The organism is Gemmatimonadaceae bacterium, assembly GCA_037721215.1.
In the GTDB taxonomy this organism is placed as follows: Bacteria; Gemmatimonadota; Gemmatimonadetes; order Gemmatimonadales; family Gemmatimonadaceae; genus UBA4720.
The window spans coordinates 1-91,531 of record JBBJNV010000016.1 but is presented as its reverse complement, the minus strand read 5'-3'; the positions used below and the strand labels follow the sequence as shown (position 1 = coordinate 91,531).

The window sequence follows — 91,531 nt, the reverse complement described above, 5'->3', positions numbered from 1 at the left end:
GACGGAGAGAGATTCGAACTCTCGGTACGCTTTCACGTACACACGCTTTCCAGGCGTGCGCCTTAAACCACTCGGCCACCCGTCCTCACATCGTTTTCCTTCCAGGAGGACTGTTCCCACGCTCAGTCACGACGGGAACAGCGAACGGACAGGGAGAGATTCGAACTCTCGATACCGTTGCCGGTACGCCGGTTTTCGAGACCGGTGCCTTCAACCACTCGGCCACCTGTCCAGTGTCCAGCTTTGAAAGTTATCCGGTTGGCGCAATCGAATCAACGATTCAGGCCGCCGCCGCGAGGTCACCAATCAGCCGCTACGGCTCTGCTGGCAACCGCCTAGATTCGAAAAAATCCGTGAGCATCACCGCGCAATCGTCGTCGAGAAGACCTCCCTGCACTTCCGGCGAATGGTTGAGGCGTGGATGCCTCAGAATGTCGTCAACCGATCCGGCCATCCCGGCCTTGTCATCCCACGCGCCAAAGACCACACGCTTCATCCTCGCGAGTACGATCGCTCCCGCACACATGGCGCAGGGTTCCAGCGTGACATAAAGGGTGCAGTCGTCGAGCCTCCACCGATCCAGCGACGCGCATGCCTCTCGAATCGCGATCATCTCCGCGTGCGCGGTGGCATCCTGGTCGCGTACGGTCCTGTTGTTCGCACCGGCCACGATCGATGACCCGCGCACAACAATCGCGCCAACCGGCACTTCGTTCTGGCGGACACCATCATGCGCTATCGCAATGGCATTCCGCATGAACTGCTCGTCCGTCGTAAACCGCGACAGCCGGTCGTCCTCGTTCGGGCTGCTCATCCGTCGTGTGGCGACGGCGCCAGCTCAGCGCTGGTGAACCCGAGCTGGCCGTCGTCGCCGATGTCCCCAACCAGCGTATCCCCCTCACCAAACCGGCCCTCGAGAACCGCAAGCGCGAGTGGATTCTGAACCATCCGCTGAATCGCTCTCTTCAAAGGGCGCGCGCCAAACGCGGGGTCGTAACCTTCAGTAGCAAGCAACTGGCGCGCCGCGGGCGTCAGTCGCATGGTCAACTTGCGATCCGCAAGAAGCTTGTCGAACCGCCCGAGCTGCAGACCGATGATATGGTCGATCTGCTCTCGGCCAAGCGGGCGGAATATGATGACGTCATCCACACGATTGAGAAACTCGGGACGGAAATGCTGGCGTAGCATCTCGGTGACCTGGGTCTCGACAAGCGCCCAGTCGTCCGTGCCGCGCTCGAGAATGAACGCGCTGCCGATGTTCGACGTCATGATGATAACCGAGTTCCGGAAGTTCACCGTTCGGCCCTGCGAATCCGTGAGGCGACCGTCGTCCAGAATCTGCAACAGGATGTTGAACACGTCTGGATGCGCCTTCTCGATCTCGTCAAACAGGACCACCGAATACGGTCGTCGGCGCACGGCTTCAGTAAGTTGCCCTCCCTCTTCGAAACCCACATATCCCGGCGGCGCTCCGATGAGTCGCGCGACTGCATGCTTCTCCATGTACTCGGACATGTCAATGCGGACCATCGCCTGTTCGTCGTCGAACAGGAATTCCGCAAGTGCGCGCGCCGTCTCCGTCTTCCCCACCCCGGTGGGCCCGAGAAAAATGAAAGAGCCGATCGGGCGATTGGGATCCTGTAATCCTGCGCGCGATCTCCGGACCGCGTTCGCAACCGCCTGCACCGCCTCGGACTGTCCGACCACGCGCTCAGAGAGAAGACTCTCGAGACGAGTGAGCCGTTCGCGCTCGCCTTCGAGCATTCGCGTTACAGGAATACCCGTCCACTTCGCGACAATCTCGGCCACATCATCCGCTGTCACTTCCTCCTTCAGAAACTGGCGACCGCCGACCTGCTTGCTGGCAAGCTGCTGTTCGGCCTCGAGCATGTCACGCTCAAGGGCGGGGACGGTGCCGTAAGTCAACTCCGCTGCTTTCGCGAGGTCACCAGATCGAGTGGCCTGCTCGGCTTGCATGCGAGCCTCTTCCATCCGCTGCTTGATTCTGCCGACGCTGCCGAGCGTTTCTTTTTCCATCTGCCACTGGGTCTTCATGCCGCTCGACTTCTCGCGCAGATCGGCAAGCTCGCGCTCCAGTGCACCGCGGCGCTCGACCGACGCCTTGTCTTTTTCCTTCTGAAGCGCCTGGCGCTCGATCTCCAGCTGTGTGATTCGCCGTTCGACCTCATCGATTTCCTGGGGCATGGAATCGATCTCGATGCGAAGCCGTGAAGCCGCCTCATCGATAAGATCGATAGCCTTGTCGGGAAGGAAACGATCGCCGATATACCGATTGGACAGAGTCGCCGCCGAGACGATCGCGCCATCGGTGATGCGTACTCCGTGATGGACCTCGTAACGTTCCTTGAGTCCACGGAGAATCGCGATTGTGCTTTCGACGCTCGGCTCACCCACGTAAACCGGTTGAAACCGGCGTTCGAGCGCGGCGTCCTTCTCGACGTGCTTCCGGTACTCATCCAGGGTTGTCGCGCCGACAACACGGAGCGCGCCGCGCGCGAGAAGCGGCTTGAGCATGTTGCCAGCGTCCATCGATCCTTCTGCGCGGCCCGCACCGACGATCGTGTGCATCTCGTCGATGAAGATGACGAACTTCCCGTCTGCTTCCGTGATTTCCTTGAGAACGGCCTTGAGGCGCTCTTCGAACTCACCCCGAAATTTGGCACCAGCGATGAGAGCGCCAAGGTCCAGCGCAAGCAGTTGTTTGTTTTTCAGGCCTTCCGGCACGTCGCCGTTCATTATTCGCTGCGCCAGGCCTTCAGCGATAGCGGTCTTGCCGACGCCCGGCTCTCCGATCAGCACCGGATTGTTCTTGGTGCGCCGCGACAGAACCTGGATCACGCGGCGAATCTCCTCGTCTCGTCCGATGACCGGATCGAGCTTGCCACGGCGTGCGGCATCAGTGAGATCGCGAGTATAGCGCTGTAATGCCTGATACTGATTTTCGGGGCTCTGGTCTGCAACGCGATGTGTGCCGCGAACGGCCTTGAGAGAATCGAGCAGCGCCTGGCGCGTTGCGCCCACGCCGTTCAGCAACCGTTTCGAATCAGTGGCTTTTACATCCGACAGCGCCACCAGGAGATGCTCCGTTGAAACAAAGTCATCGCCGAGGGCCCGGGCTTCCTCTTCCGCCCGGTCGAAAACCTGGCTTAGCTCGCGCGATGCGTTGGGCTGCGCGTCGCTCTGCCTGGGATATCTTGCCACTTCCTTTTCGCACTGATCCCGTAGCGACGCGATGCTCGCGCCGAGCTTCTGGAGAACGGAAACCACTATTCCCTCATCCTGAGCAAGCAGTGCGAGCAGAAGATGGAGGTCGTAAATAAGCGGATTGCCGGCACGCCGTGCGAGCGCTACAGCGTCGTTCAGAGCCTCGCCAGATTTTACCGTCAGCCGATCTGCGTTGATCATGTCATTCAACCGTGCAATGTGGGTGCCCGCCGCGGTAACAGACAAAAAGAACGCGCCCCACAAATGGGGCGCGTTCGTACTGCCAGCTCCAAACCGCTATTTCGACACGAGCATCTTCTTGGTTACCGGCCTGCCATCAACTTCCAACCGATACAGATAGACGCCCGATCCTACATCCTGCTGGCTTCTGGTGTCCTTACCATCCCAGAAAGCGATGTACTGGTTACATGTCAACAACAAACCGTCGATCAGCTCTCCACCAGCGACATTCCCCGTTCCGCCCTGCAGAACCGGCACAGCAATCGGCTGCGCAAGAACATTGTAGATCTGCAGGCTAACGCGATGCAATCTTCCGGAATCCGAACAGCCGGCACCATCGCCAACGGTGAACGGAATTCTGGTACTTTCAACGACTGGATTCGGAAAATTCTGGCCGAGCTCCAATCCGGGGCCACGTACTCTGCCGGACTGGGGTGAAATTCCCTGAGCCGACAGATCACCTGGCATGAATGCGCCGAGGGCAAGCACAATCAGTGCTACCCACAGGTGTTTCATTTTTGCTCCAGTGCAGACAAATAAAGTTTTTTGGAAAGCTCCTGTAACTGGGTGTTCTCTTACTCGATGCGGCCAAGCTACGCCCGCTTTTAAGGAGTGTCAAGCCGCCACACATCCAACTGCCGAACGGACGAATCACTTTTCTGCCGCTACTGGCCTTCGCGGCGGCAGAATCCGCCGTCCCGCCATCGCCCTTTCCGTCACTCCTGTCCTGTCGAAAAACTCGAGCAGCGGAATCAGGTATTTCCTCGACACGCCAACAACATCCCTCAACTCCGCCGGACTGTACAACCTGCCTGGCACCAGCGCCGCCCGTACCAGCCCGACGATTCCCGTGACAGCCTCGCTCGAATAATACCGGTCGTCCGAAACGCGTTTCAGAACACCATCCCGGTCGAGCTTTCGCAGCAACGTGCCCGTCCGAGGTCCAAACTTTTCGCTCAGTTCATGTACACCTGGCGGCTCATTTGGTTGATCGCGAATCGCCTGCACGATCGAATCGCTGATCCTTTGTTCATCTGCATTGAGCTCCGGCTTCCAGCCGGCGGGCCGTGCAAATCCCCCATCCAGCTCAATCTTCCCCTCACCCACAAGACGATTCAATACCGCATCGATAACCGCGGGTTCGGCTCTGAAAGCAGCTCGAAGCGTCTGAAGTGAGACACCGGGTTCGAGCGTAAAGTTTGCTGCGTGTGCTGAAATATTCTGCACGACCGCATTGGCCGTCTGGTCGATCACAGAACCCGCATATGACCGCCCGTTGACGATGTAGCATCGTGCCGCAGCACAGTGTGCTGCTGTCTCCGCGGCCGGCAGGCCGAGGCGGATGGGCAGAGACGAATATCGCACCCCGGCCAGGCCTGAGGCCGCGAGCATCCGATCCAGTTGCGAGTGAACCACGGCGTCGCCATCCGGGAGTTGCCGGCGCGCCCCGCCGCCGCTCGACCGCCGCCTTCTCGGTGGATATGGATCTAGCACCGTTCCGCCGCCGATCGTGGCAGGGGGAGATGGATACCGCAGCACGAAGTGGTCACCGCCACGTGCGATCACCGGATGCTCGAGCACGATACGTGAGCGCGCGCCCAGGGCATCCGCCGGGTCAGAAGCTCCCCGGCCGGCGACTCGACAGCCGACGTCAGAGGTCCCCAGATGGAACCGAAGCCGCGTTCGGGACGTTATTCTCGGCGCACTCGCATGGATCTCAAGCTCAGCATCGATCTCGCTGGTCTCAACCCAGGCCGGGTCGCCAACCAGCACGCTCCCCCGGCCTACCTCGGAGACGTCGCACCCCGCGAGGGCGAGCGCGGTTCGTTCTCCAGCACGGGCGGACGTGATGGCGGCTCCGTGCGTTTCCACCGCGCGAACGCGCAATTGCCGACTGCCGGGATAAAGTGTCACCATCGATTCACGCGCGACTGAACCACTCCAGATTGTTCCCGTTACCACGGTTCCGGTTCCCCTGACCGAGAACACACGATCAACCGGCATGCGAAACAGATCGGTTTCGACATTGCGGGGAGATACCATTGCAGCAGCGGCCGAGATGGCGCTCCGAAGCTCCGCCAGGCCCTCGCCTGTGCGAGCCGACACAGGTATGACGCGACTGCCCCCGTAGGCTGTCGGCTCGAGAAGAGAATCAACCTCATCGCGGACAAGTCCCAGCCACTCGGTGTCGGCCAGGTCGGACTTTGCCAGGGCCACGATCACCTGCTGAATCTTCAACAGTGAGAGGATGTCGAGATGCTCGCGAGTCTGCGGCATCACGCCTTCGTCGGCAGCAATTACCAGAAGGCCGATGTCAATGCCGCTCGCTCCCGCAAGCATGGTGCGGATGAATCCCTCATGGCCCGGCACATCGACGATGCCGATCGTTCCAGCGTCATCGAGTACCAGAGGCGCGAAACCGAGATCGATGGTAATGCCGCGCTTCTTCTCCTCCGGCAGGCGGTCGGTATCGACACCAGTGAGAGCCTTCACAAGCGTCGTCTTTCCGTGATCGATGTGCCCTGCAGTACCCAGAATCATCGCAGGAGCGGCGCTGAGGCAGGATCATTGATCACAGCAAGCTGCAACTCACGGCATGCTCCACCCCCTGAGGAGTTGTATTTCACGACGCGCTCCAGCTTCCCTCCTCCCACACCTTGAAAGCGCGAAGCTCGCGATCGCCGCTCACATGCTCACCGACAAATTCGCGTAACAGCCGCTGATGCGCTTTGGCTTCCAATGCCGGAAGACCGGTTACCCTTCCCCCTCCCACCCACAACCTGATTGCATCACGCGCCGATGATGGCAGCAGGCGGCTGCCGGCAGCGCTCAGCCGGCACCGGGCGCAGAGCGCACCACCGGCGGCATGTGAGAAGCCAACAGCAGCGTCACGTTTGAAAACGGAATCGCAGTTGGCGCAGCCATCGAGAGAGGGGCTGAAGCCCAGCGAAGCGACAATCAGCCAGGCACCGGACAGCGCGGACTCGACAATCGTACTCCCCTCTGCATCCACTATCCGGTCGAGGCTTTCCTCAACGGCATTGAACAGCGCTGGCGACGGCTCGTCACTGGAGGAGCGGAGCGCCAGCTCGGCGATCATCGAGCCAGCGGTGAATCTCCCGACGTCAGTCGCGAGGCGGGGCCTCGCGCGCGTTACATCCAACCCCGTCAGCGCCTGCAGCTCCCTGTTGGGGCGCATGTGAATCTCGGCTGCGCCCTGAGCGAAAAGATCGAGCGCTCCGCCAAATCTTTTTTTGGAGTTGCGCGCGCCGCGGGCCAGCACCGATTGAATACCGGCCTCGCGTGTCATGAGCCGAATTATCAGCGACGTTTCGAGATAGTGGAACGTGTGCAGAACTATCGATTCCGTCACCAGCGGTTGCATCGCTCAATCTATTGAGTACCGCCGAACCGTGCGCCAATGAGAATCACCCGGCCGGGCGCTTGAAAGTGCAGCACGTCCTCGTATTTCTTATCGAACAGATTTTCCGCGCGAACGGTGAGCGCCAGGCCGGAACCGTTTCTGCGGCGAAGCACATCGAAGCTGCCAGCGACATCGGTCTTCGTGTAGGCTGGCAGAGTCACCACCGGTGACGGAAACTCGCTGAAGTCGATGTCCGGACGGCTGCCGACATAGGTCGCCGTCGCCGAAAGCGAGCCGATGCCTGTTTTACGATATCGGACCACCGCTGAGCCTGTATGAGTCGCGCGACGCAGGAGTGCCTGGCCAACGCTCAGGTCGCCGGCGTATGCCTCAGAGAGCTCAGTTACTTTCGGAGAAGCCTGTGTGTAGCTCGCCGTCGCGGAGAAATCCGCATCGGGCGTGATGGCGACTTCGACATCGTAGCCGTTCGATTCCGCGCCTGTGAGATTCGCGTAGCTGCCCAGGAACGTTGGCGGGCCTCCAGCTACGAACTGAATGAGGTCGCTGAAGTGCTGGTTGAAATAGTCGGCTGTGAAGCGAACAGCTCCGCTGAGGAAACTCTGCTCGACACCGATTTCATAGCTGCGTGTGCGCTCGGGATCGAGGCCGGGGTTCCCCGACGTGAAAAGCGTGGGAAGAAGCTGATTGAAAGCCGGAGCGTTGAACGCAGTGCTCAGCGATCCACGAACACGGGTGGACGGCGCCAGAGCCAGACTGCCGCCGACACGGTAGGTCGTCACAGCGTCGTAATCGGAGTTGTCGTCGAGACGGGCAGAAAGCACGTACGAAGTGCGCGATGTGAATTGTCCAAGCAGCTCGGCGTACGCCGCGCGGTTGCTCCGTTGTGCAATGAAGCTCGACGTCTGCACCGTCGGCGCTCCAACAGGGCCTTCGCTGTTACCGCTCGATTCTCGTTCCCGCATGTACTCAGCGCCAATGTTGACCGTCGTCGAGTAAGGAAGCTGGAACAGGAATCGACCCTCCGCCGAGCGTCTGTAGTTCCGCGACTGGAATGCCGAGTGGACCTGCACCGGATCGTTTGCCGGAGCGCCAAATGGGATGGCGATGTCTTCGGTAAGGTCGGAGACGTCGTTGCTGCCGAGCAGGACGCGGGCCGTCACCAACGGCGAGATCCGCGTGGACGCATCGGCACCAACCGTAAGCCGGTGCTGAACGCGGTAGGCATTCGAGTCGACTGGCGCGCCGGTGAAGTCGGTTGGATAGTGAAACTCGGCAGTAGTGTACCGCGCCGAGGTAGACAGTTCCGTCGATGGTTTCGGCGCGAAGCCAGCTGAGGCGCTAAGTGTCCCGTTGTAGTATTGATTGTTGAATGGAATGATGCCATCGGTAACGTGTTGAGCCGCGCCTAGTGCATAACGCGCGCTGCCGGCCGCTCCGCTCACGTCTATGCCACCGTCGATGGTTCCATAGGTGCCGGCTCGTACGGAAGCACTCAGTGAAGCCGGGCCACGCCCCTGCCGTGTGAAAATCTGAACCACGCCCGACACTGCATCGGCCCCGTAAACTACGCCCGCGGGCCCGCGCACAACTTCGATACGCTCGATGTTATCGGTTGTGAGGTGACTTAGATCGAAGAAACCGCCCGGTGCGTTGACCGCAACGCCGTCGATGAGAATCTTCGTATAGCGGCTCTCGCCACCCCGCAGGAACAGCGTACTCACGGAGCCGAACGACCCGTTCTGAACGATTGATGCACCAGGCACCTCGCGCAGTGCGTCCGACACACGAGCGACACCGCGGGCACGAAGCTCATCGCCGGAAATCACAGTAATCGCCTGTGTCGCGGCAGCGCGCGTGGTGGGAGTCTTGGTGGCCGACACCACAACGGTATCCAGCCTCGTGGTATCGGCCCTCTGGGCGATGGCAATCGCTGGTGCACTCATCGAGAGGCCCGCGACAGCGGCAATTGATACTGCGAAACCGCGTCTGTGAACCAGGTGCTGGTTGTTGCTGCTTGCTGGCATGGCTTGTTATCAGGTGAGAGTGTTGGGAGTTGATGAGGGCGCGGAATGAGAGACGGGCGCTTTACGGCGAAGGGGGATCAGTGATGGCGCTCCCACCGCCGGATCGCGTGATACGACGAGAGGCCACTCGTATACTTTTTCGAGGAGCGGTGCCTGCATCACGTCTGCGGGACTTCCGGAGGCGACGACGCGTCCGTGGTGCAGGAGAATCACGTTTCGAGCGAAGCGGGCCACCAGGTTCAACTGGTGACTGATCAACAGCACCGTCATTCCATCGCTGGCGAGTCCATCGAGAAGCTCGAACAACGACATCTCGTGAGAGAGATCCAGAAAGGTCGTGGGCTCGTCCAGCACAAGGGCGCGTCCGCCCTGTGCGAGCGCACGCGCAATCCGGACGCGTTGCCACTCACCGCCCGAGAGTGCGTCCGTACGGCGTCCGGCAAATTCTTCAAGGCCGGCTCGCGCGATCGCATCAGTGACCTTGACAGCGTCGGACAACCCGGCAGTCTGCCAGAGCCCGAGGTGCGGATACCGCGCAAGTGCAACGTACTCGTCGACACGCATCGGGAACGCCGGGTTTTCCCGCTGTGGGGCAACCGCAACGGCTCGCGCCATTTCAACGGCAGACATCGAAGCGTGATCGCGTCCGTCGATCGTAATCCGGCCCTCTTCCAGCGACTGACGGCGCAGCAGCGCGCGAACGAGAGTTGATTTGCCGCTGCCGTTTGGGCCCGTTACCGCGGTAACCTCTCCCGCCGGCGCGCGGAACGTAACGTTATCCAGCGCACGGACGCCCGCTCCGTGATAGCGTACCGCAATACCTTCAAACGCGATCATGCGGCGCGTCTCAGCTGCGCAAGAAAAAACGGGACACCCAGTATCGCTGTCACTGCTCCAAGAGGTAGCTCCCCCGGCGGTCGAACGGTGCGCGCCACAAGGTCGGCTCCCGTAACGAGTGTTGCTCCCACGAGCGCCGATGCAATCAGCAGCGGCCGGTGGTGACGGATTCCCGCAGCCCGCACGATGTGGGGCACGACAAGGCCAACGAATCCGATAAGTCCCGCTGCGGCAACCGTCGCCGCTGCCAGCACCGCGCTCAACAGATACATGCGTCGGGCCGCAGACTCCACGTTCACGCCAAGTGCCGCCGCTGACTCGTCGCCGAGTGCCAGCACGTCGATTTCCCGTGCCCAGTAAATCAGAGCAAAGCCGCCTGCGGCCACATATGCAGTTAACCACCCGACAGTGGCCCACGAGCCGTCGGCCACGGAGCCCATCATCCACCAGAGCGCGCCGCGGATAGTGTTCGGCGGCGCATTTGCCAGTGCGATCATGATCACGGCGTTTGCAAACGCGCCAATGACGACACCCGCCATTAGCAGCGTGCGAGGATCGCCGTGCCCGCCGCGGCCGGCGGCGCGAGCGACCAGCAAGGCCAGCAGCACTGCCGCGGAGGCGCCGGCGAAGGCCGCGATCGCGACGATGCCGCCTGCAGTAGCTCCCCCAGCGAACGCGATCACGGCTCCAACCGCTGCGCCCCCCGAAACACCGAGCAGGTAGGGTTCCGCGAGCCCGTTGCGAAGCGTGCCTTGCAATGCACCGCCGCTCATCCCGAGTGCGGCACCGACGAGGGCGGCGAGGATCACGCGCGGCAGTCTCAGGTTGCGAACAATGGAAACCACACCCTCATCACCAACGCCACGTACTGCTTGCAGCACTTCCAGCGGAGGGATCGACACAGCGCCGGTCCCGACGGCGACAACGGAGAGCACGATGAGAGCGGCTATCATTATCCACCAATGCCACATGTGGTGCGACATCACCGAAACGCGCCCGGATGCAGCAATGCGGCGAGCGACACCGCCGCCTCTCCGAGTCTCACCGACGGGCGCCCCACGAGAATGGTATCGGCGATGAGAATCCGCCCGGCCCTAACCGCCGGTGCGGCCGCCCACCGCGCATCTCGGCGAATCTTCATCGCGCCCTCCGGCCCAGTGATGAAATAATCAGGATTGCGCCGGAGTACGTCTTCGATCGAAACCGTCGGGGAGGGATCGGGCAGCTCCGCATAGACGTTTTCGCCGCCGGCGATGACAATCAGCTCATGCAGATAGCTGCCGGCCGCGATCGTGATCAGCGGCGCGTCCCATATGTGCCAGAACACACGAGGCTTTTTCAGCGCCTTCGTCACGTTGGCGACGCGGTCAATGGTCCGTGCCACTGAATCCGAAACCACCTGCCCGCGAATGCTGTCGCCGATGATGCGTCCAAGCAGCACCGAGGCGCGATGAAAGTCGGCAATGTGGTCGATTTTCAGTGAGATGGTGTTGACGCCGGCAGCGCGAAACTGCGTTGCGGCGTTTCGATTGTCCTGGCTTGCGTAAAGCACTACCAGGTCGGGTTTGGCGCCCAGGACGGCCTCGATGTTCGGCCTCAGGCCGGACCCCAGGTCCGGGACGAATTTCGCCGAGTCGGGATAGAGGTCCCAGTGGGTGCGGCCCACCAGGCGGCCGCCTGCGCCAAGCGCGAACAGCAGGTCGGTGGTAGCCGGGTTCAGGGAGACGATTCGCGACGGGCGTCCCACAAAGCTGATTGGATCGCCAAAATCGTCCGACTGCGCCGATGGCTGTGGCTCACGGGAAGGCGCGCAGGCAGCCAGAATAATCACAGCAAGAGCGAACTGACGGCACCAAAACAAAAAAGCGTTCTCCATGGAAGAGAACGCCTGCAACGTCAACGCATCCTGAGTGGACACCTCGAACGCCACCAGCCCCTCCCCCGAGGTTCTGAATAAGTGGCGCGAGCGAGAGTCGTCTCCTGGCTCCGGGCCGCGTCGCTCACCTTCCCGGCCAACTGTGGCCAGTGGTACTACGAGCGTGCGTTTTGATGCCCGATACAGTGGCGGGGCCGCACCGGCATCAGACCGGTTTCCGGGGCTCCGTTCGCGATCAATTGTGCCGAAGCTTAAGCCTTTCTGAGCGCGCGGGCAAGCGCGAAGACCATCGACCCGCCAATGATCACGGTGATGCCGATCAGGTAACGGCTATCCACCCGGCCCTCTGTTGCGCGCGGGAGATCGATGACGCTCGTTACATTCGCCGGGATATTGGAAGCCAGGAACCGCCGAAACATCCGCTTTTCCAGACTGACCGCATCTACTTCTTTCAACCGGGCGCCGGTCACTGTTCCGGTTGGTTCTTCAATCAGCACTTCGTAGACCTCCGTGGGGCGGTCTATCGGGACGCTGAGTGGAAACGACGACGCCGGGACGTCGTAAGTGAACGAGAGCTGTTTCAGCCCCGGGGCCAACGGCGCGAACACGAAGGCCCTCCCGGCGGAAAACGTGACGGCATCGGCGGGAACGTCCCCCTGACTCACGCGAAAATTGCGGGCACCTGCCGGGAAGGCCGCGGACCAGACCGCGCCGCCCGGCGTCGAATTCGCTGCAACGCGCGTTACGGAACTGTCATTGGCAAGCTCATAGACTTCGGTCACCGAGCGAACGGCGTTCGGATTCACCGCCGAAACAATTACATGATGACCGCGAATACTCGTCGGCACGCTCCTGGATGTGGTATCGAACACCGCGATCTCCGCCTCGTCGTTTTTGACCAGCGCGTGATGCAGCGGCGTAGTGAAGTATGCGATCCCCGAGTATGATGCCGAGACAAAGTAAATGGCTTGTTCGTCGCCAGTTTTGCGGTAGGTGAACGAGTACTCGCCAGCGCCGTTGGTCTGCATCGAGTCCAGTGGCGCCGCCGCATCGGATCCTACACGATGGAGGATCGCCCAGACACCGGCAACCGGCAGCATCGATTTCGCAGCGGGACGAACGATTCGTCCCACGACGCGCTGATCTACCTTGGGATTGCCTTGCGGTGCGATTTCCTGGGCTGACGCAATGCTCGACAGGAAAACGAGCGCCAAGCTACAGACTGAATTTCCCAAAGTCCTCGGGGCGCAGATTTTCCAGATAAGCCTTGAGCTGCTCGGGGGTCATTTCATCGGACGGTTCGGAGCCCGCACTGTCAGATTCCGGTTCATCGGCCATCTGAGCTGCCGTCTCTGCGTCCTCGAAAAGCATCGCGCGCAAGAGCGATTCCTGGGCAAAGATCGGGGCAGCGCAGCGGAGAGCGATCGCGATACTATCAGATGGCCGCGCGTCGATGTTGATCGTCGAACCCTCCCGCCTGATCTGCAGCTCGGCGTAATAAGTCCGATTCTCAACTCTGGTGATCTGAATCCGCCGCAGTGTTCCGCCAAGACCCGTGATTAGTGTTTTGCAGAGATCGTGGGTTAGCGGGCGCTCGCGTCGCAGCTTGCTCATTTCGACGACGATGGACTCCGCTTCGGGCTGCCCGATCCAAATCGGCAGAAGACGCTCGCCATCCTTTTCGCGGAGGATGACGACGTAGGAATTATTGGAGCGGTCGAGGCCCAGCCGCATCACTTCGACTTCAACGAGCTGCATTTCTGGAATGTAATGGCGGGCACTATGGGCATAAAGGTCCGGCGCATGGGCGCGCTCTGCTGGACGACGGCGATTTCTCAAAGTAGCCAATTTCAGATAAACCCTGACCAGGCCACGCTTGTTTTGTGACTCGCCTCAGCGGTGTTCAGTCAGCACAATCTTCTGCTGCACGAGCTGCCTCACTTTCCTGCCCCGCGCGAGCGCGGGAGAAAAGCGCATAGCAGGCAAGGCCTCAAGAAGTGAAGCGGTGAACAACTCGTTTGTGGACTGAAGGATTTTTATCGACGGTTTTTCTACCCGGCCGTCCCGGCCAACTATGAATTGCGCATGCGTTTCTCCTCGAACCCCCGAGGCGTGGAGCGGGACAGGGTATCTTGGAACTCCGCTCGCGGGAAGAGGCGAGGCTTCCTCCTGAACCTCAAACTCGTAGTAGACCCGGTTTCCGGTATGGGGCTTGGGTCGATTCGGTTCGGGATGTTCTGTTTTGGCGCTCTCCCAGCTGCTGTGTCTTCTCTCACCCTCTATAAAGGCTTCGTGAAACGTCGGCTGCCGGGTTGGAGGTCCTGGGCATCTGCTGACGTCCACTGCTTCCGGGTATGCGAAAGCCATGGTGCTCGTGCCGGCTGACTCGCGCACGGAAGCCGTCAGGTGGACTAGTACGACGCGCTGGGTTGACGTTGGGTCTTTTCCCCTGACAACGCCATCAGGCTTCGTTCCGATCACGATTCCGATGTATCGCTTGTCACTCCGGGCAAACGCGCAATTGCCGAGTAATATCATGGACCTGGTGTCCCCTGACTCATCGGACGACGCAGTCCAAATATCACCAGCTGAACGATCAAGCCTCGAAAGCGTTCCGGGTTCTACGGAGGTATTGATAGCTGCCAGAACCGGACCCGCACGGGGGGCAATAGTGCGATTACTTAGCTCGAGCATACCGGCAACAACTGCAATCCCGATAGATACCCACGCGACCGTTGTCGTTGTTGTCGCTCCTGAGCGGTCGCGTGTTGGCGAACCGCCCGTGCTAGACACGCGGTGATGCAATCCTGAAATGCAACGGACCAATACGGATTTCAGGCGTCGTAAAATCGCCAATCAATATTCCAGTTACGAAATAGTCGCCGGATTTTGACTGCAAGCCGCCCTTGGTTGATTGAGTCCAGTTCCCAGACAACTTGCGTTCTCCGCCTGGTTTCAAGCTCATGTTGACTTCCATCAGGTCGATTGCCGGCTCGCCGGGAACCGAACTCCAGACCACCGTTCCGCTCGCGTCAGTCACGATAAAGAATGCGGGGTTAGGGTTGGCAAGATTAAACGGCAAAGCTCGATGCGTCGGGTTGCGAGCGATCAACTCGAAATGAATAGGGTGCCCGATGCGAGAGGTAGACGGTACACGAAGCGAAATGACGATAGAATCGACGATACTCGAAACACTACTATGCCCGCGGAAGTCTGACCGACCTGGCGATGTTCCGTTAAGCCCATATTGCTCGTTTCGACACGAGAGCGCACACAGCAAAAAGACCAGCACCAAAGTCGGCATGTGCATCGTGAGGTTGTGAAATGCGTGCCAAACCTGGAAACAATGAGCCCACGAGCAGGGTGTCGGATGCGAACAGTTACGCCACTGTCGCCGCGGCTAGAGGTCCACTAGCCCTTCACTGCCGCCTGCAGCTGCTTTACCCGATCCAGCCGCTCCCATGTGAACTGCGTCCGGCTGTTTCTGCCAATTCCGATTTTCTCAGAGCTTCGGCCAAAATGTCCATAGGCAGCGGTGGCCTCGTATATCGGCTTCTTGAGGTCGAGGTCGGCGATGATGCCTTTCGGCGTCAGATCGAAAACCGTCTCCACGGCGCGCATGATCGCCGCTTCGGGGATGGTGTTGGTACCGAACGTATCGACCATCACCGATACCGGTTTTGCAACACCGATCGCGTAGGCAAGCTGCACCTCGCATCGGCGAGCGAGTTTGGCGCCGACAATGTTCTTGGCAACCCATCGCGCAGCATAACATGCGCTCCGATCCACCTTTGAGGGATCCTTGCCGCTGAACGCACCACCCCCGTGGCGGCCCATCCCGCCGTATGTATCGACGATGATCTTGCGGCCGGTAAGGCCCGCATCGCCCTGCGGACCCCCAACTACAAACCGGCCGGTGGGGTTGATGTGGTACTTGATTTCCTTCGAGCGCATCTCCTTTGGAATGACCGGCTCGATCACATCGGAAATCACTGCCTGGTGGAGTTTCTTGTTACTGATGCCGTCACTGTGCTGCGTCGAGATGACGACCGTATCGACCGCTACCGGTACACCGTCCTCGTATACCACCGTCACCTGCGACTTGCCATCCGGTCGAAGCCAGTTGCCGCCGCCATTTCTGCGGCACTCCGCGAGTTGCCGGGTGAGCCGGTGAGCAAGCATGATGGGGAGCGGCATCAACTCTTCGGTCTCGTCAGACGCGTAGCCAAACATCATTCCCTGGTCGCCGGCGCCGCCGGTGTCGACCCCCTGACTGATATCGCGTGACTGGCGACCAATAGTGCTGATCACCGCGCAGGTCTTCGAGTCGAACCCGTACGTTGCGTCAGTATAGCCGATACGATCGATCGTCCGGCGGACGATGTCGGGAAAAGAGACGTAGGTGGTAGTGGTGATTTCGCCTGCCACACAGGCAAGCCCTGTGGTAACCAGGGTTTCGCAGGCAACGCGAGCTTCAGGGTCGTCAGTCAGGATTGCGTCCAGAATGGCGTCCGAAATCTGGTCAGCTACCTTGTCGGGATGACCCTCAGTAACTGACTCAGACGTAAACAAGTGTCGATCGAGCACGATATCCCTCAGGATTGGGATGGAGCGGAACGGACTGGCGACACGCCGTACGATTCGTGCGCCATTGGTCTTAAGGTCCGCCGAATCCCTCAAACGTATTCCCATCGACGTACTCGGGCAACCCGTCGCGGAGAAACTGCGCATCTCCAAACGCAGAGAACAGACGCCGTCTCAGCTCGTCCTCTGCTTCGCGGGCAGTCTGGGCGCCGAGCGCCGCATTCGCCGCATCCATCGCCACCTCGGCGCTGACTCCTCTCACAATGCGCTTGACCAGCGGCACCGCCCGCCCGGCGACGCTGAGTTGTCGAACACCGAGCCCGATCAGGGCAAAAGCCATGAGCGGTTGCGAAGCCATTTCGCCGCAGACACTGACCTCGAGGCCGTTGTCGTTGCCTACCTCGACGGTACGCCGGATCAACCGCAGAACCGCTGGGTGCAGAGGTGTGAACCTCGACGCGAGGTTTGCGTTGCCGCGATCGACGGCCAGCGTGTACTGCACCAGGTCATTGGTGCCGATACTGAAAAATGCCACGTCCTTCACAAGTGTGTCGGCGACGATTACCGCGGCCGGCGTCTCTATCATCACACCCAGCGGAAGGCCATGCCTGTAGTCGACGCCACGCTCATCGAGCTCGGCTGCCGCTTCCTCGAGCAGATGCCGCGCCTGACGCACTTCTTCGACGCTCACGACCAGTGGAAGCATGATCCGAACGTCTCCGTGCATCGCCGCCCGTAACAACGCGCGGAGCTGCGTTTTGAAAATCTCAGGCTCGTCGAGGCACATCCGGATTGCCCGCCATCCGAGAAACGGATTGGCTTCGTGAGGGAAGCCACCCACCGGCAGCTTGTCTCCCCCGACATCGAATGTCCGAATCACCACCGGCTTGCCTTCGAACGCCTCGACCACTCTTTTGTACGCGCGGTACTGTTCTTCCTCGTCGGGCATCGAAGCTCTGCCGACAACAAGAAATTCGGTGCGCATCAATCCCACACCCTCAGCGCCTGAGTGCGCCGCCGCCTCGGCTTCCTCCGGAAGGTCAACGTTCGCGCGCAGCGTAATACGCACTCCATCGAGGGTGACAGGCTCCGCGCCAACGAGTTGCTGCAGTTCCGCCGTGTCCGCCTCTTCGCGGGCAGCGCGGAGGGTATAGGAGGCGATCTGGACCGCGGTTGGCCGCGGAATGAGCGCCCCCGATGAACCGTCGAGAATTATTTCATCACCGCCTGACACTCGCCGGGTGGCATCACGCAATCCGACGACAGCCGGCAAGCCCAGCGATCGGGCAAGAATCGCTACATGCGACGTGCGCGTTCCCTCATCGGTTGCAATGGCGGCGATGGCGTCGCGGTCGAGCTGGACGGTCAGACTCGGCGTCAGGTCGTGAGTAACCAGGATTGCATTGGATCCCTTGGGTAAATCCACCGGGTCATGGTCAGGGAGTCCAAGCAGAATCGAGAGCACGCGGATGTGGATGTCGGTCAGATCTCCAACGCGCTCACGGATCATCGGCTGAGCATGGCGAGCGAAGTTCTGCCGTGACTCGATGAGCACCAGATCGAAAGCTTTCTCGGCGCCGATATTTCGCCGGATGAACTTCTCGACGCTGGAAATGAGCTCACCATCGGAGAGGATTTGCACCTGTACGTCGAAGATTGCCGCTTCCTCCGGCCCCGCATGCCGTTCGGCACGTGCTTTCACCTGCGCCAGCCGGCCCTTGGCAGTCGTCAGCGCATCATGAAAGCGCGCTATCTCGCTCTCGATCTTTTCGTCCGCAATTATGCGCTGAGGAACGTCGGGCACCTCCCAGAGGAGCAGATGCACAGGACCGATAACGATGCCGGGCGACGCCGGCATGCCTATCATTTTTCCATCGGAGCGCGGCGTATCCGGACTCACGATTCTCCAAACCGCGCGACGACGAGCGCCTCGAGGGCATCGAGTGCCGCGTCACAATCGGCACCGTCCGCACGCAGCAGAATAGTCGATCCACTTTCCGCGCCGAGCATCATCACACCCATGATGCTCTTGCCGTTCACTTCCATGTCTTCCCGGATGATCGTGATATCGCTCTTGAAGCGGGACGCTGTTTTCACAATCTCGGCCGCAGGCCGTGCATGGATGCCGAGTTTGTTGACCACCTGGACGCTGCGTTCTGTCATTTGGGGATTACCGAGTAAAGAACGAACAGCGCGAGTGCGATGAGCGCGAGGCGCCAGCCCTCCGCTCGCTCGCCAAAGCGTGCGAGAACCGCGCCGCCGACGATCGCCACCAGGATCATCTCTCCAGCTAGCGTGCGGCCTTCCATCACGATCCGGTCGACAGCCAGCGGAATTGAAATCCCGGCAAGAAGGGCTGCCACACTTCCAACATACTGAGGGCCACGGCGAAGGACCGGGTGACCAAGCGCATCCGCAACGCGCAGTCCACGCTGGAAGCCCACTGTCAGCCCCCATGCACGCATCCAGAGGTGGCCGGCATTGTACAGTCCGAGGAAGGTAGCGATTACAACAATCGGTCGCGCACCGCTTCCAAAGGCGCCGAGCGCCACAAGAGAGCAAAGGGGAAGCCAGCTTGCCCAGACGAGACGGTCACCCACACTGCCCAGCGGGCCTCCGAGTGCCGTCCTGAACCGTTCGATCAGCGCCGCCGGCACTCCGTCGAGTTCGGCCCGTGCCAGCGCGCCAACCGCTACCCCGGCAAGATACGGGTGAGCGTTGAAGTAACGGGTGTGCCGGCCCAGCGCTTCCCTGTATCGCGGGTCATTGACACCTCCCGGCAACAGCCTCAACGCGGGTTCCATGCAGAACGCAATTCCGTTACCGAGCAGGGTCTCATAATTCCACGCACCCTGCACTGCAAAAAGTCGCAGATAAATGCGGAACCAGGTCGTAAAAGGAAGTGAAGGAACCGGAGTTACCGAAGGCGTCATCTGGTAATGATTATCGCTGCACCGGCAGCAAGCCCGGCCAGCAGGTAAACACGGGCATGAGCGACGGTGTGGAAAATCTTCCATATCGCACCGGCGGATACCGCCGCGACCATGGCGACAACCACTCCGCGTGAATACGCGGCGTTCGTAGTCCATCGAGCGAGCAGTGCGCCCACCAGCGGCTGGAAGAAAAGCAGCGCGAAGAAGGTTACGAGGCCGCCACGTACGAAATCAGCGGTCAATCCGAACAGCTGAGTTCCGATCACAACCGACGGCACCCCGGCGTCAAGGCCGTCCCGGCGCGCTGCGGCATGCGAGCCATTGAGCCGCCGAAGCTTTACCATGCTCCACCCACTAACGACGGCGGTCACCAGCGCCGCCAGCAGGGCACCGGCAAGCGCGCCCGCCTGATCGGGAGGGTAAACCGCGTAAATCGCCCCGCCGACGACACTGGCCGACCCCCATTCGGGATACCGCGAAGCGCCGAACGGCAGCATTTCAAGCGCCAGGAGTTCGAGTACCACGCCGATGATCATGCCCCCTCCCGGGTTTCCCATCAACGTGCCGGCAACAGTTGCGGCAACGAGGGGGCGGGAGATCATGGCCTGGGGAAAAGTCACCACATCGAGGCCAAGAAACGCTCCAAGGAGCGCGATTGGAAACAGTTCCACGAGTATCATGCGCCCGGCCGATCGGGAGGAGCGTCGCCCAGGACTTCCTCGATGGGAACCTGCCGGGCCGCTGGTACATCCTGCGCTGTCACTTTCACGCCACGCGATGCGAGGTTCCGAAGCTCGCGCTCCTCACCGGGAGTGAGAAAAACGTAGCGAGACTTCTGACTGCGGCCCGCACGGTAGTGAAGCCCGCCAACATTCACGCTGGCGATAGTGCCGGTCGCACACACGAGCCTGTCCATCGTCGCGATGTCGCCCGTTACGACAATACCGGGCCGGGAATCACAGACGTAGCGCTCATGGTCACGAGCCGCCGAAGCAACATCCGCAAACAGAATCTCCATCTCGGGTGGGATCCCCATGCGGTAGAGGTCCTGTTCCCAGTCCGAGGAGGCAACGTTGTCGTCGACGAGAACGATGAACTCAATGTCGAGTGGCTGGCCCCATCCAACAACTACCTGGCCGTGAATGAGACGATCGTCTATCCGGTAGAGCCGGACGCTCACGACGCACCTCCGTTCACAAGGACCGCAAGCCGTCCCTTTTCAGCGGCGTGGTGCGCTGCATCAACAGCTGACATTGGCGGCTGAAACACAAAATCCAGCAAAGCCGCCAGGTTCGCTCCCGTCACCAGCACGCAATCGGTGTGATCGCGAAGCAGCCGCCGAACTGCTAGGGTGGCACTGCCCGCGGGCAGATCACTGAAGAAAACTTTTACTCCGGTCGTCGCAGTACACTCACGCAATCGCGTTTCGATCTCGCCGGCGCTGAGATCCCGGTTCGAAACACCGAGCAACAGATGCCCACGCCCGGTGATGCGATCGACAGCGTCGATCATGCCTTCGGGGTACGACCCGTGACCAACTACGATAGCACGTACCTCACCAGCCGCAGAGTGCTCGTTTCCATCGGAGCTACTCGTCATCTTCCTGCAGATACTGACGGACGTTGCCGGCTGCCGCCTGCCGCATTCGCCCTATCAGCCTCTCGTTGAACGCCTCAGCCGGATTCACCCCGGAATATCGCAACAGGTGATTGAGTGCAATGACTTCTGCAATCACCGTAATGTTTTTTCCGGGATTCAGCGGTACCGTGATCAAGGGAATTTCCACATCCAGAATGCGGGTCAGCACGGTGTCCAGACCGGTGCGCTCCACAACCGCATCCTGGTTCCACTCTTCAAGATGAACCACCACCTCGATGCGTTTCTGCTGTCGTACTGCCCTGATTCCGAAGATCGAAGGAATATCGATAAGCCCAACGCCGCGAATCTCCATGTGATGTCGCTGAAGTTCGTGCGCTTTTCCTATCAGCACGTCATTACCCCGGCGCATGGTGATGACGAGGTCATCTGCCACAAGGCGATGGCCGCGCTCCACGAGATCGAGCACACATTCCGACTTTCCGATTCCGCTGCGGCCGGTAAAAAAAAGACCAACGCCAAAAATGTCCGCCAGTGATCCGTGCAGCGTTACCGTCGGGGCAAACTCGCTCTCGAGAACGGGTTTGAGACGCCTGTAGAATTCAGCAGTCTTGAGCGCGGTTCGCAGAAGCGCGACCCCGCTCGAAAATGCTGCTTCGACTACTCCCGGCGGAGGCTCCTGATTCTTGGTGATGATGACGGCCGGAATCGGAAATGCAAAAAAACCCGTCACGATTCGCGCTCTCTCTGACTCTGGCAGCGACGACAGATATGTTATCTCAGTTTCGCCGAGCACCTGCAGCCGTTCGGCGACGAACCTCTCGACATAACCCGCGAGCGCAAGTCCTGGACTCGATACATCGGCGTTGCTGATCGCATGCTCCAGACCGGCGCCGTTGCCAATGTCGACCAGCTGCAGCTGCTCGCCATTCCGTTCCAGAAATTGTCGGACGCTTGGTGCACGGCTCACGCGCGGTATGCCTTCTCCGCCTGCGGTGCACGCTGTGCCGACCGGCGGCTGCTGCTCAGCTTCCTGATCTGGCTGCCAAGCCGCTCGATAGCGATCGTGAGTGCCGGGCCGTAATACCTGGCTTCACCACTGGCTACGATCTCCGCGTGGCGCGGAGCATGAAGGACGATCTCAACCCGCTTCACTGGCCCATCCTGCTCGAAGCGGATTACTGCGTCGACGGCACGAGGAAGTCTCGCAGCGGCGCGCTCCGCAGCGATTTCGGCGCGACGGCGCATGCGCGGGGATATGACTGCGTGGTGAGAATGAAAGATTGTTTCCACTACCGATTGCCTCGCTGCACCAGATTCGTGAGGTGCGATAAAGTGTCTGTGGCTGACTGTTCCCAGGTAAATCTCTCGGCAAAACGCCTGCCCGCGCCGCCAAGTCGTGCGACCAGTTCCGGCGATTCGGTGATCCTGCGCATCGCGCCGGCGAGCGCGTCTAGGTCGCCATGCGGAACGAGAAAGCCGGTTTCGCCGTCGACCACGGATTCCCGCAATCCCGGAGAATCGCTGGCAATCACTGGCGTTCCGCAGGCGGCGGCTTCGAGATTCGTGATTCCCCAGCCTTCCTTGGGCGATGCCAGCACCGACGACCATGCACTTCGGAGCAGCGCAATCTTGTCATCAGTGGTGATATAGCTGAGAAAGCGGACTCTCGAGCCAAGCGAAAGGGATTTCACCAGTTTTTGCAGTGCGTCGAGGTGGTTGCCGGTGCCTGCGATCTCGAGCCGCGCTGTTGGATGGTTGAGCGCAGCGAACGCCCGAACGATGATGTCCACGCCCTTGTATTTTCTGAGCCGTCCAACGTAGGCGAAAACTGGCTGCGGCGATCTGGCCTCCGCTTTGGGCGTGAACTCTTCGACATCGATGCCATTATAAATGACGCTGATAGACTCTGCCGGAATTCCTCGACCGACGAGGTCGTCTGCCGTGCTTTCACTGACCGCCACGAAGGGCAATTTGCTGTAGACGAACGGCAGGCCTCGCTCGGCCAGCCACACGGTGCCTGCCATCGGTGCATTTGCTTCGCGAAAAATTGTTTCGCCGAACAGATGGTGCACCAGCGCTACCACTCGCGGACCGCCCCATAACGGTGTGTAAAGGGGAATCTTGTTGAGGTCTTCGATCAACACGTCGTAATTACGCGTTGCCAGGTGCTTTCGGAAGTATCGGCGCGCATACAATGGAAACGTGTAGCGGGTACCCACGCGGTGAATATCGATGCCGTCGAGTGTGACACGCGGTGCCGCGCCCGGCCACCCACTCGCCAGCAGATCGACGGTATGGCCGCGGGTGGCGATGCGGCCGAAAATCTCATGCAGGTGAACCTCGGCGCCGCCTCCATTGGGGTTCTCACGGTCGTTCCAGTTGACGATGAGGATGCGCACTAAAGAATGCCGGCCCGCCGCGCGTATGCATCGAGAATGCCGTTGACGAACCGCGCACTGGCCGCACTGCCGAAGCGTTCAGCCAGTCTCACAGCTTCCTGGATTACCACCTTCGGCGGAACGTCACCCCGGCGCAGCTCCGCCGCTCCGAGACGAAGCACCGACCGCTCGATCGCGCCGATTCGCTCGATACGCCAGTTGTCGGTGACGGCCATCAGCCCGGCATCGAGCTCTTCCAGCGCAGCAGCAACCGTGCGGACAATACTGCCCGCAAACTTGCGCTCATCTGGGCTGACAGCCAGGTCATCCCACACCTTCACCGCAACTTTGGTCAGGTCGGCACCGGCACGCATGTCCCATGCATACAATGCCTGCAACGCTCTGGCGCGGCCGCGCGTTTCAACTCTCATTGCCTGCGTCCAGCTGATCCAGCAGGTCGACCATCTCGAGGGCCGCCAGCGCCGCATCCCAGCCTTTGTTACCATGCAGGCCGCCAGTGCGGGCGAGTGCCTGTTCCATTGTATCGCACGTCAGCAAGCCGAAGCCCACGGGTATGTCCGAGTCGCGCGCGGCGCCTGCAAGCCCGCGCGACGCTTCGCCCGCCACAAATTCGAAGTGCGGCGTGTCGCCGCGAATCACTGCTCCCAGGGCGACAACGGCTTCGTACCTCTCCGTAGCCAGAAGCCTTCGAACTGCGAGTGGCAGCTCCCACGCGCCGGGCACCCACGCAACGTCGATATCGTCGAAGCTGACGCCATGCCGCAACAGTGCATCCATCGCTCCGTCCACCAGGGCGCGTGTGACGCTTTCGTTGAACCGGCTGGCGACGACGGCAACACGCCGCCCAGTGCCGGCGGGAGTGCCCGCAAATTCAGCCATTCAGGAGGCTAGCAGGTGACCGAGCTTGTCGCGCTTGGTATCCAGATACTCCGCATTTTCTGCCGTTGCAATCGGTGCGATTTCAACTCTGTCTTCGACCTCCAGACCATACCCCTCGAGGCCAATGAGCTTTTGCGGGTTGTTGGTCAACTGGCGAATCTTCCTCAGACCGAGATCGAGCAGAATCTGTGCGCCTATTCCATAGTTTCGCAGGTCGGGTTTGAAGCCCAGTTGTTCATTTGCCTCGACCGTATCGGCGCCGGTGTCCTGTAACTGATAGGCTTTGAGCTTGTTAAGCAGGCCGATGCCACGCCCTTCCTGATCGAGATAAACGATAACGCCGCGCCCCTCTGTCGCAATCATCTGCATTGCAGTGTGAAGCTGCCAGCCGCAGTCGCACCGCAGCGAATGGAATACATCACCGGTCAGACACTTGGAATGCATGCGCACCAGAGTGCTCTCGCCTGCATCGCTAACGTCGCCGAAAACAAGTGCGACATGCTCATGGTCGTCGACGTCGTTCCTGTACCCGATCACTCGCCAAACGCCGACCTCGGTCGGCAACCGAGCCTCGGCGACTCGATGGACCAGCCGTTCTGATTGAAGGCGGAATGCCACCAGCTGGGCAACGGTGATGAACGTGAGTCCGTGCTCAGCGGCAAAGAGCTCGAGCTGAGGGCGCCGCGCGGTGGTACCATCCTCGTTGAGAACCTCGCAGACAACCCCGGAAGGATAGAGGCCTGCAAGGCGTGCGAGATCAACAGCCGCCTCTGTATGGCCAACCCGCTGCAGCACACCCCCATCCCGGGCTCTCAGTGGAGGTATGTGGCCCGGACGCCGCAGATCCGCCGGAATGGTCGCGGGGTCGACAGCGACCCGAATGGTTTTCGCCCGATCCTGCGCGCTCACACCGGTTGTCACCCCGAACCGAGGCGCGGCGTCGATGCTCACGGTGAACGCGGTTCGCTGCTCCTCGGTGTTCTGATCGCTCTGCTGAGGAAGCCGCAACTGATCGGCCCGCTCGCCCGTCAGGGCGAGACATATCCAGCCGCCCGCTTTGCGAATCATGAAATTGATAAGCTCGGGCGTGACCAGTTGGGACGCGCAAATGAGATCGCCCTCGTTTTCCCTGTCCTCGTCGTCTGCTACGAGAATCAGCCTCCCCGCCCTGATGTCGGCGATCGCCTGTTCAACGGTTCCGAATTGCATTGCGTTGCCCTTAGGTCTGCGAGTGAGCTAACCGGCGATTGAGATACGGCACGACCATCTGTTTCACGTACTTGCCGATGATGTCCGATTCGATGTGTACGCGACTGCCCCTGGCCAGACGGCCGAGGGCGGTGTGCTGCAAGGTGTATTCGATCAGTGAGACTTGCAACACGTCACCGGCAATCGCGTTCACTGTCAGGCTGACGCCGTCGATAGTCACCGAACCCAGCACAACCAGTGTTTCGGCGATCGCTGCCGGAACCGAAATGTCGATCAGAGTGGCGTCGGCAGTAATCGTGACCGCCAGGACGACGCCAACGCCGTCCACATGCCCTTGAACAATATGGCCGCCAAATCTGCCGTCGGCCTTCATCGCGCGCTCGAGGTTAACCTCTCGACCCACTTGCCACTCGCCGATAGTCGTGCGGCCTGCCGTCGTGACTACGGCCGCGACAGTAAACCAGCCGTCTCCGCATTCACGCACCGTAAGGCATGCTCCGTCCATTGCAATGCTTTCGCCAGGAACAACGTCTGAATAGCCGGCGCGCACATTCAATTCGATTCCAGCCGATGTTTTTTCGACCGCCACAATCGAACCGACTATGTCAACCAGTCCCGTGAACATGCTCGCGCCTGTCTACCGAATAAATGCTCATAACGTCGTCGCCGATCGACCGGGTGCGAAGCAGTTTGAACCGCGGCGCATGCGACACTTCCTGAGCGGCGACTCCGGAGAACGCGCCCAGGGACCCAGTTCCCAGTATCACGGGCGCCTGAAAGATAACGAGGCGATCCACAGATCCGTTGGCGAGGAACGATGCAACGAGGCCCGCGCCACCCTCAACCAGCACCGAGGTGATACCGCGCCTCCTCAATTGCCTGAGGGCATCGTTGAGATCGTGGGCCGCGATCGCTTCGACGCCGAGGCTGGCGAGCTGAGGGCGCATTGGCGCATTCACTGCGGTGACGAGTAGCACGGGAATTTCGCGCGCCGACCGGGCAAGTACACTTTCCGGATTCAGTCTGGCGTGGCGGTCGAAAACTATCCGCACTGGCGGCACGCGCGCCGGTGGGTTGGTTCGGGCCGTGAGCCGCGGATCATCGGCGATAGCTGTCTGCAGCCCCACCGCAATCGCATCACTCACAGCGCGCATCCGATGCACCTCGGCGCGCGACTGTTCGCTGGTGATCCATTTGCGGGTGCGTTTTGCGTCGCTTATCGCCCCGTCAAGTGAAGTGGCAAGCTTGATAGTGACAAACGGAATGTCTGTCTCAAACGAATGAAAAAAAGCGGCGTTCAGCTCGCGCGCTTCAGTCTCGAGTAGTCCAACCTCGACGGAAACTCCGGCCCCGCGTAATCGAGCCGCGCCGCCAGTTGCGTGCGGGTTTGGGTCACTGACGGCGGCGACCACTCGCGTGATACCGGCGGCAATTATCGCCCCGCTGCACGGAGGAGTTCTGCCGTGATGGTCACAGGGCTCGAGACTAACGTAGAGCGTTGCACCGCGCGCACGTTCGCCCGCGGCCTTGATCGCCATGACCTCAGCGTGCGATTCGCCATGTGCGGCATGATACCCCTCGCCAACGTTGCGGCCATCGACGCAGATAACTGCGCCGACCATTGGATTCGGCGAAGTCTGAGCCCACCCCATCTGTGCCAGGTCGAGTGCGCGGGACATGTGCACTATGTCGCGCTCGGCGTCGTTATCTCGTGATGATGACGTCACCACCTCCATGCCGAATGTCGCCAGCCACCCAGCCGGCCACCCCCTTGGTTCGTGCCTGGTCGATTATGGCATCCACAGCGGAGCCTGGCGCGATGACGATCATCCCTACGCCCATGTTGAACACGCGGAACATCTCATCGCGCTCGATCTCTCCAGCCATCGCGAGTTCCGTAAAGAGCGGCGGAATCTCCCAGCTTCCAGCATCCACGTGCGCGTCCAGAACGCTTGTGAGCGCGCGGTTCAGATTGCCGGGAATACCTCCGCCCGTTATGTGCACTAGCGCATGGATCTGCCCGAGCACGGGCTGCAACGCGCGAAGATACGAACGGTGTACGGTGAGCAGAATGTCTGCAACCGATACCTCCGTTCCCGGATACGGATCATCCAGGCCAAGACGCATTCGCTCTCTGACAATTTTGCGTGCGAGCGAATATCCATTGGTATGCAGCCCGGAACTTTCCAGGGCTATCAGAACGTCGCCTGCCTCGATACGACCGGCTCCGAGTATTTCGTCTTCCTCGACGCACCCAACTATGAAACCCGCCAGGTCATAATCGGGCGGCACGTAAAGCCCAGGCATCTCAGCGGTCTCGCCGCCAAGCAACGCGCAACCGTTCTCGATGCAACCAGCGGCGACACCAGTAACGATCGCTTCAGCCACCTGCGGATCGAGCTTGCCGAACGCAATGTAGTCGAGAAAGAAAAGAGGCGAGGCTCCCTGCGTCAGGATATCGTTGGTGCAGTGATTGACGAGGTCGTGGCCGATCGTCCTGTTGCGACCGCTTTCGATAGCGACTTTGATTTTCGTGCCGACGCCATCGGCACTCGACACCAGTACGGGTGACCGCAGTGACGGTGGCACTCGAAACATCCCGCCAAAGCCACCAAAGGCGCCAAGCGCCCCGCTCGTTGTCGTCGTTTTGACAAGGTTCCCAATGCGCGCCGTGGCGTCGTCGGACGCACCGAGGTCGACCCCTGCACTCCTGTAGTGGAGCGCGCCGCTGCTCAAGCGTTCAGCTCCTCCTCGAACGCTACGAGCCGCCTCAGTTCGCCGACTCTGGCATCCACCTCGGTCCGCGTGAGAGTGGCGATCCGGTCAATGGAAAACTTTTCGACCGCAAACGATCCCAGCGCCGAACCATAGATCATGGCGCGTCGCATGTTCGCATCGCTCAGGTCACCTGTCCGCGCGAGATAACCGATAAACCCCCCCGCAAACGAGTCTCCGGCACCTGTCGGATCGAACACACTTTCAAGCGGGAAGGCGGGAGCGAAGAAGACGCTCGTGGAGTTGAACATGAGAGCGCCATGCTCGCCTTTCTTGATGATGACGTGTTTTGGACCACACCGCATTATCCACTTCGCGGCCTGAGTAAGGTTGACTTCTTCGGTAAGCTGCCTCGCTTCGCCGTCATTGAGGGTGACCATGTCGACATGCTTGAGCAGCTCGAGAAGATCAGGTCGACGACTCTGGATCCAGAAGTTCATGGTGTCGCACGCGACCAGTCTCGGGCGTTCCACCTGATTGAGCACGTCGAGCTGCAGCCGGGGATCGATGTTGCCGAGAAATACAAAGGGCGCGTTGCGGAACTGCGCCGGAATCTTCGGGCTGAACCTGGAGAAAACACCCAGATGAGTCTCAAGGGTTTCCGCGGAGCTGAGATCGTGCCGATAGCGGCCACGCCAGCGGAACGAAGGACCGTCAGCGTGCTCGAGCCCCGCGAGATCGACGCCTCGTTCTACCAACGGCTGCAGCTTCTCAACCGGATAGTCCGTGCCGACTACTCCAACCAGCTGCACAGGCGTCAGCAGGCTGGCCGCCGCCGAGAAGAAGGTGGCGGACCCTCCGAGTACATCGTCGGCCTTTCCGAACGGCGTCTCGACCGAGTCCAGGGCGACGGATCCAACAACTAGTACGGTCATCGAAATTGTTTCAGGGTTAAAGAATCTCGCTACATCCGGTTGGGAGCGCCGATCCCCAGCATCTGCAATCCGTTCCGAATCACGATCTGGGATGCCCGGGCAAGGGCGAGGCGGGCGTGCAGAATATCATCGGGCTCGCCGAGAACGTGATGCTTGTGATACCATGAATGACAAAGCCGCGCAGTCTCTGATAGATACGTGGCTATCCGGTGCGGCTCGAGTGCTTCCGCCGCTCCGGCGACAACCCGTGGAAAGTCCACGAGGGCCTTGATCAGCTCCTGCTCCTCGGGCTCGCTCAGCACCCCAAGCATTGCCTTTGTCGCATCGAACGATTCGCGATCGATCTCACCGACGCGGAAAATGCCGCACATTCGGGCGTGCGCCATCTGGATGTAATAAACGGGATTCTCTTCGGATTGTTTGCGCGCGACGTCGACGTCGAAGACGAGCTGGGAGTCACTTTTTCGCATGAGAAAGAAAAATCTGACTGCGTCCCCGCCCACTTCGTTGATGAGGTCGCGCACGGTGACGTAACTTCCCGCCCGCTTAGAAATTTTCACTTCTTCACCGGATTTCATCACCGTCACCATCTGGTGCAGGACGTATTCGGGATAGCCCGCCGCGATATTGATTCCAAGCGCCTGAAGGCCCGCACGGACGCGGGTGACCGTGCTGTGATGATCGGCGCCCTGAACATCGATGGCCCGCCTGAACCCGCGCTGCCATTTTGTCACGTGATACGCAACGTCGGGCACGAAGTACGTGTAATCACCACCCTTCCGGGCACTCTTGCGCATGACGCGGTCCTTGTCGTCACCATACTCCGTCGTGCGAAGGAACAGCGCCCCATCATCCTCGAACGTCTTCCCGGCAGCCACGAGTGCGTTGACTGTTTCAGCCACCCTGCCTTCGGAATACAGCGATGACTCGAGAAAGTAGGTGTCGAACCTTACACCAAATGCCTGGAGATCAAGATCCTGCTCGCTGCGCAGCTCTGCAATGGCGAACTCCCTCACGGACAGCTCATTGTCACCGGGAGCCCGGCCGTCCGCCGGATTCGCGGAATCTTGCAGTTGAGTAAACCGGGAGGCGATTTCGCTGATGTATTCGCCATGATAACCGCCGTCCGGAATGACAGCCTCGCCGCCTGTGCCCAATGCCTGCACCCAGGCCTGCACACTGGCTTCAAGATTGTCGATCTGTACGCCCGCATCGTTGTAATAAAATTCCCGTGAGACGTCCCACCCGGTCCATTCGAGAAGTGTCGAAATAGCATCGCCGAGTGCGGCCTGCCGGCCGTGTCCTACGTGGAGGGGCCCAGTGGGGTTTGCGGAAACGAATTCCACGTTGACGCGTTGACCCTTTCCGGCGGCGTTGCGACCGAATTGCTCATTTCGTTCGACAATATCACGCACGCCTTCGGCGATTTGTGCAGGATCCAGAAAAAAGTTCATGAATCCAGGCCCGGCAATATCGATCCGCTCGACGCAAGCGTGATCGACCCGAATACGCCCCTTGAGGAGTGCCGCAACTTCTGCCGGCCGCTTGCGCAGCTTCCGCGCCAGCGTCATGGCGAGATTCGTCGTCCAGTCACCAAGAGCCGGCTCTTTCGGTCTCTCAACCACAGGCTCGATGGGGTCGGGGACGCCGAGTTCGCGTGCCGCGACAATCAGCTCATCGCGGATGCGGTCCGCGAAACTCATCCTCCTTTCTTGGCCGGAGTAGTGCTTGGCGCGGGAGAAGGGACAGACGCGGGCGCTACCTTGGCTGCCGTTTCCGCTGGCTTTGACGCCGTAGCTCCCGCGGATGCGGGTGCTGCAGTTTCGGTTGGCTTCGAGGAGGAAGCGGCTTTGCCGTCTCCAGCAGACGAATCGCCAGCGGTTGAAGCTGTTTTTTTGTCCTCTGCAGCCTTGGCTTTCGTCTCTTGCGCGGTCTTGGCAGTCGCCGCCGCGTCACGTTCGTCTTTCTTGCCGTCCTTACCGTAGTCGGTGATGTAGAATCCCGATCCTTTGAATACCAGTCCGGCAGTGGACATCAGGCGCACTGCGACAACTCCACATTGTGGACACGGTTCCTCAGGGGAAGCGCTGCCTATTGAACGGTAGAATTTTTCAAAGTCGTGGCCACATGGGCAGCGAAACTCGTACAACGGCATTCGGCTGGGCGGGCGGAGAGAATTCCAAGAGTGAACCACCAAAGTTATCGAGCTGACAGGTATGCCTCAAGAACCGCCCAGCCGAAAAACCCTGTTTACCGCGGCAGCGCGAGGCGAATTGGTCCTCGCGATGTTCCGTTCTGCCGCCATCACACCCTGGGTGCTAACGGCTTTCAAGCTGGATGTGAACTCCATGGCGGGGCCTCAGCGTCATCGTCGCCCATGGCTCGATGACGGCCGATGGCGCGAGCCTGAACCGCATTCGCTGACAGATCGTGACCAGCGCGAGTATCATCTCCATCGTGGCGAATGACGCACCGATGCAAACCCTCGGACCAACTCCAAACGGAAAGTAAGTGCTGCGGTGAGGGGGAGGTGAATCCGGGTCGAGCCAGCGTTCCGGCGAAAAAGTCTCAGGAGCTTTGAAGTAGCGCGGGTCTCTGTGCATGACCCACTGAGAAATCAGCACGCTCGATCCCGAACTGATCGCATGGTCGCCAACTGTTGTGTCCTCTATTGCATCGCGGCTGATGATCCACGCAGGCGGGTAGAGTCGCAAAACTTCCTTGACGATTGCGTCGGCGTACTTCAAACGGGGCAGATCATCCATCGTGGCCATGCGAGTGCCGAGTATCTCGTCGACCTCGTCGGCGAGCCGGGTCGCAACGCCGGGATGCCCCGCCAGAAGAAACCAGGCCCACGAGAGCGCGAGCGCAGGCGTATCGAAGCCGCCGACGAAGAGTGTTATCGCCTCATCGCGCAGCTGCTGGTCGTTCATCTGGGCTCCATCCTCGTCCCGTGCGTGAAGCAACATCGAGAGAAGGTCGGTATGATGCTCAGACGAGGCGCGGCGATTGCGAATCATCTCGGCAACGATCGCATCGATGCGGTCGATGCCCGCGTGATAACGACGGTTAACGGGAAGGGGAACCCATTCTGGAATGAGACGCGCAACACCTCGCCGACTGGCGTAGCGATCCATGGAAGCTTCAAGTGCGACGCTCAATTCGTCGGTGCGCGCGCTGACGTCCGATCCGAACAACGCGTTCGCGACAATGCCCATCGTAAGCCTTTTCAGCTCCTGGTGAATCTCGACAACACCCGATCCGGGAAGCGCGTCGAGCATAACCGCCGTCGAGTCGACCATCGTTCGAGCGTACGACGCAATATTTCCCCGATGAAAGGCAGGCTGCGCCAGCCGCCGCTGGGCAAGCCACGAGTCACCTTCATTTGTAAGCAGCCCGTTGCCGAAAAGTTTTGACTGCGCCAACAGTGGGCGAGCTTTTACGTAACTGTTGCGACGCGCTACGAGCACCTCGTCGATGAGCGCCGGATCGCTGACGAGATACGCCGTTGACCGGCCGAACCGGAGGCGAGCAACCGGACCGCGAGTGCGCGCGGTATCGGTGAGGAACTGGAGCGGATCGCGGGAAAATGCAGGCAAATCTCCGGTCAGCCCCCGGCGTCTCGACTGCGCGCCGGCCACCGCGGCTGTCATCCTGCCGCCCCGCGCTCGGCCACAGCGGCGGCGCGCGGTGGCCGAGCGACAAGTGGGCGCAGTTGCTCGCCGCCAATCCCCGTTTCCCGGTAAATGCCGCTTCCCGGAAGCCTGACGTACGTGTACATCCCGCGCGTCTCGAGCCCCGACCGGGTAAGTATCAGCCATGTCCCGTAGTTCTCGAACGCAACCAGTGATACACTCCTCGAGAAACCTTCCTGACGGTTGAGCTTCGCTGTGAAAGAATTTCGCGCCATGTAAATACCGTGTGCCCGGAATTCGGGCATGGTGAACGAGTCGTAGCTGTAAATGTCGTGCTGCGCCAGCGGCAGATAGCGTTTCATGTATGGTACATACGCAAACCCGGTGGCCATCCAGCAGGCATCGACCACACGCCCGTCGGCAATGCTGGCGAAGCATCGATGACCGCCCATGATTCTTGCCTCGAAGTCATGCGGGTCGGCATCCGGCCGAAATAGCTGATAATCGGCAAGGTCGCTGAGGCCGAGTATGCGATAAGTTGCGTCGATCCGGGCCGTGTATACCGGAATTTCCTGCTTGTCCAGCGGATACGTTAGGAACAGCATGCGACGGTAAACAGTCGTCAGCAGACGTGCGCCAACGGTACGGGCACGCGATCGCTTGCGCGGCCGTCCTGAAAACCGAAGCCGCCCCGTTGGTCGCAAAGCGGAATCGTCAATGGGTTCGATCACGGTACGAATCAGGCCGCTCGAATAGCGCGTATGGCCACAAAATGACCGGTCAGATATGCGGTGGGCAGCGGACGAAGGCGCTCGAACGCGAGAAATGCTTTCGAGACTGCAGCGTGGAGACGGTCGGACCCCCGCTTCTCGATGAACCGGGCGAACGGAACGGCAAGGACACGGGGCGAGTGCATGATGGCCGCGCATTCAACCACTTTCAGCCCCGACGCTTCTACAAGTCGCCGCGCTCCACGGGGGCCATGGGTTTTTCCGACCGGATAAGGTACGAGGCCCGCCGCATGTATCAGCGAGTACGGAAGGGCGTTACGCAATGCAACCACGGGATTGACAAGGTTGTCGAGCGTCAGCACCAGGGTTCCGCCGGGCTTCAGGACCCGGCGGATTTCCGCCAGCGCCGAACCAATTTCCGCAGAAGTCGCGAAGTGGTCGAGCGTCGAGATGGAAACCACGGCGTCGATAGTGGAATCGTCGAATGGCAGATGCCTTACGTCCGCCTCAGCGGACTGGAGCAGAGGATATCTATCACCTGCCGCTCCAACGATGCGACGCGAAACGTCTATTCCGTGAACCGTAACGCATCTGTCCGCTATAGCCCGATACAAGCCTGCCGCTACGGCCTCGTCAAACAGATCGGTCTTGAGGATTCGATTGACTTTGCCCGGTGGCAACCATCTCGAAACAAGGTCCGAGTTGACCGCATCGCTATGAGCCCGCCAGAAAGGTTGGGGACAGGCGGACACCCAATCTTCCGCGTATTCGTCCCACTCCCGTGTGCGAGCTGCCGGATGACTCAACGGTATACCAGTATCAGTGGCCGGCATCATCGTTGCCCGGGACGCGGGGACCATTCCAAGATCGTCAGACACCGGGGGTGTGGCTTCCCCACTGGCCTGAGAGCACGGCAGATATTTCCCCGACGCTTGCACGGGCGCGTACAGCGTCCACAATCGACGGCATGATCCGGGAATTTCCGCTGTCAGCGCGCATCAACGCAGCAGCCGAAGTTGCGACCGACTTGAGGCAGTGGCTGACGGCATCAGCATCGCGGGCCGCGCGAAGCGACTCGAGCGATGCAATCTGCTCATTCTCCAGGCGCGAGAAGTCCGGTGCGGACATCACCAGTTGGGGTTCGTTGTCGGTGAACTTGTTCACGCCAACCACAACCAGCGCTTCGGTCTCCACCCGGAGCTGATGCTCGTACGCGCTTCGGGCAATCTCATCCTGAAAAAATCCGGCGGCAATTGCAGCTTCGGATCCTCCAAGTTCGTCGGAGCGTGCGATCAACTCCATCGCCCGCCGCTCGAGTTCATCGGTGAGATACTCCACGTAATAGCTGCCGCCAAGGGGATCACCCGTAGCCGCAATGCCAGATTCATGCGCAACCACCTGCTGAGTTCTGAGTGCCAGGGTCGCAGCATCAGAAGTCGGCAGGGTAAGAGCTTCGTCGTATCCATTGGTATGCAGTGACTGAGTGCCCCCAAGTGTAGCGGCGAGCGCCTGAATCGTCACTCGGACGACGTTGTTCAGGGGCTGCTGCGCAGTGAGCGTGACACCGCCGGTCTGAGTGTGAAACCGCATGCGGCAACTCGCATCGGCGGCGCAAAATCGCTCCCTCATGATCCGCGCGTACATCCGCCGCGCGGCACGAAACTTTGCCACTTCCTCGAAGAGGTCGTTGTGTGCCGCGAAAAAGAAAGACAGCCGCGGCGCGAATGAATCGACAGGCAGCCCCGCGGCAATGGCCCGGTTCACATACTCGATGGTGTTGGCGAGCGTAAACGCAAGTTCCTGCACCGCGGTCGCACCCGCTTCACGGATATGATACCCGGAAATTGAAACTGGATTCCAGTTCGGCACCTCCGAGGCGCAGAAGCCAAACATCTCCGATATCAGCCGCAAGCTCGGCTCGGGCGGGTATATATACGTGCCGCGCGCGATATACTCCTTGAGGATATCGTTCTGAACCGTACCGCTGAGGGAGGCGCGATCGATTCCCCGTTCCTCGGCGACCACGATGTACATCGCCAGCAGCGTAGCGGCTGTGGCATTGATCGTCATTGACGTCGATACAGTCTCCAGCGGCAGACCGTCGAGCAGCTCGTGCATGTCTTCCACGGTATCGATCGCCACCCCTGCCCTTCCGACCTCACCAAGCGCGCGCGGTGAATCCGAGTCGAGCCCCATTTGAGTTGGAAGATCAAATGCGACCGAAAGGCCCGTCTGTCCCGCGTTGAGCAGATGCCTGAACCGCTCGTTCGTCTGACGGGCAGTCCCAAATCCGGCGTACTGCCGCATCGTCCACAGTCGGCCCCGGTACATTGTTTTCTGAATGCCGCGCGTGTAAGGCCACTCGCCTGGGTCGCTGAGCGCCGCAAAGTACGCAGTGTTCGGGACGGAAGGCCCGTAAACAGATTCGACCGGTATGCCGGATGGTGTCGTCACCGCGGCGGCAGTGCCGCCGAGTGGCTTCATCGGGCGGCTAGCGGCCGCTCTTCGGGCACTAGGCCCGACAACATCGACGATGCGATGTCCACGTCCAATTTGCTCCCGATGTAAAGCGGGGTTCGCTGGTGCAATTCGGTCGGCTCTATATCGAGAATCCGGCCATGGCCGTTAGTGGCGGCACCGCCAGCCTGCTCGACGATAAACGCAAGCGGATTGGCCTCATAAAGCAGTCTCAGCTTTCCCTTGGGGTTCTTCTGATTCGAAGGGTAGGCAAATAAGCCGCCTCCGAGGAGGTTTCGGTGAAAGTCAGCGACGAGCGAGCCAACGTACCTGACATTCATTGCCGCACGCTCTCCGTCGAAGCCGCGATATCGCCTCATCAGATTCCGGACATCGTCACTCCAGAGCCGTTCATATGAGTCATTGACAGAGAGATATCGCCCAGACGGCGGGGTACGAATATCAGGATGCGACAGCAGGAACTCACCGATCGAGGGATCGAGAGTAAATCCGTGGACGCCCTGGCCAGTGGTGTACACCATCATCGTACTCGAGCCGTAAATCACGTAACCGGCGGCAACCTGCCGGCGACCCGGCTGAAGCATGTCCTCCATATCGCCGCGCGAACCGGTCGTAATCTTCTTCACGACGGAAAAAATCGTCCCTACCGGCACGTTGACATCGATGTTCGACGAGCCATCGAGCGGATCGAACAGAAGGCAATACTTTCCGCAGCGGAAATTGTCCGGGATGTGAATAATCCCCGGCTCTTCTTCCGAAGCCATTGCGCAAAGGCGGCCCCCATGATCGACCGCCTTGACGATGATCTCGTTGGCAAGCACATCCAGCTTCTGCTGGACTTCGCCCTGCACGTTCGTATCGCTCGTGGAACCCAGGATGTCAGCCAGGCCGGCGCTGCGAACCTTGTTAGCGATCATCTTCGCGGCGAGCGCCAGATCGTACAAAACTCCGGACAGTTCGCCCGTCGCCTCTGGATGAAGCTTCTCCTGCTCGATGATGTAGCGTTCGATCGTGACGACGGATGTGGCCGTGTGCTTCACGTTATTCATCCTGTGAAAGATCTGACTCATGAGTGCGCGCAACTCGGTGCGCCGCATAGCTGCGCGCCTCTTCCTCGTAGCGGTTGGCGCTATATCCGCGCCTCAGGCTTTCCCAAATGTAACGAAGCGGAAACGTCCTGCGCTCCGCAAACTGTTCAACATGCCGGAATTCATGCAACAGCAGCTCAGCCTCGAGCTTCGTGAGCTCGGCAAAAAAAATCGTTCTTCCGAGTGTGATTGCCGCAACTGTACGCTGGCCGAGTGCCCACCCTCCCACTCGCAATGGAAGGCCGCCCCGCCTGTATCGGAGCCCTTGCAACTCCGGAAACTCGCGCGCCAGTGAGTCCGGAAGTCTTTCCGGCTTTCCCACGAGTCCCTGCGCTATTCGGGAGAAATATCCCATCGGTCTCCACGTGTCTCGAAAGTGATCCGGCGGCCATTCGTTCGCACGACTATAGTGCCGTCCAGGTCCGTTCTGGCTACTTCTGCACCGGCACGGGCGAGTGCCGCGAGCACATCGCGACTGGGGTGACCATAGACGTTGCCGGCACCCACCGAGATGAGGGCAAGCGACGGACCTACGGCCGATAGAAATGCGTCGCTGCTGCTGGTCGAGCTGCCGTGGTGGCCTACCTTCAGGACATCGGCGCGCAGGTCGGCCGCGGCATTCCGGAGCAGCCACCGCTCCTCTTCATATTCCGCATCCCCTACAAGAAGGAAACGGGATGATCCGAACTGTACAAGAGCAACCGTGCTTGCGTCGTTGGGATCGGAGAGAGATGCTGTCCAGGCTGAGTCGGGAGCGAGAAAATGCACGCTCACGCCGTCGACCTGCATGCGGTCTCCCGCGTGGACCCGTCTCCAGACGACGCCTGACTCTCGAGCCGTGCGAAGCGACATATCGTAGACAGCACTTCCCTGGACGAAGGCAGCATCCCAGAACCATTGAGGACGGAAAGCACGCATGACGGTGGAAGCCCCGCCAACATGATCGGCGTGCGCATGCGACAACACAAACGCATTGACCTCTCCACCTCGCCGCATCACGTACGGAATGATCACCGAGCGCCCGGCGTCCCCGCTCTCCCATACCCGTCCGGCATCGAAGAGTATCCAGCGGCCACGATCAGTCCGGATGAGGACGGCATCCCCCTGCCCCACATCGAGGACGTGCATTTCCATGCCGCCCCCGTATGGTAACCCAACCACAGGACTCCACACGATCAGTGCAAATGCTCCACCGGCTACAACGATGGGCCGGAGGGGATAGCGCGAAACACAACCCCAGATCAGTGCCGCGACCGCGACAGCGGCCGCTACCACCGATACCAGTGACGGAATAACGCTTACCGAAGCGTAGGGGAGCCCTGCCGCGATCGCGGCAATCCCGTCGAAAACGCGGAGCAGCGGGTGCGCGGCGTCGGCGACGAACGCACCGATGGATGGGACGGGCGCCAGCAGGAGAGCGAGAAAAAGCGTGGGTTGAAGGATCGCGATGACCGGCCCTGCAGCGAGATTCGAAAAGGGGGCAACCAGACTGATCCTGCCGAAATACCAGGCGATGAGAGGGGCCGTCACCACCGTTGCTATCGCCGATGTCAGCACATCGCGTGCGATAGTCAGCCTTACGCCTTCCACCCGGCTCGCCAGAACCCGGCGCGACAAGGCGCCACTTGCGATCAGACCCGCAATTCCCACAACGCTGAGCTGGTAGCCGAGATCGGTTACGACCCGCGGCGAGAAAAGCGGCACGAACGCCCCGAGCGCGAGGGCTGCCCACGGGGAAACCGGTCGCTGACTAATACGCGACGCGGTGACGGCGGCCAGCATCACACCCGATCTGAGGGCCGGTGCAGGCGCGCCGATAAGTGCTACATAGAGCGCGATGATGGCGAGTGATGAGATTGACGCCACAGCGTGAGGAAGCCGGGCGACCTGCAGCACAACTGTGACGGCGCTTGCGATAATTGCTACGTGCAGGCCAGAGATCGAAAGCATATGTATGATTCCGGCAGTAGCATAGCGGTCCCGTATCTCGGGCGGAATGTCGTGCTGATCCGCGATCAGGAGGGCACGCGCCATCGGGGCGTCGGGCCCAAAAACATGGTCGATCGAGGCGGTCGCGCGCCGTCTGGCCCGCTCCAGCGCTGTCAGTTCTGACCCGGCGATCGTTCGAACCCTGCCAACGGGCCGTAAGGGCTTTTCCGAGATAGCAGCAATCACCGCCCCTCCAGCCATCACCAGGCACAATGCCGCCAACACGATGCTTTGGCGGAGCCACGCCGCGCAGACACCGATTGCGGCAGCTGTAACCGCGAACCACGCCAGGTCTGCGAAGCCGAGCAGCAGCCCGGTGGCGAAACAGCCGTAGGCGATGGCGATCAGCGGCAGAGGCGCTCCCCATTTCAGGTTTGCGCTACGCTAACTCAGGATGTCATGATCCCGGGAATCGTCCGGGTTCGCAGAGAATCGTTAATGCGCCATCGGAAGGCCTGCACGCTGGCGAACGACAGACCCTGTAAACGTCGAGCCGGTGGTCCCGGTAAGCTCAGCGGTTACGTATTGACCGATCATCGCCGGTTCGCCGGGAATGATGACTGTCTTGAAGTCTCTTGTACGAGCCTGGAGGAGGCCGCCTCGTCTCGCTTCCTTTTCGATGAGCACTTCCCGGCGCTGGCCAAGCAGAAGAATGTTTCGCTCCCGCATTCCGTCCCGGACGGCCTTGATCAGGCGGGCAAGCCGCTCGCTGGCAACGTTGTCCGGGACAGTGTCGCTTGCGGACATTTTCGTTGCGGGAGTTCCCTCGCGAGGGGAAAACTTGAAGGTGAATGCATCGTCGAACCCGATTTCGTCGACGGCGCTCAGGGTTTCCTGAAAATCCATTTCACTTTCACCTGGGAAACCGACGATGACGTCGGTTGTCACGGACAAGCCGGGTATGGCATCGCGCAGGCGGCGCACACATTCGAGATAGCCGTCCCTTGTGTAACGCCTCAGCATTCGCTTGAGGGTGCGGCTCGAGCCCGATTGCATCGGGAGATGAACATGCTCGCACACCGCCGTGGTTTCAGCCATGGCATCAATGACTCGATCGCTGAAATCGTTCGGATGCGGGCTGGTGAATCTCAGCCGGCGAATCCCCGATACGGAACCAACAGCGCGCAGCAGATCGGCGAAGTCGTGGCGGCCGTCAGTGTATGAATTCACCGTCTGCCCAAGCAGCACGACTTCCGACATTCCCTGAGCGACCACCTCGGCAGTCTCCCGAACCACCTGCTCGAGGTTCCGACTACGCTCCGGGCCGCGGGTAGTCGGAACGATGCAATAGGTACATCGATAATCACAGCCGCGCTGCACGGGGATCCACGCCTTGACTCCGTCAAACCGTCGCGGCGCAAAATCCTCGTAATGCTCCTCGAGATCGAAATCGGTGGCACTGGCCCTTCCACCTTGCCGCGCGCGTTCGATCATCAGCGGAAGCGATCGGTAACCGTCAGGCCCGATAACGAGGCTGACGTGTTTTGCCTTTTTCAACAGCTCTGGTCCAAGTCTCTGGGCCATGCACCCGGTTACACCGAGAATCGCGTCGGGCTTCATCCTGCTCTTCATTTCGCCGAGCCGGCCCATCACCCGTTGTTCGGCGTGTTCCCGGATCGCGCAGGTATTGACGAGAATCACGTCGGCTGCCTCGGGCGCATCCACCGAATCGTATCCGGACGCAGCAAGCTTGCCGAGCATGAGCTCGGAGTCACTTACATTCATCTGGCATCCGTAAGTTTCGATGTAAACCGTCGAACGAAGCAGGGATGTCATGAGTGGTTCGCGGGGACTGGATTGGCGATAAGCTGCCCATCGATGCATTCCAGAGTTGCCTGAAAGCGCGTGCGTCGCGGAAGGGCAGGATCGGCGACCATGACCGAAAGATAGTCCTCGGTAAGTCCCCTGCCGCGCCCGGTCACGACGACATCCGCACGTCCGCCATCCCGCCGCGTGGCATGTCCACGCGATCTGGCGGCCCCCGCGGAGCGCAACTCGCCCGCCCTCGCAGCCACGATCGGCGAGCTTACCTGATTACCGAGCCTGAGCGCCGCGGTTCCGGGCCGGGGGGAGTAAGGAAACACATGCAATGATGTGAACGGGAGCCGTTCAACCAGCGCAAGTGTCGCTGCATGATCATCATCGGTCTCTCCCGGAAATCCTGCGATGACATCGGCTGACAGGCCGAATACCTCGCTGTTACCCACGATTTCCTCGATGGCGTCTGCATAACTTTGCGCGGTATACCAGTGGCGGCCCATACGTCTCAGCACGGAATCAGACCCCGACTGAAGCGGCGCGTGCAGACAGGGCGCGAGCCGTCTCGGGTTGAGAGTGAGAAGCTGACGAAGCGTATCGTCCACTTCGGTCGCCTCGACCGAAGTCAGACGAAACCGTACCTCTGGTACTTTCTGAATGAGCTCGAGCATCAGCTGCCCGAGCGAGCTGTCACAATCGTCGCCATAGCTGCCGATGTGAATGCCGGTTACGACGATCTCGGGATGAGTGAGCGCAAGCATTGCTGCCTCGCGCACAATTTCAGCTGCGGGCCGAGACCGGCTTGTACCTCGTGCAAGGGTGGTGGCGCAGAACGTACAGTGTTGACTGCAGCCCTCCTGAATCCTGATCAATGCTCTCGATCCTGTCTGCACCGCCGCCGGCTGAACTGACACGCGTTCCAGTCCAAGCGCCACCGCCACCGAGAGGATGTCGGCGCCCTCGACCAGATGACTCACCGACGGCAGACTGCGCAGCTGAGCCTTGCTCTCGTCCCGTACTGGTGAGCCCGGCGCGCAACCCATCACGATTGAGCGAATTCGTGGATTGCGCCTCACTGCCTGGCGAACACTGGCCCGCAAATCGGCTTCCGCAGCGGAGGTCACCGAGCAGCTGTTGAACACCGCCACATCCGCGTCTTCCACGCAAACCGTCTCCTCGATTTCGCCTGCTGCGAGCATGGCCCTGACAGTCTCGGTGTCGTACTGATTGGCGCGACAGCCGAACGTCTTGAGAAAAACCTTCACTTCGCCGTAGGCGGAGAGACTTCCTGCAGTGCCGCCTCTACCGGAATCTGAAAGTAAAACGTACTGCCTTTGCCTTCGTGACTGTTGACCCAGATCATTCCGCCGTGCAGGTCGACCACAAGTTTGCAGAACGTCAAACCAAGGCCCGAACTGCGGACGCGGGGCGTCGCACCACCGGCAACCTGGCCGAATTTTCGGAAGATCACCTCGTGATACTCTCGCGGTATACCGGGACCGCTGTCAGCAACAGTGAACAGTACGTTCTCTCCAGCTCGCCGCGCACTCATGACAAGGTCGATCGGACTCGACGAATGGGTGATTGCATTCTGGATGAGATTTGAGAAAACCCGTTTAAGCAATGGTTTGTCGGCGTGAAACACCGGCGTATCGTCGTCGACCTGCACGGTGGCGTTCGTACGTTCCTGGTGAAACCGATGATCCCATTCAAAACGCAACTCCGCGAGCAGCGCACCGGGCGCGATCGGTTCAACTGACAGTGTGACTGCCGACTCTTCGATGCGGGCAACTTCGAGGATGTCTTCGATCAGCGCCAGCAGATCTTCCGCCTTGGACTCAGCGTCACTGACCGCGCCTTTCTGATTCGCCGACAGCGCGCCAAAGTCGCCGTCAGTGAGCATTTCGAGCGTTGCAAGAACCGAAGTGAGAGGACTTTTCAGGTCGTGGACAATCATCTTCATAAGATCGTCGCGCACTTTTTCAAGCTCGCGGAGCTGCCGGTAGCTGTTCTCCAGGGCGTCCGTTGCCGACTTCAGCTTGAGCAGACTGCGCACGCGCGCACCGAGCACCATGCGGTTGTGCGGCTTGGTGAGAAAATCATCGCCCCCAGCCTCGATCCCCCTTACCCTGTCACCTGTGTCGTTGAGCGCCGTGACGAAGATCACCGGGATTCTTGCCGTCCGCGGGTCACGCTTTATTCGCCGGCATACCTCGAAACCGGTTGAGCGGCTGTCGACGCCCAGTTCACCGGGTGGCATCCCGACGTCCAGGATGCACAGATCGGGCTTATGCTCGAAGCACGCAGCCACCGCCGACGGGCCATCGGACGCTGAAACCGTTCGGTAGCCGAACGAGTGAAGCTGGTCGAATAGCAACTCGATGTTCGCCGGCACATCGTCGGCGACCAGGATGAGCTGCCCCGGGTTATGCGGCAACTCTGCCATTGCGGTTACGGGCGGACGCGCAGCCCGAAGCTCAGCGTGAATGCGCGCTCGCGCGGGTCGCCGGTAACGGCCGGCTCACCGGCAGAGCGGGACGAATGTTGAACGGTCAAATCAAGCGCGGCGCGGTTACGAAAGAACTGCGCACCGACTCCTCCCGCAAATGAAAGTTCTGTGACGTCACTTCCCGCCGCCTGGAACGGCAGCGTGCGGTAGCGCGCGCCGGCACGGAACACGAGCAGACGCTCCGCGATGCGCGGGCCGGCAGCCTCGAGTCCTACTCCACCCTCCCACGCGTCTACAGCGTTTACCACAGCGGAACCCAGCCCATTCAGCGACGACCAGGATTCACGGGCTACCTGAGCCGAGACGCTTGCGCCCGAAATTCCTTCATAGGACAGCGCCGCAGCCAGCCGATCCGGTACTCCTGCCGTGGACACAGTGGTGTCCCGGGAGCGAGCGCTGATATCTCCACCTTTCCGGCCGGAAATTGCGAAAGCGATTGACCGCGCAGGGCGAAGGATTGCACCTGCCGATACAGCGAAACCGGTGAATGAAACGTTCGTCGACTGCGTAACGGTGCTGAAATTCAGAGAATCGGGAAAGCTCTGATCGAAAAAGACGCGACTTTGCCCCGTCAGAACATGTCCGCCGATCCCCACCTGCACCTTCGCCGATGGAGCATATCCTGCCGCAAGCCTGACATCGTTGATCGCGCCGATCACCCGCACTGCCTCCGTCACGGTCGTGATCTGATCAGCCACCGCCACTTCTCTTGTGGTCGTGGTGGCGAACGACCGATCGAGAAACGTCGAAACCGAGAGGCCGATGCTGCCCTTGCGCCTGAAGGGAACTGACGCCGCTGTGAGAGGAAATCGCGCAGTCAGCGTGCTGGCCGACGCAGTATCAGCCGAGAATCGCCGGAATTCCGGCTCGTACTGGAAGAAAACCCGCGGATCGGCCGACAGTGCAATTGCCGCCGGATTGAGGGGCGAGTCGGCATCGAATTGTGCGAGCCCGCCACCCGTTGCAAGTGCACGCGTGCTGAACTGGCCAGGCGGATATCCGAACCCCTGCGTACTCAGGCTTCCCTGACCGGCGGCTACTCTGCCAGTCAGAACAACGGCGGCGGCTATCGCAACTGCCCATCGAACTGCCCATCGGTTGCACGGTATCATGGGAGCCCGCCAGACTGCCGCTTGGAAAAGCTGATCCTCAATCGCGGCCGAAGCGCGGGCGCCGCTTCCGTCGAGAAGAACCTCGCTTCGACAGGCGTTTGTCCTTCTCTCGTGCTGATGAGCACAAGCGCGCGGGGTGTCCGTTTCACATCCTGCGAACGCCACAGCGCGACCACCGTGCCGACCTCGATCACCTTCAAACCGCTGTCCCGCGGGACGAGCCTGAGCGTGTCTCTGGCGGCGATTGCAGTAATCTGTGCCGCTCTCGCGATATCGGTGACGGCGTTAGCCGCAAGTGAAACGTGAGGAACGATGAATATCGTGTCCGAATCACTGACACCCCGGTTAGGTCGCTGAGTCAAAAGAAGTGAGGCCCGAATGATGTCGGCAGAGTCGACAATGAAAGCAGGAATCTCGAACCGCAGATACACACGGCTCGCCGGTAGTCCGCCGATGTTGAGTGCGCCAGCCGGCCCCGGCGGAGTGCCCTTTACCAGCAAGGTGTAATCGGCAAGGCTCGCGGCAACCGCCGGTTGATCAGCCGGAGTCCGCGAAAACGGAAGGAGAACAATCGGCCTGACGGCGGTGTCGGACGACACGCGGAACGAAAGCACGGTCGGCGAAGAAGCGCCTTCCATCGAAAGAATTCGCAGTTGTACAGGCCCGGCCGCGCGAAGTCGAAGGCCGACGCGCAGACGACCACCGCGCCGTGCAAGAATAGCTGCAGGCGGAACAGGAAAAATCAGCGTGTCCTTGAGCTCAGTCGGGGCATAAGTGCGCGAGGCAATCAGGCGATCCGTGCGAAACAGCTCGGCGACCGGAGCGATCAGACTGTCGTTCGCGGGTGTGTCAACGTCGAACGCGTCGATCGTCACCGGTCCGGGAATCTTTCCGCCCACAGTATCGACTCTCATGCGAATGAACGCGCTATCGACAGTCGTGATCGCCGTTGAGGTTGTGTCGGTCAGCGATCGCTGAAATCGCGCCGGGATCGAATCGAACCGTATCACCCCGCGCGAATCGATGGTGTCACCGCGTGTGGCCAGGAAAAGCGATGCCTCGGTACCCAGTCCTGTCAGTGCAGATACCGTAGTATCCAGTACGACGGGATCGAGTGTAACGGTCTCGATCTGGCCTCCCTGGTCGGAGCAGAGCAGCGGGCATCCGGCACTGTTATCCAGATTTTCGGTACACGCGGCAACCACTACGGCCACAGCGATCAGTCCGGCAATTTTCGTCAATGCAGTATCCAGTCGCACTTACATCCTTCCACTTAAATGGTCGGGCGCGAACGCCTGTGGCAGCAGCTCGGCGAGATGCCATGTGATCTGCTTCCCGTTTCTTGCATAGCTAGTAATGTGAAGATCAGGAGCGAATTCGCTCATCGTCTGGCGGCATGACCCGCACGGTGGCGCTGGCTCCTCCGACTCGCTTGCGATCGCGATGTTTACAAACGACGTCATGCCCCGTGCAACCGCCCCTGCAACCGCGACGCGCTCAGCGCAGATCGTCTCTCCATACGCCGAGTTTTCTACATTGCAGCCAGCGACGATCTCGCCGGTTGTCGTAAGCAGCGCCGCTCCAACACGAAAGCGCGAATACGGAGCATAGGCGTTTTCCAACGCAGCGAATGCGGCGTCCCGTAAAGCCTCCCTGACGTCAGCCGCCGTGTCGCCGGCGTTCACCTCGCCGTCAAACGCGAAAGAAATGAGGTACCTGCACCGGAAAATGAGACACCGAACCACTCACCAGTGGTTGCGCCGAGATCGGAAAAAGTCGCGCGCGTGCCGAGGTCGGCAGGAACGACGGAGTGTCCGATGGCCAGCATCGGCACCGCCTCACGGGAATGATCGGTAGAGGCCGTGGTTGGGTCATTACCGTGGTCGGCGGTTATAAAAAGCAGGTCGTCCTCGTGGAGTGCGGAAACAAGCGAAGGAAGTGCGAAGTCGAACTCTCGCAGCGAGTTGTAAAACCCCGCGACGTCGTTGCGGTGCCCGTATAGCTGGTCGAAATCTACTAGGTTGACGAAAAGGAGCCCACATCGATCACTCTCGAGCCACGCCCGGAGATTCTCAATGCCTTCTGCGTTTGACGCGGTATGCCGGGCGACGAGCGAGCGGCCGGCGAAAAGATCGTCCACCTTCCCGATACCGTCACGAGCGATCCCCGCAGCAGCAAGCGCATCCAGCAGCGTCTCCGTGGGTGGCGCCAGCGCGTAATCGCGGCGGTTGGGAGTACGCGAGTACGAGCCCGATTTTCCCGCGAATGGCCGAGCGATGACACGAGAGACATCGTGGGGTTCGACAAGCAGTCCGCGCGCGAGAGCACATGCGGCGTAGAGCTCTTCGAGAGGCACCACTCCCTCGTGCGCGGCAACCTGACAGACGGAATCGGCAGATGTGTAGACAACCCACTCCCCGGTCGACACATGCCGGTCGCCGAACTTTTCGAGTATCGCCGTCCCGCTGCCGATGGTGTTTGCGATCACGCCACGGCCTGTCAGCCGGCTGAGCTCGCGCAGCAAGTCATCGGGAAAGCCGGCTGGATAAGTGGGGAACGGCCGGGCGAGCTGGACTCCCGCAATCTCCCAGTGGCCGGCGATGCTGTCCTTGCCCGCCGATGCGGGGTTCATCCTGCCCCATGCACCCAGTGAGTTCGCTACCGGAGCCATGCCCGCAAGCTCGGTGATATTGCCGAGCCCGTATGATGCGAGTGTCGGCAGGTTCAATCCGCCGACCGCCCTTGCAATGTTACCGAGCGTGTTACTGCCCGCGTCGCCGTAGGCGGCAGCATCGGGGGCTTCGCCGATGCCCACGCCGTCGAGCACAATGATGATCGCGCGCCGGCAATCAGGCATCGAGGTAGGTTCTTCCAGTTCTGCTTTTCAACCCCGTCAGCAACTCATATGGGGACATCGAGGCCTTCTCGGCGACGGCGGCGACTGTGAGAATCCCGCCTCCATCAGGCGAGCGGCCAATCAGCGTTACAACATCCCCAAGGTCGCAATCGACGCCGGTTACATCGAGCATGACCATGTCCATCGTTACGCGCCCGGCGATGCTGACACGCCCGCCACCAACGAGGGCTTCGCCGGTATTGCTGAGGGAGCGCGGATAACCATCCGCGTAACCGATCCCCACCGTCGCGATCCGGGTGCGGGAAGTGGCGGTGAACGTGGCATCGTAGCTCACGGTGTCTCCGGGCTCGATCGTCCGAATATCAACTACCATCCCCCGCAGGTGAACGACAGGTTCAGGTTCGACCGATGCGCCGGAAACCGTCGCCACGCCGTAAAGAAAGATCCCCGGCCGTGCCAGATCCCACGAAACGCCCCTGTGGCGAACGATCGCGGCGCTGCCTTCAGCATGCACCAGTAGGGGACGGCTGGACAACGATGTCAGGGCCTCGTTGAATCGCGATATCTGAGCCGCCATGGAAGAATCGTCGAGCTGCGCGGAATGGAAGTGCGTGAACGCCCCAGATGGGGGATTGGCTTCCAGCGCGTCTTTCAATTGCGCTACCTCACGCCAGGGCACACCCGCGCGACTCATCCCGGTATCGACCGACAAATGATATGGGAGCCCATACATTCTCCACTGCAGGATGCTTTCCGATGACCCGAGAGCAGGAGTCAGAGACGCGGCTGCGGCGGCTTCGAGCTCATGAACCAGCAATGGAGTAAAAACGACGACCGGACGTGAAATGCCTCCTTCCCGAAGCTCCACACCTTCATCGATCGTCGCTACGCCAAATCCCCATGGCTCGATTGATTCGAGTGCACGGGCGACGGGAACCGCACCAAGCCCATAGGCGTCGGCCTTCACCATCGGCAGAAGAGGTGCTCCGGCACTTGAAGCAGCAGCGGCGGCGTTTCTGCAAAGTGCGGCGAGATCGACTTCGACCCACGCGCGGCTCAGGGCCGGCATTGGGCGATAATCGCACGTTGGCGGCTGACGACCGACACCGGTAAAATTCCAGTCACATTGCCCAATCTAGCGAACCCGGAAGTCGCATGACTGAACCTGCCACGTTAAATGACACTGTCTCGCTGATGCGAGACCTTCGCCTGCGTTGCGACTGGGATGCCGCGCAGACCCATGCATCGCTCAGACCCTACCTCATCGAGGAATCGCAGGAGCTCGACGATGCCCTGCGCGATGGCGACCCGATGTTGATGAAGGAGGAACTCGGCGACGTTTTGCTTCAGGTTCTTTTTCATGCCGTGATCGCAGAAGAACGGGGTGAATTCAGCATTTCAGATGTCGCCGAAGCGCTGATCGCAAAGATGCACGCCCGGCATCCGCATCTGTACGGTAACGGCGTCAGGGAGCCATGGGAGAAAATGAAGTCGAAGAAGCGCGCGTCGATTGCCGACGGGCTGCCGGTGGCTCTTCCGCCGTTACACCGCGCGCACAGGCTTCAGGACCGCGCGGCGGGAGTCGGATTTGACTGGCCGGATACGAGCGGCCCCGCCGCGAAGGTCGAGGAAGAGCTGGCGGAAGTACGGGCTCACCTGCAGGACGCCGCGCTTCGGCCACACGGCGCGCCTCCCGTCTTCGACGCGGCGCACGCGGCGCTCGAACTGGAACTGGGTGACCTTCTGTTTGCCTGTGTTAATCTGTGCCGAAAGGCAAACGTGCATGCCTCGCTTGCGCTGGATCTGGCAAATTCAAAGTTCGAGGCGCGCTTCAGAAAGGTCGAGACGCTCGCCACGAAACGCGGGATCGCGCTCGGGGACGCAAGCCTCGAAGACCTCGATTCTCTGTGGGACGAGGTGAAGCTGGACGGGTAAGCGGCTAATGCGCGCCCCGGCGCTACGGCCGTAATCGGTGCATCATCCGGGGGAAGGCAATTGATTCGCGGAGGTGTGGAAGCCCGCAGATCCACGAGACAGTGCGCTCGAGCCCAAGACCGAACCCCGAATGAACGAACGTCCCGTATTTCCGGAGATCCAGGTACCAGCCGTATGCCACGACCGGCAGTTTTTCTTCCTGGATTCGATGAAGCAACCGGTCGTAGTCGTCTTCGCGCTGTGAGCCGCCAATAATTTCGCCGTACCCTTCCGGCGCAAGACAGTCGTTGCAGAGAACCGTCCGCGGGTCCTGCGGGTTCTCTTTCATGTAGAATGCCTTGGCCTCTTTCGGATAGTTATAAATGAAGATAGGGCGATCGTGACCTTCGACGAGCAAAGATTCGTCTTCGGCACCAAGATCGTCGCCCCATTCCACGGAACTGCCTTTCGATTTGAGAATACGCACGGCCTCGGAATAATCGATCCTCGGGAATGGCGGAGCCACGGATTCGAGCTTCGATAAATCGCGCTCGAGTTCGATTAACTCCGGTCTTCGTCGTTCGAGGCACCGCGTTACAAGATATGAAACGAACTCCTGCTGCAACCGCATGTTGTCATCCGAGTCGTTGAACGCCACCTCGGGCTCCACCATCCAGAACTCGGTAAGATGGCGGCGGGTTTTGGATTTCTCCGCGCGAAACGTCGGTCCGAAGCAGTAAATCTTACCGAACGCCGCCGCGGCGGCTTCTCCGTAAAGCTGTCCGGTCTGGGCCAAATACGCGGTTCCCTCGTCGAAATACTCGGTGGAGAAGAGTCCGCTGCGCTCACCGATCGCCGCTGTCAGGACCGGCGTATCGACAAGAGTGAAGTCACGCTCATAGAAAAAGTCGCGAACGGCCTGTTCCACTTCGTGACGTATTTTCGCGATCGCGCGCTGGCGCCCCGACCGGAGCCAGAAATGCCGGTTGTCGAGAAGAAAATCGATCCCGTGCTCCTTTGGCTGAATCGGGTAATCCACGGGGCTGGCGCCGAGCACCTCCAGACCACTTACACCAAGCTCGAAACCGCCCGCGGAACGCGCATCCTGGCGTACCTCGCCGGTAACTTCGATCGTCGTTTCCTGAGATAGGGTCGCGAACCGTTCCCACGTCTCGGCTGCAAGACTATTTTTCACGAGCACACACTGCAACATTCCGCTCCCGTCGCGCATGACCACAAATGCAATCTTGCCGGAAGAGCGGAGATGGGTGACCCAGCCCCGAACGTGGACAACTTGTCCGGCGTGAGGGCCGAGTTCGGATATGCGCGCGTATGGGGGAGTCATTGGGGAATAGGTTCGGGCGGGAAGTGCGCGGCAAGCTAGGTGCCCCTTACAGGGGTGTCAACCGCGCATGAAGCTGCGTACGCGACTGGGTCTGGGGATCGTTTCCATCACGATCATCCTGCTCATTCCGCTGGTGCTCGCGCTTCAGGCTCTAGAGCGGGTGCATCAGACCACCCGCAGCCTGCGAGACCGGGAGTTTGCCGCTTCGCTGGTCCTCGGGAGCTTCCGCGAGACAACCGACGATGTCAAGCGGTCCGAAGATGCTTTGGTGCTGCTCGCAGACAGCGCCAGCGAGCTCCGTATGCGCGCGCAGCTGGACCGGTTGAGCCTGGTGGCAGACTCTCTGGCGGCTTACACGACACGAGCCGCGGCGACGGACATCTCCAACGCGATTCTTGCGCTCCGTGCCTCGACCCAGGCTGAGTATGCCGCGGCCGTCGCGGGGGCAAACAACACCGCCGAGGAGATTTCGGTTCAGCGCACCCGGCCGGCGCTTGGCACGATCGAGAGGGCGCTGGCGCGCACCGAAGCCAGGCTGCGGGACGAAACCCGTGATCGGGTGGCTGACGCCGCGTCGACCACTATCGAGGCAAGGCGGACCGCTGCCGGTGCACTGGCCATCGCCCTCCTCCTTGCCACTCTGATCGCAATCTGGCTCACCCGCTCAATCAGCCGTCCCGTGCAGGATCTGGAGCGTGGCATGAAAGCGGTCGCTGACGGCGACTTTACGCAGCGGCTGCCGATGGTCGAGCGGCGCAACGACGAGTTTGGGCGCCTCGCGACAAGCTACCAGGCGATGACGGCGCAATTATCCGAACTGGACAAGCTGAAAGCCGAATTTGTATCGGTCGCGTCCCATGAATTAAAGACGCCAATCAACGTGATCGTCGGATATCTGGAGCTGCTGCAGGAGAACATCTATGGCGAGCTCAATCCCAAGCAACGTGAAATCTGCGCGACGCTCGGCAAGCAGGCACAGACACTCACTCGGCTCGTGAAGCGCTTGCTGGACATCAGCCGGTTTGAGGCGGGTGGAGGAAAACTCGAGCGACGACAGGTTGACCTCGACCGCTTTCTACATTCGTTCGAGACGTCATTCCAGGTACTCGCACTGCAGCGCGAGATATTGTTCCGGGTGGTAAGAGGAAACAATCTTCCCTCGCAGGTGTTATGGGACGAGGACAGGATCAACGAAGTGCTCGGCAATCTACTTTCAAACGCCTTCAAATTCACTGACCGCGGCGGCACAGTCGAGCTGCTTGTGGAAGGTGCAGAGCATGAAGTGTGTATCACGGTGCACGACACTGGCGCCGGGATTGCATCGGAACAGTTGCCCCATATCTTCGAGAAATTTTTTCAGGCGAACAATCAGGCATACGCGGCGGTCAAGGGAACGGGTCTTGGCTTGGCGATCGCCCGGGAGATCGTCGAAGCACACGGCGGATCCGTTTCAGTGGAGAGCACATTGGGAATCGGGACAACATTTACGATCATTCTGCCTATCAGAGCAGTGATCACCCGCCGCACTCCATTCCGGCGCATGCCTGCGGTGGAGGAAGTCGTTTGATCAGATCCGCCGGACTGGCGCTTTTCTGTCTCGTGTCGGTCATCACCGCCGGCGCTTGCTCTCCGGCCCGGGGTTCGCAGGCTCCGTCTCCTGCGTCATCCTATGCCACAACTCTCGCTTCGGCTCAGCGACGCGCCGACTCTGGCGATTACGCTGGTGCCGACAGGATTCTGGCTGATTATGCACTCAAGGCAAAAAACAAAGCCGACGCGCATGAGATCAGTTTCTGGCGTGCACTTCATATGGTAGACCCGGCCAACAAGACGGCATCGATGACCGAGGGAATTCGGGCGCTCGACATTTATCTGAGCACCCCTGGGGCGGTGGCATACCGGCCGCAGGCGCTGGTGCTGAAACGAAGCGCCATGACCGTGCAGGCGATGCGGCAGGCGGTGCTGGCGACGCCCAGGGTAGTGAACAACGGTCGCGACACTGTCTTCGTCACACGCGACGAAGACACAGCAGCGCTCCGCGACCAGCTCGCCAAGGCAAATGCCGAGCTCGAGCGAATCAAGAAGCGGCTGGCAAACCCAAGCCGCTGAGTTTCAATGTCTCGTCATCATCCAACCCTGAAGAGCTGAAGGGCACGGGCGTAGCGATCTGAGAGCACACCGCGAATTCCGGCGTGCTCTTTCATTTCCAAGTCGGGATCCAGTGACAGTATCTCTTCGGCGGCAACCCGGGCTTCGATATTGAGCTGCTCGTCGCGGATCGGGTCAGCAACGCGAAAAGTCGCGTCGCCACTCTGTTCTTCGCCAAAAAGATTTCCCATGCCGCGAATGCCAAGGTCAGCGCGCGCAATCGCGAATCCATCCTCCGTTCCCGCGAAGATGTTCAACCGGGCTGCCGCGTCCGGCCCGAAATCACCAAGCAGGATGCAGTACGAGGCCTCGGCTCCGCGGCCCACACGTCCGCGCAACTGATGCAGTTGCGACAGTCCGAATCGCTCCGGATGCTCGATCAGCATCACCGTTGCGTTTGCAACGTCGATACCGACTTCTATGACCGTTGTCGCAACGAGAATGTCGATTGCGCCGTCGCGAAAAGCGCGCATCGTTGCGTTGCGCTCGGCCGAAGGAATGCGGCCATGGAGCAACGCAACGCGCTTCCGGTCGAACGGGCCGGCAGAGAGTTCCTGAAACATCGTCGTTGCCGCTTTCAGGTCGGTTTTTTCAGATTCTTCAATGACCGGATAAACGATGTAAGCCTGGCGACCCTTATCCGTTTCACGCAGCACAAAGTTCAGAACCTTTTCACGCGCTTTACCCGGCCGGATGACAGTTGTCACTGGCTGGCGGCCAGCCGGCCTTTCGTCCAAGGTGCTGACATCGAGATCGCCGTACATCGTCAGAGCGAGTGAACGCGGGATAGGTGTTGCACTCATCAGAAGAATGTCCGGCGTAGCGCCCTTTGTGGAAAGAGCGGCGCGCTGCTCAACGCCAAAACGGTGCTGCTCGTCGACGGTTGCAAAACCGAGATTGGCAAATGATGTCGCTGCCTGAACCAGCGCATGGGTGCCGATCACAAACAGCGGTGCGGCCTCGCCCATTCTTTTTGCGGCGTCAGCGCGCGCTTGACCGCTGAGGCTTCCCGTCACAAGTAGCGGGCGGATGCCCAGTGGCTCCAGCAGGCCTGAGACCGTTCGAAAATGCTGCTCGGCGAGGAGTTCGGTAGGAGCCATGAGTGCTGCCTGGTATCCATTCTCCATCGCCAGCAGCGACGCGAACAGGGAGATGATTGTTTTCCCGCTGCCAACATCCCCTTGAAGAAGTCGGTGCATTCTGCGCTCGCTGCACATGTCCCCGACAATTTCGCGGAGGGCGGTAGTCTGTGCGCCTGTGAGCACGAAAGGCAGTGCTTCCTTCAAAGCGGAGGTCAGCTCGCGTCGATTTTCGAAGGTGATTCCTGTTCGCCGCTGACGGGCGATGCGATTGGCGCGGCGGTGCAGGAGGTGAACGAACAAAAGCTCCTCGAATGCAAGTCGCCCGCGCGCGCGCTCAGCTTCGGGAATGGAACTCGGCTGGTGTAACGTTCTCAATGCATCAGGTAGACTGGGGAGTGAAGACCTTGCCAGCAGCTTCGCTGGCAGATACTCCCGGACTAATGGCAGCAGGGCATCGATATGGCTCTCGATGATTCCCCTGATAATCTTGAAGGAAAGGCCTTCAGTGGCAGGATAAACTGACAGCACCCGCCCCCCCGCAAAGTGTGCCGAGTCGGCACCGAGGTTGACGTATTCACGGGGCTGGAGTTGCCGGCCATGGTAGAAGCGAACCGGCCCTGTAAGCAGCAGAGTATCGTCTTTAGATATGGCACGGTCCAGAAAAGGCTGACCCGGCCACGACGCTTCGATCATCCCGGAGTCATCCTTGACGACGGCCTGAAAAATCCGAAGACCTTTTCGCGTAGGCATAATTCCCTTCGATATGACCCTGCCAACGACAGTGGCGTCCATCCCGGGTTCGAGCGATGAGATGGGACTGACAGTGGTTGCGTCTTCGTAGCGCTGCGGTATGTGGAGCAGGAGATCGCGAGCCGTCACGATACCAAGACGGCGAAGGGCCTCGGCGCGACCTGGCCCGACACCCTTGAGGTATGTGACTGGCATGTCGAGATATATTTTCCCGGCGCCGGACGACGACCTCCGCCGCTCGTCATCGCCCATTCGGCCTTACCCCTCGACCAGCTCGTTGGCGAACGCGACCGGATTGAATGGCTCGATGTCCGCCATTGTTTCGCCCGTACCGATGAACTTGACGGGGACGTTCAGCGCTTCGCGCACCGCGAGAACGATTCCTCCGCGGGCGGTGCCATCCAGCTTGGTCATCACGATTCCAGTAATCGGTACCGATGCGGCAAACGTGCGGGCCTGCGCGAGAGCATTCTGCCCAATCGTTGCATCGAGTACGAGCAAGGTTTCGTGTGGCGCGCCGGGGATGCGTTTGCCGATAACGCGATGGATTTTTCTGAGCTCCTCCATCAGACCGGCGCTCGTATGCAATCGGCCGGCAGTGTCGATGATGACCACGTCCATTCCACGCGTAATGGCGGCGTCGATCGCGCTGAATGCCACGGAAGCCGGATCGGTTCCCTGCACTGCGCCAAGAAAATCGGCGCCGCTTCGTTCGGCCCACATGCGCAGCTGGTCAACTGCGCCAGCACGAAATGTGTCCGCCGCACCGACAAGCGTGCGTTTTCCGCGGACCTGCATGAGAGCAGCAAGCTTGCCAATGAAGGTCGTCTTCCCAGCGCCGTTCACTCCAATGACCAGTATCACCGTTGGCGGCTTGGCGGCAAAAACCACTGCGGCGTCATCGGTGTCAGCTCCGAGGGCCGTCGCGACACCTTCCTCGAGCGTGGCGAGGAAATCGCTCTGCGTTCTTATCGTTCCACGCAGTGCCTGAAGTCGCACATCTTCAACCAGGCGCATACTCGTGGCAACACCGAAATCTGCCTCGATCAGAACTTCTTCCAGCTTCTCGAGCGACCCTTCGCTGACTCCTCCGCGGGCGAGCACGCTCACATCGGTGAGCGCGATATCTTTTACGCGCTGCCAGAGCGACCGTACGGGTAGATCACCATCGCGGCGGAGGATTCGAGGCATCAGATTGTGAAAGTCGAGTGATTTCGCGGGAAGCGATGGGCGCACTTGTCGCCGGCATTCAGGTCGTTCCGGCTTTGGAAACTTAACGCGAGCGGGATATCGGCTCCCCACAGAAATCCCCCGACTGGGGATTGCAACTGAAGTGATGATAGCATGGATCCCGTCTCCGGATGTTCCCGAACCCGCAACTGAATGAACCTGCTTTCTGAAATCACCGCCGCCCAGTGGATCTCGCTGGGGCCTCGCATCGTCGGCGCCACATTCGTGTGGACGGCCGTCATCAAGGCGATCGCTCCGCAGACTTTTCGCCAGCATCTGTCCTCGCTTGGCTGGATACCCGACCGTCTCCTCTGGCCCGCCGTTGTCGGCGCCGCAGCGTTCGAGGCGGGCTGGGGCGTTGCATTGATTCTCGGAATTGCCCCTGCCATCGTCCTGCCCGCAACGCTCGTTCTTCTGGTGGTGTTTTCGGCGATCAGCTGGTGGGGAGTGCGCAGCGGCAAGGCGGCCGACTGTGGTTGCTACGGCGGATTCATTCATCCCTCGATTGCGCAGAGCATCGGTCTCAACTCCGCGTTTGCCGCGCTCGTGCTCGCCGCTTGGTTCGCCCCAATGCCGGCGACACCGATGTCTCTCTGGATGGTGTTCGTCGCCATTGCCGCAACACTCGTCACTGGCGGTCTCGCCGAGTTCGCGCGCCGTTACCCCGATAAGCACGGTCACGCGCTGTTCGATCTCAATCCGCTCAAGGTCGGGCGCAAATGGCGGCACTCCTGGTCGGGGGGGGCGACATCCGGAAACATCAGCGACGAGATGCTCGTCGCCTACCTCGGTCCCGATTGCCCGTACTGCACCAAATTCGTGACCCTCGCTAACGCGATGATTCAGTCGCCGCGGCTGCCGCGCGTAGTTGGAGTGGTCGGATCGTCGAGGGAACGGCTCAACTCGTTCATTGCCGACAAGGGGATCAGATTTCCGATGGCAACGATATCGCCCTCTCTGATGGGGCGTCTCGCACAAGCGGTGCCGACAGCGGTGCTTGTAAAGTCCGGAAAGATCGACCGGATCTGGATTGGAAACATGCCAGCCGATTTCGTTGACCGCTTCCGGCGCGCCTTCTTTCCCGACCCCGATCCGGCGGCCGCCCCACAAACTACCTGATCATGGCTACTGCGATCGCGGATGGCCTTGCGACTAGTTTCTCTTGCTCACTGGTGCGGCAGCCCCGAAGGACGCAAGCGTCTGTGAGCGCAGTCGTTCGAAGGTGGCGCGCTCGCGGGATGGGATCGGTTCCCCACCCTTCATTCGGAGCGCAATACGCGGATCGCGCTGAACGCCGTTCACGAGCACCTCGAAGTGCAGATGGGGACCAGTTGCAAGACCGCTCATGCCAACAGAACCGATCGTTGTGCCGATTAAAACCCGCGCCCCTCGACGCGTGCTTTTTGAAAAGCCTCTCAAGTGACCGTAACGACTGACGAAGCCGTTTCGATGCCTGATGTCGACAACGTTGCCGTATCCGCCCTTTCGCCCGGCGAAGACGATTACTCCGTCTCCAATACTGCGAACCGGTGTTCCCATCGCCGCGGCATAGTCGGTTCCCTTATGCCGCCGCCAGACGCCGAGTACCGGGTGCCTGCGCCCGCCGAACATGCTCGAGATGCGTCGGAAAGTCACGGGAGCGCGGAGGAACGAGGCCCGCAAGGACTTTCCCGATCCGTCGAAATACTCCCCGCTCGCATTCCGACTCGAAAAACGAATCGCTTCGATCTCATTGCCTGAAAGTGCCAGCCGCGCGCCGAGAATTTTGTTGACGATGATCGCACCGTTCGGTTTTTGCAACCGCTCAACGAGCACATGAACCTTGTCGCCTTCGTGGAGATCACGGCTCATGTCGACGCGGTACTCGAAAATGTCGGCGAGCGAGAATGCAAGGTTCGCCCGTGCCGATCGGGGCAGGGCAGCCCCGCCTGCGGCGTCGAGAGCGTTTACCAGGCTCGATTGAATTACTCCCCCCACCGCAAGGGTGTCGACTTTGTCGGCGGACGACGCCAGCACGAACACCGGAGCGACAAGTACCTCGCTGGGCTCGACCACGACCGGATTCATGGCAATTTCCAGAGATCGAGGCGCCGCTCGTGCGAGCGGGAGACCCGACGCCGGTACGATCGCGCTCGTACGCCCGGCGCCGGAACCGGCGGACGCATCGGCGAATCCGCCAAGCAGATCCGCGTCCGGGACGCTCGCGATGGGCGGCGTAAGGCGCAGCGCGACCAGCGTGAACAACCCGACGAATGTGTATGTGATGACCCGCGCGATGCGGACGGTCAATCCATCTGTCTCCGAATGAAGGTCGGGATCTCCATGTCGCTGAAATCCTGACCGTTGCCATCCCGCTTCTCTGGGGATGACGCCGGAGGGGCGAGTGGCGTAACGCGTCGCGAGATGTCCGGAGGGATGGCGCTGCGAGCCTGGGTTGGAGTGGGCCTTCCGCGAACGGGAAGCTGAATCACCGGCGTACCGATCCGCATCGGACTCGTCGCGGGTGTCGAGGCGGGCACAACCGGTGACACTCCCGCAACAGGGCCCTTGTCGAAGCCGGTCGCAATCACGGTCACGCGACACTCGCCCTGCATCGCCTTCTCGTTCACCGTTCCGAAAATGATCTCTGCATCGTCGCCCACCGCATCCTTCACGATCTCAACAATCTGATGAACATCGCCGAGTGTGAGATCGTCACCACCAGTGATGTTTACCAGCACTCCGGTGGCGCCCGAGACCGAGACATTGTCGAGCAGTGGACTGGCGATGGCTTGCTGGGCCGCATCGGTCGCGCGATTCTCGCCTCGCCCGATGCCCGTTCCCATCAACGCCGAACCGCCTTCCTGCATTACGGTTCGTACATCCGCGAAATCCACGTTCACCAGACCAGTGACTGTTATGAGCGTAGAGATGCCCTGTGTCGCATGGAGCAGAACCTCATCGGCTTTCTTCAAAGCGTCGTGAAACGGAATCCCTTTGCCAACAACAGCAAGGAGCCGCTCGTTCGGCACGACGATCATCGTGTCCACATGCTTTCTCATCTCGGCAATGCCGAGCTCGGCCTGACGAAGCCTTCTGCGTCCCTCAAAAAGAAACGGACGGGTGACGATTCCGACGGTGAGCGCGCCAGCCTCGCGGGCAAGCTCGCATACGGTTGGAGCCGCACCTGTGCCCGTACCGCCACCCATGCCACAGGTTACAAAAACCAGGTCAGCGTTTGTAAGAACGAGGGACACTTCTTCCCTGTTCTCCTCTATCGCCTGCTTTCCAACTTCCGGCCGGGCGCCTGCACCCAGCCCGCGCGTCAATTTCTTCCCGATCTGAATCTTGACGTCCGATTTGGAATTGAGCAGCGCCTGGGCATCTGTATTGATCGAGATGAACTCGACGCCCGACAACCTTTCTTCGATCATCCGATTGACGGCATTGCCGCCCCCGCCGCCGACGCCAACCACTTTCATCCGGGCGTTCTGCGACGCGCTTTCCTCGAACTCGAAATTCATCGGGTGTTGCACTCCAGTGCTTCCAGGGGTGGGAATGATGACCGGCCAATATATATGCGACTGCTCACCGCATCCAATAGCGAATCACGGGGTGCTAAAGAAAACTTCGTTCAATTGCGGAAGGATAAATTTCCACGCCGCGTCAGAGGCCGCGCAGCTTTATGATGTGGAGAATGTCAAGCGATGACAGCGCATCAAGTTGCAGCGTGGCGAGCGGGAACCTGACTCCCGCTATCAGGCTCGACAGCGGTAAACACATGCCTACCAAAGGTTCGCCGTCGCTAGGCGCCTAGAAAAAATCCTGCAGCCAGAGCTTCACACGCTGGGCGAACCGGTCGACGTTTGGCGACGAGATTGCCCGCCGTCTGCCGCTTGCTGACGCCCCGCTGAGTGCGACCCTGTTGGCGCCGTAGAGCGCAAGCCCCACGACGGTGGAATATCGGGTAGCCTCAACGGAGTCACTCAGGCCGCTGATGTTCTCGGCAGGCATCCCGAGCCGCACACCCGTCCCGAATACATCGGTCGCGAGAGCGGTGACTCCCTCCATTGCTGCCGCTCCACCCGTGACGACGATTCCGCCGCTCAGTCTTCCGGCGTATCCCGCCTGCTGAATTTCGGTATGGACCAGGTCGAAGATCTCGTCGATCCGCTGGTGAATGATGTGGGCAAGCACTTCGCGGGGGACTTGCCGCTCTCCCTGCGCAACCGTGCTCGGCAGCTGAATGATGTCGTCAGGATTCACCAGCGGCTCGTAAGCGCAGCCAAACTTCTCTTTCAATCGTTCGGCGTCGGCCTGAGTCACACCAATTCCATGAACGATATCGTTGGTGACATTGCTGCCGCCGAAATTGATAGTCGCGAGGTGACGGATTTTTCCTTCGTGAAATATCGCAACGTCGGTTGTCCCCGCCCCCATTTCGACCAGCGCGACGCCAAGCTCCTTTTCATCCTCCGTCAGAACTGCCAGCGCACTGGCCAGCGGCTCCAGGACGAGTTCTCTCACCTGATAGCCCGCCCGCTCGACGGACTTTCGAAGGTTCGTTGCGGGCGAGCTTCCGATGGTTACGAGATACATCTCGGTCTCGAGCCTGGTTCCGATCATGCCGATCGGATCACGTATTCCCTGATTCTTGTCGACGGTGTATTCCTGCGGAATCGCGTGCAGCAGCTCTCGGTCCTGCGGAACAGGCTGCGCGCGGGCAACCTCATTTGCACGGTCGACGTCAGACTTGGAGATCTCTTCGCCGTTCACCGCAACGATGCCCGTGCTCGTCATCGCGCGCACGTGCTCACCGGCAATGCCGGCGTAGATGGATTCTATTTTGGTCCCCGCCATGCGCTGCGCATCGTCGACGGCCTTTTTGATCGACCGGGTGGTTTCCTCGATGTCGGACACGACGCCACGCCGAAGCCCGGTTGTACGCGCCTGACCTACGCCAAGAATCTTGATTCCGGTCTGCCGGTGCGCATCGCCCATGGCCTCAGCGATAACGACAGTGGTTGTTGCCGTTCCAATATCGAGCCCGGCGATGACGCGTTCCTGATTCATTGAAGCCTTGCGATGACTTGGTCGCGATAGCGTAGATCGAGCTCGGCAATTTGTGCCTTGCGTCGCCGGAGGTCGGTTTCAACGGGAAAGATATCGGCCAGCCGCGGCACGGACACCCCCACTTGCGCACGCACCCGCAACACCGCGGGCGCTGCGGCCATCGTCGACATCCCCGACGCTGAATTCGCGGCACCTGCAATATCCGGAGGGGCGACGGGAATTCCATCAGGCAATGCGAGCTTGAGAATTATATCTTCTCTCCCGTCCCGCGAGATTTCGCTGATCCGTCGGTACAGGCCTGGCTGGCCTGCCTTCACCGCCCCCAGCAGCGTCAGCAGCGGCACGTCGCGCTGATTCGCTACCGGAAGATCCAATCCCTCACTGGCTGGATCGATTGGCAGGACAAGTCCGGAGCTGTCGACCGGCTCGAGTCCGTTCAAACCAGGCGCGAACGCAATCGGAAGATTCTCGTTCACTTCGACCAGCAGAGTTCCGGGGAGCCTCCTGCTGATTCGCGCTGTTCCGACCTGAGGAAGCGTCATCAGCAGCGCAGTCAGCGGAGCCGTGTCATCCCACACCGAGCGAGTCGTGTCGAGGGCAAGCCTGGCCAGAACCGTTTCCGGCTTCAGATAGCGCAACCCCCGGACTTCCACCGCGCGCACATGAAAGAAGTCGAGACGAGCCGCCGCACGGCGGGCAAACCACGGAACCGGGGCCAGAACAGCGAGCAGCAGTCCAATAACCATCAGCCGCATTTTCGATTTCATCCGTGGAGGCGTTGTCGCCGATACCTGCGGAGTCGTCATCCCTGCGAAAGCTCGAGAAGCGAGCGGAGCTCTGGTCCTGTGCGCGTGATGTCCCCGGCACCAATCGTAATCACCACGTCTCCGTCAATCACAGATGCATGCAGAGCAGCCGCCGATTCGGCGCGGGGTCCCCGCCACGCCGGCGCCTTCCCGAGACCGGCCATTACGTCCGCAATCAAGCCCGACGATACACCCGCAACAGGTTTTTCACGTGCCGGATAGAGGTCGCAAAGATACACGGCATCGGCGAGCGCAAGCGCATTTCCGAACTCGACATGGAAGTCGCGGGTGCGGCTGTACAGGTGGGGCTGGAAGGCAGCCACCAGACGTCGATCGGGGAACGCCGACCGGGCCGCTTCGATAGTTGCCACTATTTCGGTGGGGTGGTGCGCGTAGTCGTCAATGATGGTCACGCCGGCAACCTCGCCAAGGCGCTGAAACCTGCGCTCGACGCCGGCAAACGCCCCCAGCCCCGCGCTCATCGCCTCCAGAGTAACCCCCAGCGCGATGCCACTCGCAACAGCAGCAAGTGCGTTGCGCACGTTGTGCTGGCCGGGAACAGCGAGCTGCAACTGCCCGATTGACTTCCCGTCATAAGTCAATCCAAATCGTGTACCGCCGTCGACGCTGACAATATCGCCGGCCAGCAGGCGCGACTCGGGCGACTGCGTCCCGTATCTGATGATTTCAGCGCTGTTCGGCACCGGAAGAGTCCGCGCGCCAGGATCGTCCGCACACAACACGACTGTCCTTCCTCCAGCAACGAATTGCGCAAACGCTTCCCTTATCTCGCTGATGCCGCCCGGGTAGATGTCCAGATGATCGGCTTCCATGTTGGTCACAACCGCGACCGTCGGGGCGAGCGCAAGGAATGACCTGTCGTACTCGTCGGCTTCGACAACGAATAACCGGTCGGATCCCTCGCTCAGATTCCCGTTCCACGCACCAACTCTGCCGCCGGCGACGCCGGTTGGCTCGAGTCCGGCAGACTTGAGTGCTTCGGTGGTCATCACCGTAGTGGTTGTCTTGCCATGCGTACCCGCCACACCAACCAGTTCCCCACCTGCAACCGCCCGTCCCAGCGCCTCCGCCCGCCGCGTAACCGGAATACCAAGAGCGATAGCGCGCATCAGCTCGGGATGATCCCGGTTTACAGCAGATGTGACAACCACTTCGCTCGCTCCCTCGACGTGCGACGGGTCGTGACCCTCGATTATCTGCACTCCCAGTCTTGCAAGATCGGCGGCGCCGGCAACACTCGTATCGCAACCGGTCACGGTGTAGCCGCGACGAATGAACAACTCGGCCAGTGCGCTCATTCCAGCGCCGGCGATGCCGACGAAATGAACGGGGCGATTGTCTGCAGGTAAAGGAACCATCAGGGTTGCGGGAATTGGGGAGTTATGGCCACGCGCTCGGGGCACGCCCGCGCACTCGCGGTTGCCAGATCGAGTACGTGACGGGCAATCTCAGCCGCCGCGTTGGGACGCGCCCGTGATCTGGCCGCCTCAGACCGCTGTCGCATCAGTTCCGGGTTGGAGATGAGCGCCGTCACCGCAGCATTGAGCCGATCGGGAGTGAGGTCGCTCTGAAGAATCATCTCCGCGGCGCCGGCCGCGGCGAGAGCACGCGCGTTTGCTGTCTGATGGTCGGCAGCAGCCGTCGGCAGCGGGACCACCAGCGGAGGAATGCCCCAGGCACACAGCTCGGCAGTGGCAATTGCACCTCCACGCGACAAGGCGAAGTCTGCGGCCGCGTATGCATCAGCTACTGGCGACAGATACGGGCGGATTCGCACACGCTCGGTCTCGAGCGCCGCGTACTCAGCGTGCGTTTTCTGTCCGGTCGCCCAGATCACGCTCAAGCCCTGCGGCAGACTCGTGGATAGCCAGGCTGCGACGACGTCGTTGATGGCACGGGAGCCCTGACTGCCCCCGTAGATGAGCATTACACTTCCGGTATTCAGCGGAAAATTCCACTTCGTTCTGGCGGCGAGGCGGTCGGGCAGAGGAACAGGCGGAGGCTCGATTGGGTTTCCTGAATCGTATACTATCGTCTGCCTGCCGGGCGACAAATGGTTGGCGGCTTCCGGAAATCCATTGTGGACCTGGCGTGCATACCGGCTGAACGCCCGCGTCGTGAGGCCCGGAAAGCTGTTCTGCTCCTGAACAACGTATGGGATCCCATGCATCGCTGCGTATGCCAGGGCGAGGCCGGATGCATATCCACCCGTACCCACGACACATGCCGGCTTCTCATCGCGAACGATTGCCGCCAGCCTCCGCCACGCTGTCACTCCACCGCGCATCGTCTGCCAGTTTTCCCACGGACGTGCCCGATAGAGCGGGTGCAAGTCCAGCAGCTCGTGCGTGAATCCCGTCGTGGGAAGCACGTCGCGCTCGATTCCTCGCCTGGCGCCCACAAAAAACGGAATGACGGCCGGATCGAGCTTTATCATTGCCTTTGCTATCGCAAGCCCCGGGTATAGATGCCCGCCCGTACCTCCTCCCGCGAACATGACTCTCATTTCAGCCGGGGCTCGGTGAAAACGAGGGGTCGGTGGCGCGCGATCCAATGACTTTCTCCCGCGTGCTGCCGATGTTGACGAGAATCCCCGTCATCAGCAGCGAAAGCACGAGGTTCGATCGACCGTAGGAAATGAACGGGAGCGTCAGGCCGGTAGTCGGGAGCAGGCCAATTGCAACGCCAATGTGAAGATAGGCGGTGAGAATGATCGTCGCCGTTATGCCGACGGCGGTGAGTTGCAGAAACGGTGTGCGGGCTCTTTTTGCAATTCGAAAACCAGCAAAGCCAAATGCGGCAAATGCGATGATGATCGCCAGCAAGCCGACGAACCCCCACTCCTCGCCAATAGTTCCGGCGATGAAATCATCGTAGCCTAAGGGCAGGAATCCGAGCTGCTGGCGGCCTTTGCCGAATCCGACACCAAACGCCTGCCCTGATCCCACGGCGATCAGCGACTGTTTCGCCTGGTAGCTGACATGCCCCGGCGCGGCTCCCGGGTCGAAGAAGGCGGTCATCCTCAGCAACGCATAGTTGAGGCGCTGGAACTGATCCCAGAGGAGGGGCACTGCGATGACTCCCAGCACAACGAAATGCCCGACACGAACCCCGCCGGCGAAAAGGATGATACCCATTATCAGCGTATACATCATTGCAATCGAAAGGTCAGGTTCAAGCGCCACTAGAACGTCGAGCAATCCTACGATGACAAGAAACGGAAGCAGACCTTTGGTGAGTCCCCGCAGCGCCTCGCCTTTCTTCACAACCAGCATCGATGTCCAGATGATTACGGCGATCTTGCCGAGCTCGGACGGTTGAAGTGAAGCGCCAATGAGGAATCGTCTCGAGCCGAATCGCCGGGGCGCAATTGACTCGGTGAACGGCAGGATGACGATCACCAGCAGGACGATCGAACCGATCATGAGCGGCCACGCCCATTTGCTCAGAACATCCGCGTCGAACTTGGCAAATACTGCCAGCAACACGAGCCCGATCGCGACTCCGCCCATCTGGCGCACAAAAAATGAATAGCTGTTCATACCGGCGCGGATGGCGACGATGGCACTTGCACTGTATACAGCCGCAAGGCCAAAGGCCAGCAGACACCCGGTAATGAGAATGAGGAGCCGGGCCTCAGGCCCCATGTACCACCGATAGCGAACGTCAGAGGTAATCGCGGCAGTCATGCTTTATCCAGAACAAGCTGCCTGAAACGCGTTCCCCGCTCTTCGTAATTCCGGAACATGTCGAAACTCGAGCAGGCGGGTGACATCAGGACTGCGTCGCCAGGCTGCGCAAGCGCGCGGGCGCGCTCTATAACCGCCTCGAAGTCTGCATCCATCCGTTCGATGGTAACGGTCGCGCTCAGATCCTCCTCGACTTTTTCCGCAGCTTCACCGTATGCGATGACTGTCTTGACGCTTCGTCCGATGGCGGCGGCAAGGCGGCTGTATGGCTCGCCCTTGTGCCGGCCGCCAAGCAGAAGAATTGTCGGCCGCCGCATGCCCTCGATCGCGACCAGCGTAGAGCTCACGTTGGTGGCCTTGGAGTCATTGATCCACTGTACACCGTTGATCTCTCCAACAACCTCGAGACGGTGCGCGAGGGCATTGAACGAGCGCAGAGAAGCTTCCATCGCCAGCCTCGCGGCGCTGTCGCGAAAGGCTTCATCAGCGACCGACACTGCCAGCGCCGCGGCGAGCGCATTTGCCACGTTGTGTGTCCCCAGAAGGTTGAAGTCGCTGCGCGCGACCAGCCGCTCTCCCAGCACCTGGAGCACGCCGTCATCGTCCATCCATCCATCACCACGGTGTTCAGTGGAGAAACGATAATGCGTCCCAGTGACGCCTTCGGCCATGGAAGCAACCCGGCCATCGTCGGCGTTCACAACCCATCGCGATGCAGAGTTCGCATTGGCGAAGAGGCGCGCCTTGTCTGCGTAGTAGTCAGACGCTGTGGGATATCGATCGAGGTGGTCGGGTGCGAGGTTCGTCAGCACGCCCACGGTCGGATTCAGACTGGGAGTATCATGCAGCTGAAACGATGACATCTCGAGCGCGATCCAGTCTGGATGCGAAGCAAGAATCGCGATTTCGGAGAGCGGCGTGCCGATATTTCCGGCATCGACAGCGCTTGCGCCAGCGCCGCGCAGCAAATGTCCGATCAAAGCGGTCGTGGTGGTCTTGCCGTTGGTACCGGTGACGGCGATAACGCGCGAACGCGGCATGAAGCGGAGGGCAATATCGACCTCGCTCAACACCGGCACTCCTGCCTGTCGCGCCGCCGCCACGGGCGGAGCCCCTGGGTCGATGCCGGGGCTCACCACTACCAACGCCGCGCGCCCAATCCGCTCGAGGTTGTGTGCACCAACGTCTACGTGGCCGCCCATTGCACGCAATGAATCGGCACTTTCGACGACGGCAGCCGACCGTCCACCATCAGAAGCGTAAACCTGGTGTCCGCCACTCAGCAGCAGCTTTGCAACCGCGGTCCCGCTTCGAGCAAGTCCCAACACGGCGATTTCGCCGTGTGGAAGCGCTGGCGCCATCATCTCAGTTTGAGAGTGCTCAACGCTACAAATGCGCAGAAGATTCCGAGGATCCAGAAACGTACGACCACTTGAGCCTCGTTCCAGCCGCCTTCCTCGAAGTGGTGATGCAGCGGCGCCGTCCGGAAAACCCGGTGCGCCTGCGCGTACTCGAGACCTTTGCGCCGCCTGTGGAATTTGAATACGACGCGCTGGATGATGACGGAGACCATCTCCGCCACGAAGACGCCGCCAACCAGCAGCAGCACGAATTCCGATTTGAGCAGTATCGCGATCGCGCCTAGCGCGCCGCCGAGCGCAAGCGATCCGGTGTCACCCATGAACACCTGCGCCGGGTGTGCGTTATACCAGAGAAACCCGATACACGCACCCATGATGGCGGCGCAGAAAACGGTCAGCTCGCCGGCCCCACGAAGATAAAATACCTGGAGATAGGCGGACGCATCGATCCTGCCGATTACGTACGCGAACAGTGCGAGAGTCAGCACCGCAATTGCCGTCAGGCCAGCGGCGAGCCCATCGAGGCCGTCGGTGATATTGACCGCATTACTTGTCCCTGTCAGCACAAATGTCACAAACAGCACGTAAAGCCAGGCCAGCGTTGCGGAGGCCGGGACGATCAGGATGTACTTGTAGAACGGCAGCGTCGTCGACGCGCCCGGCAACGTCGACAGTGGGAATTTCCATAGATAGTACCCGAGTGCAAAGCCGATCGAGACCTGACCAATGAGCTTGTACGCCTCAACCAGACCGGTGTTCTTCTGGCCTGCCTGCTTCTGTTTCAGCTTGAGGTAATCGTCGAAAAACCCGATAAACCCCATCCACAGCATGACGAACATCGCAATCAGAACGTACTGATTGTCCAGCTTCGCCCACATGACTGTCGGCACCAGGGTCGATGCGAGGATGATGAGCCCACCCATCGTTGGCGTGGTTCTCTTTTCCTGGTGGCTGTCGGGTGTACCTTCACGAATCACCTGGTGGAGTTTCATCCGGCGCAGTCGGCGGATTATTATCGGTCCGATAATGAATGAAACGATCAACGCCGTTACCGCCGCCCCCGCAGCCCGGAACGAGATGTAGTTGAACACTCGAAGAAATCCGAGATCCCGCGAGAAAGGTACGAGGAGATAGTTCAGCACTAATGCATTGCCCAGGTTGTGAGATGCGGAACGAGTTGCTCCAGTTGCACGCCCCGCGATGCTTTCAACAGGATAACGGCATCCGGCTGAATACGGGACTCAAGCTGCGGCCAGAGCTCGTCGACCGATGCTGCCGTCACCACACGGACGTCGCCGGGTGCGATTCGAGCGAGCGCGTGTCTGAACTCTCCGATACCCGCAACGACATCGGCGGGCCCGTCGAGTGCGAGCCGGCTGATGTCATCGTGACATCGAGCCGAAGCTGCACCCAGTTCCCGCATGGTTCCCAGAACGACGACCCGCTGGCGCTCTGAACCCATGCCGCGAAGCAACTCGAGCGCAGCTCGCGTCGACCCCGGATTGGCATTGTACGCATCGTTGATCAGAGTCGCACGACCGAGTTGCTCGGACGAAACGCGCATGCGCGGAACCTGCATTGACGCAATGCCCGAACCCGCTCCTGCATCGGTGACCCCGCAGATTCGCGCGACGGCTATCGCAAGCATGGTGTTCTGAAGATTGTGGAGGCCGCGGAGCGGAGGCGCGACTACCACGTCATCCAGCTCGATTGTACCGCTTCCATCAGCCGCGAGTTTCCACGCGGACGGTCTGATATTGCCGGCGTCCAGTCCGGCTTCGACGAATGACGTCGTCATTCCGCGCGCAGCCGTCGCAATCTCGGGTTGCGACGCGGGAGCCACGCCGACATTCACACCATGAAACACCGCCACTTCCTCTTTGAGAACTCCCGCCACGTCACCAAGACCTTCGAGATGCTCCTCCCCGATCGACGTAACCACCGCAATATCCGGCAATGCGATGTCGCGAAGGATTGCGACTTCGCCGGGCAGATTGGTGCCGACCTCAATGACGGCTATTTCTGCCGATGCAGGAATAGCCAGCAGCGTGAGCGGTACTCCGATGCGGTTATTGAGGTTCCCGGTTGTTGCGTGAACCTCGAGCTCGACAGCCAGCGCCGCCCGAATCAAATCCTTGGTCGTCGTTTTCCCGTTGCTTCCGGCCACCGCGATGACGGTCTTTCCCCACGCTTTCCGCCAGTATGTAGCGAGGGTGCCAAGCGCCATCAGCGTGTCACCGACCTCGTACACCGGAACACCGAGCTGCTCGAGCCTGACAGGGCGGGAAACAAGCACCGCAGCAGCGCCCTGCTCCACCGCCGCGCCCAGATAGTCATGGCCATCGAAGTTTTCGCCGATCAGCGCGACGAAAAGCTGACCCTCTATCGTCGATCTCGAATCCGTCGTGATGCCGGTGATTTCGCCAGCACCGCGCGGCGATTGTGTTACGGCTGCTGGGCCGATCGCGTCCGCGACCCGATCGAAAGTCCAGAACGTCAAGTTGCACGCTCGGCGAGCAGCTCGCCGACAACCTGCTTTTCATCGAATGGCGCTTTGACCGTTCCCATGATCTGATACGTCTCATGGCCTTTGCCTGCCAGCAGAATCACATCACCCTGGCCGGCGGTCTCGAGCGCCCGTGCAATAGCCATCCGACGGTTCTCGATACGGAGGCGCGCAGGCGACGACATCCCGCTTTCGATATCGTCAAGTATCTGCTCGGGGTCTTCCGTGCGAGGATTATCGCTGGTGACGATCACAATATTCGCGCCGGCCTGAGCGGCGCTGCCCATCTCCGGGCGCTTGCCGCGATCCCGGTCGCCACCGCAGCCGAAAACGAGGATCAGCTTTCCCGGCGTAAAAGGCCGGATCGCCGCCAGTACGCGCTGCATTGCGTCCGGTGTATGCGCGTAATCCCGGAGCACCGTCGGGTGTTGCGAGATGACTTCCAGTCTCCCCGGTACCTGTGGCAGCACGGACAGGCGCCCCGCAAGCTCCCCAGGATTCATTCCGAGTGTGATACCGACCGCCAGGGCCCCAAGCGCATTGTGTACATTCACATCGCCAATCAGGGGCAGGTCCACGTCATGCGCTTCGCCCGCGTACCGCAGCGTCCACCGGCTTCCCGACTCGGTACAAACCACTTCTGTCGCCCTCACGTCAGCAGCTTCGGCAACGCCGAAGAATATCTTCCGACGGCTCTCGGGAAGTGCTTCCCAGGCCGGGGCATCGACATTGATCACTGCCGATCCACTCGGCTTGAGGTACTCGAGCAACGATGCCTTCGCCTGCAGATACGCCTCCATGGTGAGATGATAGTCCAGGTGGTCGCGCGTAAAGTTGGTGAACACCGCGGCATCGAAGCTCAATCCATCGATGCGCCGCTGGTCGAGACTGTGTGACGAAACTTCCATTGCGACTGACTTTGCGCCCCGGTCAACGAGGTCGCGCAGAACTCGCTGAAGCTCTACCGGGCCGGGTGTGGTGAGCTCAGCACCCCCCGGAACGACTTCTGCTTCGGTGCCGAGCAGCACTCCGAGCGTCCCGATCGAGGCGCTGCGGGATTCCGGCTGATCCAGCAGATGTCTGAGGATTCCAACGGTCGTGCTTTTCCCATTTGTGCCCGTGACACCGATGATGCGCAGCTCGCGCGACGGGTTGCCGTACGCTTGGCCAGCGGCAACCGCCGCGGCTTTCCGTCCTTCCCGCACAACGATGGCGGGAAGCGTGGTGCGATCGGGATCCTCGACCATTACCGCCGACGCTCCAAGCTCGCGCGCGCGCTCCAGGTAGTCATGGCCATCGCGCGCAGAACCGCGGATCGCAATGAACAGGGAATCAGGGGTCACTTCTCGACTGTCGTCCGATATCCCCTCGACCCACTCTGGCAGCACGCCGCGAACGCCGGCAAGCAGGCCGGCGCGTTCAAGGGCAGTTACGGTGCTGCCAGGTGAAAAACGCATCAGGGAATATGCTTGAGTTTGACGACGCTGCCGCCGGCAAGCAGCGAGCCAGCGGCGGGGTAGGTAGGCATGCCTTGTCGCGAAACCAGCCTCACCCTGAATCCCGCCTCATGCAAAGCACGAACCGCGTCGCGTACCGGCAATCCCACAACATCCGGAACTGGCCTTGCCGACCGGTCCGGCACGCCTCGCTTCTGCTCGAAAGGAAGCCGGATTGTGCGAGGCGGAAGGACGATGCGTTCGTCTGCCGGCGCACCAGCAACAACTGCTCCCTTAGGAACCACCGGGGCAAGTCTTTCGACGGGAGCCGGTCTTTCGACGGCCGCGAGTTCGTTTCGGTCGAGTGCAGCGTCCTGCGCCGCGAGCGCCGCACGAAGTATGACCGCAGTAAGCGGCGCAGCGATCTCGCCGCCGTAATAAGCACCGCGCGGACTGTCCAGCTTGACGAGCACGACGTATTGCGGCTTGTCCACTGGGAAAAGACCGACGAACGACGCCGTGTAATTTCCCTCTACGTAGCCTTTTCCCTCCACCGTTCGGCGCGCAGTGCCGCTTTTTCCTCCTATGCGGTATGTCGCAAGATCGGCTTTGACCGCCGTTCCGCCTTGCACCACCGCCAGCAGCATGTGCTGAACTTGTGTAGCCACATCTGGGGAGATCACTCTCCTGATGACCCGGGGCCGGGCACGGTACACCAGATCGCCGCCGGCATTTCGTATTTCCTTCACCAGGTGTGTTTCCATGAGCTCACCACCATTGGCAATAGCGCCGTACGCGGCAACCAGCTGCAGCGGTGTGACGGCAACTTCATAGCCCATCACCATCGACGCAGCTGATGTCCGGTTCCATCTTGAGGGATCGCGCAGAGTTCCGTCGGCCTCGGCCGGAAGCGGAACCCCAGTTGGTGCACCAAGCCCCAGATCACGCAGAGTCTCAAATTTCTCGCGCGCGGTAAGCCGGTTCGCGAAACGCACAATTCCGACGTTGCTCGAATATCTGATGACATCCGACAGCGAAAGCTGCGCGGACTTCCTGTCATCGACGATCCGGCGGCCATTAAGAATCATCGTGCCACCGAATGTCTCGACGACCTCGTCCGGACGCGCACGGCCGCGCTCCAGGAGCGCCGCAGCGATGAATGGCTTGAGGGTAGACCCCGGCTCGAATGGCTCGCTCACCGCGGTGTTCGCAAGCGTGCGCCGATTAGCACGACGGCTCGCCATCGCGAGCACTTCCCCGGTAAATGGATTCATGACGACAATGTCACCACCGGTCGCATTCAGGCTGTCTGTCGCGCGCGTCAGCGCACGGTCGCAGATTTCCTGGAGATCCCGGTTGATTGTAAGAGTGACGTTGTGGCCTCGCGTCGGAGCGCCGTTCCACCCGCCTGGAGTATCGAGGTTTCGGCCACGACTGTCCCGCGCGATGGTCGTCTTTCCACTGTCGCCGCGTAAAAGGCTGTCGAGCGCTAGCTCGATCCCGTCGGCACCGCGGCCCCGCTGATCGGTTCCACCCACGATGCGGCTGACGCTTTCTCCAGCCGCATATTCGCGCTTCATCACCGGAAAGCCACGGACTCCGGGGAGCACCGTAAGTCCCGCTATGTCAGTCGGGACGTGAAGGCCCGGCAGCTCGACCCATTTCCGCCGCGGGTCGGTCGCGGCTGACGTCCATGCCGTGGAGAAACCGGCATCCCGGAGCGCAGTAGCGAGTGCAGCCCTGTCGCGCACCTCGCCCGGAGCCACGGCAAGGCGCACGAGTTCGCGACTTTCTGCCAGCACCCGGTCGCTCGCATCGAGGATATTCCCCCGCGCCGCAGTCAACGGCGATTCCCGGAAATGCTGCTGTCGTGCGCGCTCCAACCATTGATCACCCTGAAATAGCTGAACTCTTGCCGCTTGTCCGATCAGGGCGAGGGCGAACAATACAAGCGTGAGATGGATGACGCTGACGCGGCTAAGGCGTACCACCGGCCCTCGCGTGACTCGGCAGAAATATCACCTGGGTATCCGATGGAATGCGCATGCCCAGCCGTCGCTCTGCGATTGGGCCCAGGGTTCGACGGGACGAGGCGTCGCGAATGGCGCCGGCCAGCCGCACGCGTTCGCTCTCCAGCAGCGAATGTCGCTTCTCGAGCGCTTTTGCAGCATTGCCTTCCGAGAATCCGTAGCTGCGGCGCGTGATGACTGCAGCGGAGACAATCACAAAACCCATGAGCCCGCCGGCAATCATCCAGCGCCGCGCGCCTAAACCTCGCTTCGCCACGCGCGGAGTCGTGCGCTTCGCGCGCGCGGATTTCGTTGAATCTCGACTCCGGCAGGCACGACGGCTTTCCGCCAGACAAGCTGGCCCAGGGCACTGCCACGGCACTCGCACCGCAGCAACCGCGGCGGGCAGACGCAAACGCGCGACCATTCGCGCATTGAGTGCTTCACCACGCGGTCCTCACCCGAATGATATGAAATAACTCCGATCACACCGCCTGGCGCCAAGCGGTCCCGCAATCGCGGCAGGGCCTGCTCGAGAAGCTCTATCTCGGCATTGACTGCAATTCTTACCGCTTGAAAAAGCCGGGCAAACTCACCGGCACCGCTTCGCGGGCCAAGCGTGCCCCGAATTGCGCCTACCAGATCGTCGCTGGTCGCAAAACTGCGATTAGCCCTGCGCCGAACGATTTCGCGAGCCAGTCGTCGTGCCTTCGGCTCATCACCGTATTCGCGGAAAACATCGACAAGCTCCGCTTCTGCCGCATTGTTGAGATAATCTGCGGCACTCGACGGAGCGTCTTCGTCCATGCGCATATCCAGCAAAGCACCTTCGCGAAATGAAAATCCGCGACTGGTGTCATCAATCTGATGCGACGAGACGCCAAGATCGGCAACGATGCCATCAAACTTCTGCAGTGGATCTGAGAGCAACGTGTCGACCTCGGCGAAGTTGCCCAATATAACGCGAAATCGGCCCGCCGCCGCGTGGGTGGCAAGCCGATTCGTAGCGATTCTCAGTGCACTTCGGTCGCGATCGATCGCGGTTACGGTTGCCCCCATCGCAAGAAGGGCGGCGCTGTGTCCGCCGCCCCCGAGGGTGCAATCCAGAATCTGACCCGCGCCCCCAAACAATTGCTGAACTTCCCCTACAAGCACCGGGGCGTGGAATTTGGTATCCCACGCACCCGGCACCTCTGAAATCACTTGCAGTAGCGCTTCACCATCTCGTCAGCGGCCGGAATGTACTGCGGGATTGCGGTGAGCACCTGTTTGGCCGCATCGGCGTACGTCTGGAGCCCGGCAGGAACGTTCTGCTGCGCAGTCGCAAACGACTCCTTGGATAATCTTGCCAGCGCGCAGTTCTTGGACGACTGAGCTTCGGTTATCGCGCTCTGCCCAATGGTGAAAGCCGAAACTCCCAGCAGAAACTTTGCATCGGCCGTCGCCTCGAGCTGGTCCGACAAGCGCAGGAACTGGATGGCGCGCTGCAGCTCGGCACGATTCTTCGACGCGTTGCCCGACTTATAGGCGTTGTTGCCCTGCTGCAACGCAACCTTCGCGAGCGTGCTTTTGTCCCCGCCGCTGCCGGAAGCCTGCCGGAGTGTCGCAAGGACGCTGTCCGGCTGGTTGAGGGCTCCGTAGATCAGCGCCATCTGCGCATATCCCCCATCGACTTTCTGATCGATGGTGACAGCGCGTCTCGCCGCCGCGAGCGCCTGAGCGTTCTGGCCGGCCTTGCTGAGTGCATTGGCCTGCACCAGCAACAGCGTTGCATTGTTCGGATACTTGGAGATCCCCCGGCCCAGAATCTGGGCGGCCTGGCTCGACTGATTCAGAGCGGTGTAAGCGGCTGCACTGCGGATGAAATAGCTGCTGTCAGCAGCGGCCGTGTCAGCCTTGATCAGGTCGGCACCCGTTTGCAGTGCAAGATTGTAATCCTTGGCGGCGAGCAGCACGAGCCACGCTGTACGCAACGTCTTGGGATCCCCCGGATTACGCTTTACCGCTTCCATGATGATCGGAACAGCAACTGCGGCCTTGCCGCTCGCAGCGAGGCTGTTTACAACCTGCTCGACGAGGCGGTCGTTGCCGGGGTCGGCAGCGAGCAGCCCGGTGAGAGCCTGCGTTGCGCGCTCGCTGTCACCGCGGGTCTGATAAATGTCCGCGGCCCAGCGCAGAGCCGACACATTCCGCGGGTCAACAGCCCGGATACGCTCGGCGACAGCAAGAACGGAATCGGTTTTCTTCTGTTCCTGAAGTGCGTTCCCGAGGCATACACCGACGAGTGTGCCAGTTGGATATCTCGCCAGACCCGACCGCGCCGCTGCTTCGGCTGCGGCAAACTTGCCTTCGCGGAAAAGGGTATAACAGCTGCGCTCGGCGGCGAGCTGCTCGCGGGCCTGCACGTAGTTCTTCGCAACCATCTGAGCCGCCTGGTCTACCTTGCCTGCCTCGGCCGAAGGCAATGGCTGCTGCAGGCTGTTATCCCGTGCGAGAACAATGCGGGCATCGACCTTCACGCCAGTCGGTGTCCGGGTGACTGTGCCTTCCATATACTCATCGGCGCGAAGAATATTGGCGAGGGCTTTCGCATCGTTGGCCGACAGCGCTTCAGTTGTCGAGTACCCTGACGCAGTCAGAGTCGTATTGATATCGGCCTTCGGAATGACGGTCAGCTTCTTGTTGTCGACGTCCCTGGTGATCCGCGAGCGCAGCGCTTCCGCTGTCTGTTGTCCGAGATCCTTATCGGCGCTCGCGAACGTGCCGATCATGATTTTCGGCGGCGGGTCGGCGGTCCGACGCTGCGCGGAGGCATCGGCAAACGGCAACGCCGAAAGGGCACTCAACGCGAAAATCGCGCGAGGGACGAAAATCCGGTTATGACCCAAAGTCAGACTCCTTGCACTCAATGTCCTAGCCTCCCAAGCGTGAGAACATACTTACACCATCGCATTTCAACAGGTCCCGAAAAACAAATGAGCGAGGAGGGACTCGAACCCCCGACATCCTGCGTGTAAGGCAGGCGCTCTAACCAACTGAGCTACTCGCCCGGTGCAGAAACCGAGCCCTGCTCTACTTCAGTATTGCAACAGGCACCAGCACGCAGTACCCCAGAACAAGGAGGAATGGGGCAATCGTAGTACCGCCGCGTGCCAGATCGGCAAAGCCGAGCACGATAGCGGCCAACGCGGCGGCCCATAGCACGGCCGACCGCAGACGGGGGCTCGGACGGGGGCTCGGACGGGCGGTCTCTGTTCGCACATTGGAATCAGCCATAGTGCGATAGTGTAGAGGCGCACCGAAAACGTGTCAAGCGTGCCAGCCCCGCGGAACGCACGTCTCACTGTATCTTAATGTTCGGTTTGCCAAATTCAGCTGTAACAGTGAGGTTCCTCGCCAGCCCGGACGAGCCGCATTGCCTCGGCACACCGCCGCCCCCAGACACTGAACCGGTTGGCGGAGTTGCCCGACATCCAAACCCGGTCGGCTTCCGCGTCGTCTCCGGCCTTCCACCACGTACGACCAAGCTCGTAGTAGGCTTCGATCAGGCTTGGCCCCAACTCGATGCTCGTCTCGAAGAATTTACGGGCTATCTCCACCTCACCTGTGGCGCTGTGACGCAGGCCGAGGTAGAAATTGCCGTAGAGAACTGCCCTGGGATCGTTACGCTGTCGCAGGGCGAAATGCAGCGTCTCCGCGGCCTCCGGCATCATTTCTTTTCGCAAGTCAACCGAGGCGCGCGCGGACCATGGCATTCGATGCGTCCGACGCAAGAACGCGCTCGAGAATCTGCCGTGCATCATCGTACCTGCGCTGTCGCATGATGGCCCAGCCGAGGAGCGCCTGAGCTCGCTGATCGGTTCGAGCGAGGTCGATCGCTGCACCAAGCGCCGCCTCTGCTCCAGGGAAATCGCCCTGAGCGATGAGATGCCACCCCTTTTCCAGAAAGGTCGATGCCCCCAGGTGGTCTTCGCGCAACGTGCGAACCGCAGCTGAGCCCGTGATTTTCACGCCACCGCGCGCCGGCGCGCGAACAAACCATCGATAGCGCGGGCCACGAGTCGCGGTGCAAGTATGCGGTCGGCACTGAGGGCGGTCATGTAAGCTCCGCCAAGGATGTTGCCGACTTCCGTGAGGGCAGATTCTTCGAGAGCATCGAGTGCTCCGCCTGGTGTGCGCTCCCGCCGCAGCATCAGATCGGCCAGTCGCCTTCCAGTGACAGCGGAAGCGCAAGGAGTGTATGGCCATGCAGGGCTACGCCCCACGAGCAGCACGCTGGCGGCGCTGTTGTCGGCGGGAACGCTGTAAAGACACATGGCTGCATCAGTACAGTCACCAGGTTTCCGCGCAGATTTATAAGGCCGCGGACGAACGCCGGCGCACCAGGTAGACGAGTGGTGGGAAGAATGGGAACTATCTCGCGCACCTGCTCCAGTTCACAGCAGTGAGTGCGGCCTGCGACAGCGAAGACGAGAACGCGCCGCGAGGCTTGTGCTGCGTCAGTCATAGAAGCCGAGCGCGGCGAGGGGATCCTCGGCCTCCGCAACGGCTGCGCCCTCTCCGATTGCGCGGAGTGAGTGTTTCAGATCGTCGGGCAGTGACGAACGGATATCCATTGGGACGCCGGTGATCGGATGCTGGAACGCAAGCCACGCCGCGTGCAGAAAGTGCCGCTTCGGCGCCAGCCCTGCGATTCGCCTTCCTCCCCCGCCGCCATAGACATCGTCACCCATTACGGGATGCCCGATCGAGGCCAGGTGAACACGAATCTGGTGAGTTCGCCCGGTGTGCAGATGCGCGCGCAACAGGTCTCCCGGTCCAAAGCGGGCGAGACGAATGAAATCCGTCCTCGCCTGCCTGCCGGTACTGACGATTGCCATACGCTTGCGGTCTCGCGGGTCGCGCGCGACCGGTTTGTCGATAGTGATGCTCTCTTCATCGAGATGACCCCAGATTACTGCTGCATACCGGCGCGTCACACGCCTTGCGGCAATCGCCGAGCTGAGGATGCGGTGCGCTCGATCGGTTTTTGCGACCAGCAGCAGCCCGGACGTCTCCTTGTCGAGCCGGTGCACAATTCCTGCGCGGTCGGCAGACCCTTCGCGCGAAAGGTCTCCGCCCCGCCCGAGCAGCGCATTGACCAGCGTACCGGTCCAGTTGCCTGGCGCGGGATGAACGACCATCCCGGCGGGTTTGTTGACGACGAGAATCGCGTCGTCTTCATGGACAATATCGAGCGGGATGGATTCGCCGATGATCTCCCGGCTGGCTGCGACCTGGCGTTCAATGACTACCATGTCGCCACCCACTGGCCGGTAGCTTGCCTTCTCGTGACCGCCATTGACGGTAACAAAACCATTCGCAATGAGTGTAGCGGCCTGCGTTCGCGAAATGTCTTCCTTCTGGGCCACAAGCAGATCGAGACGAACGTTGCCGTCCGTCTCGATCGTGAATTCATTGCGGCCCGCGGAGCTCAGATGTCTCGGCCCGTTGGAGGCACGGATGGCGCAGCCATAGCTGGTGTACCCTTGGCCGCTTCAGCATTCTCTTCACCCCAGAGCACCCAGGCGAGCAGAAACGCACCGATACTCACCGCCATGTCGGCAACATTGAACGTTGGCCATCTGGTATCGCCAAAGCCCACATCGATAAAATCAACCACGCCCAGCGGCGACTTGATACGGTCGATGAGATTGCCGACAGCGCCGGCGCATACCAGCGCGATTGCCATCGTACGAGTCAGATCTCCGTCACGCGTTGCCCGATACAGCCGTCCGAGGATGACAAGCGCCCCGATCGTGAGCACCATGAATATCCAGCGCGAAAAGTCGCCGAGATGCAATCCAAATGCAGCTCCCGGGTTGTACACGAGGGTAAAACGAACCGCCTCGCCGATGACTTCGTGCGGAACGCGCTGAGGAGAAAGGGAGTAGACAGCGATGGCCTTGGTGACGACGTCAGCGATGACGATCACCACCAGTATGCTCCAGAAGAGCGGCGTGTTAGCTCTGCCTCTTTGCATCTTCCTCACGCTGTTTGCAGTCTATGCAGTAACGCGCGTGCGGGAGCGCGTCGAGTCGGTCGTACGCAATGTCCTTGGTGCAGTTGTGGCATTTGCCGAACGTTTCCGGCGAGCGGTAGAGGCGGCGCAGCGCTTCGTCCAGGTGCCAGAGAAAGCGGCCTTCCTGACTCGCGAAAAGGAATGCCTTTTCCCTTTCCATAGCGTCCGTACCCTGATCGGCCATGTGGAATGAGTAAGCACTGAGGTCGCCGTCAGCTCCCTGTGGGGTCGAGCCAAAAGTTTCGTCATGAAGCCCAAGCTCTTTCTGAACGCGGCGGCGCTCCTCGAGAAGCCTCTTTTCAAAATGATCGAGCTGTTTCTTGCTCAGAGCTTTCTGCTTCCCGCCGGACGTCGTTGGAGCCATCTAGTCCACCCTCTCGATTGCGAAGCGAACCGGATGACCAGCAATGTCAAACGTATGCGCCGCGTTGGTTGTAGGTGCGTCATCACCAATAGTGATTTCGCGTGCAAGCACTTCTTCAGCGATCCGCGTCCGATGGACACTCACCGCGTTTTCCAGCTCGGCGGTGCCGGAAACGGCAAGCAGTATCCGGTCACTCACCGCCAGCCCCGCATCCTTCCGCATTCTCTGAACCCGGCTCACCACCTCGCGCGCGAGACCTTCAATTCTAAGCTCAGGAGTAACTTCCGGATCTATCGCCGCAAAATACCCCGAACCCTCCTTAACGATCAGCTCACCCGACGCCCGACGCAGAATCACCAGGTCTGCTGTCTCCAGAGCGCAGGAGCGCCCAGCCACGCTAATCGTGAGGGGTTCGCCCCTCTCGAATGCCACCAACTCAGCGCTGGTCAGCGCCGATACCGCCTTGGCAGCAAGCGGTGTGTCCTTTCCGAACTTCGCTCCAAGCGTCCTGAAATTAGCCTTGGCTTCAAGCAAAACGAGCGCATCGGCCGAAGAAAGAAAACTAACATCCCTGACATTCAGCTCCCCGGCGAGGAGTGGAATCAGCGAGCCGAGTTCAGTTGCCGCAGAACTGCCCGGCCCTGACATCGCCCCCGGCACGACGCAGATCATGCGGGTGAGCGGCTGCCGCACCTTCACACCTGCTTCCTCACGCGCCGCGCGGCCGAGCGTCGACAACGCCCGGATATGTTCCATGGCCGCCTCGAGCGATGCGTCACGATCGCTTGCGCCCGCTCTGACATAACGGGCCAAGTGCACCGACTTACCGGTAAGCTCAGTGTGCATCCAGTCGCTCATGAAAGGCGCGAATGGCGCAAGCAGCCGGCAAGTTACCACGAGAACTTCTCTCAGCGTGGCGAAGGCGGCACGGTTGTCGTCGCTTTCGACATCGTAGAACCGTCCGCGATTGAGACGAACATACCAGTTCGACACGTCGTCCACGAAGAACGTCATGATTGCACGTGCCGCCATGGTTGCGTCATAACGTTCGAGCATGCCGTCGCTCTCACGCTCGAGCGTCGCCAGTCGTGAGAGTATCCAGCGGTCAATTGGTGGACGAGCGCTCACCGGCGGATCACGATCCGATGGTTCCCACCCGAAATTCGCGTAACGCGCGAAAATTCCGGTGTATACGTTCTTCAATGTGAGTAGAAAGCGGCCAACCGTCTCCCGCATCGCGTTCTCGTCGAACTTGCGGGGGGTCCATACCTGGCTGGCGGCAACGAGAAACAGGCGTACTGCATCTGCACCGTGCTTCGGCAGCACGACCCACGGATCGACAACGTTGCCGCGGCTCTTCGACATCTTGCTGCCATCGGCAGCGAGAATCATATCGTTAACGACGACCGCCCGGTACGGGGCCGTGTCAACCGACTCGCCGGCCGGGGCCCGGTGCGCCAGGGTGTTGTTCGGCAGCGAATCGTCCAGCCCGGTCGCAATCGCCAGCATCGAGTAGAACCATCCACGAGTCTGGTCGACACCCTCGGCGATGAAATCCGCGGGATAATGGCGCGCCAGCTTGTCCGCGTTCTCGAATGGAAAATGCCATTGCGCAAACGGCATCGATCCCGAATCAAACCACGTGTCAATGACTTCCGGGACGCGGCGCATCGTGCCATCACAGGAACTGCAGGCCCATTCTTGCGCGTCGATGTACGGATTGTGGGGATCGAATCCGTCGCCAATCGCATGTCCTGTCTTCTTCGCAAGCTCGGCGAAGCTGCCAATGGCATCGACGTGCGAACCGTCCAGTTCGCAAACCCAGAGAGGCAGCGGCGTTCCCCAGTAGCGGTCGCGGGAGATCGCCCAGTCTATGTTGTCGGTAAGCCATCCGCCAAATCGGCCTTCTCCGATTTCCCGCGGTTGCCACTCCACCCGGGCGTTGCGTGCCAGCATCGCGTCCTTGAAGGCTGTTGTCTTCACAAACCACGATGTCCGCGCATAGTAGATGAGCGGCGTTTCGCAACGCCAGCAGTGCGGATACGGATGCTCCACGAGAACGGCCTTCCAGAGGACCCCGCGCCTCCTGAGCTCCGCAATGATGAGCTCGTCCGCGCGCTTCACGAACATTCCGCCCACCACCGGCATACCTGACGGAAACTCACCTTTCTGATCCACCGGCTGAAGAAAAGCGAGCTTATGCCGCTTGCCCGCTGCATAGTCATCGGCGCCAAACGCGGGTGACATGTGCACTACCCCGGTGCCATCCTCGGCCGAAACGAAGTCTTCGCCGACGATGACCTCATGCGTCCCGTCGGTGAACTCCGCCCAGTCAAGCGGCCGGCGATAGGTCAGGCCCGTCAGCTCGGACCCCATCAACGATTGTATGGGCTCCCATCTATTCTGATAATCGTCGCCGAGCAACGCGGCTGCCCGCGATGCGGCGAGGATGACGGATTCTGACCGATCGCCGTCGCGCTTCGTCAGCTCGACGTACTCGATTCCCGGGTTTACCGCGAGCGCAACGTTCGACACCAGCGTCCACGGCGTCGTCGTCCATACCAGAATGCGGCGCCGCTTTCCGGCGTCGGCCACTGCTCCCTCTAGATCGAGCGCGATATAGACGCTCGGATCGTTTACCGTCTTGTACCCCTGCGCCACCTCGTGATTCGCCAGGGCGGTTCCGCATCTCGAACAATATGGAAGGATCTTGTGCCCTCGATAAAGCCTGTTGCGATCGTAGAGCGTCTTGAGCGCCCACCAGACGCTCTCGATGTAATTGTTGCTGTACGTGACGTAGGGATCACTGTAGTCGAGCCAGAACGCGATCCGTTCGCTCAGCTTCTCCCAGTCGGCGCGGTACTTCCACACGCTTTCCCGGCAAAGCTGATTGAATTTTTCAACTCCGATCTCGTCGATCTGCTGCTTGCCGCTGATGCCGAGCTGCTTCTCGACCTCGATTTCCACAGGCAGGCCATGGGTATCCCACCCGGCTTTCCGTGTAACATGGAACCCGCGCATCGCGCGATGCCGGCAGAACAGATCCTTGATAGTTCGCGAAAAAACGTGGTGGATGCCAGGCCGACCATTGGCCGTCGGAGGACCTTCGAAAAACACGAATTCGGGCGCGTCTCTCGTCGCCTCGAGCGTCTGCCCAAAAAGGTCATCGCGTTTCCATCGCGCCAGCATCTCCTGTTCCAGTTCGTCAACAGGCCGGTCGGGAGGAAGCGGTGTGTAACGGGGCCGCGTAGTCGCTCCTGTCATCCCGATTGCGCAACGTTGTCAGGCGATACGGCCCTGGCACTATCGTCGTTTTTTCTGGCCGCGGCGGCTCCGCCCTCGGAGGCCTCCACCTCGGAGAGCTGCCTGGCGAGTAGCGTACGCATCTGAGCCAGATAGGTGCGCCGCGACCGGTCGAGCGCATCCAGCTCCGCTTCCATTCTTCGGACCTCGGCGCGCGCGCCCTCGAGCAGGCGTTCGCCCTCGGCACGCGCTTCCCGAATCACCAGCTCGGCCTCCCGTTCCGCCTGCTGGCGCAGTTCACCCCTGAGCTGCTGGGCCGATACGAGTGCGTCGTTGAGCGCTTTGTCCCTTTCCCTGAACGAACGCAACTGCTCGTAAAAACTTCGCGCCTTGCCGTCCAGGTCCTGATTGACGCGTGCGAGACGCTCCATCTCGTCCACGATCTGATCTCTGAACTGCTCGACCTTCGCCGGATCGTACCCGCGCAGGGAGCGACCGAAGTCGAACCGCCGCACGTCCAGAGATGTCAGGTGAAAACTCTCGTCCATCATTGCTCGCGTACTCCAAACAGAATTGTTCCAAGGCGGACCAGCGTTGCCCCTTCCTCAACAGCAATCTCGAAGTCGCTCGACATTCCCATCGACAATTGTGTGGCGGGATGGCCAGCTTCCAATAGAACTTCGCGCGCCGCGCGGGCAGCGCCAAATACCTCGCGGAGCTCTCGTTCGCCCGCACCCAGTCGCGCCAGGATCATAACGCCAGTGACATGCACTCCAGTCATCGATGCCAGTCGCGTCGCTTCCGCATCGAGTTCGGCCATGTCGTAGCCGCCTTTCGACTCCTCGCGTCCCACATTGACCTGGAGGAGCACTTCCACCGGCCTGCCGCGTGTTCTGCCAAAAGCGTCCACCGAATCGGCCAGACGCGCGCTGTCGAGGGCGTGAAACAGCGAAAAGCTGTCGAGCGCCTTCACCTTGTTGCGCTGCAGGTGCCCAATAAGATGCCAGCGTACGGGGGCCGCAACCTCGGGCATTTTTCCCAGCGCTTCCTGAACCTTGTTTTCGCCTACATCCGCAACTCCCGCCGACCATGCTCCGGTAACTGCTTCGGCACTGTGAGTCTTGGTGACCGCGACGATCGTCACTCGCTGGCCATGTCCACCCCGCGCTACCGCCGCCGCAATGCGGGATTTCGCTTCGGCGGCACGTTCGCCGAGTCCGGGGAACGCCATGACTTTGGCGGATTCCTTGTTGACTGGCACGTCTAGCCGAACCGCTCCATCGCACTCGTGACCAGCCGTCTGAGGTCGTTGTATGTCACCAGGACGAAAAGCAGCAGCACGGTGGCAATTCCGGCACGCAGGATGTAATCCCGCGTGCGCGTGCTGAAGGCGCTTCCCTTGGCGCTCTCGAGCAGGTTCAGTACGATCTGACCGCCATCGAGAATGGGAATCGGAAGAAGATTGAAAACAGCCAGATTCGCGCTGATCAGCGCAATGAGAAACAGCAGCCGCTCGGCGCCTCCCTGCGCGGCCTGCACGGACGCCTGGGCGATCATGATCGGACCGCCAAGCTGGCTCGCCGAAACTTCCCGCGTCGCCAATCCCTTCAATGCGTCCAGGACCGATCCCGCCATTGCCCAGGTGGCATTCCATCCCGCGCCGATGGCAGGAACAAACCCCAGATCCTTCGACCCCTGACTTGGCATGATACCGATGCGCACTGCGCGCCCTGATGCGCCGGTGTCCGGATCGCGGGTCGTGTCCCTGACAGGCGTGATGACCAGCTTGCGAGCCTGCCCCGCCCGGATGATATCGAACGTAAGTGGCACATTTTCGGACGCGCCAACCCGCTCCACGAGCTTGTCCCACTTTCTCAGTGGTACGCCCTGAATGGCCACGATGCTGTCCCCACGCACGAGCCCTGCTCGCTCCCCAGGACGGCCCGCAAGTACCGAATCGGCCGTTGTCGACAAATAGGGGGTGCCATAGTGCATGAACATTCCGGTCGTCACGACGAAGGCGAGAAGAATATTCATCGTTACACCGGCGAGCAGGATCACCATTCTCGCCCAGAGGGGCTTCGACTCGAACCACCGGTGCGCCGGGATCGGCTTGGGGCCAAACGGAATCATGGCCTCGGGATCCAGCGGCTGGCCATGGGTAGCAACATGGGTCGCCGAGTTCTCGCTTCCACCCTCGATGAACGCGGTGGCTTCATCTTCTTTCGATGCCATTCGTACGTACCCGCCGACCGGAAGCATCGCGATGACGTACTCTGTTTCTCCCCACCGCTTCTTGAACAGCGTCTTCCCAAAACCAATGGAAAATCGGGGGGTGTACACGCCGACGGCCTTCGCCGCCAGGAAGTGGCCAAGCTCGTGTACGAAAACAACAAGCCCGAAGACGAATACCGGGGCAATGTAAGCGAGCATCAGAAAAGCTCCATTATGTGCTTTCGAGCTGCCGCGTCGGCCGCGAGAAGATCCTCACGTGTAGACCCAGCAAGTTGTCCCAGCCTGTCGAGCGCCGACCCGATACCACGCGGAATATCCGCAAACGAGATCCTGCCCTCGAGGAAAAAAGCCACAGCTTGTTCGTTGGCTGCATTGTACACCGCCGGTGCCGATCCGCCACGCTTCCCGGCATCGATCCCCATTCGGAGTGCCGGAAAGCGCTCGTGCGCCACCGCCTCGAAGGTGATGGGAGACGCTGATACAGGATCGAACGGCATTGCACTGTCGTCTGCGACTCGTTCCGGATGTGTGAGCGCATAAAGCACCGGTAGCTCCATGGTGGGCTGGCTCATCTGCGCGAATACGCTGCCGTCGACGAATTCGACAAATGAATGCACAATGCTCTGCGGGTGCACCACCACGTCAATGCAATCATACGGGAGTCCGAACAGAAAGTGGGCCTCGATGACCTCGAGCGCCTTGTTTGCCAGAGTGGCGCTGTCGATGGTTATTTTGCGGCCCATTTCCCACGTGGGATGCTTCAACGCATCCTCGAGACGTGCATTGAGGATTTGAGCTTCGTCCCACCCGCGGAAAGGTCCGCCCGAGGCAGTCAGTATTACCCGCCTTACGTCTGAGCGCGGGCGGCTGCCGATGCATTGCAAAATCGCACTGTGCTCACTGTCCACCGGCACGATCTCGCCACCGCCTTCGGCGCACGCTTCGGCCGCGAGCGCGCCCGCCATGACGAGCGTTTCCTTGTTGGCCAGCGCGACTCGCTTCCCGGCCCGCAATGCGGCCAGCGTCGCGTCGAGGCCAGCGGTTCCCACGATCGCGTTGATGACTATCGCAACATCGTCCCGGGTTGCGGCCTCGACAAGACATTCAACTCCTCCTGCCCACCCCTCGCCCCGCGACCCGCTGTCGTTCACCAGACCAACAAACGCAGGTTCGAAATGGCGCTGCTGCTCCGCAAGCAGGTTTGCGTTGCTATGGGCCGTCAATCCCACCACTTGAAACGCTTCGCGGTGCCGATTCAGAACCCGCAGGGCAGTTGTGCCAATCGAGCCAGTCGACCCCAGTACCGCAACTCCGCGCGGCGTCATCCGGGTGACGGTACCAGCAGACGGCTTAGCAGCATGTGCGCAACTGGCAGCGCAAACAACAGGCTGTCAAAACGATCCAGAACGCCGCCGTGCCCCGGAAAAATGCTTGAAGAGTCCTTCACCCCCGAATCGCGCTTGATCAGCGATTCAAAGAGATCGCCGATCTGATCGGCAACACTGATGGCGACTGCAAATACCAGTATACCGAGCGGCGCCAGTGTGAGCTGCGCAAAAGGTTCGAGCATGAACCGGGCATAGAGGAAGCACATAGCGATGGCCACGAAGAGCCCTCCAACGGCGCCTGCCACTGTTTTCCCGGGGCTCACCGCGGGAATCAGCTTCCGCTTCCCGAACAGCCGGCCAAAAACGTACGCGCCCGTGTCAGTGCCCCACGTGACCATGATCGGGAACATCACCAGCACCGTGCCCGCGACCGCTCCGACGGCGTAGTCGTGATAGCGCAACGGATACATGTATGTCAGCAATGCGGGATAGACGATACCCGCCACGGTGACGGACACCGCAACGAGTGGCCGGCCGCCGACACCGCGAGCCCAGATGACCGCTGCAAGCAGGATGAGAAACGCGAACACCCCGGATGTGACCGACACTCGATACACGCCCAGATAATTCGCATGCACGAGAAGCGGAATCGACGCAGCCAGCGCAATACCGGCAATCTCGAGAGGATTTGACCCGCCCTCGCGCGCCATCCGGAAGAATTCCCAGGCCCCTAATGCCGCGAGGATGGCCAGAGCCCCGGCCAGCACAGCTCCGCCAGCGTAAATGATGGCCACTGTCAGCGGAGCTCCCGCAAGCGAGAAAAGAACGCGCCGAGTGAGCTCGGACACGTTGTCAGACTTCCATGATTTCTGCTTCTTTCCCCTTCAGCAGTTCGTCGATGCGGCCGATGAAGTCATCGTGCAGTTTCTGCAGATCCTTCTCGCCGTGCTTGATGTCGTCTTCTGACACCTTCTCCATTTTTTTCAGCTTGTCGCGCCCTTCCGTCCGGGCGTGCCGGATGCCGATGCGCGCTTCCTCAGCCAGCTTGTGGACGACCTTCACGAGATCGCGGCGGCGTTCTTCATTCAGTGCCGGCAGCGGTACTCGAATGGTACCGCCCTGACTCATCGGGTTGAGGCCGAGATCGCAATCGCGCAGGGCGCGTTCGATGACCTGCAACTGGCTCTTATCCCACGGAGTCACCGTGAGAAGCCGCGGCTCTGGCGCCGAAACGCTCGCCACTTGATTGAGCGGCATGCTTTGCCCGTAAACAGGGACGCGTACCGTATCGAGCAGGTTCACGCTGGCCTTGCCCGTCCGGATCGATCCAAGCTCGCGCCTCGAACTTTCCAGCGACTTGTCCATCGCGGTGCGCGAATCCTTGATGATCTGCGGAATAGTGATCATTGAACGATTGTCCCGATGCGCTCACCGCTTACGGCGCGCGCAATGGCTCCAGGAGTGTTGATGTTGAGGACGATGATCGGAAGCTTGTTCTCGCGGCAAAGAGCAATCGCGGTCTGATCCATGACGCCCAGTTCCTTTACCATGACGTCACGATAGCTGATCTCGTCGAATAGGGTCGCCGTCGTGTCTATTTTCGGATCGGCGGAGTATACCCCGTCGACGCTCGTTGCCTTGATGATTACCTGAGACTTCGTCTGGATAGCGCGCAACGCGGCGGCAGTATCGGTAGAGAAATAGGGATTGCCCGTGCCACCGGCAAAAATTACAACGAGCCCCTTTTCAAAATGTCGCAATGCACGGCGGCGAATGAACGGCTCGGCGATCTGTTCCATGTTGATCGACGTCATGACTCGAGTCTTGACGCCGGCCCGCTCCAGAACATCCTGAAGCGCGAGCGCGTTGATGACCGTGCCAAGCATGCCCATGTAGTCGCTTCCAACCCGATCCATTCCCAGCTTGGAGAACTGGGCGCCCCGGACGATGTTTCCGCCGCCGATGACCAGTCCCACGGCCGCGCCGGTATCTACCGCTTGCTTCACCTCGCCAGCGATGCGAAACAGAGTGTCGAAATCGAAGCCCGTGCCTTTCCCGCCGGCGAGTGCCTCGCCGGAAATCTTGACAAGAACCCTGGAATACGCGATCGGAGCCAACCCGCCGTTACTCCTCGCCCATCTGGTAGCGGACGAAGCGGCGGATCTGAATGTTCTCGCCCATCTTCGCCGACGCTTCCTTCACCAGGTCGCTGATCGTCTTCTTGGGCTCGCGAATCCACGGCTGATTCATGAGGGACACGTCTTTCAGATACGCTTCGACTTTTCCCTCAACCATGCGTTGGACGATGTTGTCGGGCTTGCCGCTCGCCTTGGCCTGCTCCTCGGCAATGCGCCGTTCGCTGTCGATTCGATCAGCCGGCACTCCGTCCTTGTCCACTGCCACCGGTGCCGCGCTCGCTATATGCAGCGCTATCTCGCGGCCGAGCGACTTGAAATCGTCTGTTCGCGCAACGAAGTCCGTTTCGCAGGCAATCTCCACCATTACGCCGATCTTGCCAGGCGGATGGATGTAGCTGGTGATGGCGCCTTCACTCGTCTGCTTGCCTGAGCGCGTCTCCGCTTTCGCGATGCCTTTGACGCGCAGCAGTTCTTCCGCCTTCCCCATTTCGCCGTTGGTCTCGGTCAGCGCTTTTTTGCACTCCATCATGCCGGCGCCGGTGCGCTGGCGCAGTGTCTGAACATCCTTCGCTGTAAACATCTCTATTTCCTTTCTCGATCAGATTCGCGCGAGGCGCGTGTGTGGTAGATGACTAAAAGAACGCCGCCGGCTGTTCGGCCGGCGGCGGTTCTGCCCGCGATGAGCATGGCTTCAAACGTCAGGACGCTCAGCGTCAGTTGTAAAATCTCCGGAAGCGGTTGATTCGCCGCTATCGATCGCCCCGCCATCGCCGGCAGCTTCAGCCGATTCACTTCCCTCTCCTTCACCGCCACCCTCGCCTTCACTGCCCGACTTGAGCCTTGCGGCGATCGCCTCAGGCTTCGCACGCCGACGACGCGGACGCCGCTTGCGCTTCTTGTCGCCCTCACCCTCGGGTTCGGCGCCACGATCCGAGCTGTACGTGTACGACTCCGACTCTTCCGATTCATCACGTATCGGCGCCTCGCGCCGCGCCTCGATGATTGCGTCAGCAATGGCGTGCGTCACCAGCTCGACCGACTTGATCGCGTCATCGTTGCCCGCAATCGGAACGGTGATCAGGTCGGGATCTGCATTCGTATCGACGAGTGCGATAAGCGGAATCTGGAGCTTGTTCGCCTCCGCAACTGCAATCCGCTCCTTCTTGGAATCAATCACGAACATCAGGCCAGGCAGCCGGCTCAGGTTCTTGATGCCGGAAAGATTCTTGGAAAGCTTGTCGCGCTGGCGGCTCATCATGAGCTGCTCTTTCTTGGTGTAGTTCTCGAAGTCTCCTCCAGCCTCGCTGCCCGCCTCCAGATCCTTCAGCTTGCGGACCTGCTTCTTGACTGTCTGAAAGTTGGTCAGCAGGCCGCCCAGCCACCGCTCGGTGATGTGCATCGCGCCACATCGCTCGGCTTCTTCGCGAACGATATTCACCAGTTGCCGCTTCGTGCAGACGAACAGCACGCTCTCGCCGCGCAGGACTACCTGACGTGCCAGGGTCTTGGCAACCTCCAGCTGACGCAATGTCTTCTGGAGGTCGATGATGTGAATTCCATTCCGCTCGGCGAAGATGAAACGGCGCATCTTCGGGTTCCAGCGACGGGTCTGATGGCCGAAGTGAACTCCGGCAGCTAGCAGTTGATCGAGATTGGGCTCAGTCATTCAGTGAATTGTCGGTTAACGCTTGGAGAACTGGAATTTCTTGCGCGCCTTGGGGCGGCCTGGCTTCTTTCGCTCGACTGCCCGTGCGTCACGAGTCAACAGGCCAAGATCGCGCAGCTTGCGCCGGTGCGTCTCGTCGATTTTCACCAGCGCGCGGGCAACTGCAAGCCGCAGTGCTCCGGCCTGACCAGTGAGCCCGCCGCCCTGAACGCGCGCTTTTATGTCGAAGCGGCCAAGCGTATCGGTAGCAGTGAACGGTTGCTGAATCGCGGACACATGTGCGCCCCGCGGGAAATAGTCACCGAGAGTCCGTCCGTTCACCTGCCATTTTCCGGAGCCGGCCGTGAGGTAAAGCCGGCAAACCGCTTCCTTCCGGCGGCCGATCGTATGCGTGGTGCTGCTTTCAGCCATTACTTCGTCTCACTCGTCTTGTTGAATTCGAGAACTTTGGGTTGCTGGGCGGAATGCGTGTGCCGGTCGTTTGCAAATACCCGGAGCTTTCTGCGAAGGGTCTGTCGGCCGAGAGCCGTCTTCGGCAGCATGCCATAAACCGCTTTCTCGATTATCCGTTCCGGATGTTTTTCGAGGACCGAAGCAAAGGGTGTGAATCGTTCATGCCCCATGTACCCGGTGTGATGAAAATACATTTTCTGTTCCGCCTTCCGGCCGGTGACCTTGACCTTCGAGGCGTTGATGACGATGACGTTATCGCCGGTATCCATGTGGGGAGTGTACATCGGCTTATGCTTGCCCCGGATTATCCTGGCGACCTCAGTCGCAAGGCGACCGAGCACCATGCCACTCGCATCGATGACGTGCCACTCATGCTTGATATCCCGCGGGGTGGCGGAGTAAGTCTTCATATTACGGGTCTGATCGTGCGTAGAGCCTGCAGCCTCCTCGACATGATGGAGAATGCTGGAAATACTGGTGAAGTCGATTTTTGCACAGCCTCTAAACCTACGAATGGCCGAATGTTAAGTCAACGGGAGTGAGGCGGGATGTCAAACGCCAGCGGCGGAAAAAGAGAACTGAGGGCTGAGGCGCTGGCGGACTGCGGACGACCTGAAGCTCCCGGCCCCAACCTGCTCGGCGCCGGCCATTGGCGTGGTACCCCACGGTGTTGACCTACGACCGACAAGGGTATCCCGACGGCCAACGACATACCAAGCATAGAACCCAGCATTCCGACTTTGCGGCGACGAAGATCGAGGGCAAAGCTGTCGAGCTTCGACAGGCAATCATTCTTTCGGCGCCTGCTCGATCGCTTTGAGACGCGAGCGAGCCAATTCGCGCCCGGGATACGGGTAACTCAGATCATCGAGCGCCGAGCTCGGCAGCAGGAGCCAATAGGGCGCCCAAATTTCATCCAGCAACGCCTGCTTCGCTGGATCCTCCGATTTTATCTCGATCCGCACGTCCTGTCGATCCGAACGACCTGCTGCCGACGCCGCTGCAGTGGCGGAACCAACCTGCGGCTCCTCTGAGGCCGAGGACGCGCTTGCAACGCCGAGCGTCTGTAGCAAGTGCCCCCGCTCCGATGAAGCCAACCGCTGCAACAGTCTCTCGACGGCGTCAACGTCAAACCGATCCGCGAGATCAGCTCTCACTTGCGGATCTAGCCGGGCCGCCCCGTCCGCGGGGGTGCTAAACCTAGATAATCCTGTCTCATTCGACATGACGCGTTCGTGGCATCCAAGAAAGACAACGGTACCAACAACGAAAAAATAAACACCAACGTTGCGAATTAACATCATTTTACACCGACACTGGCGCGCGAGACAGCGACGGGAGTCGCCGCTGAACATTTGCGCATGAATCGCAGGAGAAGCGACGTCGCCTGGCAAGTTCAGCTGGCTATTGAGATCTTGGCCCGCGCTCAACGCTTCGGCTAGTTGCATCTGGGGGAATGTCAACCACCATTAGAAATGTCTTGGGCGAGGTAACTACCGCGGTGCGCTGACGGCGAGCCCGCCGCCGGCCGGGCGGCTCAATCATTCAGGAACCAACCGCCGGTTGATCCTTTCGCCGCACTTGTGAATCCGGCGCACCTTCGGCGATCCGGTTAACGAGGCCGTGAAGCATTTTGCGAACACGGACGGTCTGGTCGACGAGCGAGTCGGAATCCGACCGGCTAATCACTCCAATGT

At 60.5% G+C, this 91,531-nt stretch carries 88 protein-coding genes, 2 tRNA genes and 1 riboswitch; of the genes, 4 read left to right on the top strand and 86 right to left on the bottom strand.

Going from position 1 to position 91,531, the window contains the following annotated elements; genetic code table 11:
* Nucleotides 1-145 precede the first annotated feature (145 nt).
* The 47 genes from WKF55_10320 to alr all read right to left on the bottom strand — a co-directional run bounded on the left by WKF55_10320 (nucleotide 146) and on the right by alr (nucleotide 48,066).
* Nucleotides 146-232 (bottom strand) — tRNA-Ser (locus WKF55_10320).
* A gap of 81 nt (nucleotides 233-313) precedes the next feature.
* Nucleotides 314-814 (bottom strand): tRNA adenosine(34) deaminase TadA, encoded by a 501-nt coding sequence (gene tadA / locus WKF55_10315; protein MEJ7759967.1) that lies wholly within the window; start codon nucleotides 812-814, stop codon nucleotides 314-316.
* Nucleotides 811-3,426 (bottom strand): ATP-dependent chaperone ClpB, encoded by a 2,616-nt coding sequence (gene clpB, locus WKF55_10310; GenBank protein MEJ7759966.1) that lies wholly within the window; start codon nucleotides 3,424-3,426, stop codon nucleotides 811-813. Before clpB ends, tadA begins: the two co-directional genes overlap by 4 nt.
* A 96-nt stretch (nucleotides 3,427-3,522) precedes the next feature.
* Nucleotides 3,523-3,981, bottom strand: a complete 459-nt coding sequence (locus tag WKF55_10305; GenBank protein ID MEJ7759965.1) for a T9SS type A sorting domain-containing protein — start codon at nucleotides 3,979-3,981, stop codon at nucleotides 3,523-3,525.
* A gap of 135 nt (nucleotides 3,982-4,116) precedes the next feature.
* Nucleotides 4,117-6,006 carry a selenocysteine-specific translation elongation factor gene (gene selB, locus WKF55_10300; GenBank protein ID MEJ7759964.1) on the bottom strand — a complete coding sequence of 630 codons (1,890 nt, stop codon included), beginning with the start codon at nucleotides 6,004-6,006 and terminating at the stop codon, nucleotides 4,117-4,119.
* Between the two features lie 82 nt (nucleotides 6,007-6,088).
* Nucleotides 6,089-6,850: a DNA repair protein RecO gene (recO, locus tag WKF55_10295; GenBank protein ID MEJ7759963.1), complete on the bottom strand. Its 762-nt coding sequence runs from the start codon at nucleotides 6,848-6,850 to the stop codon at nucleotides 6,089-6,091.
* A gap of 8 nt (nucleotides 6,851-6,858) precedes the next feature.
* Nucleotides 6,859-8,874, bottom strand: a complete 2,016-nt coding sequence (locus WKF55_10290; protein ID MEJ7759962.1) for a TonB-dependent receptor — start codon at nucleotides 8,872-8,874, stop codon at nucleotides 6,859-6,861.
* Between the two features lie 9 nt (nucleotides 8,875-8,883).
* Nucleotides 8,884-9,711, bottom strand: coding sequence for an ABC transporter ATP-binding protein (locus WKF55_10285; GenBank protein ID MEJ7759961.1), 828 nt, complete (start codon nucleotides 9,709-9,711; stop codon nucleotides 8,884-8,886).
* Nucleotides 9,708-10,694, bottom strand: coding sequence for an iron ABC transporter permease (locus tag WKF55_10280; protein MEJ7759960.1), 987 nt, complete (start codon nucleotides 10,692-10,694; stop codon nucleotides 9,708-9,710). The genes WKF55_10285 and WKF55_10280 overlap by 4 nt, the downstream gene beginning before the upstream one ends.
* Nucleotides 10,694-11,641 (bottom strand): helical backbone metal receptor, encoded by a 948-nt coding sequence (locus WKF55_10275; protein ID MEJ7759959.1) that lies wholly within the window; start codon nucleotides 11,639-11,641, stop codon nucleotides 10,694-10,696. The genes WKF55_10280 and WKF55_10275 overlap by 1 nt, the downstream gene beginning before the upstream one ends.
* A gap of 45 nt (nucleotides 11,642-11,686) precedes the next feature.
* Nucleotides 11,687-11,806: riboswitch (cobalamin riboswitch) on the bottom strand.
* Nucleotides 11,807-11,838: 32 nt separating this feature from the next.
* Entirely contained in the window at nucleotides 11,839-12,801 is a 963-nt protein-coding gene (locus tag WKF55_10270) for a hypothetical protein (protein MEJ7759958.1), read from the bottom strand.
* 1 nt (nucleotide 12,802) lies between these two features.
* Nucleotides 12,803-13,345: a bifunctional nuclease family protein gene (locus WKF55_10265; protein ID MEJ7759957.1), complete on the bottom strand. Its 543-nt coding sequence runs from the start codon at nucleotides 13,343-13,345 to the stop codon at nucleotides 12,803-12,805.
* A 1,027-nt stretch (nucleotides 13,346-14,372) separates the two neighbouring features.
* On the bottom strand, nucleotides 14,373-14,891 hold the full coding sequence (locus WKF55_10260) for a hypothetical protein (protein ID MEJ7759956.1): 519 nt from the start codon (nucleotides 14,889-14,891) through the stop codon (nucleotides 14,373-14,375).
* A 107-nt stretch (nucleotides 14,892-14,998) separates the two neighbouring features.
* Nucleotides 14,999-16,174 carry a methionine adenosyltransferase gene (metK, locus tag WKF55_10255; GenBank protein ID MEJ7759955.1) on the bottom strand — a complete coding sequence of 392 codons (1,176 nt, stop codon included), beginning with the start codon at nucleotides 16,172-16,174 and terminating at the stop codon, nucleotides 14,999-15,001.
* A gap of 70 nt (nucleotides 16,175-16,244) precedes the next feature.
* On the bottom strand, nucleotides 16,245-18,071 hold the full coding sequence (gene ptsP / locus WKF55_10250; GenBank protein MEJ7759954.1) for a phosphoenolpyruvate--protein phosphotransferase: 1,827 nt from the start codon (nucleotides 18,069-18,071) through the stop codon (nucleotides 16,245-16,247).
* Nucleotides 18,068-18,334, bottom strand: coding sequence for an HPr family phosphocarrier protein (locus tag WKF55_10245; GenBank protein MEJ7759953.1), 267 nt, complete (start codon nucleotides 18,332-18,334; stop codon nucleotides 18,068-18,070). The genes ptsP and WKF55_10245 overlap by 4 nt, the downstream gene beginning before the upstream one ends.
* Nucleotides 18,331-19,104: a PTS system mannose/fructose/sorbose family transporter subunit IID gene (locus WKF55_10240; GenBank protein ID MEJ7759952.1), complete on the bottom strand. Its 774-nt coding sequence runs from the start codon at nucleotides 19,102-19,104 to the stop codon at nucleotides 18,331-18,333. Before WKF55_10240 ends, WKF55_10245 begins: the two co-directional genes overlap by 4 nt.
* A complete protein-coding gene (locus WKF55_10235) occupies nucleotides 19,101-19,784 on the bottom strand; it encodes a PTS sugar transporter subunit IIC (GenBank protein MEJ7759951.1) in 684 nt (227 codons plus the stop codon). Before WKF55_10235 ends, WKF55_10240 begins: the two co-directional genes overlap by 4 nt.
* Entirely contained in the window at nucleotides 19,781-20,284 is a 504-nt protein-coding gene (locus tag WKF55_10230; GenBank protein MEJ7759950.1) for a PTS sugar transporter subunit IIB, read from the bottom strand. The genes WKF55_10235 and WKF55_10230 overlap by 4 nt, the downstream gene beginning before the upstream one ends.
* Nucleotides 20,281-20,703 carry a hypothetical protein gene (locus tag WKF55_10225; protein ID MEJ7759949.1) on the bottom strand — a complete coding sequence of 141 codons (423 nt, stop codon included), beginning with the start codon at nucleotides 20,701-20,703 and terminating at the stop codon, nucleotides 20,281-20,283. The genes WKF55_10230 and WKF55_10225 overlap by 4 nt, the downstream gene beginning before the upstream one ends.
* Entirely contained in the window at nucleotides 20,693-21,670 is a 978-nt protein-coding gene (gene hprK, locus WKF55_10220; protein MEJ7759948.1) for an HPr(Ser) kinase/phosphatase, read from the bottom strand. Before hprK ends, WKF55_10225 begins: the two co-directional genes overlap by 11 nt.
* The gene (locus WKF55_10215) at nucleotides 21,667-21,948 is read right to left on the bottom strand and encodes a hypothetical protein (GenBank protein MEJ7759947.1); all 282 of its coding nucleotides are present in this window, start codon (nucleotides 21,946-21,948) and stop codon (nucleotides 21,667-21,669) included. The genes hprK and WKF55_10215 overlap by 4 nt, the downstream gene beginning before the upstream one ends.
* Before the next feature lie 44 nt (nucleotides 21,949-21,992).
* Nucleotides 21,993-23,102 carry a glycosyltransferase family 4 protein gene (locus WKF55_10210; GenBank protein MEJ7759946.1) on the bottom strand — a complete coding sequence of 370 codons (1,110 nt, stop codon included), beginning with the start codon at nucleotides 23,100-23,102 and terminating at the stop codon, nucleotides 21,993-21,995.
* Nucleotides 23,102-23,512, bottom strand: a complete 411-nt coding sequence (gene nusB / locus WKF55_10205; GenBank protein ID MEJ7759945.1) for a transcription antitermination factor NusB — start codon at nucleotides 23,510-23,512, stop codon at nucleotides 23,102-23,104. The genes WKF55_10210 and nusB overlap by 1 nt, the downstream gene beginning before the upstream one ends.
* Entirely contained in the window at nucleotides 23,502-23,981 is a 480-nt protein-coding gene (gene ribH, locus WKF55_10200) for a 6,7-dimethyl-8-ribityllumazine synthase (GenBank protein MEJ7759944.1), read from the bottom strand. Before ribH ends, nusB begins: the two co-directional genes overlap by 11 nt.
* Nucleotides 23,982-25,190 carry a bifunctional 3,4-dihydroxy-2-butanone-4-phosphate synthase/GTP cyclohydrolase II gene (locus WKF55_10195; GenBank protein MEJ7759943.1) on the bottom strand — a complete coding sequence of 403 codons (1,209 nt, stop codon included), beginning with the start codon at nucleotides 25,188-25,190 and terminating at the stop codon, nucleotides 23,982-23,984.
* Between the two features lie 10 nt (nucleotides 25,191-25,200).
* Complete coding sequence (locus WKF55_10190; GenBank protein MEJ7759942.1) at nucleotides 25,201-25,815, bottom strand: riboflavin synthase; 615 nt, start codon at nucleotides 25,813-25,815, stop codon at nucleotides 25,201-25,203.
* A complete protein-coding gene (gene ribD, locus WKF55_10185) occupies nucleotides 25,796-26,917 on the bottom strand; it encodes a bifunctional diaminohydroxyphosphoribosylaminopyrimidine deaminase/5-amino-6-(5-phosphoribosylamino)uracil reductase RibD (protein MEJ7759941.1) in 1,122 nt (373 codons plus the stop codon). Before ribD ends, WKF55_10190 begins: the two co-directional genes overlap by 20 nt.
* Entirely contained in the window at nucleotides 26,895-27,926 is a 1,032-nt protein-coding gene (gene purM, locus WKF55_10180) for a phosphoribosylformylglycinamidine cyclo-ligase (protein ID MEJ7759940.1), read from the bottom strand. Before purM ends, ribD begins: the two co-directional genes overlap by 23 nt.
* Nucleotides 27,923-28,840, bottom strand: coding sequence for a PfkB family carbohydrate kinase (locus tag WKF55_10175; GenBank protein MEJ7759939.1), 918 nt, complete (start codon nucleotides 28,838-28,840; stop codon nucleotides 27,923-27,925). The genes purM and WKF55_10175 overlap by 4 nt, the downstream gene beginning before the upstream one ends.
* A gap of 29 nt (nucleotides 28,841-28,869) precedes the next feature.
* A complete protein-coding gene (gene argS, locus WKF55_10170) occupies nucleotides 28,870-30,543 on the bottom strand; it encodes an arginine--tRNA ligase (protein MEJ7759938.1) in 1,674 nt (557 codons plus the stop codon).
* Nucleotides 30,540-30,995 carry an FmdB family zinc ribbon protein gene (locus WKF55_10165; protein MEJ7759937.1) on the bottom strand — a complete coding sequence of 152 codons (456 nt, stop codon included), beginning with the start codon at nucleotides 30,993-30,995 and terminating at the stop codon, nucleotides 30,540-30,542. Before WKF55_10165 ends, argS begins: the two co-directional genes overlap by 4 nt.
* Nucleotides 30,996-31,158: 163 nt before the next feature.
* The gene (locus WKF55_10160; protein MEJ7759936.1) at nucleotides 31,159-32,493 is read right to left on the bottom strand and encodes a cytochrome P450; all 1,335 of its coding nucleotides are present in this window, start codon (nucleotides 32,491-32,493) and stop codon (nucleotides 31,159-31,161) included.
* Nucleotides 32,490-33,206 carry a hypothetical protein gene (locus WKF55_10155; GenBank protein MEJ7759935.1) on the bottom strand — a complete coding sequence of 239 codons (717 nt, stop codon included), beginning with the start codon at nucleotides 33,204-33,206 and terminating at the stop codon, nucleotides 32,490-32,492. Before WKF55_10155 ends, WKF55_10160 begins: the two co-directional genes overlap by 4 nt.
* Nucleotides 33,207-33,214: 8 nt before the next feature.
* Nucleotides 33,215-34,012, bottom strand: a complete 798-nt coding sequence (locus WKF55_10150) for a class I SAM-dependent methyltransferase (GenBank protein ID MEJ7759934.1) — start codon at nucleotides 34,010-34,012, stop codon at nucleotides 33,215-33,217.
* A 64-nt stretch (nucleotides 34,013-34,076) separates the two neighbouring features.
* Nucleotides 34,077-35,690: a methylmalonyl-CoA mutase family protein gene (locus tag WKF55_10145; protein MEJ7759933.1), complete on the bottom strand. Its 1,614-nt coding sequence runs from the start codon at nucleotides 35,688-35,690 to the stop codon at nucleotides 34,077-34,079.
* Nucleotides 35,687-36,724: a class 1 fructose-bisphosphatase gene (gene fbp, locus WKF55_10140; protein ID MEJ7759932.1), complete on the bottom strand. Its 1,038-nt coding sequence runs from the start codon at nucleotides 36,722-36,724 to the stop codon at nucleotides 35,687-35,689. Before fbp ends, WKF55_10145 begins: the two co-directional genes overlap by 4 nt.
* Nucleotide 36,725: 1 nt before the next feature.
* On the bottom strand, nucleotides 36,726-37,127 hold the full coding sequence (locus WKF55_10135; protein MEJ7759931.1) for a hypothetical protein: 402 nt from the start codon (nucleotides 37,125-37,127) through the stop codon (nucleotides 36,726-36,728).
* Nucleotides 37,106-38,983, bottom strand: coding sequence for a DNA internalization-related competence protein ComEC/Rec2 (locus WKF55_10130; protein MEJ7759930.1), 1,878 nt, complete (start codon nucleotides 38,981-38,983; stop codon nucleotides 37,106-37,108). Before WKF55_10130 ends, WKF55_10135 begins: the two co-directional genes overlap by 22 nt.
* 213 nt (nucleotides 38,984-39,196) lie before the next feature.
* On the bottom strand, nucleotides 39,197-40,537 hold the full coding sequence (gene miaB / locus WKF55_10125) for a tRNA (N6-isopentenyl adenosine(37)-C2)-methylthiotransferase MiaB (protein ID MEJ7759929.1): 1,341 nt from the start codon (nucleotides 40,535-40,537) through the stop codon (nucleotides 39,197-39,199).
* Nucleotides 40,534-41,784, bottom strand: coding sequence for a MiaB/RimO family radical SAM methylthiotransferase (locus tag WKF55_10120; GenBank protein ID MEJ7759928.1), 1,251 nt, complete (start codon nucleotides 41,782-41,784; stop codon nucleotides 40,534-40,536). Before WKF55_10120 ends, miaB begins: the two co-directional genes overlap by 4 nt.
* Complete coding sequence (locus WKF55_10115; GenBank protein MEJ7759927.1) at nucleotides 41,781-42,965, bottom strand: ATP-binding protein; 1,185 nt, start codon at nucleotides 42,963-42,965, stop codon at nucleotides 41,781-41,783. Before WKF55_10115 ends, WKF55_10120 begins: the two co-directional genes overlap by 4 nt.
* A gap of 5 nt (nucleotides 42,966-42,970) precedes the next feature.
* On the bottom strand, nucleotides 42,971-44,140 hold the full coding sequence (locus WKF55_10110; protein MEJ7759926.1) for a hypothetical protein: 1,170 nt from the start codon (nucleotides 44,138-44,140) through the stop codon (nucleotides 42,971-42,973).
* Complete coding sequence (locus tag WKF55_10105) at nucleotides 44,137-45,399, bottom strand: hypothetical protein (GenBank protein MEJ7759925.1); 1,263 nt, start codon at nucleotides 45,397-45,399, stop codon at nucleotides 44,137-44,139. The genes WKF55_10110 and WKF55_10105 overlap by 4 nt, the downstream gene beginning before the upstream one ends.
* Nucleotides 45,400-45,825, bottom strand: coding sequence for a cytidine deaminase (gene cdd / locus WKF55_10100; protein ID MEJ7759924.1), 426 nt, complete (start codon nucleotides 45,823-45,825; stop codon nucleotides 45,400-45,402).
* Nucleotides 45,822-46,997: a phosphopentomutase gene (locus WKF55_10095; protein MEJ7759923.1), complete on the bottom strand. Its 1,176-nt coding sequence runs from the start codon at nucleotides 46,995-46,997 to the stop codon at nucleotides 45,822-45,824. The genes cdd and WKF55_10095 overlap by 4 nt, the downstream gene beginning before the upstream one ends.
* Nucleotides 46,990-48,066, bottom strand: coding sequence for an alanine racemase (alr, locus tag WKF55_10090; protein MEJ7759922.1), 1,077 nt, complete (start codon nucleotides 48,064-48,066; stop codon nucleotides 46,990-46,992). Before alr ends, WKF55_10095 begins: the two co-directional genes overlap by 8 nt.
* Before the next feature lie 86 nt (nucleotides 48,067-48,152).
* Between alr and mazG the strand changes: the two genes are divergently transcribed.
* The gene (gene mazG, locus WKF55_10085; GenBank protein MEJ7759921.1) at nucleotides 48,153-48,932 is read left to right on the top strand and encodes a nucleoside triphosphate pyrophosphohydrolase; all 780 of its coding nucleotides are present in this window, start codon (nucleotides 48,153-48,155) and stop codon (nucleotides 48,930-48,932) included.
* Between the two features lie 22 nt (nucleotides 48,933-48,954).
* Here the strand turns inward: mazG and asnS are convergent, their stop codons facing one another.
* The gene (asnS, locus tag WKF55_10080) at nucleotides 48,955-50,256 is read right to left on the bottom strand and encodes an asparagine--tRNA ligase (protein MEJ7759920.1); all 1,302 of its coding nucleotides are present in this window, start codon (nucleotides 50,254-50,256) and stop codon (nucleotides 48,955-48,957) included.
* 67 nt (nucleotides 50,257-50,323) lie between these two features.
* Between asnS and WKF55_10075 the strand changes: the two genes are divergently transcribed.
* Together WKF55_10075 and WKF55_10070 are read left to right on the top strand one after the other, a co-directional pair.
* On the top strand, nucleotides 50,324-51,823 hold the full coding sequence (locus WKF55_10075) for a HAMP domain-containing sensor histidine kinase (protein MEJ7759919.1): 1,500 nt from the start codon (nucleotides 50,324-50,326) through the stop codon (nucleotides 51,821-51,823).
* Nucleotides 51,820-52,365 carry a hypothetical protein gene (locus WKF55_10070; GenBank protein ID MEJ7759918.1) on the top strand — a complete coding sequence of 182 codons (546 nt, stop codon included), beginning with the start codon at nucleotides 51,820-51,822 and terminating at the stop codon, nucleotides 52,363-52,365. The genes WKF55_10075 and WKF55_10070 overlap by 4 nt, the downstream gene beginning before the upstream one ends.
* 17 nt (nucleotides 52,366-52,382) lie before the next feature.
* On the opposite strand, the gene recG is transcribed toward WKF55_10070, so the two are convergent.
* Both recG and ftsY read right to left on the bottom strand, forming a co-directional pair.
* The gene (gene recG, locus WKF55_10065; GenBank protein ID MEJ7759917.1) at nucleotides 52,383-54,431 is read right to left on the bottom strand and encodes an ATP-dependent DNA helicase RecG; all 2,049 of its coding nucleotides are present in this window, start codon (nucleotides 54,429-54,431) and stop codon (nucleotides 52,383-52,385) included.
* Nucleotides 54,432-54,494: 63 nt separating this feature from the next.
* Nucleotides 54,495-55,427 (bottom strand): signal recognition particle-docking protein FtsY, encoded by a 933-nt coding sequence (gene ftsY, locus WKF55_10060; GenBank protein ID MEJ7759916.1) that lies wholly within the window; start codon nucleotides 55,425-55,427, stop codon nucleotides 54,495-54,497.
* A gap of 192 nt (nucleotides 55,428-55,619) precedes the next feature.
* Here ftsY and WKF55_10055 point away from each other — a divergent pair, with 192 nt between their 5' ends.
* Entirely contained in the window at nucleotides 55,620-56,585 is a 966-nt protein-coding gene (locus tag WKF55_10055) for a MauE/DoxX family redox-associated membrane protein (protein MEJ7759915.1), read from the top strand.
* A gap of 33 nt (nucleotides 56,586-56,618) precedes the next feature.
* Here the strand turns inward: WKF55_10055 and WKF55_10050 are convergent, their stop codons facing one another.
* From WKF55_10050 to WKF55_09875, 36 genes are all read right to left on the bottom strand, one after another.
* Nucleotides 56,619-57,755, bottom strand: coding sequence for a M23 family metallopeptidase (locus WKF55_10050; protein MEJ7759914.1), 1,137 nt, complete (start codon nucleotides 57,753-57,755; stop codon nucleotides 56,619-56,621).
* Nucleotides 57,752-58,969 carry a cell division protein FtsZ gene (gene ftsZ / locus WKF55_10045; protein MEJ7759913.1) on the bottom strand — a complete coding sequence of 406 codons (1,218 nt, stop codon included), beginning with the start codon at nucleotides 58,967-58,969 and terminating at the stop codon, nucleotides 57,752-57,754. Before ftsZ ends, WKF55_10050 begins: the two co-directional genes overlap by 4 nt.
* 289 nt (nucleotides 58,970-59,258) lie before the next feature.
* The gene (gene ftsA, locus WKF55_10040) at nucleotides 59,259-60,518 is read right to left on the bottom strand and encodes a cell division protein FtsA (protein MEJ7759912.1); all 1,260 of its coding nucleotides are present in this window, start codon (nucleotides 60,516-60,518) and stop codon (nucleotides 59,259-59,261) included.
* Entirely contained in the window at nucleotides 60,515-61,324 is an 810-nt protein-coding gene (locus WKF55_10035) for an FtsQ-type POTRA domain-containing protein (GenBank protein ID MEJ7759911.1), read from the bottom strand. The genes ftsA and WKF55_10035 overlap by 4 nt, the downstream gene beginning before the upstream one ends.
* On the bottom strand, nucleotides 61,321-62,703 hold the full coding sequence (gene murC, locus WKF55_10030) for a UDP-N-acetylmuramate--L-alanine ligase (GenBank protein ID MEJ7759910.1): 1,383 nt from the start codon (nucleotides 62,701-62,703) through the stop codon (nucleotides 61,321-61,323). Before murC ends, WKF55_10035 begins: the two co-directional genes overlap by 4 nt.
* Nucleotides 62,703-63,851, bottom strand: a complete 1,149-nt coding sequence (locus WKF55_10025; protein MEJ7759909.1) for a UDP-N-acetylglucosamine--N-acetylmuramyl-(pentapeptide) pyrophosphoryl-undecaprenol N-acetylglucosamine transferase — start codon at nucleotides 63,849-63,851, stop codon at nucleotides 62,703-62,705. Before WKF55_10025 ends, murC begins: the two co-directional genes overlap by 1 nt.
* 1 nt (nucleotide 63,852) lies before the next feature.
* The gene (locus WKF55_10020; protein ID MEJ7759908.1) at nucleotides 63,853-65,034 is read right to left on the bottom strand and encodes an FtsW/RodA/SpoVE family cell cycle protein; all 1,182 of its coding nucleotides are present in this window, start codon (nucleotides 65,032-65,034) and stop codon (nucleotides 63,853-63,855) included.
* Nucleotides 65,031-66,395 (bottom strand): UDP-N-acetylmuramoyl-L-alanine--D-glutamate ligase, encoded by a 1,365-nt coding sequence (murD, locus tag WKF55_10015; GenBank protein MEJ7759907.1) that lies wholly within the window; start codon nucleotides 66,393-66,395, stop codon nucleotides 65,031-65,033. The genes WKF55_10020 and murD overlap by 4 nt, the downstream gene beginning before the upstream one ends.
* A complete protein-coding gene (mraY, locus tag WKF55_10010; GenBank protein MEJ7759906.1) occupies nucleotides 66,395-67,537 on the bottom strand; it encodes a phospho-N-acetylmuramoyl-pentapeptide-transferase in 1,143 nt (380 codons plus the stop codon). Before mraY ends, murD begins: the two co-directional genes overlap by 1 nt.
* Nucleotides 67,537-68,895: a UDP-N-acetylmuramoyl-tripeptide--D-alanyl-D-alanine ligase gene (gene murF / locus WKF55_10005; protein ID MEJ7759905.1), complete on the bottom strand. Its 1,359-nt coding sequence runs from the start codon at nucleotides 68,893-68,895 to the stop codon at nucleotides 67,537-67,539. The genes mraY and murF overlap by 1 nt, the downstream gene beginning before the upstream one ends.
* Entirely contained in the window at nucleotides 68,892-70,358 is a 1,467-nt protein-coding gene (locus WKF55_10000) for a UDP-N-acetylmuramoyl-L-alanyl-D-glutamate--2,6-diaminopimelate ligase (protein MEJ7759904.1), read from the bottom strand. The genes murF and WKF55_10000 overlap by 4 nt, the downstream gene beginning before the upstream one ends.
* On the bottom strand, nucleotides 70,358-72,328 hold the full coding sequence (locus WKF55_09995; protein ID MEJ7759903.1) for a penicillin-binding transpeptidase domain-containing protein: 1,971 nt from the start codon (nucleotides 72,326-72,328) through the stop codon (nucleotides 70,358-70,360). Before WKF55_09995 ends, WKF55_10000 begins: the two co-directional genes overlap by 1 nt.
* Nucleotides 72,315-72,572 (bottom strand): hypothetical protein, encoded by a 258-nt coding sequence (locus WKF55_09990; protein ID MEJ7759902.1) that lies wholly within the window; start codon nucleotides 72,570-72,572, stop codon nucleotides 72,315-72,317. Before WKF55_09990 ends, WKF55_09995 begins: the two co-directional genes overlap by 14 nt.
* A 32-nt stretch (nucleotides 72,573-72,604) precedes the next feature.
* The gene (rsmH, locus tag WKF55_09985; GenBank protein MEJ7759901.1) at nucleotides 72,605-73,549 is read right to left on the bottom strand and encodes a 16S rRNA (cytosine(1402)-N(4))-methyltransferase RsmH; all 945 of its coding nucleotides are present in this window, start codon (nucleotides 73,547-73,549) and stop codon (nucleotides 72,605-72,607) included.
* Entirely contained in the window at nucleotides 73,546-75,234 is a 1,689-nt protein-coding gene (locus WKF55_09980) for a hypothetical protein (GenBank protein MEJ7759900.1), read from the bottom strand. The genes rsmH and WKF55_09980 overlap by 4 nt, the downstream gene beginning before the upstream one ends.
* Before the next feature lie 88 nt (nucleotides 75,235-75,322).
* Nucleotides 75,323-75,396: transfer RNA gene (locus WKF55_09975), tRNA-Val, on the bottom strand.
* Between the two features lie 22 nt (nucleotides 75,397-75,418).
* On the bottom strand, nucleotides 75,419-75,607 hold the full coding sequence (locus WKF55_09970) for a hypothetical protein (protein ID MEJ7759899.1): 189 nt from the start codon (nucleotides 75,605-75,607) through the stop codon (nucleotides 75,419-75,421).
* Between the two features lie 110 nt (nucleotides 75,608-75,717).
* Nucleotides 75,718-76,101: a hypothetical protein gene (locus tag WKF55_09965; protein ID MEJ7759898.1), complete on the bottom strand. Its 384-nt coding sequence runs from the start codon at nucleotides 76,099-76,101 to the stop codon at nucleotides 75,718-75,720.
* Nucleotides 76,073-76,324 carry a tetratricopeptide repeat protein gene (locus WKF55_09960; protein MEJ7759897.1) on the bottom strand — a complete coding sequence of 84 codons (252 nt, stop codon included), beginning with the start codon at nucleotides 76,322-76,324 and terminating at the stop codon, nucleotides 76,073-76,075. Before WKF55_09960 ends, WKF55_09965 begins: the two co-directional genes overlap by 29 nt.
* A gap of 29 nt (nucleotides 76,325-76,353) precedes the next feature.
* Nucleotides 76,354-76,662 (bottom strand): chemotaxis protein CheC, encoded by a 309-nt coding sequence (locus WKF55_09955; protein ID MEJ7759896.1) that lies wholly within the window; start codon nucleotides 76,660-76,662, stop codon nucleotides 76,354-76,356.
* Between the two features lie 183 nt (nucleotides 76,663-76,845).
* The gene (locus WKF55_09950) at nucleotides 76,846-77,763 is read right to left on the bottom strand and encodes an RluA family pseudouridine synthase (GenBank protein ID MEJ7759895.1); all 918 of its coding nucleotides are present in this window, start codon (nucleotides 77,761-77,763) and stop codon (nucleotides 76,846-76,848) included.
* A 56-nt stretch (nucleotides 77,764-77,819) separates the two neighbouring features.
* Nucleotides 77,820-78,368, bottom strand: coding sequence for a signal peptidase II (lspA, locus tag WKF55_09945; protein ID MEJ7759894.1), 549 nt, complete (start codon nucleotides 78,366-78,368; stop codon nucleotides 77,820-77,822).
* Nucleotides 78,349-78,771, bottom strand: coding sequence for a TraR/DksA C4-type zinc finger protein (locus WKF55_09940; GenBank protein ID MEJ7759893.1), 423 nt, complete (start codon nucleotides 78,769-78,771; stop codon nucleotides 78,349-78,351). Before WKF55_09940 ends, lspA begins: the two co-directional genes overlap by 20 nt.
* On the bottom strand, nucleotides 78,772-82,035 hold the full coding sequence (ileS, locus tag WKF55_09935; GenBank protein MEJ7759892.1) for an isoleucine--tRNA ligase: 3,264 nt from the start codon (nucleotides 82,033-82,035) through the stop codon (nucleotides 78,772-78,774).
* Nucleotides 82,032-82,565, bottom strand: a complete 534-nt coding sequence (locus WKF55_09930; GenBank protein ID MEJ7759891.1) for a DivIVA domain-containing protein — start codon at nucleotides 82,563-82,565, stop codon at nucleotides 82,032-82,034. Before WKF55_09930 ends, ileS begins: the two co-directional genes overlap by 4 nt.
* Nucleotides 82,562-83,275: a YggS family pyridoxal phosphate-dependent enzyme gene (locus WKF55_09925; protein ID MEJ7759890.1), complete on the bottom strand. Its 714-nt coding sequence runs from the start codon at nucleotides 83,273-83,275 to the stop codon at nucleotides 82,562-82,564. The genes WKF55_09930 and WKF55_09925 overlap by 4 nt, the downstream gene beginning before the upstream one ends.
* A 2-nt stretch (nucleotides 83,276-83,277) precedes the next feature.
* Nucleotides 83,278-84,447 (bottom strand): M50 family metallopeptidase, encoded by a 1,170-nt coding sequence (locus tag WKF55_09920; GenBank protein ID MEJ7759889.1) that lies wholly within the window; start codon nucleotides 84,445-84,447, stop codon nucleotides 83,278-83,280.
* Nucleotides 84,447-85,574, bottom strand: coding sequence for a 1-deoxy-D-xylulose-5-phosphate reductoisomerase (dxr, locus tag WKF55_09915; protein MEJ7759888.1), 1,128 nt, complete (start codon nucleotides 85,572-85,574; stop codon nucleotides 84,447-84,449). Before dxr ends, WKF55_09920 begins: the two co-directional genes overlap by 1 nt.
* Nucleotides 85,571-86,425 carry a phosphatidate cytidylyltransferase gene (locus WKF55_09910; GenBank protein MEJ7759887.1) on the bottom strand — a complete coding sequence of 285 codons (855 nt, stop codon included), beginning with the start codon at nucleotides 86,423-86,425 and terminating at the stop codon, nucleotides 85,571-85,573. The genes dxr and WKF55_09910 overlap by 4 nt, the downstream gene beginning before the upstream one ends.
* Before the next feature lie 4 nt (nucleotides 86,426-86,429).
* Entirely contained in the window at nucleotides 86,430-86,984 is a 555-nt protein-coding gene (frr, locus tag WKF55_09905) for a ribosome recycling factor (GenBank protein MEJ7759886.1), read from the bottom strand.
* Nucleotides 86,981-87,694, bottom strand: a complete 714-nt coding sequence (gene pyrH, locus WKF55_09900; GenBank protein MEJ7759885.1) for a UMP kinase — start codon at nucleotides 87,692-87,694, stop codon at nucleotides 86,981-86,983. The genes frr and pyrH overlap by 4 nt, the downstream gene beginning before the upstream one ends.
* Nucleotides 87,695-87,701: 7 nt before the next feature.
* A complete protein-coding gene (locus WKF55_09895; protein ID MEJ7759884.1) occupies nucleotides 87,702-88,295 on the bottom strand; it encodes a translation elongation factor Ts in 594 nt (197 codons plus the stop codon).
* A 111-nt stretch (nucleotides 88,296-88,406) separates the two neighbouring features.
* Nucleotides 88,407-89,381 (bottom strand): 30S ribosomal protein S2, encoded by a 975-nt coding sequence (gene rpsB / locus WKF55_09890; protein ID MEJ7759883.1) that lies wholly within the window; start codon nucleotides 89,379-89,381, stop codon nucleotides 88,407-88,409.
* Between the two features lie 15 nt (nucleotides 89,382-89,396).
* Nucleotides 89,397-89,792: a 30S ribosomal protein S9 gene (rpsI, locus tag WKF55_09885; GenBank protein ID MEJ7759882.1), complete on the bottom strand. Its 396-nt coding sequence runs from the start codon at nucleotides 89,790-89,792 to the stop codon at nucleotides 89,397-89,399.
* Nucleotides 89,792-90,244 carry a 50S ribosomal protein L13 gene (gene rplM, locus WKF55_09880; GenBank protein MEJ7759881.1) on the bottom strand — a complete coding sequence of 151 codons (453 nt, stop codon included), beginning with the start codon at nucleotides 90,242-90,244 and terminating at the stop codon, nucleotides 89,792-89,794. The genes rpsI and rplM overlap by 1 nt, the downstream gene beginning before the upstream one ends.
* A gap of 378 nt (nucleotides 90,245-90,622) precedes the next feature.
* A complete protein-coding gene (locus tag WKF55_09875; protein MEJ7759880.1) occupies nucleotides 90,623-91,282 on the bottom strand; it encodes a hypothetical protein in 660 nt (219 codons plus the stop codon).
* Nucleotides 91,283-91,531 lie beyond the last annotated feature (249 nt).

Bases quoted from the DNA above. Each gene is read 5' to 3' on its own strand.
- tadA (MEJ7759967.1), bottom strand. From the start codon at position 814: ATGAGCAGCCCGAACGAGGACGACCGGCTGTCGCGGTTTACGACGGAC.
- clpB (MEJ7759966.1), bottom strand. From the start codon at position 3,426: ATGATCAACGCAGATCGGCTGACGGTAAAATCTGGCGAGGCTCTGAAC.
- WKF55_10305 (MEJ7759965.1), bottom strand. From the start codon at position 3,981: ATGAAACACCTGTGGGTAGCACTGATTGTGCTTGCCCTCGGCGCATTC.
- selB (MEJ7759964.1), bottom strand. From the start codon at position 6,006: ATGATTCTGGGTACTGCAGGGCACATCGATCACGGAAAGACGACGCTT.
- recO (MEJ7759963.1), bottom strand. From the start codon at position 6,850: ATGCAACCGCTGGTGACGGAATCGATAGTTCTGCACACGTTCCACTAT.
- WKF55_10290 (MEJ7759962.1), bottom strand. From the start codon at position 8,874: ATGCCAGCAAGCAGCAACAACCAGCACCTGGTTCACAGACGCGGTTTC.
- WKF55_10285 (MEJ7759961.1), bottom strand. From the start codon at position 9,711: ATGATCGCGTTTGAAGGTATTGCGGTACGCTATCACGGAGCGGGCGTC.
- WKF55_10280 (MEJ7759960.1), bottom strand. From the start codon at position 10,694: ATGTCGCACCACATGTGGCATTGGTGGATAATGATAGCCGCTCTCATC.
- WKF55_10265 (MEJ7759957.1), bottom strand. From the start codon at position 13,345: ATGCAGCTCGTTGAAGTCGAAGTGATGCGGCTGGGCCTCGACCGCTCC.
- WKF55_10260 (MEJ7759956.1), bottom strand. From the start codon at position 14,891: ATGCCGACTTTGGTGCTGGTCTTTTTGCTGTGTGCGCTCTCGTGTCGA.
- WKF55_10245 (MEJ7759953.1), bottom strand. From the start codon at position 18,334: ATGACAGAACGCAGCGTCCAGGTGGTCAACAAACTCGGCATCCATGCA.
- WKF55_10240 (MEJ7759952.1), bottom strand. From the start codon at position 19,104: ATGACGCCTTCGGTAACTCCGGTTCCTTCACTTCCTTTTACGACCTGG.
- WKF55_10235 (MEJ7759951.1), bottom strand. From the start codon at position 19,784: ATGATACTCGTGGAACTGTTTCCAATCGCGCTCCTTGGAGCGTTTCTT.
- WKF55_10225 (MEJ7759949.1), bottom strand. From the start codon at position 20,703: ATGACGAGTAGCTCCGATGGAAACGAGCACTCTGCGGCTGGTGAGGTA.
- WKF55_10215 (MEJ7759947.1), bottom strand. From the start codon at position 21,948: ATGCGCCGTCGCGCCGAAATCGCTGCGGAGCGCGCCGCTGCGAGACTT.
- nusB (MEJ7759945.1), bottom strand. From the start codon at position 23,512: ATGAGAGTTGAAACGCGCGGCCGCGCCAGAGCGTTGCAGGCATTGTAT.
- ribH (MEJ7759944.1), bottom strand. From the start codon at position 23,981: ATGGCTGAATTTGCGGGCACTCCCGCCGGCACTGGGCGGCGTGTTGCC.
- WKF55_10195 (MEJ7759943.1), bottom strand. From the start codon at position 25,190: ATGCAATTCGGAACCGTTGAACAGGCGATCGCCGACATCAGGGCGGGG.
- WKF55_10190 (MEJ7759942.1), bottom strand. From the start codon at position 25,815: ATGTTCACGGGACTGGTTGACATAGTCGGTTCGATTGTGGCGGTCGAA.
- WKF55_10175 (MEJ7759939.1), bottom strand. From the start codon at position 28,840: ATGACCGTACTAGTTGTTGGATCCGTCGCCCTGGACTCGGTCGAGACG.
- argS (MEJ7759938.1), bottom strand. From the start codon at position 30,543: ATGAGTTTCGCGGACCGCATCCGCGATGAGCTGATTGTCGCGGCACGC.
- WKF55_10165 (MEJ7759937.1), bottom strand. From the start codon at position 30,995: ATGCCGTTGTACGAGTTTCGCTGCCCATGTGGCCACGACTTTGAAAAA.
- WKF55_10160 (MEJ7759936.1), bottom strand. From the start codon at position 32,493: ATGACAGCCGCGGTGGCCGGCGCGCAGTCGAGACGCCGGGGGCTGACC.
- WKF55_10145 (MEJ7759933.1), bottom strand. From the start codon at position 35,690: ATGAAGCCACTCGGCGGCACTGCCGCCGCGGTGACGACACCATCCGGC.
- WKF55_10135 (MEJ7759931.1), bottom strand. From the start codon at position 37,127: ATGGGATATTTCTCCCGAATAGCGCAGGGACTCGTGGGAAAGCCGGAA.
- miaB (MEJ7759929.1), bottom strand. From the start codon at position 40,537: ATGACATCCCTGCTTCGTTCGACGGTTTACATCGAAACTTACGGATGC.
- WKF55_10115 (MEJ7759927.1), bottom strand. From the start codon at position 42,965: ATGGCAGAGTTGCCGCATAACCCGGGGCAGCTCATCCTGGTCGCCGAC.
- WKF55_10110 (MEJ7759926.1), bottom strand. From the start codon at position 44,140: ATGATACCGTGCAACCGATGGGCAGTTCGATGGGCAGTTGCGATAGCC.
- WKF55_10095 (MEJ7759923.1), bottom strand. From the start codon at position 46,997: ATGCCTGATTGCCGGCGCGCGATCATCATTGTGCTCGACGGCGTGGGC.
- alr (MEJ7759922.1), bottom strand. From the start codon at position 48,066: ATGCCGGCCCTGAGCCGCGCGTGGGTCGAAGTCGATCTCGCCGCACTT.
- mazG (MEJ7759921.1), top strand. From the start codon at position 48,153: ATGACTGAACCTGCCACGTTAAATGACACTGTCTCGCTGATGCGAGAC.
- asnS (MEJ7759920.1), bottom strand. From the start codon at position 50,256: ATGACTCCCCCATACGCGCGCATATCCGAACTCGGCCCTCACGCCGGA.
- WKF55_10075 (MEJ7759919.1), top strand. From the start codon at position 50,324: ATGAAGCTGCGTACGCGACTGGGTCTGGGGATCGTTTCCATCACGATC.
- recG (MEJ7759917.1), bottom strand. From the start codon at position 54,431: ATGCCAGTCACATACCTCAAGGGTGTCGGGCCAGGTCGCGCCGAGGCC.
- ftsY (MEJ7759916.1), bottom strand. From the start codon at position 55,427: ATGCCTCGAATCCTCCGCCGCGATGGTGATCTACCCGTACGGTCGCTC.
- WKF55_10055 (MEJ7759915.1), top strand. From the start codon at position 55,620: ATGAACCTGCTTTCTGAAATCACCGCCGCCCAGTGGATCTCGCTGGGG.
- ftsZ (MEJ7759913.1), bottom strand. From the start codon at position 58,969: ATGAATTTCGAGTTCGAGGAAAGCGCGTCGCAGAACGCCCGGATGAAA.
- ftsA (MEJ7759912.1), bottom strand. From the start codon at position 60,518: ATGAATCAGGAACGCGTCATCGCCGGGCTCGATATTGGAACGGCAACA.
- WKF55_10035 (MEJ7759911.1), bottom strand. From the start codon at position 61,324: ATGACGACTCCGCAGGTATCGGCGACAACGCCTCCACGGATGAAATCG.
- murC (MEJ7759910.1), bottom strand. From the start codon at position 62,703: ATGGTTCCTTTACCTGCAGACAATCGCCCCGTTCATTTCGTCGGCATC.
- WKF55_10025 (MEJ7759909.1), bottom strand. From the start codon at position 63,851: ATGAGAGTCATGTTCGCGGGAGGAGGTACGGGCGGGCATCTATACCCG.
- WKF55_10020 (MEJ7759908.1), bottom strand. From the start codon at position 65,034: ATGACTGCCGCGATTACCTCTGACGTTCGCTATCGGTGGTACATGGGG.
- murD (MEJ7759907.1), bottom strand. From the start codon at position 66,395: ATGGCGCCAGCGCTTCCACACGGCGAAATCGCCGTGTTGGGACTTGCT.
- WKF55_10000 (MEJ7759904.1), bottom strand. From the start codon at position 70,358: ATGCGTTTTTCACCTGGCAGCACCGTAACTGCCCTTGAACGCGCCGGC.
- WKF55_09990 (MEJ7759902.1), bottom strand. From the start codon at position 72,572: ATGGGTTTTGTGATTGTCTCCGCTGCAGTCATCACGCGCCGCAGCTAC.
- WKF55_09965 (MEJ7759898.1), bottom strand. From the start codon at position 76,101: ATGCCATGGTCCGCGCGCGCCTCGGTTGACTTGCGAAAAGAAATGATG.
- WKF55_09955 (MEJ7759896.1), bottom strand. From the start codon at position 76,662: ATGTGTCTTTACAGCGTTCCCGCCGACAACAGCGCCGCCAGCGTGCTG.
- lspA (MEJ7759894.1), bottom strand. From the start codon at position 78,368: ATGCAAAGAGGCAGAGCTAACACGCCGCTCTTCTGGAGCATACTGGTG.
- WKF55_09940 (MEJ7759893.1), bottom strand. From the start codon at position 78,771: ATGGCTCCAACGACGTCCGGCGGGAAGCAGAAAGCTCTGAGCAAGAAA.
- ileS (MEJ7759892.1), bottom strand. From the start codon at position 82,035: ATGACAGGAGCGACTACGCGGCCCCGTTACACACCGCTTCCTCCCGAC.
- WKF55_09930 (MEJ7759891.1), bottom strand. From the start codon at position 82,565: ATGATGGACGAGAGTTTTCACCTGACATCTCTGGACGTGCGGCGGTTC.
- WKF55_09920 (MEJ7759889.1), bottom strand. From the start codon at position 84,447: ATGCTCGCTTACATTGCCCCGGTATTCGTCTTCGGGCTTGTTGTTTTC.
- dxr (MEJ7759888.1), bottom strand. From the start codon at position 85,574: ATGACGCCGCGCGGAGTTGCGGTACTGGGGTCGACTGGCTCGATTGGC.
- frr (MEJ7759886.1), bottom strand. From the start codon at position 86,984: ATGATCACTATTCCGCAGATCATCAAGGATTCGCGCACCGCGATGGAC.
- WKF55_09895 (MEJ7759884.1), bottom strand. From the start codon at position 88,295: ATGTTTACAGCGAAGGATGTTCAGACACTGCGCCAGCGCACCGGCGCC.
- rpsB (MEJ7759883.1), bottom strand. From the start codon at position 89,381: ATGACTGAGCCCAATCTCGATCAACTGCTAGCTGCCGGAGTTCACTTC.
- rpsI (MEJ7759882.1), bottom strand. From the start codon at position 89,792: ATGGCTGAAAGCAGCACCACGCATACGATCGGCCGCCGGAAGGAAGCG.
- rplM (MEJ7759881.1), bottom strand. From the start codon at position 90,244: ATGAAGACTTACTCCGCCACCCCGCGGGATATCAAGCATGAGTGGCAC.
- WKF55_09875 (MEJ7759880.1), bottom strand. From the start codon at position 91,282: ATGCAACTAGCCGAAGCGTTGAGCGCGGGCCAAGATCTCAATAGCCAG.